Below are 110,810 nucleotides of genomic sequence, written 5' to 3' on the forward strand. Positions count from 1 at the left end.
ACCGCGTAAAAGTGGGCATACCCAAATCTACCCCGGCATCAACGTAAAACGCAAAACGTAAAACGTTTTTTCCACCACGCCCACAGAGGATTTTTCACCCGCCGGAATGTTGTTTTAGTCCACGACTTCGGCGATCTGCTCGGGGTTGAAGTGCGCGTTCCGCATCGATACGGAGCGGGCCACGAGGCCGGCAAATTCCTCGAAGGCGGTCTTCGTGATGGCATCGTCGCCCATCATGGCCGGCACACCGATATCGCCCCCCTCGCGGATGCCCTGCACCAGCGGGATCTGCCCGAGGAAGGGCAGGTCGTACTCGTCGGCGAGGCGCTTGCCGCCTTCCTTTCCGAAGATGAAGTATTTATGGTCCGGCAGTTCGGCCGGCGTGAAGTAACTCATATTTTCCACGAGCCCGATGATCGGCACATTCATCTGTGCCTGGCTGAACATCGCGATGCCTTTCCGGGCATCGGCCAGGGCCACGTCCTGCGGGGTCGTTACCACCACCACGCCGGTCACAGGCGCTGTTTGCATCATGGTGAGGTGGATGTCGCCGGTGCCGGGCGGCATGTCGATCACGAGGTAGTCGAGCTCGCCCCAATCCACGTCGGTAACGAACTGGCGGATGGCGCTCGAGGCCATGGGACCGCGCCAGACAACCGCGTTCTTTTCATCAACCAGCAACCCGATCGAGAGCAGCCGGATGCCGTAGCGCTCCAGCGGCACGATCATCGCCTTCTCGCCCACCTGCGTCATCATCGGTCGCTCGCCGCGCACACCGAACATGATGGGCACGCTCGGCCCGTAGATATCGGCATCCAGTAGTCCTACGGATGCGCCGCCTTTTGCCAGCGCCAGCGCCAGGTTCGCCGACACCGTGCTCTTGCCGACGCCGCCCTTTCCGCTCACCACCGCAATAATATTCTTGACACCCGGGAGCACGTTGCTCTTATCAGCGCGCACCGTTGTGGTGCTCGACGTAAAGTTGACCGTCACGTTCGCTTCCTTGTTCACGAGAAACTTGATCGCGTTGACCGAGGCCTTCATCATCATGTCTTTCATCGGGCAGGCAGGCGTCGTAAGCACAATGGTAAACGACACATCGTTGCCGCTGATCTCGAGATCACGGATCATGTTGAGGGTCACAAGGTCTTTGCCCAGGTCGGGCTCCTGCACGTTGCTCAGGGCTTTCAGCACTTCTTCGCGGGTCATCGTCGGCGATTTTGTTAAATGATGCGCAAAGTTAGGGCAAAGCGGGGGCCCGGGGCCGCCGGATGCCGCGGCCGTTTTATTTTTGAAGGGATGAAGAAATGGCTACCCCTGCTGCTTATCCTCTTTTTTGGCCAGAAAGCCTCCGCCCAGTTTGAGTCGGTAAAAGACTCCGTTGTGCAGCTGTACGGCGTCGTCATGACGGCCGACAGCCTTGTAGGCATCCCGGCGGTGAGCGTGATGGTGAAGGGGCAGAACCGGGGGACCATCACCAACAACCAGGGCGTTTTCTCCATCGTGGTTCTCAAAGGCGATGTCGTGGAGTTTACCCACGTAAGCTATAAGCCGAAGGTCGTTGCCATCCCGCGCGAGCTGAAAGGAAACCAATACAGCGTGGTGCAATTGCTGGTGGAGGATACGGTGTACCTCCCGGCGACGATCATCAGGCAGCGGCCTACCGCCGAGCAGTTTGGCCGCGACTTCGTCAACGTAAAGGTTCCCGACGACGATATCGAAGTGGCCCGCCGCAACAACGACGTCGCCAAGCGCCGCGTGCTGATGCAGACGCTTCCCGCCGACGGCCGCGAGGCCACGAGCCTGCAGTTCCGCAACATCGCCAACCGCGCGGTGTATTCCGGCCAGCTGCCCCCGCAGAACATCTTCAACCCCGCTGCCTGGGCCGAATTCATCAAGGCCTGGAAGCGCGGCGACTTCAAGCGAAAGACCAACTAGGGAATGCAACCGGTTTCCACGAAAAAGCTGCGCGCCGCCCGCTACCTGCTTGGCGGCAATATTTTCATCTTCTTCTTTTTCCTTCTTGCAGAAAATTGCCCGGAGCTGAACAGGGACGGGCTGACATCGGCCATTTGCTCGGTGCTTGTGCCGGTATCCGCGCTCATACTCCTTGCGACGCCTGTTGCCGCCATCCTGCTGCTGGTTCGCAGCACGGGCACGGTGAGACAGCTCGCTGCGCTGGCGCTGCTCGTAGCCGCCGCCAGCTTCTTTATGACCGTTTACCTGATACTCCGGTCGGGCGGCTGCTGACGTTTCGCATCAGAAGATCTCATCAAACCGATTCCAGTCGGGGCGTGCGTTGGGCGCGCGTGTTTCGAGGCGGCCCGCCCTGCTGCGGCCTTTGCCGGCCTCCGGTGCTTTTCGGCCCTCCTCCGCGCGGTCATGCTCCTTGGGGCGATGCGCTTCCTCATGGTTTCCGATGGGACGAAAATGTCCGCGTTCCTCTCGATTGCTGTTGCGGGTCATAGTATACGGGTTAAAGCTCCGGAAGCTACCCACAGCAGAAATCCTGCCATCCCGGCTTAATCCAGCAGGAACTTCACATCCTCGAGCGTCAGGCTCTTGACGAAGCCTTCCTCGGCCTGGATGAGCTCCGAGGACAGTTTCGCCTTCCGCTGCTGCAGCTGCCAGATCTTTTCCTCGATCGTGTCGGAACAGATCATCCGGTAAGCAAACACGGGGCGCGTTTGCCCGATGCGGTGCGTGCGGTCGATGGCCTGCTGCTCCACGGCGGCATTCCACCAGTTGTCGAACAGGAACACGTAGTCCGCGGCCATCAGGTTGAGACCGGCGTTACCCGCCTTCAGGCTGAGCAGGAACACCCGCTCCGGCGAATCGTCCGTATTGAAGCGGTTGCACAGCTCCTGCCGCTGTTCGGTGGGCGTGCTGCCATCCAGGCGCAGGTGCGCGATTCGGGCCTCGCGGAAGGCCGCCGCCAGCAGGTCGAGCACCGAGGTGTATTGCGAAAAGACGAGCACCTTGTGCGTGGCAAGCAAGCCTTCCAGCTCCTCGAGCAACACCCGTATTTTTACGGATTCGTCCGTAAAAATGTCTTCATCGTGCACGAGCGATGCGGAGCAGCAAAGCTGCTTCAGCTTCGTGATCCCTGCCAGCACCGAGAGCATCCCCTGCTCCATGCCTTTCGATTCGATATCGAGCAGAATATTTCCGCGAACTTTTTCGCGGATGCTTTCATAGGCCGCGCGCTGATCGGCACCCAGCGTGCACCAGAGCACCTGCTCGGTTTTCTCGGGCAGGTCGGTGGCCACCTGCTCCTTCGTGCGCCGCAGCAGGAAGGGCGCGGTGAGCCGGCGCAGCGCTGCGATCTTCTCGGCATCGCCATTCCGGTCGATGGGATCGGCGTACTGCTGCCGGAAGAATTCGCGGCTCCCGAACAGACCCGGCAACAGGAAGTTGAGCTGCGCATAGAGGTCGAAGGTATTATTGAGCACCGGCGTTCCGCTCAGCGCGATCCGGAAGCGGCCTTGCAGGCTTCCCACGGCACGCGTAACCTGCGCGGCCGGGTTCTTCACCTGGTGGCTTTCGTCGAGCACGATGGTATCAAACACGGTATCGGCCAACAACTCCACCTGCGCCCGCACCTGGTGGTACGTAGCCACAACAACAGAGGCTTCTTCCCATTTCTCTTTCTGGAAAAAAGCAACCGTGATCCCCGGTGCAAAGCGGCTCCACTCCTGCTTCCAGTTGTATACGAGCGAGGCCGGGCAAACCACGAGGTGCCGCCCGCCCGGGTCCGCCTCGAGGCGGTTGCAGAGAAAGGCGATCGTTTGCAGGGTCTTGCCAAGCCCCATATCGTCGGCGAGGCAGGCGCCCGCGGATGCTTCCTGCAGCAGCTGCAGCCACTCGTAGCCTTTCTGCTGGTACGGACGAAGCTGTGCCTGCAGGTTGCGCGGCAAGGGCACGAGCACGGCATCGGTCTTTTGCCATTGCTGCCAGCGCTGCCACCAGCCGGCGTTGATCACGGGCCGCAATACGTCGGCATCGCCTCCATCGGCTTCCCCGGTGAGCGCGAGCCAGCGCGGCACCAGCAGCACGTCCTTTTCGATCTTCGCATGCCGCAGGAGTGTGGCCCATTGCTCGAACCATTCAGCCGGCAACACACCCATGGCGCCATCGCGAAGCAGCACGATACGCTGCCCGGAGAAGATCGCCTTCTGCAAGGCGGGTAGCGGAACGGTCTCCCCGCCGAAGGCAAGCCGGAAGCGCAACCGGAGCTGCGGGTCATCGGCCGCCGAAAGGAGCTCCGTCGAGGTTTCGGGCTTGTGGGGCGAGCAGCGGAAATGCTGGAGCATGCCGAGGCCCAGCACGGACACGTTGGACTCGAGCAGTGTATAAAAGCTGTTGAGGAACCAGCGCTTTTGCTGGGCCTCTTCGAATGAAAGATAAAAATAGCCGTTCAGCTGGCTGTCGAAGCGCGGGTGCAGCGCGCGGAGCTGCGCTACAAAGGCTTCCTCGGTGGCGCGGTGGCGGCGGATCAGCCACTCCTTCCCCGCGCCCTTGCGGCGTTGCTCGGCCACCCAGTTGCCGTCCACCTCGAGGCCTTCATAGTTCCAGGCGGGTGTGAACACGAGGTAGCGGCCATTCATCTCGCTCAGGTACACGCGGCACTCCGGAACCGAATCGATCACTTCCTCGCCGAAGCTGTGGATCCGTGCTACCGGGTATTCTTTTTCGAGCACGTCGAGCACGTTCGTGGCAAATTCCTGCGGGTCGCCTGCCCAGCGCGCCAGGTCGAGTCCATCGAGCCAGCGAAGGGTGGCGCTGTCGCGCTGCGTGAGTACGGCGTATTCGTTGTTGCGCTCCAGCAGGAAGTGCGCGCGGCTCCATTCGGACAGCAGGCGACGGTCGTCGCCGACCTGTATTTCTACGGTCAGCTCCAGTCCTCGCGCGCCGCGATCGACGGAAAAGAATAACCGCGGGATGTCGGTAAGGAAGCGACAGGTCTGCAGCCGCAGCCGGCCGCCTTCGGCGCGCACGGCATGGAGTATCCGGACGGCAGGACCGGCGGAGCGGAGCGCCGCGAAGCATTCCTGGCTGTAGCGCAAGATGCCTTCACGGGTGAAGTCGGCAAGCGGCTGGCTGCTGCGGCCCGCGCGGTGCTTTTTGGCGAGCTCGTCGCGCCGCGCCTTTACGGCCTCCTCCGAAAAAGCGAGCACCGCCTTTTGCGCCAGCATCGGCAGGCTGCCGAACTGCTGCTGCACGAGGCGCGCCGTGATCTTTTCGGGAGCCAGGAAGGCCATTTTCTGCGCCGGGTCGGGCTTCATGCATTCAAGCACGGGCGCGGGCTGGCCGGGGCGTCGGACCTCGAGGCGAAGCACATAGGACGTGGAAGCTTTGGTGTTTTCCATGGGCCTGCGAATGTAAGTTTATTGGTTAATGGCCCGGCCACCCTGCCCGCCATTCGAGGCCGGAACTTACCCACATTGACTCCCGCCGTACAGCACCACCCATCACAACCGCGCAAAACCTTCCAGAACCTTCCAGAACCTTCCAGAACCCTCCCAAAACCTTCCCGGAGCGCCTATATTTGCGCACAGAAACGACCGCCATATGAAGAAAGTTGCTGTTATCGGAGCCGGGACCATGGGGAACGGCATTGCCCACGTATTTGCGCAGAACGGGTTCTCCGTCGCCCTCATCGATGTATCGCAGGCCCAGCTCGACAAAGCCATCGGCACCATCGGTAAGAATATGGACCGCCAGGTCGCCAAGGGCGCGCTCAGCGAGGAGCAGAAAGCAGCATCGCTCGGCAACATCAACACCTTCACCGCCATCGCCGAGGGCGTACAGGGCGTGGAGCTGGTGGTGGAAGCCGCTACCGAAAACGTAGACCTCAAACTCAATATTTTCCGCCAGCTCGATGAGGCCGCTCCCGAAGGCTGCATCCTGGCAAGCAATACGTCGTCCATCTCCATCACACGCATCGCCGCCGTCACCAAGCGCCCCGAGCTGGTGATCGGGATGCACTTCATGAACCCGGTGCCGGTGATGAAGCTGGTGGAGATCATCAACGGTTACGCCACGAAGCCCGAGGTATCGGCGCAGATCGTGGAGCTGAGCCGGCAGCTGGGCAAGGTGCCCTGCGTGGTGAACGATTACCCGGGCTTTATCGCCAACCGCATCCTGATGCCGATGATCAACGAGGCCATCTACAGCCTCTTCGAAGGCGTTGCCGGCGTGGAAGAGATCGACACCGTAATGAAGCTCGGAATGGCCCACCCGATGGGACCGCTGCAGCTTGCCGACTTCATCGGACTCGACGTATGCCTCAGCATCCTCCGCGTACTGCACGACGGCTTTGGCAATCCGAAGTACGCGCCCTGCCCGCTTCTCGTGAACATGGTCACCGCACAGAAGCTCGGTGTGAAGAGCGGCGAGGGATTCTATACCTACACGCCCGGATCAAAAGACCTTGTTGTCAGTGCTGGATTCCGTAAATAACCCGGAGGAACCGGTCTACCGGATCCCGCTCAGCGATGTGCTGGCCTTTGTGCGCTGGAAAACCGGGCGCCCGGATGCGACGGAGCAGGACGATATCTTCGGCACGCTGCAGTGTACGGGCAAGGCCTTTACCGCGCTCGTGGAGTCGTTCAGCATGCGCTTCGGAACCGACATCAGCAATTACAAGTGGTACTTCCATACCAACGAGGAAGACCACAGCATCGGGGCCATGTTTTACAAGCCGCCCTATGAGCGTGTGAGCCGGATCATCATCACCGCCGAAGACCTGTGGCATATGGCCAATGCCGGCACGTGGAACATCCAGTACCCGGAGCACGAGATCCCCTCTTCGCGCGTCGACTTCCTCATCAACATACTGCTGTTCATCGCCGGAGCGCTGCTGCTGGCCTGGATTGCGCGGCGATGGTGAGTTTTTTTTCGGAACGCTAAGAAAAGAAGAATTCATTTGGACGCGGAGGAAGCGAAGGGCGCGACGTTAGAGCGAGAGATGGGTGGCCGTACTACCGGCATCAACGCAACGGCCCGTCATAGGGCAAGCGTCCCGCATGGCGGGACATGCGCGGAGGCTCGCATTCATTTCAACGCGCGCAACTCCAGCGTATGCATGTCCCGGAGCTTCTGCACGCAAGCCTCCTCATCTTTCTTCGGAACACCGATGACCATGCGGCAAAAGAGCTGCGCCTCGCTTTGGAGCACCGTGCAGCCGAAGCGCTTGACCACCATCATCACATCGTTCATCAGTGTATAGTCGAACTGCAGCTCATAGTTCACCAGCACGGGGCGCTGGATCAGCGGTGTCAGCTGCAGGGCGTAGGAAGCCACGGTCTTGTACGCGCTGATGAGCCCGGGCACACCGAGCAGGGTGCCGCCGAAGTAGCGCACCACTACGATCGCGGTGTTGGTTACGCCTTTGGAGTCGAGCTGACCGAGAATAGGCTTGCCCGCGGAGCCCGAAGGCTCACCGTCGTCGGAGGAGCGGAAGGTATTGCCGTCGGTGCCGATGCGGTAGGCAAAGCAATGATGCACCGCCTTTGGGTGCTCCTCTTTCAGTTCCTTGAGGCGCTTTTTGAAATCTTCCACGCTGGCTATTGGGAAGGCATAGGCCAGGAAGATGCTGCCGCGGTCGCGGAGCTCGGCCAGCGCTTCTTTTTCGATCGTGTGGTAATGCGTCATCGGGGCTGCAAACCTACCGAATCTTCGGGTGATGCGCAGAACTCGTCCCACCAGTCGCCGTCGATGGCAGCGCGGCCCGTTGCGGTGCCGCCGCACAGGATGGGGGCCATGATCCCCGCCTGGAGACGCACGCCGGAAGCCGTGATTCGATGGACCCGGTCCCAGCGGTCGCGGTCGAGGAAGTGCTGGAGCAACTGCGTTCCGCCCTCCACTAGCAGCGACGTGATGCCGCGCACATACAGCAGCTCGCAGAGTTGTGCGGCAAGATCGCCCCTCCCGAAGTCAAGACGCAGGTATTCGAGGTTGTGGTGATGGCTTTTCTGCAGCCCGTTGAGCACGAGCGTTGGATGCTCGCCATTGAACAATTGAAGCGATGCAGGTAGCCGCAGCTGCCGGTCGACCACGATCCGCAGCGGGTGGCGGCCCGGCCAGTGGCGGGTGGTAAGCCCGGGATCGTCGAAGAGCGCGGTATTGGTTCCTACGAGGATGGCGCCGTGCTCTGCCCGGAGCCGGTGTACGGCGCGTGCCGATGCCGCATTGCTGATCTGGACGCGGCGTCCCCGGATGCCGGCAACGAATCCATCCGCGCTTTGGGCCCATTTGAGGGTCACAAAGGGACGCTTCCGCTCATGAAACGTAAAGAACACTTCGTTGATACGGCGGCATTCGGCTTCCCGTATTCCTACGGTAACCGCGACGCCGGCCGCGATCAGTTTCTCGATGCCCTTGCCGTTGACCGCCGGGAATGGATCGCGGCAGCCGATGACTACGCGCGGCACCCGCTCGGCAACGATGCGATCGGCGCAGGGCGGTGTTTTGCCCCAGTGGGCACAGGGTTCGAGCGATACATAGAGAGTCGAGTCGGGGATCAGCGCCCGGTCGGCCCCAGCGACGGAGTCGAAACAGTTCACCTCCGCATGCGCCTCACCGTAGCGGCGATGGAAGCCTTCGCCGATGATCCGGTTGGCGTGAACGAGCAGCGCTCCCACCATCGGGTTGGGCGCCACGTGGCCGGCGCCGAGGGCTGCCAGCTGCAGGCAGCGGTCCATCCAGGTTTCGTGTGGTATCGGGTTGCTCATCGGGCTCCAAAAATAAAGAAAGGATTATGTTTGACGCATGAAATACGGAGCGGCCCTGGCGGCCTTGCGGACGCGGCTCGAAAGCATCTACGGCACATCGGAAGCCGCTGCCATGGCGGGCCTTGCCCTCGAAGCGGTAACCGGCGTCGGGCGCAATGCGCAGGGCCTGCAGGCGCAGGAGGAGCTCAGCGCCGAGCAGGAAGCCCGGCTTGGGCAGATCGCTGAACGACTGGCCACCGAGGAGCCACTGCAATACGTACTCAACGAGGCGCACTTTTACGGGATGACGCTTTATGTAGATGCCTCGGTGCTGATCCCTAGACCCGAGACCGAAGAGCTCGTCGACTGGGTGATCCGCGATGTAGCGAAGGCACAACCCGAGATGGCGCGTAAAGGCAATAACGAGGCTGATGGCACCGACACGCTCAAGATCCTCGATGTCGGCACCGGCTCGGGCTGTATCGCCCTGGCGCTCAAGAAAGCACTCCCGCGCGCCGAGGTCTGGGGCTGCGATGTGAGCGATGCCGCCCTCACCGTAGCACGCCGCAACGGCTCGGCGCTGGACATCCGTGTCGACTTCCAGGGCATCGACTTCCTCGACGAGGCACAGCAGCCGCTGCTGCCCTCGGTGGACGTGCTCGTATCCAACCCGCCCTATATCCCGCTGAGCGATAAGGACAGCATGCACGGCAACGTGGTTCGCTACGAGCCGCACGGGGCGCTCTTTGTTCCCGATGCCGACCCGCTTCTCTTCTACCGCGCCCTCGCCCACTTTGCCGGGAAGCGCCTCCACGCCGGCGGCTCCATCTACCTCGAGATCCACGAAAACCTCGCCGCCCCGGTCGAACAACTATTCAGAGACAAAGGATTCTCCTCCGTAGAAATACGGAAAGACATGCAGGGGAAGGACCGGATGGTGAAAGTAGTCTGCTAATGGGAGTAATCTGCTAGTCTGCTAATAAAGAAAGCTTCCCGTCGGGAAGCTTTCTTTAGTTAAAGTAGCTACTGGTATTAGCAGATTAGCAGACCGGCAAATTAGCAGACTTGCAGCTTATTTCACCAGCGCAACCACCTTGGCATTGTTTCGCTTGGCGATGGTCATGACGCGGAACACTTCGCCGTAAAAGGCGGCGGTGTCGGCATTGACCACAACGGACGGTGTGTCGATGGATTTGCGCTCCAGCTCGATCTGCTGCTTCAGCACGGTGTCGATCTGGGCGCTCGCGACGGCCTGCGAGCCGATATAGAACTGGTTGTTCTTGTCGATGCTCACCACGATGTGCTGCTTCGCTTTGGTGTCTTTCCCGCCGCGCGGGTTGTTGACGCGCACGAGGTTGGGGTTGGCCAGCGTGGCCGCGATGAGAAAGAACAGCAGCAGGATGAACAGGATGTCGTTCAGCGGGCCGGTGTGGACCTCCGTGTGGGCTTTCAGTTTTCTTCGGATGTTCATGGCACGGTGGCTTATCGGGTGGGCTCCTGGAGGATGTCGAGGAATTCGGACGAGGCGGCTTCCATGCGGTTGGCCGTTTTATCAACCTGCGTCGACAAGTAGTTGTGGGCAATGTAGGCGAGCAGGCCGATGATAAGACCGCTGGCCGACGTGATCATTTTCGTATAGATACCGCCCGCCATCGTCTGGATGGTGAAATCACCGGTGGAGGCCAGGTTGTAAAACAGCTTGAACATACCGACGATCGTACCGAGGAAGCCGAACATCGGCGCAACACCGGCGACAAGCGACAGTACCGATAGGTTCTTTTCCATGTGATACAGCTCGAGCTTGCCCACGTTCTCCATGCTCCGCTCGATGTTCTCGATCGGCTTTCCAAGGCGCTGGATGCCCTTGTCGATGATGCGGGCCACCGGGTTGTTGGTGTTCTTGGCAAAGCTGCGGGCCGCCGATACGTTGCCGCTGACGATATGATCGCGGACGATGTTCATGAAATTGTCGTCGACTTTCGAAGCCTTGCGGATGGCCGAGAGACGCTCGAAAAACATATAGATCGTCAGCAGGAAAAGCACGGCGAGCGGGATCATGATCCAGCCGCCCAGGGTAAGGAGCTCAAAAAGGCTGATGCTCCCGTCGTGGTTGACGTCGGTGGCAGAAGCAGCGCGGGCAGCGGAATCGATTGTCTGGAGCAGGAACATAGGTTCTTCTTTGGGGCGTAAATGTAGTATATGGCGCTATAACGGAACGGCGCGCCGCTTATTTTTCAAAATAAGAGGAAAATGAAGCGCGGTTGTTTAAGGAGCAACGTGATTTAACATCCCATTGGCCACAGGCTGCGCCCTTCAATGTCTTTGTGCGCGAAAAGAATGGAAGTCTTCATGGAAAACAGCCCCACGGCCGCGCGCGCTTGCGCCCGCAATAACGCCAAAGGCGCCGCTCACGCAACGCCCCTGCCCTTCGTTATTCGTTATTCGATATCCGTTATTCGATATTCGATATTCCCCTCCAACTGCCCCGCGTGCTTCACCATCAGCGCCTGGATCTGCTTCATCGTCTTCTCCATGCCGTCCGACGATCCGTCCAGGAAGATGACGTTGCCCTTGCCATACTCTGCGAAGTTCTTGATCGCCTCCGTCCACATGCTGAACAGGATGACGTTGGTATCGAGGTTGGCCTGCTTCATCTGCTCGGCGGCCTCGGTCATACCGCGGGCCACTTCCTGCCGGAAGAGGGCTACACCCTGGCCACGAAGCCTTGCCGCCTCACGCTCGGCTTCAGCGGCGATCTTGATGGCATTACCTTCCGCCTCGGCACCTTTCGTTTTCGTGATCAGCAGCGCCTGGCCTTCGTTTTCGGCAGCCGCCTTCAGGTTGTTCGAAGCCACCACCTTGCTCATCGAGTCGAGGATGGCCTTGTCGAAGGTGATATCGTTGATCTGGAGGTCGAGCAGGTGATAGCCCCACTCTTCGAGTGTATGATCGATCTCCACCTTCACATACTCCACGATGTCCTTGCGGAGGCCAAGAACTTCGGCCTGCTTCTTCGTGGCTACAAAAGAGCGGATGTTGCCTTCAATGGTGCGTACAAGCGCCTGCATCAGCTCGCGCTCGCTCATGAATTTGAACGCCACCTTCTTGATCGTTTCCTCGTCGGCATTCTGAACCGCGTAGAGGAGCATGCTTTTGAAATAGACATTCGCCTGGTCCTGCGTTACGGCCTGGAATTCCATTTCCACCGAGCGGTTCTGTATGGAAACTTTCTTGTGCAGCTGCTCCAGCAAAGGGATCTTGAAATTGAGCCCCGGGCGCACGATGCGCTGGTAGCGCCCAAACATGGTGATGACACCGATGTAGCCCTGGTTGATGGTAAAGATGCCGCTGAAGATGATGACCAGCAGCAGCAGCAGCCACCAGTAGTGCACCAGGAAATACGCTATGCCGCCGGTTGAATCGGTTTGAAGTAAGAACATGTTGCTGGTTTTTATCCGGGCTAAAGATAACGGCTTCGGAACGATCGGCTCCTACCCTTTTCGAAGTACGCCCGGCGTGCCTCGCTTCCGGAAAAGATAGATCTCCACGCGCCGGTTGCTGCGCCGGCCGGCGGAAGTGCGGTTGTCGGCTACGGGCCGTAGTGCGCCCCAGCCGCGCGTATGTACCGGAACATTCTGCCCGTATTCGAGATACGTGCCAACCGAGCGGGCACGCGCTTCCGACAATTCCTGGTTCGCGGCTGCACTTCCGATATTGTCGGTATGTCCTTCCACCCACAGCGAGTCGAGGCCATCGGGCGGGAGACGCCGCATCAGGCTGTCGAGCAGCAGGAGTGCCTTGCGGTCGAGGGTGGCGCTGTTGCTGGCGAAGAGCACGTCGGGCACGATGATCGTATCGACCTGCACCTGCACCGTGTGGGGCAGCAGGAGCGGCTTTGGCGGCACGCGGCTGCAGCCGTACATAAAGCGGATCTGGTAGTTATGCCGGTAGTCTTCGCTGTAAATGGTATCGCGCTGGCGTCGCCAGTCGGGGCAGAGACGCTCATAGGGATCGAGCGGCTGCAGCGAGATGCTGTCGATGAAAACCTGGTAGCGCTCCGCGGTTCCCCCGAGGTTGGCGCCCCATTCGAGGCGGCGGTAATTGCCGATCGTGAGGTAACCTTCATCGCCACGCGCCGTGTACGTATAGCTGATGCGGCTCCAGCCGTTGCGCGCCGGTTGCCGCGGTACGTCGCGGAAATACAGGTCGGCAGCGAGCTCCGCGGGCCGCTTGCGGTTGCACAACATATCGTAGGGAGAAAACTGGATCCCCGAGCTGTCGATAAGCCCCGCATAGTCGGACCGTACATAAAACTGCAGCTTGTACTGCGCCCCCGCGCGCAGCCCGCAAAGCAACCGCGTGCGCACATAGTCGCGCTGCACGCGCATCCGGCTGTTGCCCGACACGATGGAGATGTAGCGGCTGCCACTGTAGGCATGCGCGGGATCCTCGAAAAAATACGGGTGCGAAGGAACCGTGCACAGCCAGGCTTCGGGGGCACAGTTCTGCTGGTATTCGGAGCAGATGTTCTCTTCCTCGAAATCGCCATTGAGCAGCAGGTTCTGCTGCGCGCGGAGGCCAGTTGCGGCCAGCAGGCAAATGACCAGGAGGAAACGCATACCTAATAACGCCCCGGGAAGGAATTTCGTATGATCAGCCAAGCCCGGCAACGCCGGTACGTCGGTAGTACCGATTAACTGTTGCCGGATTTGGATTCCGCCCAGATGCTACATAAATGTACGATGGTTTCCACGGCCTTGTTCATATCCTGCACGCTCACGAATTCCTTCATCGAATGGATGCCCTGCATGCCGGCAAACAGGTTGGGACAGGGAAGGCCCATGAACGACAGGCGGCTACCGTCGGTACCACCGCGGATGCTTTCCATCTTGAGCTCGAGCCCCGCGCGGCGGATCGCTTCCCTGGCGTTGGCGACGACCTCGGGATGCTGGTCGAGCACTTCCTTCATATTGCGGTACTGCTCGGTGATGCTGAACTCGTACGAAGCCCCGGGGAAGCGCTCCAGCACCGATTCTGTCAGCTGTTTGAGCAGATCTTCCTTCGGCTTCAGCAAGGCCGTGTCGAAGTCGCGGATGATGAACTCCAGCGTGCAGCGCTCGGCAATCCCCTCGAAGCGGACGGGGTGTACGAAGCCCTGCTTGCCATCGGTGGTCTCGGGCGACAGCTCCGACTTGGGCAGGCTGGCCAGCAGCTCGCCACCGATCTTGAGCGCATTCACCAGCTTGTCTTTGGCATAGCCCGGGTGCGTGATCACACCGTTGATAACGATCGTAACGCCATCGGCGCTGAAGGTCTCGTCTTCCAGCGACCCGGCATCGCCGCCGTCGAGCGTATAGCCAAAGCGGGCGCCGAGCTTTTGCATGTCCACTTTCACGGTGCCGCGACCCACCTCTTCGTCGGGGGTAAACAGGATACGGATCGTGCCGTGCTTTACTTCAGGATGGGTGAGCAGGTAGTTGGCAGCGTCCATTATCTCCGCAACGCCGGCTTTGTCATCGGCGCCAAGCAGCGTCGTTCCGGAGGCCGTAATGATGTCGTGCCCTTGCAGCTTCTGCAGGTAAGGAAAGTCGGCGGGGCTGATCACGATCGACGGATCATCGGGGAGTGTAATGTCGCCACCCGTATAATTACGGTGACGGATCGGCTTCACGCCGGTACCGCTGGCATCGGGCGCCGTATCGACATGCGAGCAGAAGCAGATCACCGGCACATCCCGATCGATGTTCGACGGAATGGTAGCATATACGTAGCCGTGCTCGTCGAGCTCCGCATCGGCGGCGCCCATGGCCTTCAGCTCCTCGAGGAGGATGCGCGACAGGTCTTTTTGCTTTTCGGTACTGGGCTGGCTCGCCGACTTCGGGTTGCTTTGCGTATCTACCTGCACATAGCGCATGAAGCGGTCGGCGGCGGTGAAGTTGTAGTCCTGGAACATGGCTCAAAAATAAGGATGTCTGATCTCTGATTACGGATGTCTGATTTTAGCAGGTCGTTCTGCCTCTCTGGAAAAGTAAAAGCCCCGACGCTTACGTCAGGGCTTCCTTCTTATTTCAATATTCCTTGTTCCTTGTTCTTCTGCTCGCTCAGGGCATGATGATGCGGCTCGCCGGAATGATCTCCACGAGCTCGAGGTCGAAGATGAGGTCCTGGCCGGCGAGCGGGTGGTTGGCGTCGAGCACCACGCTGTCTTCGCGCACTTCAACGATGGTCACGGGAAACTGCTGTCCCTGGCCGTTGTTCATCATCAGTTGCATGCCCACTTCGGGCTTCATATCGGGAGGAAACTGGTTGGTCGGGAATTCGATGATCATCTCCTGGCTTTTCTGTCCGTACGCGTCATCAACGGGGATCTCGATGGTGCGCTTCTCTCCGGCGCTCATGCCTTTAACGCCTTCGTCGAATCCACGGATGACTTGTCCGCTGCCCACGGTGAATTCGAGCGGCTCGCGGCCTTCGGAGCTGTCAAAAGTTTCGCCGCTGCGCAGCTTGCCGTGATAGTGTACGCGAACCTTGTCGCCGTTTTGTACTTGTTGCATAGTAGAGTTTTGAGTGGGCAAAGTCCGGCAAGGTAAGGCTTTACCGGTTTTGCCCGTGAAAAATGAGGTAATTTGAAGCGCACAAATCGAATACCATGTTTGCCCGTTCCGCCCTGCCCGTACTGCTCCTGCTGATGCTAACCCTTTCGGCCTCCGCGCAGAAAACAAAGATCAAAACAAAGCAGCGGCACCGGGGCGCAGCGACCGCCAAAGTACCGCGTCCGCAGCCGGCAATAAAGCAACCGCTGCCGGCGGCCGACCGCCCCGACCGGTACCTGCCGCAGCTGCAGGGAAAAAAAGTTGGGCTGCTCGTGAACCAGACGTCGACCGCGCAGGGGATGCACCTCGCCGACTTCCTCCGCCGCTCCGGCATCCGCCTCCAGGTGATCTTCGGCCCCGAGCACGGCTTCCGGGGCACTGCACCCGACGGAGCGAAAATCGAAAGCAACATCGATGCAGCCACGGGCGTACCGGTCGTATCGCTTTATGGAAAAAAGCTGAAGCCTTCCCCCGAAGACCTGAAGGGCGTGGACGTACTCGTTTACGACATCCAGGACGTCGGCGCGCGCTTCTACACGTTTATCTCCTCGCTTCAATATTACCTCGAGGCTGCGCTCGAAAACGGCATTCCGCTGATCATCCTCGACCGGCCCAATCCCAACGGCTCCTATGTCGATGGACCCGTGCTTGATCCTAAATTCAAATCCTTCGTCGGCCTGCAGCCGGTGCCGATCGTGTACGGGATGACGCCTGGAGAATATGCGCAGATGATTTTACAGGAAGGCTGGCTTTCGGAAGAGGCCAACCGGGCCTTCGAGGTGACGAAGCGCGCGCGCTATGCACCCGGCGTCCGCTACTTCCGGCTCGAGGTGATTCCCTGCGCCGGCTACACGCACAAGAGCCGCTACGTGCTGCCCGTGCGCCCCTCGCCTAACCTCCCCGACGATACCGCCATCGAATGGTATCCTTCCACCTGTCTCTTCGAAGGAACGGCGGTAAGCGAAGGCCGCGGCACGCCGCGTCCCTTTGCCACGATCGGGGCGCCCACGCTGCCGAAAACATTGTTCGCCTTCACACCCGGTCCGACAGAAGGCGCACCGAAGCCGCGCTACAACGGGCAGATCTGCTACGGCTGGGACCTGTCGAAGCAGGTGCCGGAGCTATGGCCGCGCCGGTCGGGCCGACTGCAGCTTCGCTACCTGCTCGAGGCCTACCGGCTTTACCCGCAGAAAGACTCCTTCTTCCGCAGCACCTTCACGCGGCTCGCCGGCACCGACGCGCTGGAGCAACAGATCCGCGCGGGCAAAACCGAAGCCGAGATCCGCGCCAGCTGGGAGCCCGCGCTGGGCAACTTCAAGGCGATCCGGAAGAAGTACTTGCTTTATGAGGATTTCGAGTAGCGGGAAAGAACGTTGGCGTAAACGTCATTGCGACCTCGCCCCAGGCGAGGGAAGCAATCAACTACGGGTGCAGCCACAGGCCAGAAAGACCCACATAGAGGAACCGATTGCTTCGCTTCACTGCGTTGCGCTCGCAATGACGTGAGCTGGCGGATCTGCGTTCTTTCTCTCCGCTTGCGCCGCCATCCCGATCTTCGCACCATGAACTACCGTGACCTCCGCATCGTCTTTATGGGCACGCCCGAATTTGCAGTAGCCTCACTGAACGCGCTGGTGGAAGCCGGCTGCACGATCGTGGGCGTCATCACCGCGCCCGACAAGCCCGCGGGGCGCGGGATGCAGCTGCAAGGCAGCGCGGTGAAGAAATATGCCGTCGAAAAAGGCCTGCACCTGCTGCAGCCCGAGAAGCTCAAAAATCCCGGCTTCGTAGCGGAGCTGCGCGCGCTCCGCGCCGACCTGCAGGTGGTTGTAGCCTTCCGGATGCTCCCGGAGATCGTCTGGAACATGCCGCCGATGGGAACCCTCAACGTGCACGGATCGCTGCTGCCGCAATACCGCGGCGCCGCGCCGATCAACTGGGCCCTCATCAACGGCGAAAAAGAAACGGGCGTAACGACCTTCCGCCTGAAGCACGAGATCGACACCGGCGACATCCTGCTGCAGGATCGTATGGCGATCGGTGAAAATGAAACGGCCGGCGAAGTACACGACCGCATGAAGGAGCTCGGCGCGCAACTGCTGGTACGCACCGTGAAGGGCCTAGCCGAAGGCAGCATCAGCGAAACCCCGCAATCCCACCTCGACCCGGCCGCCCTAAAGCATGCCCCGAAGATCTTCACTGATACCTGCCGCATCGACTGGACGCGCCCGGTTGCCGAGGTGCACAACCTGGTGCGCGGGCTCTCGCCTTTCCCCGGCGCCTTTACGACGCTGTCCGGTAAAACACTGAAGATCTACCGCAGCAACGTCGAGAGCGGGCAGCCGGCTACCGGCCCCGGCACGCACGACAGCGACGGAAAGCACTACCTGAAGTTTGCCTGCGCCGACGGCTGGCTGCAGGTAGTAGAACTACAACTCGAGGGAAAGAAGCGGATGGGCGTGGAAGAATTCCTGCGGGGCTACCGGTTTTCCTAAGCCCCGTGCCGTCGGGACTTCAACGACAAAGCCCCCGCAACGCGGGGGCTTTGTCGTTTTACCTTATGCGGTTTACAGCTTCAGTTTCGCCAGTAATTCTTTGGAAAGCGCGGCCTTCGGAACGACCAGCGTGATCGTGTTGATGCGGAAGTAGGCCTCCGAAACAAGGATGTAGCCGCTGTATGGCCCGACAGTGCCCCAGGAATTCTTCACCAGGAAAAACTCCTTGCCAGCTGCATTTCGTTCCAGCCCAACGATGTGCATCAGGTGATCGTCCTGCGTCACGAGTGTCTCGTAGAGCCGCTGGCGCTCTTCCGGGCTGGCGCCTTCTTCAGTCATGTTAGCCGCGAACGATCCTTTGGCAGTGCCCTCCGCTACGTTGAGTGCAAAGCCTTCCTTCTGCCGGAAGCCGTTGTTGCTGACGTCGGCATCCCACACGATCGAATACTTCTTGCGGAGTGCCTCTTTCACAGTGCTGGTCAGCTCGTCGAGCGGAAGGTTGTAATAGGCGCCGTTCGAAAAGTTATCCGGAACCTGAACTACGAAGGGCGCGTAATAAGGCTGGTGGGTAAACGAAGTGAGCGATACGTAATCGTTCGCATCGAACTTCATCACGGCGCTCGCAAATTCCTTGGGCGTATACGTCTTGCCGTTGTAGGGAAACGACGCCGGCGGGTGCCCAAGGTACTGGTCGAGGAGGGCCTCGTAGCCCATCATCCAGCCTAGCTCCACACGCGGCTGCTTCACGATCGAATCAACATATTTGCTGAGGGCGGCAAAGAGCTTCTGGTGATCGATGCCCTTCTGCTCGCGCGAAGCGGGATACGCTACCTCGGGCATAGCACCGTATACCTGGATGGCACGGAGCAGGTCGTGGCCGAGACCGCCTTCGCTGAACTGCGCCTTGCCCTGGCGGAGCACATAGTTCTTAGCCTTCTCGAGATAAATATTACGCACGGTAAATGCCTCGCTCAGGTCGAGCTCGGTGCCCGTTTTGGCCAGCACCTGCGACTCGATCATCGACGTGGCGGAGAAGCACCAGCAGGTGCCGCTCATACCCTGGTTCTTAACGGGCGTAGCCGGAACAAGCGCTGCGGGCACGAAGCCCGGCACCGTTAGCGGGCGCTCATTCTGGGCAAAAAGTGTAAATCCGATCAGGAGCGGCAGGACCGCGAAAAAACGTTTCATAGCATTAGGTTGAGAGGAGTACCGTATTAATACTGGATGCGTACCGTGAACTTCTCCGCGCTTCCGGTTTCGAGCACGGAGGCGGCGGCGTTGGAAATGCGGATATCGAAGCCCTGGTTCTGGCGGATGCCGCTCATGCCGCCAAGCACTTTTGCATAAATGACCTTGCCATTGGCGGGATTGGTCACCTTGACAAGCGTGCCCGGCTCGACGCCATCCAGCAGCAGGTAATATTTCATATCCTGCCAGCCGCTGGCCGTCTTGAAGATACCCGAAACTACGGACGCATCGCGGGTGCTGCCGGCCCGTGCCTGCTGTTCGTAGGCGGCACGGAAGGCGCCGCCGTGGCCATCGCTGCTGGCGTTGCGGGGCGGGTTGTTGCCGGGCGGGGGCGTTTGCACTACCTGTACCGGCTTAACGGCGGTCGTATCGGTGGCGGGCTTATCGGCAGCCGGTGTTACGGGTTGCGCCGGGGTCGGGGACTGCTGCGCTGCGGGGTGCGAAGGCGCCGGGTTCACCGGCACAGGAGCGCCGGTCGCGGGTGTAGCCGGAGCGGTTGCGGCGCCTCCCTGCGCCGCACTCAGGTAACCGACGATCAGCTTCTGGCCGGCCACGATGGCGTCGGATTTAAGGCTGTTCCACTTGCGCAGGTCGGCCATCAGCACCTTGCCGTTCTTCAGGCTGACGCGGTACAGGCCTTCCTTCTCGCCTACCACGTAATACACCGGGCGGCCATGCGCTGCAGGGGCTTGTGAGAAATTGGTTGCCGTCAGCGGGATCTGCACGCTCTGCCCGATGTTGAGCCCGTGGGTCATGTCAAGGCCGTTGAAGGCGGCAATGTCTTTCGGGGAGATGGCATAGAGACGACCGATCGAGTAGAAGTTCTCTTTCGGAGCCACGGTATGAACGAGAAAAAGTCCTTTGTCGCTGCTTTGCACCAGGAGCTCCTGGCAAAAAGCGGCAAGGCTGAGACAAATGCTCAGGAACAGAAGCGCGATTTTTTTCATGGTGGTGGACGGTTTTGTTTTCACAGGTGTTGTGGCTGCGGGGTGCAGCCGTTACAAATATGAACATTATTTTTCAAAAGAATCGCCGGGCCCCTGCGCGCGGATCCGCCACTCGCGCGGGTAATAATTGTTGACCCGGTTGGGTAGCACGTTGGCCCAGCCAAGCCCTTGCCCCGCATAGGTAAGCAGCTGCCAGCCCCTCGGTGCATCCGGCAGCGCGAGGTCCTGCCGCTGGAGAAAGCGGATCGCCGTTTCGTATTCGAGTTCCGTGCGCAGCACCTCGGCGGCCACGCGCGGGCTCAGCGCCAGGGCCGCATCGGGTACCAGCTTGTCGCGGATCGGCTCGCCAACCGAAGTGCCGGCCTGCTGCAGGTAGAGCGCCGACTGCAAAATCGCCAGGTCGGCGATCGCGGCTTCCGGGAATGCGAACACACGACCGCCATGCCGCACGAACCGCAATCCACCGGCATCGATCCAACGGCCCAGTGGCGTCGCTTCCTTCGCCGGCAGCAGCTCCAGCGCCTTCACCTTGTGACGCGGCGCGGTGGCGGCATCGCGCTTGCGCAGCACCGCCAGGAAAAAGCCTTCGCCGCGGATCTTATCGGGGTAAAACCGGTAGCCCCAGCCGCCGCGAGGCGACCGTATTTCTACAATACCCGGATCGGGCACCTGCAGGGGCAGGGATTCCACGGTAAAGCTGTCGAGGAGCCAGTCGAGGATGTCCTCGTCTTCGGCGGGCGAATAGGAGCAGGTGGAATAAATGAGTAGCCCGTCTTCCTTCAGTGCCGGCCAGGCATCGGCGAGGATCCGCTGCTGGCGCCCCTGGCATAGCTGCACGTTGGCGGGACTCCACTCGGCAATCGCTTCCGGGTCGCGGCGGAAGAGACCCGAGCCGCTGCAGGGCGCATCGATCAGCAGCACGTCGAAAAAAGCTTCCAGCCGGGCAAAGTGCGCCGGGTCGTTGTTGGTCACGACGCTGTTCAGCGCGCCCCATTTCGTGAGGTTCTCGGTAAGGATCGCCGCCCGTGCCTTGATCACCTCGTTGCTCACCAGCAGGCTCTCCGCCGACAGCAGCGACTGCAGGTGCGTGCTCTTGCCGCCGGGTGCCGCGCAGAGGTCAAGCACGCGCAGGGATTGCGTGGTATCGGCATGCTGGAGCAGGGCCTGCTCCACGAACATGCTCGAGGCCTCCTGCACATAGTACGTGCCGGCATGAAACAGCGGATCGAACGTAAACGAAGGGCGGCGCTCCAGGTAGTAGCCGTACTGCGACCACGGAACGGCGCCGGCAACCGGCAACCGGGAATCGGCAACAGCTACCGGCTTCGATGGATTGAGCCGCACGGATGTTATTTGCGCACCCGATTGATGTACCTGTAGGAACGGCTCCCGCTCAAAGCCGGGAACACCTTCCAATGATTGCAGTAATGATTCAGGAAGCTGCATGACTACAAAAGTAAGGGCCGCCACCGGCAGCCCTTCTTTATTCTGAATTCCTTGTTCCTTGTTCGATCTTCCTACAGGTTCTTGATCTCCCCGATCAGGTCCTGCAGCACCTTCTTCGCATCACCAAAGAGCATCGATGTCTTCGGCTCGAAGAACAGGTCGTTCTCGATACCGGCATAGCCCGGCTTCATCGAGCGCTTGTTGACGATGACCGACTTGGCGGCGTCGACGTCGAGGATGGGCATTCCGTAGATCGGTGAGGAAGGATCGCGCTTGGCGGCCGGGTTCACCACGTCGTTGGCGCCGAGCACCAGCACCACGTCGGTGGTCGGGAACTCGTCGTTGGCCTGCTCCATCTCGAGTAGGCGCTCGTAGGATACGTCGGCCTCGGCCAGCAGCACGTTCATGTGCCCGGGCATGCGACCGGCAACGGGGTGAATGGCGTACTTGACCTCCACGCCCCGCTCCTGCAGCATTTTCTCCAGCTCGTGGCAGGCGTGCTGCGCCTGTGCTACGGCAAGGCCATAGCCCGGCACGATCATCACCTTGTTGGCATAGGCCATTACCACGGCTGCGTCGCTCAGCGAGATCTCGCGCACGTGGCCCTGGTCCTTGGCCGTGCCATCGCTGACGGCCTTGGCGCCGCCCCCGAAGGAGCCGATGAGCACGTTCTTGAGCGAGCGGTTCATGGCGCGGCACATCAGGATGGTGAGCAGCGTACCGGCCGCACCTACCAGGATACCACCGGTGAGCATCACCTTATTATCGTACAGGAAGCCACCGCAGGCCGCCGCAACACCGGTAAAGGAGTTGAGCAGCGAGATCACCACGGGCATGTCGGCGCCGCCGATCGGCAGCACGAAGAGCACCCCGTAGGCGAGCGACAGGAAGAAAAGAAGGTAGAAGAGCACGTACACGCTCGTATTGATCCGGAGCATGTTGAGCGGGCCGCGGATGACGACGCGGTTGGCGGTATTGGTCAGGCCGCCTTCGCCCAGCGAGAAGGACGTGCTGATGTTGGAAAGCAGGATCACCGAGATGCCGATGATCGCCACCAAGAGGCCGATGTTGGCGATGTGTTGGCCGCGGAACGAATAGTCCTTGATACGGCCGTTCAGCTTGCCCCAGGCGATCATGGAGCCGGCAAACGAAACCGAGCCGATGATGAGGCCGAGGAAGATCGTCACGAGCATTCCATAGTTGACGGGAAGACCTTCGGAAAGCACCGACATATCGGTGGGATCCTCAACGCGGATCACGAAGTGCTCGGCGAGGAAGTGGTTGAACTCGAGAATGGAGATGAGGGCCGCGCAGGCGCCACCCATGCCGTTGAACAGGCTCACCATTTCGGGCATGGCCGTCATTTTCACACGGCGCGCCATGATGACGCCGACGATACCGCCGACCACGATGGCGAGGAAGATCCAGGGAAGGTTGTGCAGGCGCTCCTGTGTGAAGCGGTCTTCATATAAGAAGATGGTGCCGAAAACGGCGAGCGTCATGCCACCGGCGGCAATGAGGTTGCCGCGGCGGGCCGTCTCGGGGTGCGACAGCATCTTCAGCCCGAGGATGAAGGTGACGGACGCAATGAGGTAGATTATCGTAAGCAGGCTCGGTTCCATGAACGTTATTTCTTCTTTTTCGATTTGAACATTTCCAGCATCCGGTCGGTGACGACAAAGCCGCCTACCACGTTGAGCGTTCCCAGCACCACGGCCAGGAAGCCGAGCACGAGGGCGAAATAATTAGTGCTGTCGGCACGGCCCATCACGATGATGGCGCCGATGATCACCACGCCGTGAATGGCGTTGGCGCCGCTCATGAGCGGTGTATGGAGCACACTGGGCACGCGGCCGATGATTTCGATGCCGACGAAGATCATCAGGATGACGATGTAAAAAAGCTCCCGGTTATTGGAGATCCATTCCACTACGTTATTCATATCGTTTGCGGTTTAGAAGGATTCAGGGCCGCCTGCACGCGCTCGTGCAGCACTTCCCTGTTATGGGTCACGCAGCTTCCCTTGACGAGGTCATCGTCCCAGTTGAGCTGCAGCGCACCTTCCTTATTGGTGATCAGTTGGAGGAAATTGAGAATATTCTTGCCATAGAGCTTGCTCGCATCCGAAGGCATCGTGGCTTGCAGGTTGCTGTTGCCCACGATCCGGACGCCTCGGTAGTCGACCGTTTCGTTGTTCTTCGTGAACGGCGTGTTGCCACCCGTGATGGCCGCAATGTCGATAATGACCGAGCCCGGGCGCATCCGCTGGAGCATTTCCTCGGTGATCAGGATCGGCGCCTTGCGGCCCGGGATCTGCGCGGTGGTGATGACAATATCCGCCTTGGCAATGCTGTCGGAGATGCGCTGTTGCTGCTTTTGCTGGTACTCGGCACTTTGCTCCACGGCGTATCCGCCTGCCTTCGAGGCATCGGCCGCACCGTCAACTTCCACGAACTTGGCGCCGAGGCTCATCACCTCTTCTTTCACCGCGGGACGCGTGTCGAATACTTCCACCACCGCGCCGAGGCGGCGGGCTGTGGCAATGGCCTGCAGGCCCGCAACACCGGCACCGAGGATCAGGATCTTGGCCGGCGCAATGGAGCCTGCGGCGGTCATGAACATCGGGAAGTAACGGGGGTACAGGTTGGCAGCAAGGAGCACGGCCTTATAGCCGGCGATATTGGCCTGGGAGCTGAGTACGTCCATGCTTTGCGCCCGCGTTGTGCGGGGCAGCAGGTCGAGGCTGAACACGGTCGCATTGGCTTCCTGCCAGCTCCGGGCAGGGGCCGGGTCGTTGAGCAGTCCGTATACGCCGATGAGCACCTTGCCGGCCGGCAATTCCACCGCCGGACGGTGAATAGCCAGCAGCACGTCGGCTTCGCCGGCGATCGCCATGGCCGTAGAAATACGGGCACCCGCAGCTTCATAATCGGCGTCCGGCGCAAAGGCCGCAGCACCGGCACCGGCTTCCACCAGAACCGTGATGCCTTTCTTCAGCAGGGCGGCCACTCCTTCGGGTAGCAGCGACACCCTTGTTTCCGGCGCCGGCTCTTTCAACACACCTATCGTCATAAAAGATTTTTTTCGTTGCCGGCGAAAGGTAAACAAAAAAACTGCCCCGGTCCGTCGCGTGGCGCACTTAGGTGACAGATTCTTTACGGAATCGTTCCCGATCTAATAGCGGACCACGAAATGACGCGGCACTTTGAATTCGTCGCGGAAGAAAACAAGACCCAGGAAAAAAAGATCCACCGTGCAGCGCACCTGCGGGTGGGCCTGTATTTCGGCCCAGGCGCGCTCCATGCCGGCGCTCCAGTGGATGTCGTCGAAGATGAGGACGCTGTCGTTGCCGCAGAAGGGCAGCAGCTGCCGGAAATAGTCCAGCGTAGGCTCATAGCGGTGATTGCCGTCGACAAAAGCGAGGTCCACGGCGGGGAGCGTTTCGAGCAGGCGGGGTAGCACATCGTCGAAGTTGCCAAGGTGCGCCGTCACGTTGCGGAGACCCAGGGCTTCCTGGTTGCGGAGCGACGTCTCGTAAATGGCGCGGCTCCCTTCGATCGTGTGCACGGTCGCACCCGGCGCGGCCTTGGCGAAATAGGCCGTCGTGAGGCCAAGCGATGTTCCGAGCTCGAGAATGTAGCGCGGCTTGTAGTGCCGCACGAGGCGGTACATCATCTGGCCATACTTACAGGGCTTGAGTGCCGTCCGTGCGAGCTGGGCCACCGTGCGCTTCCGGCGAACGCCCCTGCGCGAGCCCGCGCCGAGATCTTCGACCCGCAGCACGGTGCTGTCGGAACGCAGCTGGCGCCGCAGGTGCTCCACTTCAGCCGGCGCATCGTAGCGCTGGTCGTTGTTCAGCACGTTGCGGATGAAGTCGTACACGAACGGAGAATGCATGCCGTGCCCATAGCGGTTCATGCCAGCGAGGTAGTAGCGGAGATACTTGTAGGCAAGGCGGGGAGCGGAATACATGGAAGGTAAAGTTCGGGAAGGTTTGGAAAGGTTCAGGGAGGTACCGGGAGGTTCAGGAAGGTATAAAAAGGTTTAGTGGGTTCAGGAAGCCGTCACTTCTTCTCCCAAACCTGGAAACTGTGGCGCGGTACGGGGCCGGCCCCCTCAACAACAGTCTCCCGAACGAGCTTCCAACCGTCGCCGAGCTCGGGGAAGAAGGCATCGCCGTCGTAGCGCTCGTAGATCCGGGTGAGGTACACGCGGTCGGCCTGCGGCAGCGCGCTGCGGAAGATCTCCGCTCCCCCGATGATAAAGAGCTCGTTGACCGATCGCTTCGCGGCCGCTTCGAGCGCGGCTTCCAGCGAGTGCACCGTCTCCACGCCGTCGTGCTTCCACTCCGGGTTGCGGGTGATGACGATGCTGTGGCGCCCGGGCAGCGGCTTTCCGATCGACTCGAAGGTTTTTCGGCCCATCAGGATGGGCATGCCCCAGGTGAGGTTCTTGAAATATTTCAGGTCGTCGGGAAGGCGCCAGGGAAGCTCGTTATTCTTCCCGATCACATTGCCCTCGTCGGCGGCAACCAGCAGGCTCAGCGTCATACGGCAACAGGGGCTTTGATGGCAGGATGGCTCTGGTAATTCTCGAGCGTGAAGTCTTCGAAGCGGAAGGCAAACAGGTCGTCGACCGCGGGATTGAGCCGCATCGTGGGCAGCGGGTACGGCTCGCGCGCAAGCTGCATATGCACCTGCTCCAGGTGATTCTGGTAAATGTGCACGTCGCCGAACGTATGGATGAACTCGCCCGGCTGCAGCCCGCACACCTGCGCCATCATCATCGTAAGCAACGCATAGGAGGCGATGTTGAAAGGCACGCCCAGGAATACGTCCGCGGAGCGCTGGTACAGCTGGCAACTGAGCTTGCCTTCACTAACGTAAAACTGGAACAGCGCATGGCAGGGCATCAGCGCCATCTTCGGCAGGTCGGCCACGTTCCAGGCCGATACGATCATGCGGCGGCTGTCGGGGTTCGTCCGGATCTGCTGCAGCACGTCGCGGATCTGGTCGTGCACGCTGCCATCGGCACCTTCCCAGCTGCGCCACTGCTTGCCGTATACAGGCCCGAGCTCGCCGTTGGGATCGGCCCACTCGTCCCAGATCGAAACGCCGTGCTCCTTCAGGTACGCGGTATTGGTGCTTCCCTGCAAAAACCAAAGCAACTCGTAGATGATGCTTTTGAGGTGCACCTTCTTGGTCGTTACGAGCGGGAAGCCCTCCTGCAGGTTAAAGCGCATCTGGTAACCAAACGTGCTGATCGTTCCTGTGCCCGTGCGGTCGCTCTTGACGACGCCGTTGGCGAGGATATGCCGCAAAAGATCGTGGTAGGACTGCATGGCCGCAAGTTACGGCAAGGGAGGCAACCCGGCGTACCCCGGGGCCGTATGTACGGGTAACCGGAATTTACATTCATGAGAAAAATCCTTTGCCTCCTTTTCGCGCTTGCAGCGATCAGCGCCTCGCTCCTCTCCTGCTACAATTCCAAAAAAGACGCGCTGAATCCCGCAGGCTGCAGCACTGCCGGCACTACCTACAGCGGCAGCATCCTGCCGGTGCTGCAGAATACCTGCTACAGCTGCCACAGCAACGCCAACGCCGACGCGCTCGGCGGCCGCCGCTTTCTCGAGGGATACAACAACCTCCTTACCTATGTGCAGAATGGCCTGCTGCTGCACGCGATCCGCCACGAAAGCCCTGCCTCCTTCATGCCCAAGAATGCCGCGAAGCTCGACGACTGCACCATTGCCCGCTTCCAGGCCTGGGTGGATGCCGGTGCGCCCAACAACTAAAACCAACGAACAACATGAACGTACGACTCCTTTGGATAACCACCCTGTTGCTTACCGCGCGGGCTGCCGGGGCGCAGGAAAGCCTCGACTCGCTGATGACTGCGCAAACCGCAGCCCGCGGCCCGCAACGCGATTACGTCGGCGGCGCCTTCAAGGCGACAAGGATCATCAACCTCCAGACGGTGGAAAAGGCCTCCCCCGGCACGCTGCAGTTCCTCATCCAGCACCGCTTCGGGGCGGTCAACGGCGGCGGCTACGAGTTCTTCGGCCTCGACCAGGCCACGCTCCGCCTCGGCCTCGAATACGGCTTCAGCCGGATCTTCGCCCTGGGTGTCGGGCGGAGCACGGTGCACAAGGATTACGACGGCTATACCAAGGTGACGCTGCTGCGCCAGGCACGGGGCGCACACGCCGTTCCGTTCAGCCTCGCCTACTTCGGCTCGGTTGTGGTACAGGGACAGCGCCCGCTGGATGGCGAAAAGAATGCCCGGGGCCACCGGCTCACCTACACCCACCAATTGCTGCTGGCCCGGAAAGTATCCGAGCGCTTCTCGATCGAGATCGCACCCACATTCATCCACAAGAACCAGGTCGATTTCAGCAGCGATGCCAACAACATCTTCGCGATCGGCGCCGGCGCCCGCTTCAAGCTCACCAAACGAACATCGTTCAATATCGAGTACATCGACCGCATCCCGCCGCCCGACGCCGCCTCGCCTTCCTTTAACAACTTCTACAACTCCTTCTCCATCGGCTTCGATATCGAAACCGGCGGCCACGTGTTCCAGTTACACCTCACCAACTCGCTGGCCATGGTGGAAAAGGGATTTATAACAGAAACTTCTGAAAGTTGGAGCAACGCTGGAATACATTTGGGCTTCAATATCTCACGCGACTTCGTGCTGAGACGCGGCAAAAAGAAAAACACATGATAAAACAGATCCCGGCGCGCCTGCGCTTCCTGCTGGCACTGCTGCTGCTGGCGGCCCTACCCGCCGGCGCGCAAACCCGCTACCAGTTCGGCACCTCCACGGTGTCGTTCTTCTCCTCCGCACCGCTCGAAGACATCGAGGCTGCCAACAAGTCGAGCCGCGGCGTCATCGACTGGGACAAGCGCAGCTTCCTGGTTGCGATACCCATAAAGGGCTTTGAATTCCGCTCCGGGCTCATGCAGGAACACTTCAACGAAAATTACCTGGAAAGCGATAAGTACCCCGAATGCACCTTCCGCGGTGTATTCACCGGCAACGTGAACCTCGCAAAGGATGGCGACTATCCCGTTACCGCCACCGGCGATCTGCTGCTCCACGGCGTAACGCAAAAGCGGTCCATCCCCGCAACGATACGTGTGCGCAACGGCCAGCCAAGCCTCTACAGCAAGTTCAACATCCGCGTGGCCGATCATAAGATCGCGATTCCAAAAATGGTTTTCAAGAAGATCGCCGAAGTGGTGGAAGTAACCCTGAACGCACAACTGGCGCGGATCTGACGAATGATGGATCCACGCATAAAAAAGCCTCCCTTTCCGGGGAGGCTTTTTTGTATCGTTCTCATGCCGCTCAGGGCTGCGCTTCGAGACGGTTCTTGAGGTTCGTAAGACCGGTCTTGAGATCTTTTTCAACGCTTCCCTTCATGAAGGGCGTCATCAGGTTCATCGGCCAGGGCATGCGGGTATGAAAGCCCCAGCGCACCTCGCTCGCGCCGTTCTTGTCGGACGTAACCATCCAGGCATCGGCGTTCGACTCGAAGGGCCGGACGAAGTGGATCTGGTATTCGACACGGCGCGCGGCTTCGTCGATCGCCTTGATCGTCTGCTCACCCTTGCCCACGTCTTTATTGCCTTCCCAGGCAGACACGAAGCCCGGTTGCGCATCGGTGCCATGAAACTCCTTGTGCATGGCGGGATCCATCTGCGCCCACTTGCTGTAGTCGTTCTGGTTCTTGAGATACTTGACGTAGCCGAACACCGAGTCGGCCGGTTTGTTGATGACCATCGACTGCTCCACGGTCATTTCTTTCGACATGAAGGCGGCGGCGATAAGCCCGATGGCTACAAGCAGCAGCAGGGCGACGACAATTCGTTTTACAATGCGCATAGGTTCTGGTTTGGTTTGACGGGCTAAGAAACAAAAAAATTGCGGCACCGCCGACAAAAGTCGTTGGAAAGCCCTGGGCGGCTAAGTTGAACCAGGAGAAAGCTTTGCTCCCATTTATTTGCCGAGTTGCTCCAGCGCTTTTTTTTACAGAGCCGGCCTGCAGCAGGAGGTCGCGGGCGCGGCCGTAGTCGTCGATACCGCCCCGCTCCATCAGCATCTGCACGCCACGGTCGATCAGCTTATCGTTGGCAAGCTGCATGTTCACCATCTGGTTGTCTTCCACGCGCCCCATCAGGATCATCAGCGTGGTGGAGATCATGTTGAGCACGAGCTTTTGCGCCGTGCCGCTTTTCATGCGTGTGCTTCCCGTTACGACCTCAGGGCCCACCACGACTTCGATCGGGTAATCGGCGGAAGCGCTGAGCGGAGCGCCGGGGTTGCAACAAAGACTGCCGGTGCTGATGCCCTGCGCGCGGCAGGCTTCGAGCGCGCCGATCACGTAGGGCGTGGTGCCGCTGGCCGCGATACCGAGTACCACATCGAGCGCTGAGGGCGTGTAGGCGGCCAGGTCCTTCCAGCCCTGCTGCGCGTCGTCTTCCGCGCCCTCCACGGCATTCTGCAGCGCCGCATCGCCACCGGCAATGACGGCCACTACCAGGCCCTTCGGCACGCCGAATGTGGGCGGGCATTCGCTGGCATCGAGCACGCCGAGCCGGCCGCTGGTGCCGGCGCCGATGTAAAAAAGGCGGCCACCTGCGCGCATCTTCGCGGCAGCAGCCTCAACGAAGGCACCGATGGCCGGCAGCGCACGCCCCACGGCAGCCGGCACGAGCCCATCTTCCTGGTTGATGAGCGTAAGGAGCTCGGCGGCGGATCGCTGTTCGAGGTGTCGGTAGGGCGAGGCTGCCTCGGTGATCTTTTCGAAGCGGGGCTGATCGGATTTCTTTTCCATAAACGGATACAAAGCGGCATCGCCGGGAGCGATACCTGAGCAAAAGTAACAGCAAGCCTTTTCGGAATTGCCGGGAGGCCGTCGTGGATGTTGGGGGGAAGTCGGGTAGCTTCGATGACAGCGCTGTAGCATATCCTCGACGGGACTGTCAACGAAATGAAGTCGGCGCTGAAAGAGCTGGCAGTGGATTAGGTGTCTGAAGAAGTTGTGTCGTCGGCAGGTCAGGCGTTGTCGCGAAGCTTGAGGATCTCGCGCACGACATCCTTGATACCTGAGAAGAGCCAGGGCTTCGTGAACATCATGGCGTGAAACTTCATGCAATACAGGAAATCCAGCGGGCTGTTGGAAGTGGTCAGCACCGCTACCGGAATATGCTGCAGCCGCTCGTCGCTCTTGATCTGCACCAAAGCGTCGCGCCCATTCACCAGTGGCATGTTCATATCCATGACGATCATCGAGGGAAGCTCGTTGCGTTGTGCGGCATGCCGCAGGTACTCGAGTAATTCGCGCCCGTTGTGAACCTCTTTAATGACCAGTTCGTGGTTGATCTCGTCGGCCGCCTCGTTGAACATCTTAAGATCATCATCGTCGTCGTCTGCCCAGACAACATGAAGATTCTTCATACGATTTGATTTAAGTTATCGCTTCTTAATAGCACCCCGTAGTTCGTTTGCAATCACGCTGTCGGATATAATCGACAACGAAGCGTAAGAACCAATAGGGGCAAAGGTTTGCTCGTTTCCTGGAACCAACTGCCCAGGGCTAAATTGATCCGGAATTCATAGAGTAAGGAGTCGATGGAGGGGGGAAATGAGAGTACCTTAAAGATAGAAAATATATACCGGAACCGGAAAAGTTTTTTTTATGAAAGGCAAGTAGATTATTTGAAATTTAATACCGTATTTATACGGTAATGCTTCACAAACGGGATCATTCAGCGGATTTCTCGCCCCGTTTTGACGACTCGAAAAAACACCCGGCGCACATCATTGGAAGCGTGCTCTTTTTTCATCCCCGTTTTTTTCCCGGTCCGATTCGTTTAAACACGCTGATCTTCCCCGCAAAGGCCCGCGCAACCCCTTCTATAATATAATTATGGTACATGAATTGGTAGTAAACTCTTAGCGAGTAAGGGTGTACCACTTGAACGCTCGCCCTTCCTCCCGCACACCAACTCCTCCCTATCTTAACTATTGCCCCTGGTCCACGGTTGCCCACGAAAGGAAGCAACCACAGCGAGAACGAAATGCCTGTTACCGGCCCGCCGCGGTGACCCGCGATAAAACATTTGCTAATCCGAATGAAAGACCAATGACCGACGTCCTACTACTCCCTGGCAATGTTGGCAGCCCCCGAAAGGCGGCTGCCGTGTTGCCGGAAACAAGCCGCCGGCCACATTCGCAAAACGCCATGACACCATTTCGAACACTAAACCAATTGCCCCATCGGCCGAGGCCGACAACCGCGGCTCCACACCCCGCCGCACTTCGCGATCACCGTATAACATATCCCGGCACCTGCCGTCAGCTTTGTTTCATTTAGCAATAGTAAGATGAGAGTCTAACCTTTGAACTACACCAGCCGAGAGCCCTATTCCTGGGGCTCTTTTCTTTTGCCCGGCCGCGAAAAAAGCCTTCGCGCCGAGAAATCATTTGATTCCTATCTTGTCTGCTCCAACCGTAGGTCGGATCTCCGTAAAACAACCTTATCGAACTGCATATGAAGAAGCTCCTCCCCTTCCTCTTGCTCCTGGCTGCCTGCAACGGTTCGCCGGGCGGCCCGGACCTAGCCGCTGTTGGCACTTCCCCCGCAGGGCCGGTGGAGGCTCCCCTGCCCGCTGAGCAGGCCCGGGTCCGGGCCATTGTCGACTCGTTTGCTGCCGCTCTTCCCGGCGCCGCCGATGACGCCGTCCGCCAGGACCTGAAGCGCCAGCTGGTAGACCGGCTCGACCAGTACTACACCGATCGCGGGGCATTGCCGCACCGGCTCCGGGTCGACAGCGTAGTAACCGACAGCGGGAGCTCGCGGGCCTACTTCAGCTCGGGCAACCTCCAGTATTACTCTATCGAGTACAGCGATGCGTCCCATGGGCCCGCGCGGCGCGATTCCGTATTACAATTCTTCCGTAGCTTGAAAGCTGGTGAAACGGTCGACGTGCAAATACTCGGACTCGGCAGCCGCGTGGTACTGGATCCGGCAAAGCGCTCGATCAGCCTTATCCAGGTAAAAGCAGACGCAGCGCCCCGCGGCTGGAAGCTGGAGCGCTGATAGTCCAGTGCTGCTGCGGATTTACTGAATGGAAGCTAAATCCTCATCAGGTCTCTTCGCTGCGGAAGCCTCAGCAGAGTATTGCTAAATACGGCCGGCAAAAAATTTCTAGTATATGAAATTCATCCTATTCCTTGTTTGCAGCCTTGGCCTTCTGAACTGCGCAAATCCAAGACGAGCGAGCGGCGGAGGGAACGACCCGGGAAAGGTTATTCTCCATGAGGGAGAATGGGTATACAACTTCAAGAATGACGTGTTCATGTCTTGTTTAAGAAGGCTGTATCCCCAGGCAGCGAAAAACATTGATTCGACAGATGGGTCAGGTCAGGCTAATTCAGAACGGTTAGGGTATAACAGGGGTGTTTTTCGAATAGTTGATAGCCTGTCGGCAGCCTTCGCAAAAAGACCAGAAAACAGTATCTGGTTTCAGGGGCCTCCACCATTGATGAATCTGTGTATTTCTTACCGGAACAGCGCAGAGCTGGACAGCCTTGCGATTCGCTATAAAAAAGAATTTAATCCTGATTCCGAATAACGTCCCGAAACAAGACGAGGGAAGCTGGCTAACCACAACCCGCAGAGCTCCGCGTAACATAAGGAAACCCGCCAGCATGGCGGGTTTTCAAATCATAGGTAGTGGAACATACTGGATTCGAACCAGTGACCCCTTCCATGTCAAGGAAGTACTCTAACCAACTGAGCTAATGTTCCGGGGGCGGTAAAAATAAGGACTTCCTGCACAACTACAAATTCCTGCAGCTGCAAAAAACAGCAACCTTCTTTTTGCTGTGCTACAGGCCGCGTCGCTTCAGCTCGCGCTTCAGCAGCAGCAGCTCACGGCCCGTCTGTCCGCCAACCGAGGTATTTTCCTGCGCACGGCGCATCAGGTAGGGCACCACATCGCCGATGGGCCCGAAGGGAAGGTATTTGCTCACGTTACAGCCGGCTTCGGCCAGGTTAAAGGTAATGTTGTCGCTCATGCCGTATAGCTGGCTGAAATGCACCTGCGGGTGATTGAGCGGCAGTCCCTTCTGCTGGAGCAGCTCCACGCCGAGTGCATTGCTCCGCTCGTTGTGCGAGGCAATGATCACCGAAATAGCGCCGAGGTGCCCGATACAAAAACGGAGGGCGTCATCGTAGTCGCGGTCGGAGGCTTCCTTCGACGGCTGGATGGGCGACGGGTAGCCTTGCGCCTGCGCACGCTTGCGCTCTTTTTCCATGTAGGCCCCGCGCACCAGCTTGGCGCCGAGGATAAAGCCGCGCCCGCTGGCTGTTGCAAAAGACTCTTTGAGAAAAGCGAGTCGGTCGTGGCGGTATAGCTGGATCGTGTTGTACAGCACGCTGCGATCGCGGTTGAACTGTTCCATCATCTGCATCGTCAGCGCATCAACCGGGTCCTGGATCCAGGTTTCCTCGGCATCCACCAGCACACCAATGGACACGCGGGCAGCCGCTTCAGAAATGCGGAGCATCCGGGAGGCGACTCGGCGCCACTCTTCCTGCTCTGCGGCCGGCAACCGGAGCAGCGCGGCATCATATTTCTCCGACAGCGTTCCCGCGGGTACTTGGTCCATGAGGCCATCGATCTTCTCGAGGAGCGCAAAGCGGGCAAAGCCGGTCACCTTGACGCTCATGTAGGGAATGTTGGGCTGCGTGGCCGCGTATTCGATCACGCGGATAAACTCCAGGCAGGCTTCCTCGAAAGCTTCCTCGCCCTCCTTTCCTTCAACACCATAATCGAGGATCACCTGGACCTTCGATTCAGCAAGACGCGCGGCCACGGCGGCGGTCTGCGCGAGGGTTTCACCACCTACAAACTGGCGGAAGATCGTCTTGCGGATAATGCCTTTTACGGGCAGGCCCGCGCGGATGCTCCAGGGCGCGAGCCGTGTGCCCACCTGTACGATCCAAGGACGGCCCATGAGGCCAAACAGCCAGTGGGCTTGTTTGAGTTCCTGGTCGGTCTTGGAGGCGAATGCAATCGTCGTGTTGTCGAAGGATAACGGGGAATTCATATGCAGGGCAAATGTAGCGCGGTTCAGCTGTTGCGGGACTGACTTTAGGCAGTTTTTACAGGGGCCAATGTTCTGAAGTTTCCCGGTGTTGGAATTGTCGCAACTACGGCCGGTGTCACACTTCCGGCTTCAATACTTTTTCCCCGTAGTACCTTTGCCCGAAATCGTTAGAATGCTGACCAAGAAACCGTCCGATAGTTATACGATGATGACCGAGCTGGTGCTGCCCAACGACACCAACGTATTCGGCAACCTGATGGGCGGCCGGCTTATGTACTGGATGGACATCGCCGCCGCCATCGCCGCCCAGCGGCACTGCAACGCCCCCGTAGTAACCGCCTCGGTGGATAATATCTCCTTTGAGAACCCTATCAAGCTGGGCAACACCGTGCATATCGAAGCCAAGGTGACGCGCGCTTTTCATACGTCGATGGAGGTGCACCTCCGCGTGTGGGGCGAGGACTTCACGCAGCAATTCAAATACAAAAGCAACGAGGCCTATTACACCTTCGTAGCGCTCGATCCGAACCGTAACCCGCGCCCCGTGCCGGCCCTGCAGCCCGAGACCGAGGAAGAACACAAACTGTTCGACGGAGCCCTGCGCCGCCGTCAGCTGCGCCTCATCCTCGGTGGCAAGATGAAACCCGACGATGCCGCCGAGCTGAAGGCGCTGTTCGTTAAGGATTAAGAAAGGTTCAGGAAGTTTAGAGGGCTTAAAAGGTTCAGGGAGGTTCAGGAGGCGCTGCTGTCGATGGCTGCGTGCTTTCTCCCAGCACTCTTTTGCCATAATCGATACAAGAAAAGGTCGCCGTAAAGCGACCTTTTCTTGTAGTATCCTGGAGCGTAATCGCGCACGCGCAACGTCAAACTCCAAACTGCAAACCACAAACTTTTCTACGACGCGAGCTTCTCCGTCTTCCAATGGTGCGCGCCCTTGAGCATGTATTTCTTGCTTTGCTCGATGGCATCCATCACCTGCTCAAGGATCGCCTCCGGGGTATCGTCGTAGTTGATGTTCATCGGCTCCTTGAAGGTCACCGAGAGCAGCGTGCCGCGCTTCTTGAACGAGAGCCCTTTCTTGTTGAAGGCGCGCCAGAAACCCTGGATCACCACGGGGATCACGACGGGCTTCATCAGCTTGATGATATACGCCGTGCCCTTGCGGCCGGGCGCATAGGGCTTCGTGGTGCCCTGCGGGAACGTGATCACCCAAGCGCGGTCGAGCGCGCGCTGGATCTTGCGCGTATCGGAGGGATCGAGCCCGCGGCGCGCCTCGTTGCCGTCTTTGCGCCAGGTGCGCTTCACGGTAAGGGCGCCGGCCAGCGTGAAGAGCCGGCTGATCCAGGAGCTTTTCATCGTTTCCTCCGCGGCCACGTAATACACGCGGGTAAAGGGATTGAGCAGGTAGTAGGGTATGCCGAGCCGGTTTTTCTTGCGCCACTTGACGGCGCAGAAAATGTGCAGGAACGTAATGACATCGGCAAAATAAGTCTGGTGGTTCGACACGAACAGGACGTTGCGCTTCGGCAGGTCTTGTATGTGCTCGGTGCCGCGTATCCGCAGCTTGTTTACCAGGTTCAGCCCCGGGTAGGATACGATGCCCACCAGCGCATAAACGAATTTCCTTACCAGCGTAAATTCTGCCAGCTTTTTCCAGATACTCATTGGCTAAGCAATTGCGGGCTAAAGGTACGTGTTTCGAAATTGTTAAGTATCGCTTATGGCCGTCGCGCTTGTATGCTTTTCGCTGTGTCGGTGCGTCCTATAGCTAAAGGAAGATGATTATGAAAAATATCCTGCTCGCCTCTGCCCTGCTCCTCGGCGTCCTCGGCGCTTCTGCCCAGCCCGCCGTCAATCCCTATCCCCGTACGATCACCGTTACCGGCTCGGCCGAGGAGGAGGTCGTGCCCGACGAAATCTATGTCAACGTCGACCTCAAGGAATACGAGAAGAAAGGCCAGGGCAAGATCGCCCTCGACGCCATCCGCCGCGACTTCCTCAACAACGTGCGCAGCATCGGCATCCCCGACTCGCTGGTGACCATCGCGGCCTACGACGGCAGCAACGGCAATCCCTGGTGGCAACGCAAGCGCAAGAAAGAAGAACTCTACGCGTCGGTCACCTACCAGCTCAAGATCAGGAACAGCAAGACGCTCGACGAGCTCGTGGCGAAGCTGGATGACAATGCCACGCAGAACTTTTACATCAGCCGTGTCGACCACAGCCGCATCCAGGAATACCGCAAGCAGCTCAAGATAAAGGCCGTGCAGGCCGCTAAAGAAAAAGCCCAGTACCTCGCGCAATCCATCGGCGAGCAGGTAGGCGTCGCCGTTACCATCAGCGAGCCCGTTGAATACGGCGGACCCATCCTTTACGAGCGCGCCGCAATGGCCAACGTGATGATGAAGGACGCCGCAGCGCCGCCCGATACCAATCAGCCCGACTTCCGCAAGATCAAGCTGAAGTTTGATGTGACAGTTGTGTTTGCGTTGAAGTAAAGAAAGAACGCGGATCCGCCCACAATAGAAAATCCGCGTCCATCGTAACAATCCTAAGAATCTGCGTTCCTTCTCTTCACAAAAAAAGCCCCCGATTACTCGGGGGCTTTGCTATTTGAAAAAGAAGTGATTAAGCTTCCGGAGTGTTGCCACCCTGGTTCTTCTCTTCTTTCTGGAGACGCTCCTTGATCTGGGCGAGGGCGCCGAGGTCGCCGAGGGTCGGCTTCTCGACCTTCTGCTGCAGGTTCTTCACGGCCTTGCTGGTTTGCTCAGCGTTGGCGCGGGCTTCCTTGCGAACAGCGTCCTTCTCTTCTGCCTTGGCAGCTTCCCAGGTACGGGTGTGCGATACCACGATGCGCTTCTCGTTGCGATCGAATTCGATCACCATGAACGGCGCTACTTCGTCGGCACCTACGCTCTTACCATCTTCCTTGGCCAGGTGACGGTTGGGCGCGAAGCCTTCGAGGCCGTAAGGCATCTGCACGATAGCGCCTTTGTCATCCTTGCGGATAACGGTGCCTTCATGCACAGAGCCGATGGCGAAGGTATCCTGGAGCGTGTTCCAGGGATCTTCCTCGAGTTGCTTGTGTCCGAGCTGGAGCTTGCGGTTGTCCTTGTCGATGCCAAGGATCACCACGTCGATCTTCTCGCCCACTTTCGTGAACTCGCTCGGGTGGTTGTAGCGCTTCAGCCAGCTGAGGTCGGAGATGTGGATCATACCACCAATGCCCTGGCTCAGTTCTACGAACACGCCATAAGGAGTGATGTTTTTCACCGTGCCCGTGTGGCGGCTGCCTTCGGGGAAGTTCACCTCGATATCGTTCCAGGGATCCTGGCTCAGCTGCTTGATCGAGAGGCTCATCTTGCGGCTGTCCTTGTCGAGGGTAACGATCTTGGCTTCATGCTCGTCGTTGAGCTTGAAGAACTCCTTGGCGTTGATCGGCGTATTGGCCCAGGTGATCTCCGATACGTGCACGAGGCCTTCTACGCCCGGCATGATCTCGAGGAATGCACCATAGTCTTCGATGTTCACTACGCGGCCCTTGAGGGTAGCGCCTTCGTGAATGTTCTCAGGCAGCACATCCCAGGGGTGCGGGGTGAGTTGCTTGAGGCCGAGGGAGATACGCTTCTTCTCGTCGTCGAAATCGAGAACAACTACGTTCAGCTTCTGGTCGAGCTTCAGCACCTCGCTCGGGTGGTTGATACGACCCCAGCTGATATCGGTGATGTAAAGCAGACCGTCGAGGCCGCCGAGGTCCATGAACGCACCGAAGTCGGTGATGTTCTTCACGGTACCTTCCAGGACCTGGCCTTTCTCGAGCTGGCCGATGATCTGGGCGCGCTGTGCTTCGATATCGCTTTCGATGAGTGCTTTGTGCGATACTACGGCATTCTTGATGGCTTCGTTGATCTTCACCACCTTGAACTCCATCGTCTTGCCTACGAACTGGTCGTAGTCGGTAACGGGCTTCACGTCGATCTGCGAGCCCGGCAGGAAGGTTTCCATGCCGAATACGTCGACGATCAGGCCGCCCTTCGTTTTGGAGGTAACGGTACCGGTAACGATTTCGCCGGTCTTGTGTACTTCCACGATACGCTCCCAGGCACGCGTGATGCGGGCTTGCTTGCGGGAGAGGTTCAGGTTGCCATCCCGGTCTTCTTTCTCTACAACCATTACTTCTACTTCATCGCCGACCTTCAGGCCCTGGATGTCGCGGAATTCGTTGAGGGAAACAAGGCCGTCAGACTTGAAGCCGATGTTCAGGACTACGTCGGTCTTGGTGATACCAACTACGAGACCTTTGATCAGTTCGCCGTCGTTGAGCTGTACGAAGGTGCCTTCGTAGACCTTGTCGTACTTAACCTGCTCATCTTTGCTGTAGGTAGCGACGTTACGCTTGTCGATGCTCCAGTCGAAGTCATCGTGAGCGGTTTCGATGCGCGGGGCGGGAGCAGGCTTCGCCGGTGCTTCCGTTTCCGTTGCGGCCGGTGCATTTGTTGTCGCGGTAGCAGTTTCAGCAACCGGTGTTGCCGCAGCCTGCTCCTGGCCTTCCGCGTTTTGGTTAACAATATTTTCTTCCATAAAATTTCCCGAGGGGTTTATTCGGGGCTGCAAAGATAACCAATCCGGCCCGAAAGCGGCCTCTTCCGGAGCCCTTTTTCGCCTTTTTTTACGCATTCCGGCCGGCCCGCTCACCGGGACAAATGCCGCATTCACCGCCATCCGTTCCGAAGCCTTTTCCTTTTGCCTAAGTTTGGCGCCCGATGAGCTTCCGATTCCGACTACTGCTGCTTCTCACCGTTCTGTGCTGCCCCGCCGGCGCGCAGATCCTGCAGGAAGACCGCTTCGGCCTCAGCACGCAGCTCGGCTCCTTTATCACGAAGATGAGCAAGGCCGAGCTCGCCAAGGATTCGTACAGCTTTCTCGTCCAGGCCGACTGGAGCCACCGCTCGGCCTATGCGCCCGGAACTTTCCTCGGCGCCACGCTGCTCCATGGAGCTTCCGGCGGCGCCCGTTACCTCGGCACCGTGTCGGCGGCAATGGGCTTCGCCGATCACGCAATTGCGGGCAGCGGCTGGTACAGCCTTCGCGGCCGCTTTGCGCTGGGCCTTGGCTGGATCCAGAAACCCTACGACCCCCTAACCAACCACAAGAACACGCTCCTGGGCAGCCACCTCAATGCCGCCGTCCAGGCATCGCTGTACCAGCAGGTGCGCATCGGCCGCCACTGGAGCTGGAACAGCGGTATCTCCTTCCTCCACCTGTCCAACGGCCTCTCCAAGCTGCCCAACCTCGGTCTAAATATTCCCTGCCTCTACACGGGCCTCCAGTACCGGGTTGCCGGCGGCCCGCTGCGCAGGAGGCCGGAGCCCTTCGCAGCCCACCGGCAACAGCTTGCGCTGTGGGCGGCGCTCGGGGTCAAGCAATGGCCGCTGGTCAACAGCCCGCGGACGCTGACGAACGTGTTCAGCGCGGAGTGGAGCAAGCGCCTTTCGACAAACGGGCGCTGGGGTGCGGTGCTCCATGTCTTTCACGATCCAACGGAGCTTTCACCCAACGATACGACGTTTACAAAGCCGGCGGCGGGCGGCTGGCAGGCTGGTGTCGGCGGTCACTACACCGTGGTGATCGGGCGCTGGGAAATGCCGCTGCAGATGGGCGTATACGCCTGGAACCCCCGCGACGCCAACCATGTGTACCAGATCCTCGGGCTCAGGTTGCGGGTGCACGAGCACTGGCTCGCAGGCATCCACCTCAAAACACATATGGGAAAGGCCGATTACTTCAATGCCGGAATCGGCTATCAATGGTAAGCATGATAAAGAAACTTTTGCTACCCGTAGTTCTACTGTCGCTTGGCTTTTCGGCCTGCAACAAGCCGGGCTGCGCCCAGAAGGCGGGCGTCAGCAGCCGCCAGCAGCGCAACACGGGCTCCTTCGCCCAGCTCGTGATTCTCGACAACATCAACGTGGTGCTCAGCGAAGGCCCCTGCGCGGTGGCTATTGAAACCGACGACAACCTCCAGCCCGTTGTCAGCGCCGAAGTGCGCGACAACCAGCTGTTCCTCCGCAACAACGCTTCCTGCTCCTTTATCCGCCGGCCGGGCGAATCCATCACGGCTTATGTAACGCTTCCGCACCTCACCCGGATCGACTACCAGGGATCGGGCACCGTCACCTGCGCCGATACATTGCATACCGACTACATCTCCATCGAAGCCGATCACGGCGCCGGCACCCTCGACCTGAAGCTGTCGGCGATTTTCACGCTGGCGCAGATCGATAACGAGGTTACCGACCTGGTGCTTGCCGGGCGCAGCGACTCCTGCTGGGCCTGGTGCGCCTCCCGCGGCACGATCGATTTCCGCAACTTCCAGGTAAAGCGCATGGGCCTCTCCTACGCGGGCGTGCGCGATGGCTACGTGTGGGCAACCGAGTCGCTCCACGGGATTATCTATCAAACAGGGAATGTGTATTACCGGGGAACGCCGCTCCTGGCGCCCGATTACCGCAGCAGCGGGCGATTGCTCCGGTTCTGAACTGTGGTGAAAATCCCTTCACAACCTCCAAAACCTTCAGAACCTTCAAAACCTTCAGAACCTTCTTCAGGCTCCAAGCTTCGCCGCAATCCACCCGCTCGTCCACGCATGCTGGAAATTAAAGCCCCCGGTGATGCCGTCCACATCCAGCACCTCGCCGGCGAAGTAGAGTCCCGGCACCTTGCGGCTCATGAGCGTGTTGGCATCGACCTCCGATAATTGCACGCCCCCGGCGGTCACGAATTCCTCCTTGAAGGTCGTTTTGCCTTTTACCTCGAATACGGAATCCGTGATCGCGCGGATAAGGGCATTTTCGGCTTTCGCCGGCAGGTCGGCGAAGCGGAGCTCCGTAGAAATACCGGCGCACTGCAGCAGGAATTCCCAGAGCCGGGACGGGATACCGGTGGGATTGCCATTGACGACTTTTTTTTGCGGATGCCCCCGGCGGGCACCGGCAAAGGCCTCTTTAAGATCGATTTCCGAAAGTTCGGGCGCCCAGTGAACGTGCGCTTTGAAATGATAGTTCAGGGCCGCCAGCTCGCGGGCGCCCCAGGCGCTGAGACGCAGTACCGCCGGGCCGCTCAGCCCCCAGTGCGTAATCAGTACAGGCCCTTCTTCGGAAAGCTTGCTCCCTTCGATCTTCACGCGGGCGCGCTCCACGCTGAGGCCCATGAGGGCGGTGATCGGGTTGCCGGGAAGATTAAACGTGAAGAGCGAGGGCAAGGGCTCCGTGATGCTGTGACCGAGCGCGCGGATCCAGTCGAACTGTGCGCTCTTTGGCGCGCCACCACTGGCGATGCACACGCTGTCCGCCTCAAGGATGCGGCCATCGGCTAATTCCACGTGGAATACATCGTTCTTCCGGATATTGCGGACGTCGGCGTTCATACGTATTTCTACGGAATAGCGGGCCGCCTCGCGGAGCAGGCAGGCAATGATCGTTTCGGATGAATCGGTTGTGGGAAACATACGGCCGTCGGCTTCGGCCTTGAGCGTCACGCCGCGCTCGTCGAACCAGCGTATCGTTGCCGCGGCGTCAAACCGGTGCAGCGTCTTCTTCAGAAAGTTCTGGCCCCGCGGGTAGCGCCGGCTGAACTCCGGCAGCTCGAAAAGCTGGTGCGTCACGTTGCAGCGCCCGCCTCCCGACACCCGCACCTTCGACAGCAGCTTGCTGCTTTTTTCGAGCAGCGTTACCTTGAGCCCCGGGTGCAGCCGCGCCGCATTCACGGCACAGAAGAAGCCGGCTGCGCCGCCGCCGATGACAATCAGTCGATTAGGGTTTGATTCCATATAACGTCATTGCGAGACGCCGGAGTGAAACGGAGGCAACGAAGCAATCGTGTGCTCTATGTGGGCAGAGCCGGCATTTCCCGTTACGGGGAAGCCGATTACTTCGCTGCGCCCGCAATGACGCCGCGTTTATGGGTTAATAGTCGCTAAAAAGTTCGGCGTTCGCCTTCTCCGCCGCCTCGATCGGCGCATAGTTGGAAAGGATATCCGCCTTGCCCTTGCGCACGCATACATCGTGCTCGAAGTGGACCGACACCTTGCCGTCTTTGGTGCGTACCGTCCAGCCGTCGTCGTCGGTGTACACTTCCTTGCGTCCGAGGTTGATCATCGGCTCGATAGCGATGACAAGGCCTTCCTTGAGCACCGGGCCGGAGCCACGCTTGCCGTAGTTGGGCACCTGCGGGTCTTCGTGGAGGCTTTTGCCAAGCCCATGACCCACCAGCTCGCGTACCACGCCGTAGCCGTTCTTCTTCTCGGTGTGCTCCTGGATCGCAAAAGCAATATCGCCGATGCGGTTGCCGGCCACAGCCTTTTCAATTCCTTTGAAAAGCGATTCCTTCGTGGTGCGCACAAGCTTCACGGCATCCGCGCCGGGGTCGCCGATCATAAACGTGTAGGCATGGTCGCCATGCCAGCCGCCCTTGATAACGCCGATATCGATCGTTACCACATCGCCCTGGCGAAGGGGATGGCTGTTGGGAAAGCCGTGTACGACCACATCGTTGACCGAGATGCAGGAATTAAAGGGATAGCCGTTGTAGCCGAGAAACGAGGGTACGGCGTCGTTGTCGCGGATGACGGTTCCGATGGTCTTGTCGATGGAAAGGGTTGTGATGCCGGGTTTGAGCAGGGCGGCGATCTCGGCGAGCGTGCTGCTCACCAGGAGGGCGGCCGCGCGCATCTGCTCGACCTGTTCGTCTGTTTTGTAATAGATCATGGGAAGTGCAAAGATATTGGGGCGCAAAAGAAAACCCGGTCTTTAGAGACCGGGTTTCCAAAATAGATGTAGCGGTTAGATCTGAGCCTGTGTTACCGTCTGGCGTCCCTGGATACGACCGCCTTTCATGAGGCCGTCGTACTGGCGCATCAGCAGCTGTGTTTCCACCTGCTGGAGCGTGTCGAGGATAACACCCACCATGATCAGCAGCGAGGTGCCGCCGAAGAAGGTGGAGAAGCCCGCCGTAACGCCGAGGCGCTGGGCGATGCCGGGCAGGATACCTACAAAGGCCAGGAGGATGGCACCCGGGAGGGTGATCTTGTCCATGATGGCGCCGATGTAGTCGGCCGTGGGCTGTCCGGGCTTCACGCCGGGCACGAAGCCGTTGTTCTGCTTCAGGTTGTCTGCGATCTGCTTGGGGTTAAAGATCAGGGCGGTGTACAGGAAAGTGAAACCGATCACAACGGCGGAATAGATCGCCATATAACCGAAGTTCTGGTGATCGGAGAACACCGAGGCGACACCGCTGGTGGTTGCCTTACCGAGGAAGAACAGCGTGGGCAGGAACATGATCGCCTGGGCGAAGATGATCGGCATAACACCGGCGCTGTTAACCTTGATCGGGAGGTACTGGCGGGCGCCGCCACCAAACTGGCGGTTACCGACGATCTGCTTGGCGTAGTTCACCGCGATGCGGCGCGTGCCTTGCACCAGCAGGATACAACCCATGATGATGGCGATGAGGATGGCGATTTCGATAATGAAGATGAGGATCTCACCCGCGCGCTGCGACTTGTCGGTCAGTTCTTCCGAGAAGTTACGCGGCAGACGGCCAAGGATACCCACCATGATGATGAGCGAAGTACCGTTGCCGAGGCCTTTGTCGGTGATCCGCTCGCCGAGCCACATCACGAAGAGGGTGCCGGCGGTCAGCAGAACGACCGTGGAGAGCCAGAAGTACGACGAGTAGGAAGCGATCATCATCGCGGCATTACCCTGCGACATGTTGTGGAGGTAGCCTACGTAAGCCGAAGCCTGTACGAGGGTTACGATCACGGTCAGGTAACGCGTCCACTGGTTGATCTTCTTGCGGCCGCTCTCGCCTTCCTTCTGGAGCTTCGCGAACGTAGGCACCAGGACGGTCATGAGCTGCATGAAGATCGAAGCCGAGATATACGGCATGATACCCAGTGCGAGGATGGAGGCCTGGTTGAAGGCACCACCGGAGAAGGCATCGATAAGGCCCAGCATACCCTTGTTCTCGCCGGCTTTCTTGGCGAGCTCACCGGGGTTGATGCCGGGGAGGGCGATGTGGCTGCCGATGCGGTAGATAAAGATCAGAAGCAGGGTAACCAGGATCTTGCTGCGCAGCTCCTCTATACTCCAGATATTCTTCAGCGTTTGAATTAACTTTTTCACGGGAAATGTTTACGGTCCGAATTGAAAAAAGGGCGCATGAATAACCATGCGCCTGTGCAATTTAGGAAATTTACTTCACGATCTCTACAGAACCGCCGGCGCCTTCGATGGCTGCCTTTGCTTTCTCGCTGATTGCATTGATCTTGAAGGTAACCTTCGCTTTCAGCTCGCCGTTGGCCAGTACTTTCACGCGGTCGGTCTGGCTGATGAGACCGTTCATGTACAGGTTCTCGAGGCTGAATTCGGTAATACCGTATTTCTCTACGAGGCCATCGATCTGGCCAAGGTTGAACACTTTGTATTCGATGCGGTTGATGTTCTTGAAGCCACGCTTGGGAACACGGCGCTGGATCGGCATCTGGCCACCTTCGTGGGCCATCTTGCGCTTGTAGCCGGAATCCGACTGCTGTCCTTTGTTACCCTTGGTCGAAGTACCACCCTTACCGGATGCTTCACCACGGCCTAAACGCTTTTGCTTGTGTACGGCGCCTTTTGCAGGCTTCAGTTCGTGCAGTTTCATACTGTTTGATTTTTACTTTCGGGGAATCGCCCCTCGCATTAATGAATAATAAAGTCGAAAAGTCGGAAGTCGGAAGTAAAGGCCGGAGCTTCCGACTTCCCTACTTCCGACTTCCTTACTTGATTAGGCTACTTCTTCCACGGAGAGCATGTGCTCCACCTTGCGGATCATACCCAGGATCTGCGGGGTACCTTCCACTTCGCGGGAAGCGTTCATCTTGTTCAGACCCAGGGCCTGAAGCGTCAGCTTCTGGCGCTCGGGACGATCGATGGGGCTCTTCACCAGTGTGATCTTGATCTTTTTCATTGCAAAAAGTTTGTTCTTCGCTTCGCTCAGGATGACAAGGTTGTCTTGTCACCCGGAGCGTAGCCGAAGGGTTATCCGTTAAAGACTTTCTTCAGGTTCACGTTGCGCTGCTTGGCCACGTTGATGGGCTCACGCAGCATGGCGAGGGCCTCGAAAGTGGCCTTTACCACGTTGTGCGGGTTGGCGGAACCCAGCGACTTGGCGAGAACGTCGGTTACACCGGCGCTTTCCAGTACTGCACGCATCGAGCCTCCGGCGATCACACCCGTACCGTGAGCGGCGGGCTTGATCAGTACCTTGGCGGCGCCTACGCGGGCCAGCTGGTCGTGGGGAATGGTACCGTGCATCACCGGAACCTTGATGAGGTTCTTCTTGGCATCTTCGATGCCCTTGGTGATGGCTTCCTGTACTTCTTTTGCCTTACCGAGGCCATGACCAACGACGCCTTGTTCGTTGCCCACTACCACCAGAGCCGAGAAGCTGAAGGTACGACCACCCTTGGTGGTCTTCACGACGCGGTTGATGGCGACAACCTTCTCTTTCAGTTCCAGGTCGCCGGCTTTTACTCGGTTTAAGATTGCTTTTGCCATTTGTTTATTTAGTTGTAGCTATCGCTCGTTTGTGATTGGGTTAGAATTGGAGGCCACCTTCGCGGGCGCCTTCGGCTACGGCTTTCACCCGGCCATGATACAGGTTGCCGCCACGGTCGAAGACGATGGTCTCCAGGCCCAGGTCTTTCGCCTTGCGGGCGATAGCCTGTCCGACCAGCTTGCTCTTGTCCGACTTGGTGCCACCTTGGGCAGCGATGTCCTTGTCGCGCGAAGAAGCAGCGGCCAGCGTTACGCCGTGATCGTCGTCGATCAGCTGCACGTAGATATCCGCGTTGGAACGGAACACCGACAGGCGGGGCTTCTGGGCCGTACCAGCAATCTTGCGACGGATGCGGTAGCGGATATTTTGTCTTCTTGTAGTCTTTTGACTTGTTCTCATTGTATTTCTGTTTGAGGCCTTGATACTGCCAAAGCCCTATGATTAGTTGATGATTACTTACCGGCAGCTTTACCAGCTTTCTTGCGTACGATCTCACCGACGTAGCGAACACCTTTGCCTTTGTACGGCTCGGGCTTGCGCAGGCTGCGGATCTTGGCGGCTACCTGGCCGATCAGCTGGCGGTCGATGCCTTCCAGCGTGATGATCGGGTTCTGGCCTTTTTCCTGCTGCGTAGCTACTTTCAGCTCGTTGGGAACTTCCAGTACGATGTTGTGCGAGTAACCGAGGGCGAGGTCGAGGAGGTTGCCGCTGTTGGCAGCCTTGAAACCTACACCTACCAGCTCAAGCTTCTTGGTGTAGCCTTCGGTAACGCCTTTCACCAGGTTGGCCACCAGGGCGCGGCTGAGGCCGTGCAGGGCGCGGTGACGGATCTGGTCGGTGGGACGTGTGATGTTGATCGTGCCGTCGGCAACGCTCACCTTGATATCACGGTCGATGGGTTGCTTCAGTTCGCCCTTGGGACCTTTTACGGTAACCACGTTGTCGGAGCCTACCGTTACGGTAACGCCGGCAGGTACGGAGATCGGGGCTTTTCCTATACGAGACATAGTCTTGTTGTTTAAAGTATGATGGTTGTAGTGCCAGCCGGTCAGCTTAGTATAGTCTCAGCTTAATGTACCGGCACCCTTGAGGTCAATTAGTAGATGTAGCAAAGTACTTCACCGCCTACATTCTGGGTCTTGGCTTCCTTGTCGGTCATCACGCCCTTGGAGGTCGAGATGATGGCAATGCCGAGGCCGTTCTTCACGCGGCGGAAGTCGCCGGGCTTGGCGTAGTGACGCAGACCGGGGCGGCTCACGCGCTCCATGCTCTGGATCGCGGGGACCTTGCTGGCGGCATCGTACTTCAGGGCGATCTTGATCAGTCCCTGCTTGTTGTCGTCTTCGAATTTGTACTTCAGGATATAACCCTGGTTGTACAGGATCTCCGTCATGCGCTTCTTGAGGTTCGAAGCGGGGATTTCCACGATGCGGTGACCGGCCATCTGTGCGTTACGGATGCGGGTCAGGAAGTCTGCGATAGGATCTGTTACCATATTAAGGCCCTCCTACATCCCGCCTGGGCGGGATAATTGGATAAGTTAACTTGTTAATTATTTGATTAGGTCACACCCCTCCTTGCGAAAGGGAGCGCAAAGGTAGGAAAAAGATCTCGGATCTCTGATCCAGTGATCTCGGATCCGGGCGTTTTAAGCTTTCCCATAGATCCGAGATCCTTAGATCCGAGATAAAAAGATCTTCCGTCTTACCAGCTGGCCTTCTTCAGACCGGGGATCGAGCCGTTCAGCGCCATATCGCGCAGGGCGATACGGGAGATGCCGAAGTAGCGGCTGTAGGCGCGGGGACGGCCGGTGAGCTGGCAGCGGTTGCGCAGGCGCACGGGCGACGCGTTGCGGGGCAGCTTGTCCAGGCCTGCATAGTCGCCGGCAGCCTTGAGGGCAGCACGCTTCTCAGCAAACTTCTGTACCAGCACTTCGCGCTTACGCTGTCTTGCCTTTACGGATTCTTTAGCCATTGTAAAAGTTTGTAGTTTGTTGTTTGTAGTTTCCTTCGGTAAGCTCAGGATGACAAGGATTCAATTGAGTTGCCTGCCAGGCTGAGCGAAGTCGAAGCCTTATTTCTTGATATTTTTAAAGGGCATACCCAGCTCTTTCAGGAGCTCGTACGACTCTTCGTCGGTATGGGCAGTGGTAACGAACGTGATGTCCATACCGGTGATCTTGTTCACCTTGTCGATGTCGATCTCCGGGAAGATGATCTGCTCGGTAACACCCATGGTGTAGTTGCCGCGGCCGTCGAAGCTCTTCTCGTTCACGCCTTTGAAGTCGCGTACACGGGGCAGCGAAACGGCAATGAGGCGGTCGAGGAATTCGTACATCTTGTCGCCGCGCAGCGTTACGCGGGCGCCGATGGGCATGTGCTTACGAAGCTTGAAGTTGGAGATGTCCTTCTTCGAGTAGGTAGCTACTGCCTTCTGGCCGGAGATCGTGGTCAGCTCGTCGACAGCGATGTCAACCAGCTTCTTATCGTTTACGGCGCCGTTCACACCGCGGTTGATCGAGATCTTCTCGAGGCGGGGAGCCTGCATGATCGACTTGTAGCCGAAGCGGGCCATGAGGGCCTTAACTACTTCTTCTTTGTATTTCGTCTTCAGACGGGGTGTTGCTGTTGTCGTTGCCATTACTTGATTCCCTCCCCAGATTTTTTAGAGATACGCAGAGTTTTACCGTTTTCTTTTTGGCGCTTCACGCGGGTGCCTTGCTTGCCGTCCCACAACATAACGTTGGAGATGGAGATCGCAGCTTCCTGCTTTACGATGCCGCCCTTGGTGTTCTGGGCAGTAGGCTTCGTGTGCTTCGTGACGATGGCCACGCCTTCCACGATCACCTTACCGGCCTCAACCAGTACTTCTTTCACCGTGCGGGGCTTCTTCAGGTCCTTGTCATCGCCAGCGATCACAACCACCTGGTCGCCTTTCCGGATGTTGTACTTGGGTTTAAATCTTGTTTTCATTGTTATTCCTCTTTGGGATGTTTATGCATTCCTGATACTGCCAGGAATTCGGTTTTACAATTCGTTCTGCGCCGGGCGCCGGGTGCTTACAGTACCTCGGGAGCCAGGGAGATGATCTTCATGTAGCCCTTGTCGCGGAGTTCGCGGGCAACGGGTCCGAAGATGCGGGTGCCGCGCGGCTCGTCGGAGGCGTTCAGGATCACCACGGCGTTGTCGTCGAAACGGATATAGGAACCGTCCTTACGACGAAGCTTGTTCTTGGTGCGCACGATTACGGCCTTGGCCACCGTGCCTTTCTTGATACCACCGGCGGGGATCGCGTCCTTCACGGTTACGACGATCTTGTCGCCAACCTTTGCGTAGCGCTGACCGCTGTTACCCAGTACACGGATGCAAAGAACTTCTTTGGCACCGCTGTTGTCCGCTACGTTGAGGCGGGATTCTTGCTGAATCATTTTCTTAAGCTTTGAGGACCCCGCTAACTCCTTCCCTCTTCGGGAAATGCGGGATGGGGTCCCGTTTTAAAAACATTATTATTAATGTAGTACCGGCTGCCGCTACGCTCCCATCGGGCGAGTAACGACCCACGATGCTTATTTCACTTTCTCCACGATCTCTACGAGTCTCCAGCGCTTGGTCTTGCTCATCGGACGGGTTTCCATGATGCGCACCACGTCGCCGATCGAAGCTTCGTTCTTCTCGTCGTGTGCATGGAACTTGGTCGTCTTCTTCACGAACTTACCGTAGATGGGGTGCTTCACCTTACGCTCCACGGCCACCGTGATGGTCTTGGTCATCTTGTTGGAGGTCACCACACCGATACGGGTTTTCCGCAGGTTGCGGGTCTCTGTAGAGGTGGTAGTATTTACTGTTTCAGCCATTGTTATAAGCTTTGAGCATTGAGCTTCGGGCTCCGGACTTAGTTAGCCCTCAGCCCCGCACAGTGCTGATTATGCACTAAGTTGTTTCTTACGTAATTCGGATTTGAGACGGGCTACGTCGCGGCGCAGGTTCCGGATGCTCATCGGGTTCTCCAGGGGCGAGAGCGCGTGGGCGAATTCCAGCTTGCGGAGGCGCATCTCGTCTTCCTTGATGCGGGCAGCCAGGTCTTCTGTGCTCAGGCCCTGAATGCTCTTGATGAAATCAGCTGTCTTTGACATGATAGTTTTTTTATCGATTAATGCTTCACGGCTTCGGAATCCCTTCGCCGTGCTGGCTCTTCCTTAGGCAGAGATCAGGTCGCGGCGCTTGACGAACTTGCAGGCGATCGGCAGCTTGCCGGCGGCCAGGTCAAGGGCACCTTTGGCAACTTCTTCGGTCACACCGTCGATCTCGAAGATGATGCGGCCCGGTTGTACCACGGCAGCCCAGTATTCGAGGTTACCCTTACCCTTACCCATACGCACCTCTGCAGGCTTGTTGGTGATCGGCTTGTCGGGGAAGATGCGGATCCATACGTTACCCTCACGCTTCATGTGACGGGTAAGCGCCTGGCGGGCCGCTTCGATCTGGCGGTCGGTGATCCAATGATCTTCCATCGCCTTCAGTGCGTAAGAACCAAAGGAAATCGTGGCGCCACGCTTGGTGTTACCCTTCATGCGGCCTTTTTGCACTTTCCGGTGTTTTGTTCTTTTCGGCTGTAACATATTATTTCTGTTTTTGATCGGATCGCTCCGATCCCGTTATGTTATTGTTTTCAATTTCAATCTCAGATCTCGGATCTCAGATCTGAGATCTGACATCTGAAATCGTGGCTTAGCGACGGCCACCACCACCGCTGCGTCCGCCACGGTCGCCACCACGGCCACCACGGTCACCGCCACGGCCACCACGATCGCGGTCACGGTCGAAACCACCGGTGCTGCGCGGTCCCTGGTTCTGCTCGGTACCGATGATGTTGGGGTTCAGGTCGCGCTTGGCGAGGATCTCGCCTTTGCAGATCCATACCTTGATACCGATCTTGCCGTATACCGTTTGTGCGAATACGTTGGCGTAGTCGATATCCATACGGAACGTGTGCAGGGGCACGCGGCCTTGCATGAAGGTTTCGTTACGGGCGATCTCGGCGCCGGCCAGGCGGCCGCTCAGCTTGATCTTGATACCCTCGGCACCCATGCGGAGCGTCGAAGCGATTGCCATCTTGGTGGCGCGCTTGAAGTTGATGCGGTTCTCGATCTGGCGGGCGATGGTGTCGCCTACGATCATCGCGTCCAGCTCGGGGCGACGGATCTCGAGAATGTTGATCTGCACATCTTCCTTGCCGGTCAGCTTCTTCAGCTCTTCCTTGATACGGTCTACCTCACCACCGCCTTTGCCGATGATGATACCCGGCTTCGACGTGTGGATCGTTACGATCAGCTTACCGAGCGTGCGCTCGATAACGATCTTGGAGATACCACCCTTGTTGATACGGGCGTTCAGGTAGGTGCGGATCTTGTTGTCTTCGATCAGCTTGTTGGCAAAGTCTTTCTTGTTGCCATACCAGTTAGATTCCCATCCACGGATGATACCTAAGCGGTTACCAATCGGATTTGCTTTTTGACCCATGTTTATTGGTTGATACGATTATTGATTAGTTGATTTTGCGTCTACGATAACAGTAACGTGGTTGGAACGCTTGCGGATCTTGTAACCACGACCCTGGGGAGCCGGACGCATACGCTTCAGGGTGCGGGCGCCATCGACGAAGATGGTCTTCACAACCAGAGCGCCTTCATCACCACCTTCGTTCTTCTGCTTCCAGTTGGAGATGGCGCTGAGCACGAGCTTGCGCAGGGGTACGGCGTTGTGCTTCGGATGGTGCTCCAGCACGGCGATCGCCTTCTCTACCTGCATGCCGCGGATCAGGTCCGCCAGCAGGCGCATCTTGCGGGGCGAAGTGGGATAATTTCTCAGTTTTGCTACTGCTTCCATTGTATTATTTTTTTACAGCAAGGTGCGCTTAGCCCTTCTTGCTTGCGTGTCCTTTAAAGTTGCGGGTCGGGGCAAATTCACCGAGCTTGTGACCAACCATGAATTCGGTTACGTACACGGGGATGAACTTGTTGCCATTGTGCACGGCGAAGGTGTGACCGACAAAGTCCGGGGTGATGGTCGAACGGCGGCTCCAGGTTTTGATGACACCTTTTTTCGCCTTGCCATCGTTCATGCCAAACACCTTTTCTTCGAGGTGCTGCGCCACGTAAGGACCTTTTTTAATTGAACGAGCCATATTCAGTTTCTGATTTCTGTTTTTTGAATGGGATTACTCGGTACGCTTATTTGGCGAGCTTCTTACCGTTTTTACGCTGGATGATCAGCTTATCGCTGCTCTTGCCCTTCGTACGGGTCTTGAGGCCCTTGGCGATCTTGCCGGTACGGCTGCGGGGGTGACCACCCGAAGCGCGACCCTCACCACCACCCATCGGGTGATCGACAGGGTTCATCGCTACACCACGGTTGCGGGGCTTCACACCCTTCCAGCGGTTGCGGCCGGCCTTACCGAGCGACTCGAGGCTGTGGTCGCTGTTGGAGGCTACACCTACCGTGGCGATGCAGTTGATCAGCACCTTGCGGAGCTCACCGGTCGGCATCTTCAGCACGGCGTACTTTTCTTCCTTGTTCGACAGCTGGGCAGAAGCACCGGCGGAGCGGGCGATCTTGCCACCCTGGCCGGGCTGCAGCTCGATGTTGTGCACCACGGTACCGAGGGGCATGTTCTTCAGCTGGAGCGCGTTACCGAGCTCGGGAGCCACAGACAGACCGCTGATGACCGAAGCACCTACTACCAGGCCCTGGGGGGCGATGATGTAGCGCTTCTCACCGTCGGCATAATTCAGCAGGGCGATGAAAGACGTACGGTTCGGGTCATACTCGATCGTAGCAACGGTTGCGGGGATGTCGAACTTATCGCGCTTGAAGTCAATAAGACGGTACATCTGCTTGTGTCCGCCACCAATGTAGCGCATCGAGCGACGGCCGGAGGAGTTACGGCCACCCGTGCCTTTCTTGGATTCCACCAGCGACTTCTCGGGAACGTTGGTGGTTACTTCTGCATACGCGTTACCAATACGCCAGCGCGTACCTGCGGTAATCGGTTTATACTTTTTAACTGCCATGACTTATTTTCTTTTTCAACATTTGCGGCTGTTGCAGCCTTACTTGATTTAATTAGATCGACGCCGTGTAGAGGTCGATGGTTTCGCCTTCAGCCACCGTTACCAGGGCCTTCTTGAAAGCGGGCTTCACACCGGAGATAAAACCCTTCTTGGTGAAACGGGTCTTGTTCTTGCCGGGCGATACCGACGTATTCACGTCGATCACGTTCACGCCGTAGAATTCCTCAACGGCCTTCTTGATCTCCAGCTTGTTGGCCTTGCGGGCAACCTTGAAGGCAAAGCGGCGCAGCGATTCCTGCTGGGCGTTTGCTTTTTCGGTCAGGATCGGCTTTATCAGTACTTCAGAGAGTTTCATCTGAATTAGTTTGTTACGTTATCAATGTTTTGTGCTCCTCTTGCTGCGCTGAGCGCAGCCTAAGGATTAAGCAGCGGCTTCTTCTTCGGCAGCCACGAACATCTTGGCAGCGCTCTCGGTGAGAACGATCGCTTCGGAGTTCATGATGTCGTAGGTGTTCATGTCGCTCAGCAGCACACCCAGTACGGAGGGTACGTTGCGTACGCTCTTGTACAGGTTGTCGTTGTACTCGGGGGTGATGAGCATCAGCTTCTTGTCGCCGACTTTCATGCTGTTGAAAGCACCGAGAACGGTCTTCGTCTTGGGAGCATCCAGGTTGATGTCCTCGATTACGAAGATGGCGTTGGCTTGCGCCTTGTACGTGAGGGCCGACATTTTCGCCAGGTCTTTCACCTTGCGGTTCAGCTTGATATCATATTTGTGGGGCTTGGGGCCGAAGATCGTACCACCACCTTTGAAGATAGGGTTACGGATGTTGCCTTTACGCGAGCCACCAGTGCCTTTTTGCTTGTGCAGCTTCTTGCTGGAGCCTTTTACCTCGGCGCGGGTCTTTACCTTGTGGGTACCCTGGCGCTGGGCGGCGAGGTACTGCTTGACAGCCAGGTAGACTGCGTGGTTGTTGGGCTCGATACCAAAGATTTCTTCGGGGAGCTCCACCGTGCGACCGGTCTCCTGACCTTGTATGTTTAATACTTTCAGTTCCATGATTACTTCTGGATTAATACGATTGAACCAATATGGCCCGGGACGGAGCCGCTTACGAGGATGTAGTTTTGCTCAGGGAAAACCTTCACTACTTTGAGGCCTTTCACCTTCACGCGGTCGGTACCCATACGGCCGGCCATGCGCATACCCTTCATTACGCGGGCAGCAAACGACGAGTTACCGATGGAACCGGGAGCGCGCTGACGGTCGTGCTGACCGTGCGAAGCCTCGCCCACACCGGAAAAGCCGTGGCGCTTAACGACGCCCTGGAAGCCTTTACCTTTCGTGGTGCCGACTACTTCTACTTTCTCGCCTTCTTCAAAAATGTCTACTGTGATGGTTTCGCCGAGTGCCTTTGTGAGGGAGGTGTTGCGGAGCTCCTTAACTACTTTCTTAGGAGAAGTAGAGGCTTTTGCGAAGTGATTTGTCTCGGCTTTGATGGAATGCTTCTCTTTCTTGTCGCCGAAAGCGATCTGGAGTGCATTGTAACCGTCGGAGTCGACGGTCTTAACCTGCGTTACAACGCAGGGACCAGCCTCGATGATCGTGCAGGCGGTTTGCTTTCCGCTTGCATCGAAGATGCTGGTCATCCCGATTTTTTTACCAATGATACCTTTCATGTTTGAGGGTTTACCCCCCCAAGGTTCTGCAAGACAGACCCATATGGTATCACGGGTCTTCAATCCTGGTTCATCGCCAACCTTTTCCTTTATCCGTTCCTTGCGAACGGTCCCGGTAACCGGGATTCAGAAGTACTGGCGACAAACAAACCTCGAAGGGCTTGTTTATATGTAAGCGCAGATTTGAGTTGGGAAAGTCCGCCCTCCTATCTGCAGTATAGTGATCAGAGCTCTTTTCTCGTCGTCGGGCCGGAGCGGGACGATCGGTTGAGAGATGATTCTTATTTCAAGTTGTCGGTCTTCTTCAGACCAGCACCGCTTCCTGTGAAGGGTACTTCGTTCGCTGCGCGGTTCCGGCATTTACCCGGCCGGACATTGCTGTCCGCCCCGGCTGGCCGGAGCATCGTCAGGCTTTGATTTCTACCTCTACACCGGAGGGCAGGTCCAGCTTCGACAGCGCGTCAACGGTGCGCGAAGAGGAAGTGTAGATGTCCAGCAGGCGCTTGTGGGTAGCCAGTTGGAACTGCTCGCGGCTCTTCTTGTTCACGTGGGGCGAGCGCAATACGGTAAAGATCTTCTTGCGGGTAGGCAGGGGAATGGGTCCTGTTACTACGGCGCCGGTGCTGCGTACAGTCTTCACAATTTTCTCGGCAGATTTATCTACCAGGTTGTGGTCGTAAGACTGCAATTTGATTCTGATACGCTGGGACATATTTCAAATAGCCATTTTAGAATGGGAGTGCAAAGGTAACGGCCCTGATGCATCTTTCCAACTTATCCGCGCCTTTTTTTCTGAAATAAATGCCTAAAATGGCCCTATTGGGGGGCGATCGGGCGCTTTTGCCGGTCCAACGGCCCCCACCGCCGGGCATAAAAAAGGCCGGCCCAAAAAGGCCGGCCTGTCGTGATGCTACCCGACAAAAAACATCGTTTATTGAAGACGTACGGTATCCACCACCGTTACATTCCCGGTGGTTACGGCCACCCCTGTGCGGGTTGCTGCCGAATAAGTGGAATCCGACGGAACAAAGCTGAGGTTATACGAGCCGGCATTCAGACCCTGGAACGACCAGGCGCCATTGCTCGTGTAGGTCCCGGCCACGGTATCGGCGCCCTGCAGCGCATAGATGGCGGTCCGCACCGTCGACGGGAGCACATAGCCGCGAAGCGAGCCGCCGGCAGCCTCCAGGCTTGTGCGGATCACGGGCTTCAGCATGTAGCGGCCGTTGCCGGTTTGATGAATCGAGCGGCCGGCGTCGAAATCAAGCACAAGGCGGTAGGTCACGCCTTCGGTCACATCCTGGTGGATGTTCAGTTTGAGACCCGATTGCTGCGCGCTCGGTGTTTCGAGGTCGTAGCGACGGCCTCCCACGACCACATAGTTGTTCGGGCCGAGAAGGAGACGCAGCTGCTCGATGCGGCCCGAGGCCAGGTCGGCGGATCCGAGCATCGTGTCGCGGTCGTTCACGAGCTGCAGCAGGTTGATGGGCCCGCGGGTAACGTTGGCGAGGCTTTGCCATCCGTTGGCCGAGTCGGAGCCGTAGTTGACGCGCACATCCTGCACATCGATTACTACCGAGTCGTAGTTGCCGGGGGCGTCGGTCAGGAAGACCTCGAGACGGCCGGAGCCGGCGGCGGCTGAGTTTTCAGTTTTCGAACAAGCGAATAGGAGTGTTCCAAGGCTGGCAACGGCCAGTGTAGTCAGGGCGGTTTTATTCATGGGTTCGTTCTTTGCCGCGCCAAAGACAAGAACGGTGCCAGAATGTTAACGAAACCCAAACGGAACCGCATTCTAGGGGTTAACATGCAGGTTCCCTTACATCGATATTCGATATTCGATATTCGATATTCTCCAAAACAAAGAGCCCCCATCCTTTCGGACGGGGGCTCACTCACTATAAGCAAAAGCGATTATTCGTCGATCTTCACCTTGCCCTTGTTCTTCGCGATCACCTCTTCGGCGATGTTGGTCGGGGCGGGTGCGTAGTGCGAGAATTCCATGGTCGAAGAAGCGCGACCCGACGACAGCGAGCGGAGCTGCGTCACGTAGCCGAACATTTCGCTCAGGGGAACCTTCGCCTTGATCACCTCGGCGCCGGCACGGCTGTCCATGCCTTCCATCATACCGCGGCGGCGGTTGAGGTCACCGGTAACGTCACCCATGTACTGGGCGGGGGTGATCACTTCCACTTTCATGATCGGCTCGAGCAGTACGGGCTTGCACTTGCGGCCGGCCTCACGGAAGCCTTGCTTGGCGCAGAGTTCGAACGACATGGCGTCGGAGTCAACTGCGTGGAAGGAACCGTCGTACACACGAACTTTCATGTTGTCGAGCGGGTAGCCGGCGAGAACACCGGTGCCCATGGCGCTTTCGAAACCCTTCTGGATCGAAGGAACGAATTCGCGGGGGATCGAGCCACCGAACAGGTCGTTCACGAACTGGTACTTCTTGTCGGGGTTCTCTTTTGCGAACTCCTCGTCGATCGGTCCGAGCTCGAAGATGATGTCGGCGAACTTACCACGACCACCGGTCTGCTTCTTCAGCGTCTCACGGTGCTCAACGTTCTTGGTGAAGGCCTCTTTGTAAGCAACCTGGGGCGCACCCTGGTTTACTTCCACCTTGAACTCACGACGCATACGGTCAACGATGATCTCGAGGTGCAGCTCACCCATTCCGCGAAGGATGGTCTGGCCGGTATCTTCATCCGTATTTACACGGAGTGTGGGATCTTCTTCAATGAGCTTCGAGATGGCCATACCCATCTTGTCCACGTCGGCCTGGGTTTTCGGCTCGATGGCGATGGCGATTACCGGCTCGGGGATGAACATGTTCTCGAGGGTGATCGGGTGATCTTCGTGGCAGAGGGTATCACCGGTCTTGATTTCCTTGAAACCAACGGCGGCACCGATATCACCGGCTTCGATGAAGTCGATCGGGTTCTGCTTGTTGGCGAACATCTTCATGATACGCGAGATACGCTCTTTCTTGCCGCTGCGTACGTTGAGCACATAAGAACCTGCGTCCAGATGGCCCGAGTAAACCCGGAAGAAGGCGAGACGGCCCACGAAGGGATCGGTCATGATTTTGAAGGCAAGGGCCGCGAAAGGCTCGGTAGCGAGCGGCTTGCGAACCTCTTCTTCACCCGTATCGGGGTTGGTACCTTTTACGGCTTCGATGTCAACCGGCGAAGGCAGGTAGCGGCAAACGGCGTCGAGGGCCGTCTGTACACCCTTGTTCTTGAACGAGGAACCGCACATCATCGGAACGATGCTCAGGTCGATCGTCGCCTTGCGGATGGCTTCGTGCATCTCGTCTTCCGTGATGGAATTCGGGTCGTCGAAGAATTTCTCCATCAGCTTATCGTCGTATTCGGCAACAGCCTCCACGAGGGCAGCGCGCCACTCGTTGGCTTCGTCGATCATATCAGCCGGCACTTCGATCTCGTCGAAGGTCATGCCTTCGGTCTCCATGTGCCAGATGATGCCTTTCATTTTGATCAGGTCCACAACGCCTTTGAAGTCGTCTTCGGCACCGATGGGGAGCTGCAGGGGAACGGCTTTCGAACCCAGCATTTCGCGCACCTGCTTCACGACCATGAGGAAGTCGGCACCCGAGCGGTCCATCTTGTTGACGAAGCCGATACGGGGAACGTTGTAACGGTTGGCCTGGCGCCATACGGTTTCCGACTGGGGCTCAACGCCGTCCACTGCGGAAAACAGGGCGATCAGACCGTCGAGTACACGCATGGAGCGCTCCACCTCTACGGTGAAGTCCACGTGACCCGGGGTATCGATGATGTTGAAGTAGTACTTTTTGGTGTTGGCGTCGGCCTTACCTTTTACGGTCGGGAAGTTCCACTGGCAGCTTACGGCGGCCGAAGTAATGGTGATACCGCGCTCTTTTTCCTGCTCCATCCAGTCGGTGGTAGCGGCGCCATCGTGTACTTCACCAATCTTGTGGATCATACCGGTGTAGCGCAGGATACGCTCGGTTGTGGTGGTCTTACCGGCATCGATGTGCGCGGCAATACCAAAGTTGCGTTGAAATCTTAAGTCTGCCATTTTTATTGAATTGAAAGAATTTTTTTCTGAAACCTCTTTTCGGGTTCGCAAAGTTAGTGAAAAAGAGCGCACGGGCCACATGTGGATAAACAATGTTTGGTTAAACCGGCCGGGGCTCAGCGCCCTGTTTTGGCCTCCTGATCCACAGCGCATGGCTGTGCATAATTTTTGCAAATCATTTACACTGTTGTAATTTTCGATCAGGAAATTGTTCACCCCACTTCAAAACCCATTAAACATGGCAAAAGCAAGCAAGAAAGCTGCTCCCAAAAAAGCCGCGGCCAAGAAGGGCGCGGCCAAGAAAGCCGCTCCGAAAAAAGCAGCCGCTTCCCGAGGCGGACGCTCAACCGCCAAGAAGGCCGCCCCGAAGAAGGCAGCGAAAAAAGCCGCTCCGAAAAAGGCAGCCAAGAAGGCCGCTCCGAAAAAAGCAGCTTCCAAAAAATCAGCCATCAAAAAATCCGTAGCCAAGAAAGCAGCCCCCAAGAAGGCAGCGAAAAAAGCAGCCCCCAAAAAGGCCGCCCCGGCTAAAAAAGGCGCCGCCAAGAAAGCAGCTCCCGTAAAAAAAGCCGCAGCAAAAAAAGCAGCACCCAAAAAGGCCGCGAAAAAAGCAGCCCCCAAAAAGGCCGCCCCGGCTAAAAAAGGCGCCGCCAAGAAAGCAGCTCCCGCAAAAAAGGCCGCCCCGGCTAAGAAGGCAGCCGCCAAAAAAAGCGGACAGTCCGCAGCTGCGAAAAGCGCGCCCCGCAAGGCAGCCACATCCGGCCGCAGCAGCACCGGTGGCAGCAGCCGCAGCAATGCCGGCTCGCGCAGCAACCAGCGCTACAGCAGCGGCAGCAACGGCCGGAGCAGCAACTCAAGCGCGTTCAACGACTCCGAACAAACACGCAGTGTAAATAGCGACGGCCTGGAGAGCAGCACATCGTCCTCCTCGATGACAACCGACCAGTCGACCGATATCCTGGGCGGAGACGCCACGGGCACCCGCTCGAGCGACGTTGGCGGCGGTGGTGGCTCCACGGATACCGCCGAGGAAATGTAAGAACGCTTCCCTGCATACGAAAGGCCCGCAACGCGGGCCTTTTTTATTGGCTTCTGCAGCCAGGCCGGAAATAGAAAGGCCCCGCGATGCGGAGCCTTTCCTGTTCGTATATCGAATGCCTTACGTTATACTTTGAAGTGAGCGAAAGCCTTGTTGGCTTCGGCCATACGGTGGGTGTCTTCTTTCTTCTTGAAAGCGGCACCTTCACCCTTGGCAGCGGCTACGATCTCGTTGGCCAGCTTGTCGGCCATCGAACGGCCGTTGCGCTCGCGGCTGTAGCGGATCAGCCACTTCATGGAGAGGGAGATCTTACGGTCGGGACGTACTTCCGAAGGAATCTGGAAGGTAGCGCCACCGATACGGCGGCTGCGCACCTCTACGGCCGGGGTAACGTTCTGGAGGGCTTTCTTCCAGATCTCGTAACCGTCTTCACCGGTGGATTTGCCCACCTTTTCCATGGCGTCGTAGAAAATTTCGAAAGCGACGCTCTTCTTGCCTTCCCACATGATGTTGTTGACAAAACGGGTGACCAGCTTGTCGTTGTAACGCGGGTCCGGAGCGAGCGGGAGTTTTTTGGCTTGTGCTTTACGCATAGTATGTTGATTGGTCGACCAGCAGGTTCTCAGGCGCGGTGCTGAGCTTCTTGATCGGATTTAAATCGTGACAGGTTATTTCTTACCAGCGGGCTTTGCGCCGGCTTTTTCTTTCTTCGTACCGTACTTGGAACGGCTCTTCTTACGGTCTTTAACACCGGCAGTATCGAGCGAACCGCGAACGATATGGTAACGTACACCCGGCAGGTCTTTTACACGACCGCCGCGGATCAGTACGATGGAGTGCTCCTGGAGGTTGTGGCCTTCACCCGGGATGTAGGCGATAACTTCCACCTTGTTGGTCAGGCGCACTTTGGCAACCTTACGGAGGGCCGAGTTCGGCTTCTTGGGGGTTGTCGTATAAACACGCGTGCAAACGCCGCGGCGCTGGGGACAGCTGTCCAGAGCACGGGATTTGCTCTTGGCGCGGATGATCTCTCTTCCTTTACGAACTAATTGCTGAATAGTAGGCATTACGAACTTCTGTTTATTCCCAATTTTTGGGAGGGCAAAGGTAGGGAAAAAAGTTTTGAAGTCGGAAGTCGGAAGCGGGAAATTTTTCGATTGACCCAGAGAAAGGCGGGAAAAAACTGAAAATTTTGATTTTTCCTGCCAATTAACACCCGGATTCCAGGCAGCAACCGGGGCGCCGGGAAGCAAAAAGGTCGCTTCCGCGACCTTTTTTTATTTCCTGTTTCCGTGTCCCGGAGACCCGGGATCCGGTTGCTTATTTCACATGCATCATCCAGCCGTACTTGTCTTCGCGGCGGCCTTCGCGGATGTCGGTGAGCCACTTCTTGATGGTCGGAGCGGTCTTCCACTGGTCTACGTTGAAGGTCATTACGAAGTCTTTGTAGCGCAGCTCCTTGATGTAGGAGATGGTGGCCGCGGTGCCCGTTCCGAATACCTCGAACAGGTGGCCGGCCTTGTAGGCTTCGATGAGCTCGTCGATGGAGATGGCGCGCTCCTCGATCTCGAAGCCGGCTTCGCGGAGCAACGTGAGAGCCGAGTCGCGGGTAACACCGGCGAGGATGGTGCCGGCGCCCAGGTCGGGCGTAACGGCCTTATTGCCGATGATGAAGATCACGTTCATGGTGCCGATCTCCTGCACGTACTTATGCTCGAAGGCGTCGGTCCACAGCACCTGGTCGTAGCCCTTTTTCTTGGCTTCGGCCGTAGCGAACATCGACGCACCGTAGTTTCCGGCCGCCTTGGCGTAGCCGATACCGCCGGGCACGGCGCGCACATATTGCTCCTCCACGTAGATCCGCATCGGCGCGTTGTAGTACGGGCCGGTGGGGCTCAGCAGGATCATGAACTTATAAGTTTCCGAGGGACGCACGCCGATCAGCTCGTCCGAGGAAAACATGAAGGGGCGGATATAGAGGGAGTGGTCTTCCTTGTTGGGAATCCAGCTGCTGTCGAGGGCTACGAGCTGCTTCATGCCTTCCATGAAGATGTCCTCGGGAACGTGCGGCATCTGCATTCGCTCGGCCGATACGTTGAAGCGGCGGAAGTTGTCCTGCGGACGGAAGATGAAGGCCTCGCCGTTGGCATCCTTGTAGGCTTTTACGCCTTCGAAGATGGCCTGGCCGTAGTGCAGGGCCGCGATGGACGGGCTCAGCAGCAGGGGCTGGTAGGGCTTGATCTCGACGTTTTTCCACTCGCCGTTCTCGTAGTCCGCTTCCAGCATATGGTCGGAGAAATATTTACCAAAGGGAATGTTCTCGAGGTTGAGGTCGTTGAGCTTGGTGTGCTCGGCCTTGTGAATCGTAATGTCCATAGTAGTTGAAGCAAGCATATCGTTTGTGTTTAGAATCGAGGGGCACTTGCCGGGACTAAGAAACCTTTGGGCGAAGACGCGCAGCGACCCGGAAGGATGACTTAATTTAGCGCTGCAAAGAAACGAAAAAAACCGCCGGAATCGGCGCTTCCTAAATATTTCCGATGGACCTCAACCATATCCAGCTCAGCGGCGCCCAGCTGGCCGAATTATACCCGAATAGCCTTGTCGAGCTGGCCTCCCCGGGCACAGCCGCAGGGCACGGCCCGCCAGCCCCCGCGGCCCCGAAATCGGCGCCCGCAGCCGCCCCCGCAGCGGCCGCACCGGCTGCCGCAGCAACAGCCCTTCCCTCCTACCTCGGCCAGAACGGCAAGGGTATCCTGGTGGTTACTGCCGACCGGGACGCACCCTACCTGGGCGATGCAGACCTCGCGTTTTTAACGAATGTTTTGGGCGCCTGCAGCCTCGGCATGGGCGACGTGGCCATCGTGAACTGGCGGCGCCTCGAAGCCCCGGACGGCCCCGCTTTGAGCGCGGCGCTGCAGGCAAGGCAAGTGCTTCTCTTCGACCTGACACCCGCTGATTTCGGGCTTCCCGCCAACTTCCCGCCCTTCCAGGTGCAGGCCCTCGCCGGCCGCACCTACCTGCACGCCCCGGCGCTCGGCCCCATTGCCGCCGACAAGGAGCTCAAGAAAGCGCTCTGGCTCGCGCTGAAAAAGATGTTTGGCGTATAACATCAAAACATCTGACGTTTTCGGTTTTACGTTTTAGGTTGCCGCCGTCAATGCCCTTACCAGCGCCCAGACCGTTGATTTTCAACGCATCAGCTACCACCCAAACGTAAAACCCAGACCCAAAACCTAAAACGTAAAACGTGAAAAACGTGGACCTGATTTTCGCTACCAACAACGCCCATAAAGTGGCCGAACTGCGCGCTGCGTTGCCCGCCGGTTTCCGGATTCTCTCGCTGCAGGAAGCCGGCATCGACAGGGATATTCCCGAGCCGTACGATACGCTCGAGGCCAACGCCCGGGAGAAAGCCATGGTGATCCACGAGCTCAGCGGCGGGGATTGCTTCAGCGAGGACACCGGGCTGGAAGTGACCGCGCTTGGCGGCGCCCCGGGCGTCCACAGCGCCCGCTATGCCGGCGACGACCGCTCCCCGTCGGCCAATACCGATAAACTGCTCCGCGAGCTGGCCGGGAGCCCCGACCGCTCGGCCCGCTTCCGAACCATTATTTGCTTATGTTTGAAGGGCGCCTACCACAGCTTTGAAGGCATTTGCCCGGGCCGGATCGCCGGGCGCCCGAGCGGAAGCGGCGGCTTTGGCTACGACCCGGTCTTTGTTCCGGAAGGCGGCGATGGACGCTGCTTCGCCGAAATGACCCTGGCGGAAAAGAACCTTTTCAGCCATCGACGCAAGGCCCTTGATAAACTGGTAGCATTTTTGACAACAACCCAATAAAATACCGCACGGCTGAGCCGTCCGACGCAACCAAATGATCACCGAAAGCGACTTAGTAGAGGGATGCCGCAACGGCGACCGGAAGCTCCAGAAGGAGTTGTACGAGCGCTATGCGCCGAAGATGTACGGTGTTTGCCTGCGCTATGCCGGCACATCCGAGGAGGCCGAGGACATCCTGCAGGAAGGCTTTGTGAAGGTATTCAGCAAGATCACCTCCTTCCGGGGTGACGGCTCTTTCGAGGGCTGGATCCGCCGGATCATCGTGAACACCGCCATCGAGCACTTCCGCCGCAAAACCTACCTCCAACCGGTTGGCGAGCGCGAGGAAGAGACCGTAGAGTCGGACTACCTCACGGTGCTTGACAGTCTGGCGGAAAAAGACATCATCGGCCTCGTACAGCAGTTGTCGCCCGGCTACCGCTCGGTATTCAACATGTACGTCGTCGAGGGCTACACCCACAAGCAGATCGGCGAGCTGCTCGGCATTTCCGAAGGCACGAGCAAATCGCAGCTGTCGCGGGCCAAGGCCATTTTACAGGATCTCGTGCGCACGCACCTGGATCACAAACAAAAACAGGCTCCCTGAGTATGAAAGAAAGCTGGCAAGAACGGTTAAAGCGATTCGAGGCAACGCCTCCCCCGCAGGTATGGAACCGCGTGGAAGAATCCCTGGAGCAGGATCCTGCTTCGGTGGCCGAGCGCCTGCAAGCCTATACGGCGCCCCCGCCCGCCGGCCTCTGGGACCGCATCGAGCAACAGCTCGACGCCGCCGTCCCCGCAGAGGAAAGCGCGCCGGTCGTAGTTATGCCGCGCCGCCGCAGCACCTTTTACACCTATATGGCCGCCGCAGCGGTACTGATCGCGGTGCTTGTCGGTACCGCGCTCCTGCTCAACCGCAAGCCCAATGAAGTGCCGGTTGCGGTACGCACGGAAACCCCGGCGGCGCCCGTTACCGAGCCAACCCCGGCTCCCCTGCACAGCGCCGAGGCGTCCGCCCCAGGCAACGATATGGCATCGGTACCGGTAACAGCACCTGATGAGGCCGCCGCCGCCCGGCGTGGCCAGGTGACCGCCACCCGAAGCGCCAACCCGACCGGCCGATCGGGCTTCGCGGCACCTGTGGGAGTCAATCGCAACGTCTATGCCTCGGCCCATCCCGGCGCCGGGCAAGCAGCCGCTGCCACCGCATCCCTTGACGAAGACCGCTACCTGGTACGCTCCTACAACAACGGCAGTACGGTGCGCTTTTCCAAAAAAGTATCGGCCGTGGTCGATTGTGCCGAGCATGCCACGGGCTTCACGCAAAGCCTTTGCAAGGTGAGCATCGGCGCCGTCCAGGAAAAGCTGGCCTCCTCCGTCACCACCGATTTCGGCGGCCTCATCGAGCGCCTGCAGGATCTTGAAAAAACCAAGTAAGGCATGGCCCGTCTCCGTCTCGAGCTCCCCGACCAGTTTACGTTTTCCACCACTATCCCCGTCCGCGTCACCGACCTCAATTACGGCAATCACCTCGGCAACGACGCGCTGCTCGGGCTGCTTCACGAGGCCCGGATGCAGTACCTGGCGGCCGCCGGCGCCACCGAGCTCGCGTTCTTCGGCGCCTCCCTCATCATGAGCGACTCGGCGATCGAATACAAGGGCGAAGCGTTCTTTGGCGATGCGCTGCGCATAGAGGTCACTGCCTCCGAATGGACCCGCGTTGGCTTCGAGTTGTATTACCGCGTCAGCAAAGACGAGGGAAAGACCCTGATCGCGCGGGCAAAAACCGGGATGGTCTGCTTCGACTACAGTACGCGCAAGGTGGTGGCGGTGCCGGAAGCGGCGTTAAAAAGTTTGTAGCTTGGAGTTCGTGGCGTGAAGTTGGCTGGCGCGCGCATACCTTACCCGGTAACCTTTTATTACCCCTTACCCCATCCTTCGACAAGCTCAGGATGACAATGCGCCATTACCTGTTCCAGATCTCCCAGGAAGCCTCAGCCTGGTTGACGAGCATCTCATAACCATTCTTCGTACGGGCGCCCCGCTCCTGCCCTTTCCGTAGAAATTCGGTAAGCGCGGGATTGTACACAAGGTCGTACAGCAGGTGCACCGTGGTCAGCGCCTCGTAGGGAAGCGGCGGGTAGGTGGCTATGTCGGGAAAGGTCCCGAGCGGTGTGGTATTGATAATCAGCCGATGCTCCGACAGGATGGATTCATCGAGGTCGGCATAAGAAAGTTTCTCGGCTGTGCGTTCCCGTGACACCGATTTGTAGGCGATGCCCATCTGCTGCAGGGCGTATTGAACCGCCGCCGCCGCGCCGCCGGTGCCCAGAACGAGCGCCCGGGGCAGGCTGTTGCCAAGAAGCGGCGCCAGCGAGTCGCGAAACCCGACCCAGTCGGTATTGTAGCCCTCGAGGCGGCCGCTCTGGAGGCGGATCGTATTGGCCGCGCCGATGGCCCGGACGTCGGGATGAAGCCAGTCGAGGAAAGGCAGGATCTCCTTCTTGTACGGGATCGTTACGTTGAGCCCGGCGAGATCGGGATGCTTCCGGATAAGAAACGGAAACGCAGCGATCGTGTCGAGCTCGTAAAGCTCATAGACATGATCGCTGCGTCCTTCCTGTAGAAATTTATCGGTAAAGTATCCCTTCGAAAAGGAATGCTTCAGCGTCCGGCCGATGAGACCGAAGCGCCGCATCAGGCGTTTTCTTTGTTGAGATAGAGGTGAAAGGTATCGCCACGGAGACCGATGCGCATCGCTTCAAGCGGAAGCACCTCGTTGGGGGCGATGTTACCGAGGTTAACGTTGCAGCCGATCAGCTCGATGAAATACAGCTGCTGCGCTTTTTGCGGAGCCTCCCAAAGGATCTTCTCGGCAGGGATCTGCGTTAGGATCTCCTGGACGAGACCTTCGCGTACCTCGCCCGAGCCGCGGTAGATGCCCACGTTGCCGGCCTCGCGGGCTTCGGCGATCACGTAGGTGGCACCTGCCTCGAGCTCGGCGCGCATCAGCTCGATCCACTTGTAGGGCGGAATGATATGGGCCGCGTCCTTCGAACCGACCTCACTGAGTACGGTGCCGTGCGCGGTGAGCTTCTCGATGTAGCCGCATTTCTCGGCATGCGGGATCTCGATGGAACCGTCGCTGACCTCCATGTAGGAGATGCTGTAGTTCTTGCAAACGGCGATATAGTCTTCAAACTGGTTGCGGATCAGGAACGCTTCGAACAGCGTGCCGCCGAAATAAATCGGCATGCCGTAATCGGCATATACTTTCAGCTTCGCTTCGAGGTTGGGGGTCACGAAGGAGGTGCCGAAGCCCAGCTTCACGATATCGACATGAGGTCCCGATACACTCAGGAAATTCTTTACTTCTTCAATGCTCAGGCCCTTGTCCATGACCATGGTCAGGCCGGAGGCGCGGGGTTTGGTGATACGCTCGGGGATCTGCGAAAGGTTGAAATTCATGTGACCCTGTTTTGGTGGATTGCGCGCAAAAGTAAGAAAGTGCGCGCAAGCATGCCCGAAAAGCTGGCGGTGAAACTGGGATGGCCAAGCCCCTGTCGCCGGAAAGTTCACCTTACTAGGCGCAGTTACTTTCTGCCTGAGACAGGCCTTACTGCGATAATTTTCAATTTTCAATAGTCAATGCTCAATAGTCAAGTGCAATAGCGTACCGCTTCACTTCCTGCCTTCCTGATTATTGAAAATTGACTATTGAACGGTGACTATTTTACAATAGAAAGCCCCGCCGATCGCGGGGCTTTAAAATCAAACAACGTTCGGATTATTTCAGAACTAAGGAATCTTCTACCAAAGTGCCCCCTTCGGGGGACCGGGGGCTACTTCTTCTTGCTTCGCTTGTTGCGGGCGATGACATCCACTACGAGCTGGTTTTGCAGCAGCTCGGGGCAAAGCGCCACGAAGCGGTTGAGCAGCTTGGGCCCGGCCTGCAGGGCCATCTCGAGGGTGATCAGCGCTTCCTTGCTTTGACCCAAAGCCATCTGCACGGCGGCGAGGTAGTAGATGAAAAGCGGCTTGCGTTCCGTTTGCTCGAGGGCGGCGTAGGTCTGCACCAGTGCCTCGTCGTAAAACTCCGCCTGGTAAAGGCAGCGGATCAGCGCTTCCCAGCCGCTCTTGTTGCGCGGCTTGTTGCCCACCACGATGGAGAAGTAATGGATCGCTTCCTTGTAGGCGCCCAGCTGCAGCTGGCACTCGCCCATGAGGAGGTTGTATTCGTTTTGCTGGCGGTTGAGGCGCAGCGCGGCTTCGAGCTGCTTGGCGGCGGAGGCCCACTGCTGCTCGTTGTAGTACGTACAGGCGATCTTGTAATGCACGCGGCTGTCCTCGGGATTAAGGTGCACGGCCTTCCGGTAGTTGAAGCGCGCCTGGGCCCAGTTGCGGAGCTTGTCGTAGCAGTGGCCGATCGCCTCGTAAATAACATCTTCGGGCTTCGACAGCTCGAGCACTTTCTCAAGGGCTTCGATGGCCTCGCGGTACTTACGCAGGCGGATATAGGCATCGCCCATGTTGCGGTAGGCGAAGTCGAATTTTTCGTCGATCACGAGCGCATACTGGTACGCGTCGATGGCTTTTTCGTACAGCTTGAGGCCCTGGTAGGCGGCCGCGAGGTTGAACCAGGCCAGCTCGCTGTAGGGATGCTCGTCGATGATGCCGGTGTGGAGGCGGATGCTTTCCTCGTAGCGGCCGGTAAAGTCGGCCCAGAAGCAGATCTTGTAGAGGGCCTCCTCGTTGAGCGGGTCTTCCTGGAGCAGGAGCTTGAGGCAGTCGAAGACCTTCTCGAATTCCTCGTAGTCGTCGTACACATCGGCCAGTTCGAAGAGGAGCTCGATCTTGTCCTCCCCTTCAAAGTGCTCGATGGCTTCCTCGAGGAGCTCGGCGGCGCGGCCTGGCTGGTCGAGGGCCAGGTAAGCATCGGTCTTTAGGATAAAGAGGTTGATATCGTTGGCGTCGAGGAGCTCTACTTTTTCCAGGACGTCGAGGGCCTGGTGGTACTTGCGCGTGGAAAGCAGCACATCGGCCTTCCGGAGCAACAGGGATGCGGAAAAGGGGAAATAGTCGATCGAGATCTCCGCGGCTTCCAGGGCCTTCGGGAAGTCTTCGAGGTCGTCGAAGTAGTCGATGATCTTTTCGAACGATTCTTCCTCGAGGAAAGTGGAGCTGCGGCCGGAGCGCAGGTTGTCGTAGTGCTTCAGCAGCTCCTTGAGCGTTTCCTTATCGTTTTCCAGGGGATCTGTATTCATACTGGGTATCAGGTACAATATAGAGTATTGCAGAAAAGGGACCAAGTTTTTATCTCTGCCATAACGACCGCCGCGGATGGGCTGGGGAAAGTATTTCCCGGATTATTTTCGATCTGGCACCATAAATGTTAATATTTTTCGTTATCTTTGTTAAGCAAATGGCAAAAACTCCTTCCATATTCGCTCATAAACGCAAAAAAGCGCTGACGCTGCTCTTCGTAGCCCTGTCTGCTGCTGCTTTTGCTACGTTGGGCGATGGTAAGGCGCACCCCCTGCAAATGGGTGGCACGGCCACGCACCGCCTCCTGTCGGTAACGCCGCAGGCCGGTAGCGGCCGTTTCTCGCTCCGCAGCGGCATCACCTATTCTTCCGACCGCCTGCTCGAGCAAACGGCGCAGCCTTTCCAGCTGATGACCACGACGGTCACCTACCAGAAAGGCAACACCACCTACATCATTCCCCTCAAGAAGAAGCCGGTGCTTCTCGAGAAGGTGAAGTTCAACCCCTACTAAGAAGGTCGCTGATCTCGGATGTAGGATGTCTGATTTGTTTCCCCGTCGAGGGGATTTTTTTATGCCCGTCCTCTCCTAGCCTATACATCCGACTCGACATCCGAGATCCGAGATCCGAGATCCGAGATCCGACATCCGAGATCCGACATCCGAGATCCGAGATCAGAGATCAGAGATCAGACATCCGACTTTCCGACTTCCGACTTCCGACTTCCGACTTCAAAACTTACGAAAAAGGCCCCTTGCGGGGCCCTATCGGTGGGTATAGGCTTATCGTTACTGGCCCTTGCTTTCCTCGTAGGAAACCACGCGGAAGCCGGATTTGGGCAGCTCGAACTTGGCGGCCGGAACGGGACCTGTGCTGATCTTCGACACGGTATAGGTCACTTTCAGCGAGCCGACGTTCGATTCATACTCCATGGCAAGACCCGGCAGGCCGCGGTTGACGTACTGGAAGGTCCTGTTTTCGGGTACGAGGTCGGGCGTATACCAGACCACGAAAGAGGACCCGTCGGAAAGGCGACCGATCGCCTTCAGGCACTTGTAGCCCAGGATGGTCTTCGTTTCGTTCGTAAAGCTGAACTGTACATCCTCGTAGCGGCGGTTAGCCTCTTTCCAGTTGGCCTCCGTCATCCTGATGATGTATTTCTGGGCGCCGTACTCCTTGATGTTGTAATACATCCGGGCGCCGTCGTCGAGGATGCTCGATTCGGTGCCGAGGGAGGATACCATTTCGGTACGGCTGCGGTTGCCTTTGAGGTACACCGTGTTGGTGGCCCCGTCGAGGAAGTCGGCCGCGCGCGGGCGCTCGGTGCCGGTGTTGATCACGATATCATAGGAGATCGTGGCCTCCGAAAGTTTCTTCTGAGCCTGCACCGCGGTGCCGAAAAGCAATAAGGTAAGGAATGCGTAAACAGTTTTCATAATCGTAGTTCTCCACAGTTAGACGAGAGGATGGTACAAGTTAGTTGCTTTTGCGGATGAGCGTTATCGGCCGCGGAAAATGTTAATAAAAACCAATAGAAGGTTCAGGGAACGTTTAGATAAGGTTCAGGAGGTTCAGAGAGGTTCAGGACGTTTAGAAACGTTCAGAAAAGTCCAGGAAGGTTGGTAAACAGGAAGAGGCCCCTTCCGGAGCCCCTTCACTTCTCGTTATTCGATATTCGTTATTCGATATTCGTTATTCGATATTCTCTTATCCTTTCTTATTCCGATCGCGCTGATCCTGCATCCGCTTCTGCTGTTCCTGCATTTGCGCCATCTTTTCGGCCCAGCCGCCGGTTTTCTTGGGCTTGCGGCGGTTGGCCTCGATCTGTGCGAGGATCTTTTCGTGGTTGATGATGAAATTCTGAATGAGGTACTGCAGCAGCAGCGTCACGATGTTGGACACGGTATAGTACCAGGTGAGGGCCGCGGGCAGCTTGTTGAAGAAGAAGAGCATCACCACCGGGAAGATGTAGGGCATGTACTTCATCATCGGGTTGTCTTGGGTCGGTGTCATGCTCATGCTGTACAGCGAGATGGCCAGCGACGTCAGTACCGCGGTGATGGTGAAGAGACTCAGGTGGTCGCCCAGCAGCGGAATGTGGAAGCCGAAGTTGACGATGCTGTCGTAGCGCGAGAGGTCTTCCGCCCACAGGAAGCTTTTGCCGCGTACCGCGATGTTCGAGTTGAAGAAGTTATACAGCGCGATGAAGATCGGCATCTGCACCAGCGCCGGGAGACAGCCCCCGAGCGGGCTTACGCCGGCCTCGCGGAACAGCTGCATCTGCGCCATGCTCTGGGCCTGCTGGTCGCCGGGGTTCTTTTCCTTCAGCTTGTCGATCTCGGGCTTCAGGGCCTTCATCTTGGCGCTGCTCACGTAGCTTTTGTAGGTCAGCGGCGAGATGACGAGGCGGATGAAGAGCGTCAGCAAGAGGATCGCGATGCCGATGTTGGACGTGAGCTTCTGGAACAGGTCGAACACCGGGAGGATCACCCAGCGGTTCAGGTATTTAACGAAGGCAAACATGCCGCCGCCAAGGTTCACCATGCTCGACATGCCATTGTCGTAGCGCTTGAGGAGCTTGTAATCGTTTGGACCGTAGTAGAGCGCGAGGGCGGCCTTGCCGTCCTGTACGGGCAGCTGCAGGGCAGCCGTGGCCTTCACGATGCTGTGGTTGCCGGGCGTGACTTCGGAGGGAGGAGGCGTCCAGCTGACAGAGCCGGAAGCGAAATTGTTGCGGGCGATGAGCGCGCTGTTGAAGAACTGCTGCTTCACGGCGATCCAGCCAACAGGCTTGCTGAAGGCATGCGGGCCTTCCTTGAATACATTATAGTCGTCATAATCGCCGCCCTCGCGGTAGGCGATCGTAGACTGCTGGCGCTCGTAGGTCAGGTCTTTCTGCACCTGCACGGCTTCCTCGGTCCACTCCACCGGTAGCATACCGTCCTTGGTCAGGTCCTGCGGCACCTGCAGGTTGAAGTCGATCAGGTAATCATCCTTGGGGATCACAAACTGGTGCACGACGGGGCCGCGGGGCGTATTGAGCCGGAAGCTTACCTGCTGGCTGCCGTCGGCGGCCGTGGTAACGGGGCTTGCCGTGTAATTGAGCTCCGTATTGGGTGCGGGCTGTCCGCCGCTCGTGATCTTGTATTGGAAGTGGTCGCCGGGCTGGCCACCAAGGCGTACCAGCGATGAGTCGAACGACTTGAACTTCTTGAGCTCCACGAGCTTGGGTTGTCCGCCGTGGGTGGAGAAGGTAACGCGGATCACGCTGTTCTCGACCACGAAGGTTTGCTCGGGTCCACGCACCTGGCTGTCGAGGCCCACAGTCTGGGCGATTCGGTTCATCGAGTCGGCGCGGAGTGAATCGAGGCGGGCCTGCGCCGGGTCGATCTTCGGACGCTTGGAGAAGGCGATGGAGTCCTGGATGCGCTTCTGCTCCTGGTAGGCCTTCTGCTCGCGGTTGGTGTATAGGAACATACCGAGAAACAGCAGTCCCAGGCATACAAAGCCAATTATCGTATTGCGGTCAAAATTCATTCGAACCTTCGTTTATGGGCGGCAAAGGTAAGCAACCGGGTCCATGCGACACCGGGTAATCCGGGAAACCGGTGGGTTTTCGGTGAACGGCGGAGAAAATGTGGTACTGGCGCTCCGGGTGCGCCAAGCGTAACCAAAGCCCTCCCTTCCCGGGCTGGGCGAACGATGGAGTAATGGCCCTGGCCTGGTTCGCCCCACGCAAAGCCTGAGCGCAATGAAAAATGCCGAAGCACACCCGCCCCGGCATTCCCTGTTTTATGTTCCTTGTTCAATATCCCTTGTTCCTTGTTCGCTATTCCCTAAATCATCTCGCTTTGCAGCAGCGGGTTCTTCAAGCTTTGGCGGTTTTCGTTGTATTGGCGCGCTGCGGCCACGAAGTGCACGAAGATCGGCTGCGGAGACTCGACGGTGCTTTTGAGCTCCGGGTGGTATTGCACGCCGATAAAGAACGGGTGGTCGGGCAGCTCCACGATCTCCACGAGGCCCGTTTGCGGGTTGCGGCCGCTCATGACCATCCCGCCCTGCTCGTATTGCTCGAGGAATTCGTTGTTGAATTCATAGCGGTGGCGGTGGCGCTCCGAAATGTCGGTGCTTCCGTAGATCCGGTGGGCCAGCGTGCCGGGCTGGATCTGGCAGGGATAGGCGCCGAGACGCATCGTCCCGCCCTTCATCGTCACGGCCTTCTGCTCCTCCATCATATTGATGACGGCGTCGGTAGCGTCGGGGTCCATCTCGGTGGAGTGGGCGCCGGAAATTCCCAGCTTGTTGCGTCCGTACTCGATCACGGCCATCTGCATGCCGAGGCAGATACCGAAGAACGGCAGGCCGCTCTCACGGGCATACTTAACTGCCGTGATCTTTCCTTCGATGCCGCGGTTGCCGAAGCCCGGTGCCACGAGGAGGCCGTCGAGGTTGGCGAGCTTCTCGGCCACGTTGTCATCCTGTATAAATTCGGAATGGATCGGCAGCACCGTCACCTTGCATTCGTTCATGGCGCCGGCGTGCACAAACGATTCGAGGATCGATTTGTAGGCATCCTGGAGCTCCACGTATTTGCCGATAAGGCCGATGTTGAGCCGGGCCTTCGGGTATTTCAATTTGTTCAGGAAGCCTTTCCACTTTTCGAGGTCGGGCTCGCCATAGCCTGAGATATTCAGCTTCTTCAGCACGATCTCATCGAGCTTCTCATTCTGCATCAGCAGCGGCACTTCGTAGATGGTGCTCGCGTCGGGGGCTTCGATAACGGCCTCGGGCTTCACGTTGCAGAACTGCGCGATCTTTCGTTTGATGTCGTTGTTGAGCGGCTCCTCGGTGCGGCACACGAGGATGTCGGGAAAGACGCCGTTTTCGGACATCATTTTCACCGAGTGCTGCGTGGGCTTTGTCTTGAGCTCCTTCGCTGCTTTCAGGTATGGGATCAGTGTCAGGTGCACCACGAGCAGATCTTCCTCGGGAAGATCCCACTGCAGCTGGCGTACGGCCTCGATATAAGGAAGTGATTCGATGTCGCCGACGGTTCCACCGAGCTCGGTGATCACGATGTCGTAATCGCTGGTCTGGCCCAGCGCGAGCATGCGGCGCTTGATCTCGTCGGTAATATGCGGAACCACCTGGACGGTCTTGCCGAGGTAGGCGCCCTCGCGCTCCTTGTTGATCACGGTCTGGTAGATGCGTCCCGTGGTTACGTTATTGGCCTGCGTCGTAAAAATGTTGAGGAAGCGCTCGTAGTGACCGAGGTCGAGGTCGGTTTCGGCGCCGTCTTCGGTGACATAGCACTCGCCGTGCTCATAGGGATTGAGCGTACCCGGATCCACGTTGATGTAAGGATCGAATTTCTGGATGGTTACACGGAGGCCGCGGGCCTGAAGCAGCTTGGCCAGCGAGGCCGCAATGATGCCCTTGCCCAGAGAAGAGGTAACGCCGCCTGTAACAAAAATATACTTCGCCATCGTTCAGATAGTTGTCGCTGTTTTCAAGAATGTGTCAGAAGAAAGGAGCCGGGTGACCAGCAGGGAAAAGAATCTTTCCGGGAGGTCATGCAAACCTACGGCAAAAACAGGGCTGAAAACGGGGTTTTAACAGAGCTGTGGACAGGAAGTTTATAAGTCGGAAGCGGGAAGTCGGATTTATGGCCTGCTTCCCACTTCCGACTTCCCACTTACTTACTTTCTTACAGCAGTCCCAGCGCTCCGTCGCTTTCCACATGGCCGGCCAGCAGCGATTCGATGGCGCCGTCGTAGCGGTCGCGCCAGGAGCTGATAGTGCCCCAGTCTTCGCCATCGATCAGCAGCTCACCACCAGTAACGGTGCCGAGGCGCTCGAAGGGCACAGCGCCCAGGGCCGCCTCGAAGACCGCGGCCTGCGCCGGCAGCACGCTCATAAGCACGCGGCTTTGCGCCTCGCCGAAGAGGAAGGCGTCGGGGCGTACAAAAGGATGCGACGTGATATCGAAGCCAAGATTGTTGCGGAAGCCACTCTCGCAAAGGGCCACGAAAAGCCCGCCCTCGCTGAGGTCGTGGATCGATACGGCGAGCCGCTGCTGCGTGATGGAAGCCACAGCCTGCTGCAGCGCAAACTCCTCTTCGAGGTCGAAGTGCGGTGCCGGGCTGAAGGCGACACCGGCAACCTGGTGCAGGTATTCCGAGCAGCCGATATCGCTGCGCGAGGTACCTACGAGGTACAGCAGGTCGCCGGCGGCGGAAAAGGACAGTGTTGTTTTCTTTGAAAGATCCTCCACGAGGCCCACCATGCCGATCGTCGGCGTCGGGAATACAGGCCCATCCGGATTCTGGTTATAGAACGATACGTTGCCCCCCGTCACCGGTGTATCGAAGCGGCGGCAGGCATCGCCCATGCCTTTGATGGCGTTTACAAACTGGTAGTACACCTCGGGATCGAAGGGATTGCCGAAGTTGAGGCAGTTGGTGACACCCAGGGGCTGACCACCGCTGCACACGATATTGCGCGCGGCCTCTGCCACCGCGATCTGCGCGCCCTTATAGGGATCGGCATACACGTAGCGGCTGTTGCAGTCGACGGTAACGGCAAGGCCTTTGCCCGTTTCTTTCACGAGCACCACCGCAGCGTCGGAAGGCGCGTTGGTGGAGGCATTGTTGGTACCAACCATCGAATCGTACTGGTTGTAGATCCAGCGCTTGCTGGCGATGGTCGGGAGCGTGATGAGTTGTTCCGCGACCGATTTCAGGTCTTCCGGAACGGCCACAGTCGCGGCATCGAAGGCGCGGATCTTTTCAAAGTAGGCCGGCTCGCGGTATTCGCGGTCGTATTGCGGGGCACCGCCGCCCAGCACCAGCTCCTGCGCGGGAATCTCGGCTTCGAGCTGCCCGTGCATGTAGAATTTCAGGAGGCCATCGTCCGTGACCTCGCCGATGACGGCGCTCTCGAGGTCCCACTTGCGGAACACCGCGTTCACTTCGGCCTCGCGGCCCTGCTCCACCACCAGCAGCATCCGCTCCTGGCTTTCGGAGAGCAGCAGCTCCCAGGCCTTCATGTTCGACTGGCGCATCGGCACTTTGTCCAGGTCGATCCGCATGCCCACTTCGCCCTTCGCGCTCATTTCGGCGGTGGAGCAAATAATGCCCGCGGCACCCATATCCTGCATGCCGACTACTGCGCCGGTGGCCAGTACCTCGAGACAGGCCTCGAGTAATTTCTTTTCCTGGAAGGGATCGCCCACCTGCACGGCGGGGAGTTCCTGCACACTGTCGGATGTAATGTCGGCAGAGGCAAATGAAGCGCCGCCGATGCCGTCCTTGCCCGTTGCCGAGCCGACGTACATCACGGGGTTACCGGTTCCAAGCGCTGTTGCCGAAACGGTCTTGCCGGCGGGGACGATGCCTACGCTCATCGCGTTGACCAGCGGGTTGGTATGATAGCACTGCTCGAAATAAATTTCGCCGCCCACGGTAGGCACGCCGAAGCAGTTGCCGTAGTGGCCGATGCCGTGTACAACGCCGGCAAGGAGGTGCTGGGTCTTCTCTTCTTCGAGACGGCCGAAGCGCAGCGAGTTGAGGGCCGCAATGGGCCGCGCGCCCATGGTAAAGATGTCGCGGTGAATTCCGCCGACGCCGGTGGCTGCGCCCTGGAAGGGCTCGATGGCCGAGGGGTGGTTGTGGCTTTCGATCTTGAACACCACGCCGTAGCCGTCGCCGATGTCCATGAGGCCCGCGTTTTCCTCGCCTGCTTTTACGAGCATCCGTCCGCCCTCGCGGGGCAGTGTCTTGAGCCACTTGATGGAGTTCTTGTAGCTGCAGTGCTCGCTCCACATTCCTGAAAATGCGCAGAGCTCGCTGAAGTTGGGCGTGCGCCCGAGCTTTTGGCAAATGAGGTTGAATTCGTCTTCGGTGAGGCGGAGCTGCGCGGCGGTTTGTGCGGTGATCTGCATGGTGCTGGGGAGTGAGGTCACAAAACTAAGGAACGGCAATCGGCTATCGGCATTCAGAGCGAGAGAAAGAACGCAGATCTTCTATGATTGATAGGATCGACGCGGCCGGAACAGCTTGAAAAATCATAACCAATCTTAAAAATCTGCGTGTCCCGTTTACGGGATCTGCGTTCTTTGGCTCAATCCCGACTACTTTCGCGGAAATTGCCGGGCTTGACCTACCTGCTGTTCGTGTTATACCTGCTTGCGTTCATGTGGCTGCTGCGGAAGATTCGCTTCTTCCGCAATTCGGGCTTGTCGCAAACGCAGGTACAGATCGTGTTCCTGTTGAAGGTGTTTGCGGGCATCCTCTACGGCTGGGTAGGTATTTATTACAGCAGCCACGGACAGATCGTCGATACCTGGTGGCTGCACTACCAGGGCCTGAAGGAGCAGCAGCTCCTGCACCACGACCCAAAAACTTTTGTCACCGACATTTTCCGCAACAACTACCGCCATGGCTTCGGGCGCTTTTTGTCGAGCCGCGACTCCTGGTGGAACGACCTGCACACGAACCTGTTCCTGAAATGCCTGGCGCTGCTCGATGAGATCACGGCGGGCCGCTATTTCGTGAACGTACTGTTCTTCGCCTTCGCCACGATGGCCGGCTCCGTAGGACTGTTTCGCATTTTCAACGCGCTCTACCCCGGGCGAAGGACGCTGCTCTTTGCCGGCACCTTCCTCGTTCCCTCCTACCTGTTCTGGACAAGCGGCATCTTCCGCGACGCGCCCGTTGCGCTGGCGCTCGGGATGATCCTGTACTGCTTTTACCAGGGACTGCGCAACGGCTGGAAACCCCGCTATGTCGGTACGATCGTGGCCGGCCTGCTGGTGCTACTCCTGTTCCGGAATTACCTCGTGGTGGTGCTCCTGCCCGCCCTGCTGGCCTGGTGGCTGGCGGCACGAAGCCGGTATCAGCCCGTACTTGTGTTCGGGATCATCTATTCTGTTTACGGTCTCCTCTTTTTCGGCACGCGCTACATCGTGCCCGGGCTCGACTTTCCGCAGATGGCGGTGGAGAAGCAGGAGGACTTTTTTACGCTGGTCGGCAACTCGATGATCGTGGCGCCAAAACTCCAGCCGACCGCGGCCTCCTTTGCCGCCAACACGCCGCATGCCCTGTCGCTGCTCCTGCTGCGCCCCTGGCCCGGCGATGTGTACAACAGCTTTATCCTACTGGCCTGTATCGAAACCTACGCGCTGCTGGCGCTGTTTGTCTACTGGCTCCTGCGGCACCGTCGCGGTGGCCCGATTGATCCCTTCGTGGCCTTTTGCCTCTTCTTCGCCCTGACGCTATTCCTGATGATCGGGTTTACGGTCAATTTCCTCGGGGCAATGGTGCGGTACCGGAGCCTGGTGCTGCCCCTGCTCGTGACGCCGATGCTGGGCACGATCATCCTGCCCCGCTGGCGCAAAAACACATAATAATTTTTTCTATATTTATTTTTTCGAAGGACTCATCCCTGTTTTTTAGCTCTTCCGTCAATTTTTATGCACTTTTTTAGTGGATTTGTCGTTTTTTTGCGCCAAATCTATCCCTTACTATGTCCTCACTTCGACTTGAAGCGCTGAAAAATGTTCGCGCAACTGCTCCGGAGATCTCCGCGACGCCCAAAGTGACCGCCATTTTTGCCGAGAACGTCTTCACGCACCAGACGGCCCGACAATTCCTGGCCGACGAGGCTTATAAAAGCCTGATGGCTTCCGTGAAGAACGGCCACAAGATCGACCGCTCGATGGCCAACCAGATCGCCAACGGCATCCGCGCCTGGGCCGAAAGCAAGGGCGTAACCCACTACACACACTGGTTCCAGCCCCTCACCGGCACCACCGCCGAGAAGCATGACTCCTTCTTTACGCTGAAGAGCGACGGCACGGCCATCGAAACCTTCGACGGCGACGCCCTCATCCAGCAGGAGCCGGATGCCTCCTCGTTCCCCAACGGCGGCCTCCGCGCCACCTTCGAGGCCCGCGGCTACACCGCCTGGGATCCCTCCTCTCCTGCCTTTATCATGGACATCGGAACGGGCCGCACCCTCTGCATCCCCACGATCTTCATCTCCTATACCGGCGAATCGCTCGACTACAAGGCGCCCCTGGTGAAAGCCCTCGAGGCCCTCAACCGCGCCGCCGTCGACGTATGCAACTACTTCGACAAGAACGTTACCCGCGTAACGCCGACCCTCGGCTGGGAGCAGGAATACTTCGTGGTGGATGAAGGCCTCTTCAACGCCCGCCCCGACCTGCTGCTCTGCGGCCGCACGGTGTTCGGCCACTCGCCCGCCAAGGGCCAGCAGCTCGAAGACCACTACTTCGGCTCCATCCCCGAGCGCGTGTACGCGTTTATGCGCGACTACGAGCAGGAGTCGTACAAGCTCGGTATCCCGCTGCGCACCCGCCACAACGAGGTGGCCCCCGCGCAGTTCGAATGCGCGCCCATCTTCGAAGAGGTGAACATCGCCGTGGACCACAACACGCTCCTCATGGACGTGATGACCCGCGTGGCTACCCGTCACGGCCTCCGTGTACTGCTACATGAAAAGCCCTTCGCCGGCATCAACGGCTCGGGCAAGCACAATAACTGGAGCATGGCCACCGACACCGGTGTGAACCTGCTGGCTCCCGGCAAGACGCCGAAGACCAACCTCATGTTCCTGACCTTCTTCGTCAACACGATCAAGGCGGTGCATGATTATGCCGACCTGCTGCGTGCTTCGATTGCATCGGCTTCGAACGACTTCCGCCTCGGCGCCAACGAAGCGCCCCCGGCCATCATCTCGGTGTTCGTGGGACAGTACCTCGCCAAGGTGCTCAACGACGTCAAGGAGCGCGTAGGCGACAAATTCGACGAGCAGGATGAAAGCATGCTGAAGATGGACATCCACCGCTCCATCCCCGAGCTGCTGCTCGACAACACCGACCGCAACCGCACCTCGCCCTTTGCCTTCACCGGCAACAAGTTCGAGTTCCGCGCCGTGGGCTCCACCGCCAACTGCGCCAACCCGATGACCGTGCTCAATACGATCATGGCCGAAACGCTGAAGAACTTCAAGCGCGACGTCGACGGCCTCATCGAAAAAGGCGAGAAGAAAGAGATCGCCATCCTGCACACGATCCGCGAGTACATCGTATCCTCGGAGCGCGTGCTGTTTGAAGGCGACGGCTACAGCGAAGAGTGGGCGCAGGAAGCAGAGCGCCGCGGGCTGCCGAACGTGAAGACCACGCCCCTGGCCCTCGACGCCATGGTGACTGAAAAGGCCCTGAAGCTTTTTGAAGACAACAACATCTACACGCACGCCGAGCTGGAAGCCCGCCACGAGATCGAGCTCGAGAAGTACATCAAGAAAGTACAGATCGAAAGCCGCCTCATGGTGGAACTGGCAACGACCCATATCATCCCTGCCGCCGTTCGCTACCAGGGCACGCTGATCAACAACCTGCGCGGGCTGAAGGAAGTGGGCCTCGAGGCCTCCGGCGCCTGCACCCGCACGATGCTCGAGAAGCTCTCGGGCCATATCGAGGAAGCCACCAAGGCCGTGGAAGGCATGGTGGAAGCCCGCAAGAAGTGCAACAACATCGCTGACACCCGCGGCAAAGCCATCGCTTACTGCACCGACGTGAAGGAAGCCTGGTTCGACAAGCTGCGCTACCATGCCGACAAGCTGGAGCAGCTCGTGGACGACAGCACCTGGACGCTCCCGAAATACCGTGAGCTCCTCTTTGTACGCTAAGACATCAAGCAATCGATACAAGACGAAGGCCCCTTTCCAGGGGCCTTTTTTTTTGATTACTTGAGTAACCGAGTACATGATTAATAGAATACCTGGGGGAGTGGGCGATGGAGCGACCACCTGACAACTCATGTAATCATGTATTCATGTATTCATGTATTCTTCTTTCTCAGCCCGGCCTTCTTTCCCTTGCCCAATGCGCCCAAAAATATCTGCTCATAACTGATCATCAGCTGCCCGCGGGAGAGCCGGTAGATGTCGCTCGCGAGCTCGAAGCGGTAGCCCACATTGAGCTTGCCCGTACTGTTGAAAATGAGTTGCAGCGCGGGTGCGAGGTCAACGTAGTACTTCTCGCGCGGGTAGTCGAGGTTGCGGTGACCCAGTAGTTCTACGTACAGGTTCAGGTTCGTCTGGTTGTAATCGGTGTAGATGCGCGGGAGTACGAGCACGCCTACCGACAGCGAATATTCGAGCGCCGAATACGCATAAGCATTCCCGGCTTCTTTCTGCCAGCGCTCCCTGCGCAGCAGCTGCACCGTGCTGGCGCTCGCCGAAAAGGCCCACCGGTCGAGGAGTTGTGTGGCGATGAGGCCGCCCTGCAGGCCGCTGTAGTCGCCCATAAGTCCCATGTCGTTGTGGTCGGGATGGTTGCGGCTCCAGGCGGCGGCGCCGAAGGCGGCCATACGGAAGTGCCGGTGCACATCGTCGTTGCTGAGGAAGCGGTATTTCGCGTAGGCCCGCGCTCCTTCCCAGACGAAGCGCTCGTTGTGCATATCTGAAAAGAGCAGGGCGCCGTGCACCATCCACTTCTTGTTAAGCCCCAGCATCACCTCGGGGATGTAGCGCTGCTTCACCCGGTTGTCGTGAACCGAGCGCATATACATCCCGGTGAGCTTGGCGCTGACTGAGTGCGAGGGCATGTTGGAGGCCGGCTCGGTAAAGGGGTACAGCTCCTGCGCCGAAGCGGAAAAAAAGGCGCCGGCAAAAGCCAGCGCCAGCGCGTATTTCTTCATGAGTTAAATGATCGCGTGATAAATGCGGGTGGCGCTGCCCTTGCTGCAGCAGGCCGCCATCCGGCCCGTTTTAACGCAGGGCATCGACGATTTCGCCGTCCACTTTTTGAACTCCTTTGCCGAAACAAAAGATTTGTCTACCAACTGGAAGGTCACCTCCCCGGAAAGCGGCTGGCCATCGGCGTTGAGGAAGTGAAAGGTTTGCGGCCCAATCTGCAGGTGCTCGTCTTTCTGCAGTGTGGCCGCTGCGGGGAGTTGCGCGGTCACCTTGAGCGAGGCGATAGCGAAGCCTGCATCTTCCACGGCAGCGGAGAGCGCGTCGAAATCAACGTTCTGGCCTTCCTTAAACGTGAGGTTGTATTGCTGGTTCTTGATATCAACCTGCACCTTGTCAACAAAGGGAACTTTCTCGAGCGCATTCTTCACGGCACGCGAGCACATGGAGCAGGTAAGTCCACTCGCCTGGAGACTCACGCGGCGCACCTGTGCGGAGGCGGCGCTGCCGAGCAGCAGGGCGAGCAGGAAAACATAGATCGTTTTCATGTTCGTTTGTTTGCGGTAAATGGATCAGTAGTTACGACCTGGCGCAGCAGGCGGCCTTGGGTGCGCAGCAGGCGGCGGCAGGCGCGCAGCAACCTTTTTGCGGAGCAGCGGCGGCATGACGCTCGTCTTTCTTGCAGCAATCCTTTTCGGCACAACCGCCCTCTTTGCAGCAGCTCATGTCGGGGGCACACTTGCCGTCTTTCATACAGGCCGTTTGCTTGCACTTGCCGCTGTCACAGCAGGAAGCAGGTGCGGCGGCGCCGGCGCGCTCATACTGGCAGCAGGCGTGGAGCTTGTTGTAAGCTTCGTCGGATGCGCGGTAGCCGGGGCTGTCGTAGCCGGCGGCGGCAACCGATTGCTGGATCTTCGCGGTGTTCGAGGATTTCGCATCGTAACGAACCGTCAACACTTTCGTGTCGACGTTCCAGGACGCGAAGGAAGCGCCTCCTTTTTTAGCGGCGGCTTCGATGGTTTTCTTGCACATGCCGCATTCACCGGACACGTTGATGGTTTCTTTCTTCACCTGCGCGAAAGCGGCACTGGCAAAGCATACGAGGATAAGAATGGCGAGGAAGGAAAATACCTTTTTCATGATTTGTGTTTTTTAGATAAAGACAAGGAGATACAGCGGCTCATGGCCGATTGAAATAGCGATCCTCGTCTAAATCCGAAAAACAGCATTGCGCAGGTAGGTATCCTGCTTGCTGAGCAACGGCGGCCCGTGGATGGGCGTCGCCGGGCGCGGCAGCGTGACCGCAAGCGGGGCGGGCATCCAGTGCTGCAGGGTTGGTACGTTGGCAGGTGCAGCAAAGGCGGCGAGGAAGTAATACGCGCCGGGCGCATCCTGCTGCAGCTTCAGCACTTTCACCTGGTCGTGGCAGCACTTGTTCTTTTTTACCGACATCCCGCAGGTAGCGCACTTGTCGCTGTCCGTGCTGCCGAGCTGCCAGGAGTGAAAACGGTCCATGCAGTAGTGCATGTTCACCACGAAACCGGTGCTTACCGTAAAGTAAGACACAAGGATCAATATGGAAAGGAACCGTTTCACAAGCACAAAGATAAGGCCCCCTGTCCCCCGAAGGGGGCATTGAGATCGACATTTCCTATGACTTTTGTTAGGAAGGTCCTAAAGAAAGCTTGCAAGCATAAGCATACATCCACGTAAGTGCCCCCTTGGGGGGACAGGGGCGCTACCCGACAAAGCTCCAATAAATGCCAAACCGGATGATCAATCCCGGGTAGGGATAGCGCGGCGCGGCCAGGTTGTGCTGCTTGAACCCGGCAGGGCTGCTGAAGCGTAGGGTGTTGAGATTTTCGGCGCGGATGAAGGCCTTGAAGCCGCGGATGCGGAAATGCAGGAAGGCGTTGATATCGGGACGATTCCGGATCTGAGTCGTGTCCTGGTAGGTAAACTGCCCGATCAGCGGCGAATAGCTGTCGGCCTTGTACGGCGATGCATAGCGGGCTTCAATGCCGGCTACGAGATTGAGGTTGCGGAAACCGAGGTTGCCCTGGTAGGCGAGCCGGCCAATGCCGAAGAGCAGGGGCACATGCACGGCCGCAGTACCGGCCTGTTGCTGCAGGTACACTTCGGCGTCGAGGCCGATCTTGCGGTATACGCGGAACGATTTCTTCGCCTGGAGGCGCAGCAGGTTGAACACCGCGTTCTCCTGCTGCAGCGTGTACCAGTTCGTTACGTAGAGGTAGTTGGTCACGAAGAAATAGTCGGCGCCAAGCTGCACGCGGAAGCGCGGGTTGTATACGCTGGCCGAAAAGCGGCTGCTGTTTTCCTTGAAGAAGGTTTTGGGCGCGTCGAGGTAGAACTGGCTGCGGGCATCGTAAATGAACGAAGGCGTGCGGTTGTTGTTTTCGAAGCCCACCTGCAGGCTTCCCAACCGGGAGCCAAGGAGCCGCTGCAGGCGTACCTGCACGCGGAAGTCGCCGCGGTTGTAGCCCGTGAGGTACAGCTCGCCCGCGGCCAGCATATCCCATTTCTGGTTGCGCGTGCGGTTGCGGTATTCGCCGTGCGTCCAGATATTGCTGTAGTGTAGGTTCTCGCGACCAGTGATGCTGAGCAGCTGGTATGCCGCCCCGAGCTTGATAAACTGGTTGAGGTTGTCGGCAACCGGGAAGGTGTAGAACGAGAAATCGTTGGTCAGCTCACGCCAGCTGTCGCGGAACAGGAAGCTCGTATCCTTCGCAACAAAATGCAGCCCGAAGACGCTGTCGTAGATCGCCGAGTCGGGGCGCGCATCGGCAAACGCGTATTTGTATTCGCCATAGCTGATCGTGTGCTCCAGGCGAAGGCGCGGGAAAAACAGCGGGATCACCGTGGAGTCGGTCACCAGCGAGTCTTTGCGGCCGAGGTCGTACTGCTGGCGCATAACGGCGCGGAACTCGCTGTACTTGTTGCCCGTGTTGATCCGCGTGCTGCCAAGCAGGCCACCGCGCCCGTCGGAGGCACTGGTGGCCAGCAGTGTCGGGATCGCGAGGCGGTCGGCGAAGACGGGGTCGTTGAGGTAATCGCGGTCGCCGCGGATACCGCCGTTCTCGGAGGCCTGCAGGCGGTTGCCGACGAACACGATGTAGTTATTGTACCGGCGGCCCGGCGACTGGTACCAGCTGGTAACTAGGTAGTTGTTGTGATTCGTGTTCTGATTGTTGAAGACACCCGTAGCGTTGATGAGGCGGTAGTTGACCGCCACGTTCCAGGAAGGCTTCAGGTTTTGCGTGTGCAGCAGCTCAATCACCTGCTGGCCGCTCGTGCCGATGGCGTAGGCCAGCTCGGTGTAGGGCCGCGTCGTGGTGTAGAAGCGCGCCCGGTCGACCGTCCACTTGTAGGCATCGAAGGCATGCAGGCCGGGATCAAACCCCGTGGCCGGCTTCGGCGTAAAGAGCAGCGGCTGCGCCGGCGCACCCAGGTTGCCGGTATACTGCTGCGTGAAGGGCAGCGGGAAGCGGCGGTAAAAGTCGACAAGCGAGGAGTCGATCCGAAAGCGGCCGGCCGTGTCGAGGTAGCGGTAGGTGATGGTGAGGCTGTCCTCGTTCTTGTCGCGGTGGTGAATGCTGTCGCTCACCGGCCCGCCGCTTTGGGGTAGGCCGTTCTGCACCGTCCCGAGGAGACCGCGCTGCGCGCGCAGGTCGCTGCCGGCAAGGAGCGCGGCACCCAGCAACAGGAGGCAGAGGATCGTGGGCCGCAGGCGCATCAGAGTTCGCGGATGATTTCGCGGAAGATGAGAGTCAGCTTCGGCTCGGCGGCGTGTGCGGCCTCCAGCACTTCCTCGTGGGTGATGGTATTTTCTTCCTCGCGGATACCGATATCGGTGATAACGCTCATGGCGAACACGTCCATCCCCATGTGGCGGGCGGCGATCACTTCCTGCACGGTGCTCATGCCAACGGCGTTGCCACCAAGGGTATGAATCAGCTGGTACTCGGCGCGTGTTTCGAAGGTGGGACCGGTTACCCCGAAGTAGACACCCTCGCGGAGCTCGATGCCGTTGGCGGCCGCGATGGTCTTGGCTTTGGCGATAAGCGACTTTTTGTAGGGCTCGCTCATATCAGGGAAGCGGGGGCCAAAGCGCTCGTCGTTGCGCCCGAGCAGCGGGTTGATGGCAAAGAAGGAAATATGGTCGGTGATGAGCATGAGATCGCCCACCTTCCACTTCGGGTTGGTGCCGCCGGCGGCATTGGAGATGCACATCGTTTGCACACCGAGGGCCTTCATCACGCGGATGGGGAACACGACTTCCTCGGGACCGTAGCCTTCGTAAAAGTGGAAGCGTCCGGCCATGGCGATCACGGGCTTGCCGGCAATCGTGCCGAAGATCAGCTTGCCCGAATGGCCTTCCACCGTAGATACCGGGAAGTGCGGGATGTCGGCATAGGGAACGGCCGTGGTTACTTCGATCTCGTTGGTAAAATTGCCGAGACCCGAGCCGAGAACGATGCCGATGGTTGCCCCGGCGCTATTGTGTTGCTGCAGGAAGCGGGCGGCTTCCTGGATCTTATCATATTGATTCATCGCGGCAAAGATGGGAATGAATAATGAATATCGAATAACGAATATCGAATAGCGAATATCGGATCACGAATGTCGAATAGCATGGGTTTGACCAGGGCGATCGCCCAATACAGCTCGCCGGACAGTAGGTTAATTGGTGCACGAGTGCCACGATGCGCGTCACCCTGATAAATGTATCCGTCAGCAACACGCGACGCTGCGGTCTCTTACGACGGCAGCGCTTTCCACTCCGCCTGCAGCAGCCTGTAGTTCTCTTCGTCGAAGCAAACGAACAGCACCTCCATCGGCTCCTCCATAGCCTTCAGCTCGCCGACAACCGTATGCAGGGCGATCCGCGCGGCCTCGGGCTTCGGGAATCCGTATACCCCGGTGCTGATGTTGGGAAAAGCAATGGACCGGCAACCATGTTCGGCAGCCAGCTCGAGGCTGTTGCGGTAGCAGCGCGCGAGCAGTTCCGCCTCGCCGTTCCGCCCACCCTTCCATACGGGCCCAACGGTATGGATCACGTATTTCGCCGGCAGGTTACCGCCCGAGGTGATCACCGCTTCGCCTGTGGGGCAGCTGCCCTGCCGGGCAACGATGGCGCGGCATTCTTCGAGTATCCGCGGGCCGCCGGCTCGGTGAATGGCCCCATCGACACCGCCGCCGCCCATCAGCGAGCTGTTGGCCGCATTCACGATCGCATCGACACTGACCTTTGTGATGTCTCCCTGGATGATCTGCACATTCATGGTAAACGCTTTTCGGTTCTCCATCCAATTTACGACCCTTTCACCCGTTACTTCTAAAGTTGCCCCGCTTCATTTTCCGGGAAACCTTCCACCCTGCCTGAACCTCCGCCCGCTCCCCCAAACCTTAAAAACCCGAAGAACCTTCAAAACCTTAAAAACCTTCAGAACCCTAAAGACTTCCCCGGAACTTTCTCATCTTCCCGAACCCTTCCAAACCTTCCTAAACCGTGCTGAACCCTTTTCCTTTATTTTTGCGACACTAAAATTTCTCCTCCATGAATTTGCACGAGTACCAGGCCAAAGAGCTGCTCAAGAAATACAACGTGCCGGTGCAGGAAGGCTTTGCCTGCAGCACCGTCCACGAGGCCGAAGAGGCCTACCGCCAGATCAAGACCACGTACGGATCGCCCTTCGCCGTGCTGAAGGCACAGATCCACGCCGGCGGCCGCGGGAAAGGCAAGATCAAGGAAACCGGCATCAACGGCGTGAAGGTGGCCAAGTCGCTCGAAGACATCACCGACTTCGCTTCCAAGATCCTCAACGGTACGCTCGTCACCATCCAGACCGGCGAGGCCGGCAAGCTCGTGAGCAAGGTGTATGTTGCGCAGGACATGTACTACGACGGTCCTTCGGAGCGCAAGGAGTTCTATCTCTCGATCCTCCTCGACCGCGGCACGGGCATGAACGTCATCATGTACTCCACAGAAGGCGGTATGGACATCGAGGAAGTGGCCCACAACACCCCCGAAAAGATCTTCAAGGAGTGGGTACACCCCGGTGGCGCGCTGCAAGGCTTCCAGGCCCGCAAGATCGCCTTCAACCTGGGTCTCAAGGGCGATGCCTTCAAGAACATGATCAAGTTCGTGACGAACCTCTATAACGCATACGTTGGCCTCGACGCCGCGATGATGGAGATCAACCCGCTGTTCAAGGCCGCCGACGACAAGATCGTGGCTGTTGACTGCAAGCTCTCCCTCGACGACAACGCACTCATGCGCCACCCCGACCTGGCCTCCCTCCGCGACACGAGCGAGGAAGACCCCACGGAAGTGGAAGCCGGCAAGTACAACCTCAACTTCGTGAAGCTCGATGGCAACGTGGGCTGCATGGTGAACGGCGCCGGCCTGGCCATGGCTACCATGGACATGATCAAGCTCTCCGGCGGCGAGCCCGCCAACTTCCTCGACGTCGGCGGCACTGCCAACGCACAGACCGTGGAAGCGGGCTTCCGTATCATCATGAAAGACCCGAAGGTGAAGGCCATCCTGATCAACATCTTCGGCGGTATCGTTCGCTGCGACCGTGTGGCGCAGGGCGTCATCGATGCCTACAAGAACATGGGCAACATCAACATCCCGATCATCGTACGCCTCCAGGGCACCAACGCCGAGGAAGCCAAGAAGCTGATCGACGAAAGCGGCCTGCAGGTGCAATCCGCCATCCTCCTCAGCGAAGCCGCGGACCTCGTGGCCAAGGCGGTTGCATAGCCCCCTGTCCCCCTAAGGGGGCACGTAGGTGGCACATACTTAACTCGCTTGATGTTTTTCTGAAACCCAAGCAATTAATAAAGGCCCCGGCGAATCGTCGGGGCCTTTTACTTTTTTCATTCTTTTCGAATGAGGATTTTCCCATTGTGTCCTGGCCTTTTTCACCTTGCGCTCCGGAAGGGAGTTGGGAGTTTCAGGGTATGGAAAACACTACTCCCAACACCGGCAACCATTATGGTTACCAACTGGCCGATCCGTATTATTACGGATACTTGAAGAAACTGGCTGAAGAAATGCGTGCTGTGCCGACGCACGCGGAAATGCTGTTGTGGAATTGCGTCAGGGGCAAGAAGCTGGATGGACACAAATTCCGGCGGCAGCACATCATCGGCAGGTATATTGCTGATATTGTTTGCCTGCGAAAACGGCTCCTAATTGAAATAGATGGATTGGTTCACCAACTCCCTGATAATATCCAAAGCGATAAAGAGCGACAGGAAGCACTTGAAGCGATGGGGTTTACTGTCATTCGATTCAGCAATAAAGAAGTCGAAACCCGCCTGGAGCAAGTGTTGATCCGCCTCAGGGAAACTCTTCGCTCAATTCCAGGGATTGCGGATAAAGACTGACCCTAAAAAAAAAGAAAGCCCGACCTACGTGCCCCCTTTGGGGGACAGGGGGCCGGGCTTCTTTTAGGCTTTTGTTGTCGGAAACAGTCGCCAAGTTTTCAAGAGGATAAGGATAAAAACAGGCGGATAGGTTTCAAATCTGGGAACGGATACGATCAAATATATTTGTTCCCCCAAATGGGGGATGACACACAAGGAGCGAATTGGCCGCAATACTAGTAATTTTTAAAGCTCCCTAGTAGTTATCACTTATATTTTTTGTTTATGACTGCTATTTCGCCGGTTTCCCTTCGTCCCATTGCCCCAGCCGATAACGCCGCGATCGCCCGGATCATCCGCGCGGCACTGGAAGAATTCGGCGCGGCACGCCCCGGCACCGTGTATTTCGACGAGAGCACCGACCACCTGTACGAGCTGTTCCGCAAAGCCGGCTCCGCCTACTTCGTTGCCGTACAGGGCGACCAGGTCCTTGGCGGCGGCGGGATCTACCCCACCGAAGGGTTGCCCGAAGGCACCTGCGAGCTGGTAAAGATGTACCTGCGCCCCGAAGCCCGCGGCCTGGGCCTCGGCGGGCGTCTCATTCAGCAAGCCCTCGACTTCGCCCGCGATGCCGGCTACACGCAGGTGTACCTCGAATCGATGCCGGAGCTGCAGGCTGCGCTGAGCGTATACGAGCGCTTCGGCTTCCGCTACCTCCGCGCGCCGCTGGGCAACAGCGGCCATCATGGCTGCCCGTTGTGGATGTTGCGGGAATTGTAGGTTGTCTGCGATCGCGAGCCCTATCCTTCCTTCCGTTTCACCTCGTACACCGGGCTGAACAAATAGACCCGCCCCGTTCCTACTTCCGTACCGCGGTGCCGCTTGCGCACTTTTTCGCCTTTCTGGAACACGCGCCCGTCGGCTGTTTCAAAGAGCGCTCCTGCGGGCAGGCTTTCGATCAGCACTACATCGGAGGGACGCTCGTCGTAGCGCCGCAGGGTGCGGAGCAGCACTTCGTCGGCGCAGGACGAAGCGGCGGGGTTATGCAGCGTTCGCTCGAGTGCCGAGCGGATGTCTTCGGGAAAAACGTTGTGCTGGATGAATTGCGCCAGCAGCTCACCGAAGGACCGCTTCCACTCAGCGCCATGAGGCGCGACGCGGTTGCCGAATGCTTCGAACGTAAGCAGGTGGGCGAGCTCGTGGAGCAGCGTGATCAGGAAAGCGTAGCGATTGAGGTCGCCGTTGACCGAAATGCGGTGCGCTTCGCCGCGGTGCCGGTGCCGGTAATCGCCGAGTACGCTTTTGCGCGTACGCGCCACCGTGAGGTGCACCTTGTGCTGGTTGAGATAATGGGCAACCGGTTCAAAGGTACCGGGCGGCAAAAAGTTGGCGAGGGCGGCGAGCGGCGCTTCTTTCTTGCTCATAGGGCTACGACAAGGGCGAACGCTGGCGCAGCTGACGCGTCAGGGCCCCTACTTCGATGAACGTATAGACCAGGTACAGGCCCATGAGCGTGAAGAACGCGGGCTTGTTGAGGGCCTTCTTCTGGGTGGCAATGTATATAAAGGCTACGATGAGGCACAGGAACAGCTTCATCATGATGGAGCCGTACACGGCCCGCACAAAGGCATGGGTATTGGGACTGCGGAGACCGCGCTGCGCAATGAGAAAGGAGCCGATGGTGAGCAGGAACAGGAACACATTTCCCAGCAGGAGCACATCCTGACTGAAGCCATAGCGCTGAAGCAGGCCGCGGCCGGCGATGAAAAAGGCATTGAGACTAACGAAAACGAGGATCAGCGGGAAGAAAGGCTTGCGGGGGCGGTTCATTTCGGCTTGGAGGTTTCTTTGACCAGTTTGTAGATCAGCAGGGCCACCGCCACAAGGGGCAGCAGCCACACGAGCAAAGGTAGGGGTATATGGAGCCACTTGTCGGCCTTGAGGCCGGCAAATACCGCGATGCCGATGGTCACGAAGATCTGCGCGCCGAGTCCGGCGTACCGCATCAGGTCTGAACTGTCGCTCTTAGGCTTCGGCCGTTGTTCGCTCATGGGATTTCAGTTGGAGCACCGTCACGGAGGCGCCCATCTGGCACTGCCCGTTGAAGGTAGCCGTGGGCTCCACCTGCAATTTGCCGGCCGCGATATTGCCTTCCACGACGCAATCGCCACGCAGCTGCACGAGTTCCTGCACCCGGATGTCGCCGGTAACGCGGCCCGTGATGTCGGCCTGCTGGCTTTCGATGTCGCCGTTGACGGTTCCTTGCGGGCCCACCACGATACGCGCGGAGCTCGTTACGTTGCCGTCGACGCGGCCGTCGATGCGGAGGTCATGGTCGGAATGGAGATCGCCGCGCAGCTCGGTGCCGGCGGAGATCAGCGTTGCCTTGTTGCTGGGGCTGTCGGTGGAGGATTTGTCTCGGTTGAACATAGGAGGATCGGTTAAGAAGTCAGGCGGTCTATGGATTTCGGAACGGATGATACCGGTGCATTACGGAAGGCCGGAATGACACCCGACGCGAAAGTTAGCAAACTCTTCGGTAAAACGCTCGCCTGCGGGCGAAAAGCGGGAATGACCTTAGCCGGGATTACCCGGAAACCAATAGCGGGGAGGGAGTAAGGGTCTTCAGCTAGTCGTTGGAGACTTCCGGGTTCGGCACATTCATCGACGTGGTATCGAGCTGCAGCGGCTCGCCGGCCACCACGCGGCGCAGGCTTTCAATATACTGGCCCTGGTAGCGAACCTGCTTCTCCAGCGAATCCGTTTTGTATTTGAGCTGCCGGTAAGCGCCCCCCGCAGCCGAGTTGCCGTAGCCGGGAATGTAGTATTTGAGCGGTGTAAACACGATGAGGGCCACCGTAAGACCGATCAGCAGCACGAACACGGAACTGAGCAGCACGTACACGCTCCGCCGCGACAGGCGGAAGGTAACGACCTCCTCGTAGGTGTCTTCGTTCATCACCACCAGCCGGTACCGGTTCTGGAGGCGCTTCAGGGTGGGGCCGGGAGCGAGTTTCGACATAAATAAATCTCTGATCTCGGATGTAGGATGTCGGATCTGGTAATCAACCACCCCGATCAGACATCAGCGATCCTACTTCAGCCATCGCAAAGTAGCTTTATTTGGCGTTTTCCCCGGCTTTTATCGGCTCTTTTATACTATTTTGGCCCGAAATCAGTTAAAGGTTACTACTAGTGTCGTTCATGAACCGCCGAATCCACCTGCTCCTTTGTTTCCTGCTCGGGGTGGCGGGAAGCCTTTTTGTGCTGCCGGCCCATGCCCAGCTTGGTTATGACCTCGAAATCAAGAAACCCGAGCCCTACGACAACCGCAGCGTCAAGGCGGAAAAAACGCCCGACAAACCGATCAAAGGGCCGAAGCGGATCTCGCAAAACCTGGTGACCCACTTCAACTACTACTTCAACGCCAACAACACGCTCAACGAGGTGCTGGAAGCCGCCAAGCAGCAGCACCGTGACAACTACACCCGCCTCCTCCCCTTCTACAACTTCAGCCTCGACGCCACCGCGGCCCAGACCCAGGCGCTCGATTCGATCATCATCAAGTCGAAGACCGGCATCGTGCTCCACGACCTGCGCAACGACTGGATCGACAACATGTATTTCCTCTGGGGCTCGGCCTACTACTTCCGCAAGCAGTTCGATTCGGCCTATACGATGTTCCAGTTCATCAACTGGTCGTTTGCACCGAAGGAAAAAGACGGCTACTACCGCTATATCGGCTCGCGGATGGATGGCAACAACGCCCTCCAGGTTGCGACGAAGGAAAAGAGGCAAAGCTTTCCGCGCCGCGTGTTCACCGAGCCGCCCTCGCGCAACGACGCGCTGCTGTGGCAGGTGCGCACCCTCCTGGAGCAGGACGCTTACGTGGAAGCCGGCTCCCTCCTCACTACCCTCCGCAACGACCCTACGTTCCCCGCCCGCCTTCGCGACGATCTCGAGGAAGTGCAGGCGTACTGGTTTTACCGTCAGGGACAATGGGACTCATCGGCGCGGCACCTGGTGCTGGCCCTCGGCACCGCCGGCACACGGCAGGAAAAGGCACGCTGGGAATACCTTGCGGGCCAGCTGTTCGAGCGCACCGGGCATTACGACGATGCCCGCACCTGGTACAGCAAATCCATCGACCACACCGACGACCCGGTGATGGACGTATACGCCCGCCTCAACCTCATTCGCATCAACAAGGAAGGCGGTGACAACTACATCGACCGCAATATCGCCACGCTGCTGAAGATGGCACGCCGCGACAGGTACGAGGAATACCGCGACGTTATTTACTCGATGCTGGCGCAGATGGAACTCGAGCGCGGCAACCTGGCCATGGCGCAGGAATACCTCCGTCGCTCGGGCAAGTACCGCAGCGACAACCTGACCGTCAGCAACGATGCATACCTCGCGCTCGCCGACCGCTCCTTCGACCAGAAACAATACGGACCTGCTGCCCGCTTCTACGACAGCGTGAAGCTGGTGGGCCTGCAGGCCGACGACTCGCTCCGCGTGCTCGGGCGCAAGCCGCTGCTCACGAAGCTCATATTCTTCACCGGTACCGTGGAGCGCCAGGACAGCCTCCAGCGTATCGCCGCCATGAGCAACGACGAGCGGAAAGAATTTATCCGGAAACTCGCCCGCCAGATGCGCCGCGCGCAGGGGCTCAAGGAAGAAGTCGACAATGCCGCAGGCCGCGACCTGCCGGCAACAGACCCCTTTGGCGCCGCCGCCGGAAACAACCGCGGCGAATGGTATTTCTACAATGAAACGGCCCGCCGCTCCGGCACCGCTTCTTTCCGCCAGGCCTGGGGCGACCGTCCGAACGTCGACAACTGGCGCCGCCTCACCGATGTGGCGACACAGCTGCGCAACAAGGTGCCCGAGCCCACGCGCAACGTGGCAAAGGGAGGCAATAACCCGGCGCGCAACGATGATCCCCTCTCCTTCGAATCGCTGGTGGCCAACGTTCCGCTGTCACCCGACGCGCTCCGTATTTCGCACGACAGTATCCAATACGCGCTTCGCGGGCTTGCCAAGCTTTACGCAGCCGACATGGAAGATTACAATTCCTCCATCCAGACCCTCGAGGAGCTGCGCCGCCGCTACCCGCGCCCCGACTCGCTGGAGCAGGTGCTGTTCGGATTGTATTTCGCATACCGCCATGCGGGTAATGCCGCGAAGGCTGACGAAATGAAGCGTCTCCTGCAAAGCAACTTCCCGAACGGGCGCTATACAACCATTGCGAGCACTGGCACCGATCCCAACTCAACTGCCACGGCAACGCTCGCCGCAACAAAAGATTACGAAGCCGTTTACGATCTCTACCTCTCGGGCAACTTTGCCGAAGCGGAAGCCGCCAAACTGCGGGCCGACAGCCTCTACCGCAGCAATAGCTGGAACCCGCAGCTGCTTTATATCCAGGCCGTGGCCCAGGTGAAGCAGCAACAGGACAGCAACGCGGTGCGTACGCTGCAAACGCTGATCGCGCAGTCGCCCGGCTCGGTGCTTGCCGCCCGCGCGCGAACGCTGATAGACGTCCTGGGCCGTCGCCAGCAGATCGAGGAAGAACTCCGTAACCTGCAGGTGGAGCGTCCTGCCGAAGACAGTGCAACACGGGTGTCGCCGGTAGTACCCCAGCAGCCAGCTCCCGTTGTGCAGCAACCGAAGCCCCAGTTGCCCGTTGTAACCGCACCTACATCGCGCGACACGGTGATCACAACAAAGCCTGCCGCACCGAAGCCGCAGCCCGCGCGGCCGCGCACCGACACTGTTGTTGTAAAGCCGGTCGCCGCGCCGCCGGTAACAGCCGGCCCCTACCGCTTCTCTGCCGACTCCGGCCACTACGCGGTGGTGATCCTCAACAAGGTGGATATCGTATTTGTAAACGAAGCGCGTAATGCCTTCAGCCGCTACAATGCCACTGCAGGCACGACCACCGACAGCCGGATTGAAACACTCAACAACGACGTGAAGCTCCTGCTGATCGGTCCGTTTGTAACCGCGAAAGCTGCGATCGATTATGTACAAAGCGTAAAGCCGATAGCACCCTCGCAGATCGTGCCCTGGCTCAAGGCCAGCAGCTACAGCTACACCATTCTTTCGCAGGCCAATTTCAATGCCGTGATGAATGCGAAGTCGCTCGATGCGTACCTGAAGTTCATCGAGCCGAAGCTGCCGGTGAAACTGTGAGAACAGAAGAACAAGGAACAAGGAACAGCAGAACAAGGAATAACAAGTCGGAATTCCGGGTTCCTTGTTCCTTGTTCAATATTCATCTAGCTTTACAGCGATGACAAAGGCATAGTCTTTGCTCATCCATAAGCTCCACTATGAAAAAGGAAATCAACCCTCACGCCGGGTATCCGCAGACAGGGAAACCAAAGCGGCCGGCGTCGCGCCGCGGCGTACGCATTTTCTGGCGGGTATTTTTCGGCGGTATCGGATTTTTCTTACTCGTTATCGTTCTGGCGCTAATGGGTGTATTCGGTAAGATGCCGTCGCTGAAGCAACTCGAAAACCCGACGCTCCTGCAGTCTTCGGAGATCTATGCGGCCGACGGAACGCTGATGGGCAAATACTACCGCGAGCGCGGCAACCGCAGCAACGTCAACTACAGCGATATCTCACCCCACGTGATCCATGCGCTGGTAGCTACCGAAGATGTGCGCTTTTACAGCCACTCGGGTATCGACTGGTACCGCACCGGCAAGGCCATCGCTACCCTCGGCGGCAACGGTGGCGGCTCCACGGTTTCGCAGCAGCTCGCGAAGGCACTCCTTGGCCAGGGCAACAAGAATTTCTTGCTGCGTATCATCGAGAAGCTGAAGGAATACATCATCGCCATCCGCCTCGAGCGCAACTTCACCAAGGAAGAAATCCTCGCCCTTTATCTCAACGCCGTTCCTTACGGCGACAACGTGTACGGCATCCGCAACGCGGCCCGCACCTTTTTCTCCAAAGAGCCCGATCGCCTCGACATCAACGAGTCGGCGGTGCTGGTGGGCATGCTCCGCGGCAACTCCATCTACAACCCGCGTACCCACATGCTTGCCGCCTTCAACCGCAAGAACGTGGTGCTCGGGCAAATGGAGAAAGCCGGCTACCTCACAGCTGTCGAAGCGTCTACGCTGAAGGCAACACCTATCACGCTCCATTACCAGAAGCTCGATGAGAATACCGGCTATGCGCCGTACTTCCGCGAGGTGCTGAAGGACGAGCTCAAGGATGCCCTGAAAGGACTCACGAATTCCGATGGCGACCCTTATGATATTTACGACGATGGCCTGAAGGTGTATACCACCATCAACACCAAGATGCAGCAATATGCCGAAGAGGCCGTGGCTGCGCAGATGCCGATGCTGCAGCGCTCGCTCAACGCACAGTCGAACGTACGCAACGGCTCCGTATGGAAGGGACACGAGAATGTGCTCGATGCGGCGATGAAAGCCTCCGACCGCTGGCGCAACCTTAAGGAAGAAGGACTCAACGACACCCAGATCCGCGCATCGTTCCGCGAGCGCGTTCCGATGAAAGTATTTGCCTGGAACACGAAGCGCGAGAAGGATACGACGATGACGCCGCTCGACTCCATCAAGTACCACAGGCAGATGATGCAAACGGCCTTCATGGTCATGGACCCCATCACCGGCGAGGTGCGTGCCTGGGTCGGCGGTATTTCTTTCAAAACCTGGAAGTACGACCACGCCAACCTCGATACGAAGCGGCAGGTCGGATCGTCGATCAAGCCGTTCCTGTACGCGCAGGCGATGGAAGAGCGCGGCTTCACACCGGAAACGCCGGTGGAAGACGTGCAGCAAACCTTCGGTAAAGACCAGAAGGTTCCCGCCACCACGAAAAGCTGCAGCGGCCGCACGATGACGATGGCCTCGGCGCTTGCCTGGTCGAAGAACTGCGCCACCGCCTACATCATGAAGCAGGTAGGTCCGGAGCAGTTTGCCTCCTTCCTCTCCGACAAGATCCACATCCCGACGAAGGTGGAACCCTTCCCTTCGATCGCGCTCGGCACCTGCGACCTTTCCCTGTACGAGATGATGTGGGGCTATACCGTATTCCCGGGACATGGCTACAGCACCAAGCCCAAGCTCATTGCCCGCATCGAGGACCGCAACGGCAACGTGATCAAACGAATCGATATGACGGCCGACCGCCAGGAAGCCATCAGCGAAGTAACCGCCTACAACATGACACGCCTCATGGAAGGCCCTGTCACGAAGGGCACGGCAGCAGGACTGATGCAGGCGCTCGGCGCCTCCGAGATGGGCGGCAAGACGGGTACCACCAACGACAACGCCGATGCCTGGTTCATGGGTTATGTGCCCCAGCTCGTAGCCGGTGTATGGGTGGGCTGCGACGACCGCTTTATCCACATCGAAAGCGCGCAGGGCTACGGTGGCACCGCCGCGCGGCCGATATGGCAAAGCTTCTTCCAGAAAGTTTATAACGATGCCTCGCTTGGCATCGACAAAGGCCGCACTTTCGACAAGCCGGCCGATATGGATCACTCGGCTTTCCAGGGCGACGTGGAGAGCATCATCCCCGACTCTCTTGAAAATGCCGAAGGCGTTGACGTGGGCGCCGGCACCGCCGACGACTACAGCAACATGAGCGGCGATACGATCCCCGCCGAGTCGCAGCGCCCCATCGACGAAGGCGACAAGGGCTCGCAGCAGGCGCCGCAAAACCAGCGTCCGAAGCGCGATACGGGCAAGACGGCCGCACCCAGGATCGGAGAGGCCGCACCGCCGCCGAAGGAAGAAAAGAAAGGCCTTTTCCGCAAGCTTTTTGGGGGAAAGAAAGACAAGGATAAAGACAAGCCCGAAAATGAATACTGATAAAAGAGCCTCCGTTAGGGAGGCTTTTTTTGCGACGTTAACGAAGCATTAAAGCAGTTTGCGGATGCAGCGAAGAGGTTGGTTTTGGAGTCCTTATAAAAACACCGCGCTATGAAACGCACTACCTTCCTCCTCCCCCTGCCCGACGCAAGCTGGCGCGATAAGTTGCGGCAACTGCTGCTGCGGCTGCTCCCGGCTTCCCCAAGCGAAGTGTTGCTCCGCGGCCGCGCGCTTGACGAAGCCGGCGACCCCGTTGCCTTTGCCCGCGTTGAGCTCGGCGGAACGCCCTACGCTACCGAAGCCAATGCAGCCGGGCATTTCGTACTTCATGTTCCGGAAGCGCAATTCAGGCACCCGCTTTCGCTCTTTGTGCAGGCGCCCGGTTTTGCCCGCTTCGAACAGCGCCTTGAGGGCGCTCCTGCCACCGCCATTGCCTGCAGCCTGTACCATGCAGGCGGCGCCAAAGTAGTCCGGCTCCCGGGTCATCGCGGCCAGTAAAGACCGAAAAGCAACGCGGCTCAGCAGCGTTGAGCTGCCCGCTTCACGGCATGTTTTGTGTGGGTGATCGGGGTACGATTGTTCACGCAAAACCACCCGAAATGGCAGAACTACACGTGCAGCCGAAAAAGAGCAACCGGCTACCCTGGCTGTTGCTGGGTCTCGGCGTCATCGCCCTCATCTTCTTCCTCGCACGTGGTTGCCACCACAATAAGATGGACACGACACCCGTGACCGACAGCATACCAACCAACGGCATAACCACTACCACAACAACAACGACGACAACCACTACGCAGGCAACGGCTGACACCGGCTGGAGCCGCGTGGATTTCAATGCGCCCCCCGCCCGGTACGACGAGATCAGCGACAGGAATATCGACGTGCGCGGCAATAACGACTATTCAATTTATGGAGTCGGTGAAGAGCTGCTCTTCGACAAAGGCTCCGCTTCCCTCCGCCCCGATGCAGAGCAGCACCTGCAACAAATTGCCGCTTCCATTCAAAAGCGCCACAGCTCTGGCGCAGTGCGTATTTACGGCGTTACAGACGCCACGGGCAATGCGGGCGCCAACCACGCGCTGTCCGAACGGCGTGCCGAAGCTGTCCGCGACTGGCTGATCAATACGGGCAACATCAGCGGCGAACGCGTGTCGCTGCAGCCGCAGGGAGAATCCGGTGCCATTGCCGGTAGTGCTCGCGAAAGCGGGCGCCAGCAGAACCGGCGCGTAATGATCGTCGCCCGCGGCTGATAATCCGCATCACCTACACGTAAACAAGGGAACTCCCGAAAACAGCATACCATGGAAGACAAGAACCGCAAATACCGCCTGCATGAACTGGGAGGAAGCAAATTCGAAATCCAGGAGGGCGAGCCCGATATCCGCGGCTGGGACGTCAAAGATGTCAATGGCCGCCATATCGGTGAAGTGAAGGAGCTCCTCTTCGATCCGGAGTCGCGCCGCGTGCGTTACCTCATTGTCGATCTCGGCGACAACGACCTGGGTCTTGACGAACGGACCGTACTGGTGCCCATCGGACTGGCGCAGCTGCACGAGGTAGACGATGACGTGGTACTGCCGCGCGCCACGGCCGGGCAGCTGCAGGCGCTTCCCGAATACGACAAGCACCACTTCGGAAGCGAGCATGAGCATCACGTGCGCCACGCGTTCCTGGGGCGGCCTTCGGAAGAGCGCGCATCGACAGAAAGCGACGAGGATTTCTACAACCACGAGCATTTCAACGAGGAGCACCTGTACAGCGCCCGCGCACAGCGCTTGTCCGAAACGCCCGGCTCACAGGCGCAGCGCGAACGGACAACACCCCTTCTTCGCGAGCGCAAGGACGACACGGTGGATCCAAGCACGGACATCAATCCGCGGTCGAACAATACCGATCTACGGGTCTGAGCGCAGATCGCCTGGCCGCAACGATCGCGCACGAAGAGAAACGTACATCAGCGGTTGATGCGCCGATTCAGGCAGTTCATACAGCGAACGAGACACGCATGCAACGCCGGTGGAACGCTTGCTGTCAGTGGGCGAAAAGAAGGACTATGAAAAAGCTCCTGCTCCCGCTCCTCCTGCTCCTCGCAGCCTGCCGCAAGAATCCGGCACCCGCGCCCCCTCCCGCCGGCAACGTTACACTTCCGGCCATGCGCGTCATTGACCTCCACAATGCCCCGGTACGTTATCGCCAGGTACATACGGTTGACCTGGACGGCGATGGCGCACACGATCTTGTCTTCAAGTGCCAGCTTGTTGGTTCCCCCTCGCAGCAGGCCGACCGCTACCAGTTTTGCGTTCAATCCAGCATCCGGCGCAACCTGCTGGTCAACGACCGGGATGAAACACCGCCGTTTACGGAAGGCGCCTCCATTGGCATCGGGCATCCGGGCTTCAACTGGTGGGAAGTAAGCCACTCGGTGCTGGCCGAAAAAATTGTATCGGATAACGAAACCCGCTGGGACGGCCTATGGAAGACGGCGCAGCACCGCTTCCTGGCCGTGCAGGTGCAGCGAGGCGCAGACCGCTACAATGGTTTCGTCGAGATTTCCATGGACCAGGCAGGCAACACGCTGCTGCTGCATCGCGCGGCCCTCAACCTTTCGCCCGATGTGCCGATAATCGCCGGTCGCTAGGCTCAGGCAGGCTGGCGGCTCTTGAGTATCTGGGCGGCCACCTGTAGATCTACGGGACGCGTGATCTTGATATTGTCCTCCTCGCCTTCCACGAGCTGGATCTTCAGCCCGAAGGCTTCCACCACCGAAGCTTCGTCGGTAAAGCGCTCCTTGTAGTCGATGGCGAAGGCAGGCTGCAGGATGCGGCTGTGAAAGGTCTGCGGCGTCTGCACGAGCACCACGCGGCTGCGCTCCACGGCTTCGTTGTCTTCACCGCTCAGGAGGCGCACGCTGTCGCGGCAGGGCACCACCGGGATGGCACTGCCGTTCTCCAGCGCCTTGTCGTGGCAGCGGTGAATAAGCTCTTTCGAAAGAAGGCAACGGACGCCGTCGTGTACGAAGACGATGCCATCCTCGCCTACCAGCTGCAATCCGTTCTGCACCGAATGAAAACGTGTTTCACCGCCCGCGGTAACGCGGATGCGGCCATAGTCGAAGTAGGCATCGATGATCTCGCGGCCCATGTCTGTATAGTCTTCCGGCAGCACCAGGATGATATCGAGGTCTTCGTAGGCTTCCAGGAAGGTGCGGATGGTATAATACAGCACGGGCTTATCGCCCAGCAGCAAAAACTGCTTGGGGGTTGCGCTCCCCATACGGGTGCCGGTGCCCCCGGCCACAATGATCGCGTACTTCTTCATAAAACGGGAATAAGGAGGCGAAGGTAATTCAATCCGAAACGTCATTGGGGGTATAGCGAAGCAATCTGGCGCACGTGCAGCCGGTTGCTTCGTTGCGCTGCGGCGCCGCGCAATGACGGTTAATGCGGCTACTTATAAATGCCGACCTCATTTACGCCGCGGCTGTTGCGGACGGCGCGGTACATGCCTTCGCTATTGAAGAGCAACGCATGATTCCCCTGCGCGTCGACGCCGATCATGCCGCCTTCGCCGCCGATGCGGGGAAGCTTGCGGTGCACCACCTCGTCCATGGCCTCCTGCAGGCTAAGCCCCCTGTATTCCATCAGGCAACTGACGTCATAGGCCGCTACGGCTTTGATGAAGGGCTCGCCATGCCCCGTGCAGGAAATGGCGCAGGTGGCATTGCGGGCATAGGTGCCGGCGCCGATGACGGGACTGTCGCCGATGCGCCCCCACTGCTTGTTGGTCATGCCGCCCGTTGAGGTAGCCGCGGCGATATTTCCCTGGCCATCGCAGGCGACGGCGCCAACGGTGCCGAACTTCTTATCGGGCAGCACGTCCTTGTATTCGTTGCTGTGATCGATCAGCACCCGGTCGGTATTACGAACGCTTTGCCACTGGTCGTAGCGCGTCTGCGAGAAAAAGTATTCATCCGGCTCGAACGACAGTCCCTGCTCACGGGCAAACTCCAGGGCGCCCTCGCCGCTGAGAAACACGTGCTGGGTTTCGAGCATCACCCGCTGCGCGAGCACGATGGGGTTGCGCAGGTTGCGGATCCCGGTAACAGCGCCGGCACCCAGCGTGCGTCCGTCCATCAGCGCCGCATCCATCTCGTGGCGGCCATCGCGCGAAAACACGGAGCCGCGGCCCGCGTTGAAGAGCACGTGGTCTTCGAGCACGACGGTGGCGGCGACAACGGCGTCGATGGCACTACCCCCCGTTTCGAGGAGCGCGTAGCCCGCGCGGAGTGCGGCATCCAGCGCAGCGATATATTCCTGCTCCAGCTCCGGGGTCATATCCGAGCGCAGGATGGTTCCTGCCCCGCCGTGAATGGCAATGGTAATAAGCGACATAGGGTTATCCTTTCAACAAGTGTTCCGTTTCGAGCAATAGCTGCTTGACGTTGATGGCGGCAGTGCCCACCACTTCGCACACAAGACCTCCCGCGATATTGGCGATCTCGGCCATGAGGCGCACGTCGCGCGTTGCGGCATATACAAGCGCCGCCACCGCCACAACGGTATCGCCTGCGCCCGACACATCGGCAATGTTTCGGAAATGCGAGGGAATGACATTGGCCGCTTCGCCCTGCTGGTAAAAAACACCTTTCTCCGACAGGGTGATAAAGGAGATCTGGTGCTGCAGGTGGCGGTACAGTTCGTAGTGAATGTTTTGCAATTGCTGCTTCGTCGCGTCGACGCTGAGCAGGTTGAGCGCCTCGCGCACTTCGCCCAGGTTAGGCTTGAAGATGTCGACGCCGCGGTACGTAAAAAAGTTCTTTCGCTTCGGGTCCACCGCGGTGAGCACACCCGCCGCGCGGCAGCCATCGATCACGTGGCGGATCACGCGCTCGGTCAGTACCCCCTTGTTGTAATCCTCGAGTATCACCACGTCGGGGCGCACCTCGCTCAGGAAGCGATCAAAGGCAGCCGTGATGCTTTCTTCGTCGGCAACGGTGAGGTCGCGCGTGATCTCGGTATCGAGCCGCATCATCTGCTGGTTGCGGCTGATGATACGTGTCTTGTTCGTGGTGATGCGGTCGCGGCTGCGGATGCTGTAGGCCGAGTTGACGCCGAGGCCGCTGAACAGCTGCACGAGGCGGAGCGCGTCCTCATCGTCGCCGGTAACTGTCAGCACAAACGGCTGCGCACCGAGCGCCTGCAGGTTGTAGGCGACGTTGCCGGCACCACCGATCCGGAACTCCTTTTTGTCGAGCGACACGACCGGCACGGGCGCCTCCGGGGAGATACGCTCCACATGCCCCCACATATAGGTATCCAGCATCACATCGCCCACCACGCCTACTTTGAGGCTTGGAAAGCGGCTAAACAATTCAGCGAAATTGGGCATATCAGGCTGTGCGTTTTTTGCGCGACAAAGCAACGAAATAAATGGGAATACCGAGCAGCACAATCAGCAGGCCGGGCCAGGTATACTGGGGCTTGTAGCGGATCAGCAGCAGGCAGAACGCGGTTCCCATCAGGATATAAATGATCGGCAGCACGGGGTATCCGAAGGCCTTGTAGGGCCGCTCGGCATCGGGGCGCGTGCGGCGGAGGATGAAAATACCGATGATGGTGAGCACGTAAAAAAGTACCACCACGAAAGAAACCATGTCGAGCAGGTCGCCATACTTTCCGCTCAGGCACAGCAGGCAGGCCATTGCACATTGGATCCAAAGCGCGTATTCCGGAACGGCGTGGCGGTTCAGCGAACCGGTCTGGCGGAAGAAGAGGCCATCCTTGGCCATCGTGTAATAAACGCGGGCGCCGGCCAGGATAAGGCCATTGTTGCAACCGAAGGTCGACACCATGATAAGCAATGCCAGGATAACGGTGCCGATGTTACCGAAAACGACGTTCGATACCGACAGGGCCACCCGGTTGTCTTTCGCGAAGGCAAGCTGCTCTACCGGGAGCACCGACACGTACATGAGGTTGGCCGATACATAGATGAGTGTTACGATGAGCGTACCGAGGAAGAGGCTGAGCCCGATGTTGCGCTGGGGATTTTTCATTTCGCCGGCTATGAACGTCACGTTGTTCCAGGCATCGGAAGAAAAGATCGACCCCACCATCGCAGCCGCGATAGCCCCGAGTGCGGCCATGCCGGTGATTGGCACCCAGCTGTCGCCGCTGGCGCCTGCGATGCGGCTGGAGTGCTGGCGCATCGACCAGGCATGGGCCCAGTTCTCGTGCCAGATATTGCTTTTGGCCGCAAGGAATCCGAAGATGATCAGGCCGAAAAGCGCCAGCAGCTTGGCCGAGGTAAACGTTGTCTGGATCAGCTTTCCGCCCTTGACGCCCTTCGTGTTGATAAAGGTGAGTAAAATTACAAGCGCCATTCCCACTACCTGTGCAGCAGTGATCTTGAATCCATGGGCATCGCCAAACAGGATGTTGCCATCGCCCAGGCTGGGCACCAGGTAACCGAGAAATTTACCAAAGGCCACGCCCACGGCGGCGATGGTGCCCGTCTGGATAACGGCAAAAAAGCTCCAGCCGTACAGGAAGCCGATGAAGGGGTTATAGGCCTCCCGTAGATATACGTATTGACCACCCGCCTTCGGGAACATGGCGCTCAGCTCGCCATAGCTCAGGGCCGCGGTCAGCGTCATAAATCCGGTGATGAGCCAGGCGGCGATGAGCCAGCCCGCAGAGCCAAGGTCTTTGAGCATGTCGGCGCTTACGATAAAGATCCCCGACCCGATCATCGAGCCGGCAACGATCATCGTGCCGTCGAGCAGTCCCAGCGAGCGTTTGAACCCTTTGTCGGTTCCGGTTGCAGACGGTTTTTCAACAAGCAATTCGGCCATAAGAAAGATTTGCCGTCAAGATACAATGTTAATCTGCTAATCTGCTAGTCTGCTAATTGCCAGCAGAGTGCCGATTCAAAATAAAAGAGCGATGCCCCAGGCATCGCTCTTTTATCTATTGTGGTTATTATACTTATCAGCAGATTAGCAGACTAACGCATTAGCAGACTACTTCTTCGCAGCCGCCTTGTAATCGGCATTCAGACCTTTGATGAGGTCGCCGGTGATGTTGTAAGCGGAGTCTTTGTAAAAGAAAAGACCGGGCTCATACGACATGATGTACGTGTAGGTGCCGTTGGCGTTATAGGTCTTCAGGTAGTCTTCGATTTTCTTGCGCACTTCCTGCTGCTTGTTGGCCTGCAGCACCTGGTATTCCTGGCGCAGCTGGGCTTCACGGGCCTGCAGCGATTGCTGGCGTTGTTGCATGTCACGCTGGGCCATTTCCGATTGCGTCTGGTTCATGTTGACGGCCTGGGCCTGGTATTCGGCGGCTTTGCTGCGGAAGTCGCGCTCCATGCGGGCGAGCTCGCTGGTGATTTCCTCCTCGCGGCGGTTCAGCACAGCCTTGACATCCTTTACCATCGAGTACGCGCCTTCGATGGAATCCATCTCGAAATACGCGATCCGGCACTGGCCGGGTTCAACCGTACCGTTGGCCTTCACTACGGGAGCCGCGGCCACCTGCTTGGGACGGCCTGAGAAATACAGGAAAAACAAGACGCCGACAGCAACGAGCAGCACAACATTCAGGGCAAGCAGGCCATTCTTCATCAGGGGAATTTTGTGCAAATTAACGGGCAAAAGCCGGTTCCGGGGATGAGGTTGGCAACTTTTTCAAACGATTAACAGCGGGTATGGCCTTTGCTGCCCTGCTGCCAAAAGCAACTACTATGGGTATCTTATCCTGGATTCTCCTGGGCCTCGTGGCAGGTGCCATCGCGAAGGCGCTCACACCCGGCCGCGATCCCGGCGGCTGCATCGTTACAATGGTCATCGGCGTTATCGGCGCGGTCATCGGCGGCTACATCGCCAAGATGCTGGGCTGGAACGGTGTCAGTGGCTTCAACCTCTACAGCATTCTTATCGCTACAGGTGGTGCCGTGCTTGCACTCGTTATCTGGGCCGCGCTTTCGGGACGCAACCGGCGGTATTAGACAGCCACCTGGGCAGGTCTGTAATCAATCCGCGTAAGGAGCATCTTGCGCAGCGAAGTCAAACAAAAAAGGCCGCCTCTTTCGAGTGCGGCCTTACTTCCTTATTCTGTGGTTCGACAGGCTCACCATGACAACACTGTCATCCTGAGCACGGCCGAAGGATTACTCTTCCTCGTCGAAGCTCATGGCCTCGCGGGTAGTCTGGAGGAGTTCGTACTCTTCCTTGCTGCCCACGATCATGTTCTCGAACTCGCGCAGACCGGTACCGGCCGGGATCAGGTGACCCGTGATCACGTTCTCCTTCAGGCCCAGCATGTCGTCGGTCTTGCCCTGGATGGCGGCCGAAGACAGTACCTTGGTAGTCTCCTGGAACGATGCGGCGGAGATCCAGCTCGTTACTCCGAGCGAGGCTTTCGTGATACCGAGCAGCGTCGGGGCCGAGGTGGCCGGCTTCGCGTCGCGGTAATCAACCAGCTTCTTGTCGTTGCGGCGGAGCGTCGAGTTTTCCTCGCGCAGCTCACGCAGGCTCACGATCTGGCCGGCACGCATCTTCGTCGATTCGCCGGAGTCGGTAACTACCTTCTTGTCGAAGATGTAGTCGTTCTCTTCCAGGAACTCGAACTTGTCCACCAGGTCCTCCTCGAGGAACTTCGTATCGCCCGGGTCAACGATCGACACCTTGCGCATCATCTGGCGAACGATCACCTCGATGTGCTTGTCGTTGATCTTTACACCTTGGAGGCGGTACACTTCCTGGATCTCGTTCACCACGTACTGCTGTACGGCGAAGGGACCCTGGATGTTGAGGATGTCCTGCGGGGCGATCTGTCCGTCGGAAAGCGGCGAGCCGGCTTTCACGAAGTCACCGTCCTGCGCCAGGATCTGGCGGGTCAGCGGCACGAGATACTTGCGGGTCACACCGTCTTTTGCTTCGATGATGATCTCGCGGTTACCGCGCTTCACGGCACCCATCGTTACCACACCATCGATCTCGGATACGATCGCGGGGTTGCTCGGGTTACGGGCTTCAAAGAGTTCCGTAACACGGGGCAGACCACCGGTGATGTCGCGGAGCTTGCCGAGCACGCGGGGGATCTTCACGATCACCTGGCCGGCCTTCACTTCCTCGGCATCGTCGATCACGATATGCGAGCCCGTGGGGAGGTTGTACGATTTGTTTTCCTTGCCCGTCACCAGGATCGAAGGGATCTTCGTCTTGTCGCGGGTTTCGATGACAACCTTCTCGCGGTGGCCGGTCTGTTCGTCCGACTCTTCGCGGTAGGTAACGCCTTCGATGATATTTTCAAACTTGATGGCACCGTTGATCTCGGCGATGATAACGTTGTTGAAGGGGTCCCAGGTGCAGATCACGTCGCCCTTCTTCACTTTCTGACCATCCTTGATGTTCAGCGTAGCGCCGTAAGGAACGTTGTTGGTGATCAGCAGGCGGTCGTTCTTCTCGTCAACGATACGCACTTCACCCGTACGGCCGATCACGACCTGTACTTTCTCGCCTTCGTTGTTCGTGGTCGTAACCGAGCGAACACCGTCGAACTGGATGGTACCGTCAAACTTGGCCTGGAGGGTCGATTCTACCGAGGCAGAGCCGGCCACACCACCCACGTGGAAGGTACGGAGGGTAAGCTGGGTACCGGGTTCACCGATCGACTGGGCGGCGATGATACCGACCGCGTCGCCGCGCTGGGCCACCGCGCCGGTGGCGAGGTTGCGGCCGTAGCACTTCACGCAGGTACCGCGCTTCGCTTCGCAGGTGAGCACCGAGCGGATTTCGACCGTCTCGATACCGCGCTCCTCGATCTTCTCGGCGATGTCGGCCGTGATCTCGGAGCCGGCTTCCACCAGCGTTTCGTCGGTTACAGGATCGTATACATTGTGCAGCGAGGTACGACCTTCGATACGGTCGGCCAGCGGCTCGATCACGTCTTCGTTGTCCTTCAGCGCCGATGTGGCGATACCACGGAGCGTTCCGCAATCTTCTTCAGTTACAACCACGTCCTGGGCCACGTCTACGAGACGGCGGGTGAGGTAACCGGCGTCGGCCGTCTTGAGGGCCGTATCCGCCAGACCCTTACGGGCACCGTGGGTAGAGATGAAGTAATCCAGTACGTTCAGGCCGCCTTTGAAGTTGGAGAGGATCGGGTTTTCGATGATCTCCGAACCGGTGGAGCCCGACTTACGCGGCTTGGCCATCAGTCCGCGAATACCGGCGAGCTGCTTGATCTGCTGCTTCGAGCCACGGGCGCCCGAGTCAAGCATCATGTATACCGAGTTGAAACCCTGCTTGTCGGTGGCGAGCTCGCGGATCAGCGTTTCCGTGATGCGGGTATCGACGCGCGACCAGATGTCAACTGTTTGGTTATAGCGTTCGTTGTTGGTGATGAGACCCATGTTGTAGTTCTCCCACACTTCGTCCACTTCCACCTTGGCGTTGGCTACGAGTTCTTCCTTGATGTCCGGGATGATCAGGTCATTGATGGAGAACGAGAGGCCACCCTGGAAGGCGGTGCGGAAACCGAGCTGCTTGATGTCGTCGAGGAACTTGGCGGTCTTCGGCACATTCGTGATGCGAATGATGTCGCCGATGATCTCGCGGAGGTTCTTCTTCGTCAGCAGGGCGTTCACGAAGCCTACTTCCTTCGGCACGTGCTGGTTGAAGATCACGCGGCCCACGGTGGTGTCGAGGAGCTTCTTCACGAGCTGGCCGTCTTCACGAACCATCGTGCGCACCTTGATGTGGGCATGCATGTCGACTACGCCTTCGTTGTAGGCGATGATCACCTCTTCGGCGCTGTAGAAGGCCTTGCCTTCGCCGCGCACGACTTCGGTCTCGGTCGACTTCTTGCCCTTGGAGATATAGTACAGACCCAGAACCATGTCCTGCGAAGGCAGGGTGATCGGGGTACCGTTCTGCGGGTTGAGGATGTTGTGGGCGGCCAGCATCAGGAGCTGCGCTTCCAGTACGGCAGCGTTGCTCAGGGGCACGTGAACGGCCATCTGGTCACCGTCGAAGTCGGCGTTGAAGGCGGTCGTTACGAGCGGGTGCAGCTGGATGGCCTTGCCTTCCACGAGCTTCGGCTGGAACGCCTGGATCGAGAGGCGGTGCAGCGTCGGGGCGCGGTTGAGCATCACCGGGTGACCTTTCAGGATGTTCTCCAGGATATCCCAGATCACGGCTTCCTTCTTGTCAACAAGCTTGCGGGCGCTCTTCACCGTCTTCACGATACCGCGCTCAATGAGCTTGCGGATGATGAACGGCTTGAACAGCTCGGCGGCCATATCTTTCGGCAGACCGCACTCGTGGATCTTCAGCTCGGGGCCTACCACGATAACCGAACGACCGGAGTAGTCGACACGCTTACCGAGGAGGTTCTGGCGGAAGCGGCCCTGCTTGCCTTTCAGCACGTCGGAGAGCGACTTCAGCGCGCGACCGCCCTCGGCCTTGACGGCGTTGGACTTACGGCTGTTGTCGAACAGGCTGTCCACGGCTTCCTGCAGCATACGCTTTTCGTTACGCAGGATCACCTCGGGGGCCTTGATCTCCAGCAGGCGCTTGAGACGGTTGTTGCGGATGATCACGCGGCGGTAGAGGTCGTTCAGGTCAGACGACGCGAAACGGCCACCATCCAGCGGAACGAGCGGGCGCAGTTCCGGCGGGATCACGGGAATGTATTGCATCACCATCCACTCGGGACGGTTCGAAATGCGGGTCTGGGCATCGCGGAAGCTTTCCACCACCGACAGGCGTTTGAGGGCGTCGGCCTTACGCTGCTGCGACGTTTCGGTAGCAGCGGCGTTGCGGAGGTCGAAGGAAAGCTGGTCGAGATCGATGCGGCCGAGCAGGTCGTGCACGGCTTCAGCACCCATCTTCGCGATGAACTTGTTGGGGTCCTCGTCGGGGAGGTATTGGTTGTCCTTCGGCAGGGCATCCAGGATGTCGAGGTATTCTTCTTCCGTGAGCAGGTCGCCGTAGTTCTGACCCTTGTCGGCGCGGAGGCCGGCCTGGATCACCACGAAGCGCTCGTAGTAGATGATGCTTTCGAGCTTCTTGGAGCTCATGCCGAGCAGGTAGCCGATCTTGTTGGGGAGCGACTTGAAGTACCAGATGTGCACAACGGGTACCACCAGCTTGATGTGGCCCATGCGCTCGCGGCGGACCTTCTTCTCGGTCACTTCCACGCCGCAACGGTCGCACACGATGCCTTTGTAACGGATGCGCTTGTACTTGCCGCAGGCGCATTCGTAATCCTTTACGGGACCGAAGATCCGCTCGCAGAACAGGCCGTCACGCTCGGGCTTGTACGTACGGTAGTTGATGGTCTCCGGCTTGAGCACCTCACCGAAGCTTTTCTCGAGGATGCTGTCGGGCGAGGCCAGTCCGATCGTAATCTTGGAGAATTGCGGTCTCGGACGATTGTCTTTTTTATTAAAAGCCATAATGGACAAATTCAAATGGTGATGTCTGATGTCTGATGTCTGATCTCGGATGTCTGATTTCAGATCCCAGATTTCAGATCAGCCTCCGGCACGTTACCGCACCGGAGGCTACCTGAAGATTATTTCAAAAGAACTGTTTCAAAAATGCGTGCGTCAGCCATTCACGATTGACGATTCACGATTCACGTCCTTAGTCGTGGAAGTTCAGGTCCAGACCGAGGCCGCGCAGTTCGTGCACGAGTACGTTGAACGACTCCGGCAGACCG

At 58.4% G+C, this 110,810-nt stretch carries 116 protein-coding genes, 1 tRNA gene and 1 pseudogene (2 of these 118 cut by a window edge); 35 read left to right on the forward strand and 83 right to left on the reverse strand.

Features of this window, described 5'->3' with window-relative positions; translation table 11 throughout:
- On the reverse strand, positions 1-19 hold the 5' end (the start) of the coding sequence (locus ACYU7Z_RS06460; protein ID WP_460568564.1) for a four helix bundle protein. Its footprint begins 392 nt before the window's first position; the window shows 19 of its 411 coding nt (coding positions 1-19); its start codon is at positions 17-19; its stop codon lies beyond the left edge, outside the window.
- A gap of 95 nt (positions 20-114) precedes the next feature.
- Positions 115-1,209 carry an Mrp/NBP35 family ATP-binding protein gene (locus ACYU7Z_RS06465; RefSeq protein ID WP_460568566.1) on the reverse strand — a complete coding sequence of 365 codons (1,095 nt, stop codon included), beginning with the start codon at positions 1,207-1,209 and terminating at the stop codon, positions 115-117.
- 90 nt (positions 1,210-1,299) lie between these two features.
- On the opposite strand from ACYU7Z_RS06465, the gene ACYU7Z_RS06470 reads away from it, so the two are divergent.
- Together ACYU7Z_RS06470 and ACYU7Z_RS06475 are read left to right on the forward strand one after the other, a co-directional pair.
- Positions 1,300-1,938, forward strand: a complete 639-nt coding sequence (locus ACYU7Z_RS06470) for a carboxypeptidase-like regulatory domain-containing protein (protein WP_460568568.1) — start codon at positions 1,300-1,302, stop codon at positions 1,936-1,938.
- A 3-nt stretch (positions 1,939-1,941) separates the two neighbouring features.
- Positions 1,942-2,250 (forward strand): hypothetical protein, encoded by a 309-nt coding sequence (locus ACYU7Z_RS06475; protein WP_460568570.1) that lies wholly within the window; start codon positions 1,942-1,944, stop codon positions 2,248-2,250.
- Positions 2,251-2,259: 9 nt separating this feature from the next.
- Here the strand turns inward: ACYU7Z_RS06475 and ACYU7Z_RS06480 are convergent, their stop codons facing one another.
- A complete protein-coding gene (locus ACYU7Z_RS06480; protein ID WP_460568572.1) occupies positions 2,260-2,466 on the reverse strand; it encodes a hypothetical protein in 207 nt (68 codons plus the stop codon).
- A 56-nt stretch (positions 2,467-2,522) separates the two neighbouring features.
- Positions 2,523-5,369: a DEAD/DEAH box helicase gene (locus tag ACYU7Z_RS06485; RefSeq protein ID WP_460568574.1), complete on the reverse strand. Its 2,847-nt coding sequence runs from the start codon at positions 5,367-5,369 to the stop codon at positions 2,523-2,525.
- 202 nt (positions 5,370-5,571) lie between these two features.
- Between ACYU7Z_RS06485 and ACYU7Z_RS06490 the strand changes: the two genes are divergently transcribed.
- Both ACYU7Z_RS06490 and ACYU7Z_RS06495 read left to right on the forward strand, forming a co-directional pair.
- Entirely contained in the window at positions 5,572-6,462 is an 891-nt protein-coding gene (locus tag ACYU7Z_RS06490; RefSeq protein ID WP_460568576.1) for a 3-hydroxyacyl-CoA dehydrogenase family protein, read from the forward strand.
- Positions 6,443-6,892 (forward strand): hypothetical protein, encoded by a 450-nt coding sequence (locus ACYU7Z_RS06495; RefSeq protein ID WP_460568578.1) that lies wholly within the window; start codon positions 6,443-6,445, stop codon positions 6,890-6,892. Before ACYU7Z_RS06490 ends, ACYU7Z_RS06495 begins: the two co-directional genes overlap by 20 nt.
- A gap of 164 nt (positions 6,893-7,056) precedes the next feature.
- On the opposite strand, the gene ACYU7Z_RS06500 is transcribed toward ACYU7Z_RS06495, so the two are convergent.
- Positions 7,057-7,656, reverse strand: coding sequence for an IMPACT family protein (locus tag ACYU7Z_RS06500; RefSeq protein WP_460568580.1), 600 nt, complete (start codon positions 7,654-7,656; stop codon positions 7,057-7,059).
- Entirely contained in the window at positions 7,653-8,735 is a 1,083-nt protein-coding gene (gene ribD, locus ACYU7Z_RS06505; protein WP_460568582.1) for a bifunctional diaminohydroxyphosphoribosylaminopyrimidine deaminase/5-amino-6-(5-phosphoribosylamino)uracil reductase RibD, read from the reverse strand. Before ribD ends, ACYU7Z_RS06500 begins: the two co-directional genes overlap by 4 nt.
- Before the next feature lie 37 nt (positions 8,736-8,772).
- On the opposite strand from ribD, the gene prmC reads away from it, so the two are divergent.
- The gene (prmC, locus tag ACYU7Z_RS06510) at positions 8,773-9,669 is read left to right on the forward strand and encodes a N5-glutamine methyltransferase family protein (protein WP_460568584.1); all 897 of its coding nucleotides are present in this window, start codon (positions 8,773-8,775) and stop codon (positions 9,667-9,669) included.
- A gap of 117 nt (positions 9,670-9,786) precedes the next feature.
- On the opposite strand, the gene ACYU7Z_RS06515 is transcribed toward prmC, so the two are convergent.
- From ACYU7Z_RS06515 to ACYU7Z_RS06540, 6 genes are all read right to left on the reverse strand, one after another.
- Complete coding sequence (locus ACYU7Z_RS06515) at positions 9,787-10,185, reverse strand: ExbD/TolR family protein (protein ID WP_460568586.1); 399 nt, start codon at positions 10,183-10,185, stop codon at positions 9,787-9,789.
- An 11-nt stretch (positions 10,186-10,196) separates the two neighbouring features.
- Entirely contained in the window at positions 10,197-10,883 is a 687-nt protein-coding gene (locus tag ACYU7Z_RS06520) for a MotA/TolQ/ExbB proton channel family protein (protein ID WP_460568588.1), read from the reverse strand.
- Between the two features lie 269 nt (positions 10,884-11,152).
- The gene (locus tag ACYU7Z_RS06525; protein ID WP_460568590.1) at positions 11,153-12,154 is read right to left on the reverse strand and encodes an SPFH domain-containing protein; all 1,002 of its coding nucleotides are present in this window, start codon (positions 12,152-12,154) and stop codon (positions 11,153-11,155) included.
- Between the two features lie 51 nt (positions 12,155-12,205).
- The gene (locus ACYU7Z_RS06530; RefSeq protein WP_460568592.1) at positions 12,206-13,333 is read right to left on the reverse strand and encodes an OmpA family protein; all 1,128 of its coding nucleotides are present in this window, start codon (positions 13,331-13,333) and stop codon (positions 12,206-12,208) included.
- A 74-nt stretch (positions 13,334-13,407) separates the two neighbouring features.
- Positions 13,408-14,667 (reverse strand): peptidase T, encoded by a 1,260-nt coding sequence (pepT, locus tag ACYU7Z_RS06535; RefSeq protein WP_460568594.1) that lies wholly within the window; start codon positions 14,665-14,667, stop codon positions 13,408-13,410.
- A gap of 148 nt (positions 14,668-14,815) precedes the next feature.
- Positions 14,816-15,268 carry an FKBP-type peptidyl-prolyl cis-trans isomerase gene (locus ACYU7Z_RS06540; RefSeq protein ID WP_460568596.1) on the reverse strand — a complete coding sequence of 151 codons (453 nt, stop codon included), beginning with the start codon at positions 15,266-15,268 and terminating at the stop codon, positions 14,816-14,818.
- Positions 15,269-15,363: 95 nt separating this feature from the next.
- On the opposite strand from ACYU7Z_RS06540, the gene ACYU7Z_RS06545 reads away from it, so the two are divergent.
- Both ACYU7Z_RS06545 and fmt read left to right on the forward strand, forming a co-directional pair.
- On the forward strand, positions 15,364-16,668 hold the full coding sequence (locus ACYU7Z_RS06545) for an exo-beta-N-acetylmuramidase NamZ family protein (RefSeq protein ID WP_460568598.1): 1,305 nt from the start codon (positions 15,364-15,366) through the stop codon (positions 16,666-16,668).
- Positions 16,669-16,869: 201 nt separating this feature from the next.
- Entirely contained in the window at positions 16,870-17,802 is a 933-nt protein-coding gene (gene fmt, locus ACYU7Z_RS06550; protein WP_460568600.1) for a methionyl-tRNA formyltransferase, read from the forward strand.
- Between the two features lie 72 nt (positions 17,803-17,874).
- Here fmt and ACYU7Z_RS06555 read toward each other — a convergent pair whose 3' ends face one another.
- The 9 genes from ACYU7Z_RS06555 to ACYU7Z_RS06595 form a co-directional block, all read right to left on the reverse strand.
- The gene (locus ACYU7Z_RS06555) at positions 17,875-18,990 is read right to left on the reverse strand and encodes a C1 family peptidase (protein ID WP_460568602.1); all 1,116 of its coding nucleotides are present in this window, start codon (positions 18,988-18,990) and stop codon (positions 17,875-17,877) included.
- A 26-nt stretch (positions 18,991-19,016) separates the two neighbouring features.
- A complete protein-coding gene (locus tag ACYU7Z_RS06560) occupies positions 19,017-19,997 on the reverse strand; it encodes a LysM peptidoglycan-binding domain-containing protein (RefSeq protein ID WP_460568604.1) in 981 nt (326 codons plus the stop codon).
- A 66-nt stretch (positions 19,998-20,063) separates the two neighbouring features.
- Positions 20,064-21,443, reverse strand: a complete 1,380-nt coding sequence (locus ACYU7Z_RS06565) for a methyltransferase RsmF C-terminal domain-like protein (RefSeq protein ID WP_460568606.1) — start codon at positions 21,441-21,443, stop codon at positions 20,064-20,066.
- A gap of 71 nt (positions 21,444-21,514) precedes the next feature.
- Positions 21,515-23,065, reverse strand: coding sequence for an NAD(P)(+) transhydrogenase (Re/Si-specific) subunit beta (locus ACYU7Z_RS06570; RefSeq protein ID WP_460568608.1), 1,551 nt, complete (start codon positions 23,063-23,065; stop codon positions 21,515-21,517).
- 5 nt (positions 23,066-23,070) lie between these two features.
- A complete protein-coding gene (locus tag ACYU7Z_RS06575) occupies positions 23,071-23,385 on the reverse strand; it encodes an NAD(P) transhydrogenase subunit alpha part 2 (protein WP_460568610.1) in 315 nt (104 codons plus the stop codon).
- Positions 23,382-24,515 carry an NAD(P) transhydrogenase subunit alpha gene (locus ACYU7Z_RS06580; RefSeq protein ID WP_460568612.1) on the reverse strand — a complete coding sequence of 378 codons (1,134 nt, stop codon included), beginning with the start codon at positions 24,513-24,515 and terminating at the stop codon, positions 23,382-23,384. The genes ACYU7Z_RS06575 and ACYU7Z_RS06580 overlap by 4 nt, the downstream gene beginning before the upstream one ends.
- Before the next feature lie 102 nt (positions 24,516-24,617).
- Positions 24,618-25,415, reverse strand: coding sequence for an O-methyltransferase (locus ACYU7Z_RS06585; RefSeq protein WP_460568614.1), 798 nt, complete (start codon positions 25,413-25,415; stop codon positions 24,618-24,620).
- Between the two features lie 92 nt (positions 25,416-25,507).
- Positions 25,508-25,993 (reverse strand): dihydrofolate reductase, encoded by a 486-nt coding sequence (locus ACYU7Z_RS06590; RefSeq protein WP_460568616.1) that lies wholly within the window; start codon positions 25,991-25,993, stop codon positions 25,508-25,510.
- Entirely contained in the window at positions 25,990-26,784 is a 795-nt protein-coding gene (locus ACYU7Z_RS06595; protein ID WP_460568618.1) for a thymidylate synthase, read from the reverse strand. Before ACYU7Z_RS06595 ends, ACYU7Z_RS06590 begins: the two co-directional genes overlap by 4 nt.
- Before the next feature lie 75 nt (positions 26,785-26,859).
- Between ACYU7Z_RS06595 and ACYU7Z_RS06600 the strand changes: the two genes are divergently transcribed.
- From ACYU7Z_RS06600 to ACYU7Z_RS06610, 3 genes are read left to right on the forward strand one after another with little or no spacing between them, the layout of a single operon-like run.
- Complete coding sequence (locus ACYU7Z_RS06600) at positions 26,860-27,237, forward strand: hypothetical protein (RefSeq protein ID WP_460568620.1); 378 nt, start codon at positions 26,860-26,862, stop codon at positions 27,235-27,237.
- Between the two features lie 14 nt (positions 27,238-27,251).
- Positions 27,252-28,169 (forward strand): DUF5777 family beta-barrel protein, encoded by a 918-nt coding sequence (locus ACYU7Z_RS06605; protein WP_460568622.1) that lies wholly within the window; start codon positions 27,252-27,254, stop codon positions 28,167-28,169.
- Complete coding sequence (locus ACYU7Z_RS06610; protein ID WP_460568624.1) at positions 28,166-28,726, forward strand: YceI family protein; 561 nt, start codon at positions 28,166-28,168, stop codon at positions 28,724-28,726. Before ACYU7Z_RS06605 ends, ACYU7Z_RS06610 begins: the two co-directional genes overlap by 4 nt.
- A gap of 70 nt (positions 28,727-28,796) precedes the next feature.
- Here the strand turns inward: ACYU7Z_RS06610 and ACYU7Z_RS06615 are convergent, their stop codons facing one another.
- The 3 genes and pseudogenes from ACYU7Z_RS06615 to ACYU7Z_RS06625 form a co-directional block, all read right to left on the reverse strand.
- Positions 28,797-29,333, reverse strand: coding sequence for an SRPBCC family protein (locus ACYU7Z_RS06615; RefSeq protein WP_460568626.1), 537 nt, complete (start codon positions 29,331-29,333; stop codon positions 28,797-28,799).
- A gap of 145 nt (positions 29,334-29,478) precedes the next feature.
- Positions 29,479-30,417 (reverse strand): annotated as a pseudogene (murQ, locus tag ACYU7Z_RS06620) (N-acetylmuramic acid 6-phosphate etherase); the annotation flags it as partial.
- Between the two features lie 89 nt (positions 30,418-30,506).
- Positions 30,507-30,908 carry a response regulator gene (locus ACYU7Z_RS06625; protein ID WP_460568628.1) on the reverse strand — a complete coding sequence of 134 codons (402 nt, stop codon included), beginning with the start codon at positions 30,906-30,908 and terminating at the stop codon, positions 30,507-30,509.
- 1,096 nt (positions 30,909-32,004) lie between these two features.
- On the opposite strand from ACYU7Z_RS06625, the gene ACYU7Z_RS06630 reads away from it, so the two are divergent.
- Positions 32,005-32,553, forward strand: a complete 549-nt coding sequence (locus ACYU7Z_RS06630) for a hypothetical protein (protein ID WP_460568630.1) — start codon at positions 32,005-32,007, stop codon at positions 32,551-32,553.
- 115 nt (positions 32,554-32,668) lie between these two features.
- On the forward strand, positions 32,669-33,088 hold the full coding sequence (locus ACYU7Z_RS06635; protein ID WP_460568632.1) for a hypothetical protein: 420 nt from the start codon (positions 32,669-32,671) through the stop codon (positions 33,086-33,088).
- Between the two features lie 102 nt (positions 33,089-33,190).
- On the opposite strand, the gene ACYU7Z_RS06640 is transcribed toward ACYU7Z_RS06635, so the two are convergent.
- Positions 33,191-33,264, reverse strand: a tRNA-Val gene (locus ACYU7Z_RS06640).
- Between the two features lie 80 nt (positions 33,265-33,344).
- Positions 33,345-34,568 (reverse strand): proline dehydrogenase family protein, encoded by a 1,224-nt coding sequence (locus ACYU7Z_RS06645; RefSeq protein ID WP_460568634.1) that lies wholly within the window; start codon positions 34,566-34,568, stop codon positions 33,345-33,347.
- Positions 34,569-34,740: 172 nt separating this feature from the next.
- Between ACYU7Z_RS06645 and ACYU7Z_RS06650 the strand changes: the two genes are divergently transcribed.
- Entirely contained in the window at positions 34,741-35,256 is a 516-nt protein-coding gene (locus tag ACYU7Z_RS06650) for an acyl-CoA thioesterase (RefSeq protein ID WP_460568636.1), read from the forward strand.
- Positions 35,257-35,462: 206 nt separating this feature from the next.
- Here the strand turns inward: ACYU7Z_RS06650 and ACYU7Z_RS06655 are convergent, their stop codons facing one another.
- Complete coding sequence (locus ACYU7Z_RS06655) at positions 35,463-36,233, reverse strand: lysophospholipid acyltransferase family protein (protein ID WP_460568638.1); 771 nt, start codon at positions 36,231-36,233, stop codon at positions 35,463-35,465.
- 119 nt (positions 36,234-36,352) lie between these two features.
- Between ACYU7Z_RS06655 and ACYU7Z_RS06660 the strand changes: the two genes are divergently transcribed.
- Positions 36,353-37,066 carry an SIMPL domain-containing protein gene (locus ACYU7Z_RS06660; RefSeq protein WP_460568640.1) on the forward strand — a complete coding sequence of 238 codons (714 nt, stop codon included), beginning with the start codon at positions 36,353-36,355 and terminating at the stop codon, positions 37,064-37,066.
- Between the two features lie 130 nt (positions 37,067-37,196).
- On the opposite strand, the gene rpsA is transcribed toward ACYU7Z_RS06660, so the two are convergent.
- A complete protein-coding gene (gene rpsA, locus ACYU7Z_RS06665) occupies positions 37,197-39,149 on the reverse strand; it encodes a 30S ribosomal protein S1 (RefSeq protein ID WP_460568642.1) in 1,953 nt (650 codons plus the stop codon).
- Between the two features lie 182 nt (positions 39,150-39,331).
- On the opposite strand from rpsA, the gene ACYU7Z_RS06670 reads away from it, so the two are divergent.
- A complete protein-coding gene (locus ACYU7Z_RS06670) occupies positions 39,332-40,381 on the forward strand; it encodes an acyloxyacyl hydrolase (protein ID WP_460568644.1) in 1,050 nt (349 codons plus the stop codon).
- A 2-nt stretch (positions 40,382-40,383) separates the two neighbouring features.
- Positions 40,384-41,106, forward strand: coding sequence for a GIN domain-containing protein (locus tag ACYU7Z_RS06675; protein ID WP_460568646.1), 723 nt, complete (start codon positions 40,384-40,386; stop codon positions 41,104-41,106).
- A gap of 66 nt (positions 41,107-41,172) precedes the next feature.
- Here the strand turns inward: ACYU7Z_RS06675 and ACYU7Z_RS06680 are convergent, their stop codons facing one another.
- From ACYU7Z_RS06680 to fusA, 26 genes are all read right to left on the reverse strand, one after another.
- Positions 41,173-42,396, reverse strand: a complete 1,224-nt coding sequence (locus ACYU7Z_RS06680) for a BaiN/RdsA family NAD(P)/FAD-dependent oxidoreductase (RefSeq protein WP_460568648.1) — start codon at positions 42,394-42,396, stop codon at positions 41,173-41,175.
- A 136-nt stretch (positions 42,397-42,532) separates the two neighbouring features.
- A complete protein-coding gene (gene map, locus ACYU7Z_RS06685) occupies positions 42,533-43,333 on the reverse strand; it encodes a type I methionyl aminopeptidase (protein ID WP_460568650.1) in 801 nt (266 codons plus the stop codon).
- A 75-nt stretch (positions 43,334-43,408) separates the two neighbouring features.
- Positions 43,409-44,752 (reverse strand): preprotein translocase subunit SecY, encoded by a 1,344-nt coding sequence (gene secY / locus ACYU7Z_RS06690; protein ID WP_460568652.1) that lies wholly within the window; start codon positions 44,750-44,752, stop codon positions 43,409-43,411.
- A 70-nt stretch (positions 44,753-44,822) separates the two neighbouring features.
- Positions 44,823-45,272: a large ribosomal subunit protein uL15 gene (gene rplO / locus ACYU7Z_RS06695; RefSeq protein WP_460568654.1), complete on the reverse strand. Its 450-nt coding sequence runs from the start codon at positions 45,270-45,272 to the stop codon at positions 44,823-44,825.
- Positions 45,273-45,395: 123 nt separating this feature from the next.
- A complete protein-coding gene (rpmD, locus tag ACYU7Z_RS06700; protein ID WP_131850539.1) occupies positions 45,396-45,578 on the reverse strand; it encodes a 50S ribosomal protein L30 in 183 nt (60 codons plus the stop codon).
- A gap of 71 nt (positions 45,579-45,649) precedes the next feature.
- A complete protein-coding gene (gene rpsE / locus ACYU7Z_RS06705) occupies positions 45,650-46,168 on the reverse strand; it encodes a 30S ribosomal protein S5 (protein ID WP_460568657.1) in 519 nt (172 codons plus the stop codon).
- A gap of 40 nt (positions 46,169-46,208) precedes the next feature.
- Positions 46,209-46,568, reverse strand: a complete 360-nt coding sequence (rplR, locus tag ACYU7Z_RS06710) for a 50S ribosomal protein L18 (RefSeq protein ID WP_460568659.1) — start codon at positions 46,566-46,568, stop codon at positions 46,209-46,211.
- 53 nt (positions 46,569-46,621) lie between these two features.
- Positions 46,622-47,176 (reverse strand): 50S ribosomal protein L6, encoded by a 555-nt coding sequence (gene rplF / locus ACYU7Z_RS06715; RefSeq protein WP_460568661.1) that lies wholly within the window; start codon positions 47,174-47,176, stop codon positions 46,622-46,624.
- Between the two features lie 89 nt (positions 47,177-47,265).
- Positions 47,266-47,664 carry a 30S ribosomal protein S8 gene (gene rpsH, locus ACYU7Z_RS06720; RefSeq protein WP_460568663.1) on the reverse strand — a complete coding sequence of 133 codons (399 nt, stop codon included), beginning with the start codon at positions 47,662-47,664 and terminating at the stop codon, positions 47,266-47,268.
- A gap of 209 nt (positions 47,665-47,873) precedes the next feature.
- Positions 47,874-48,143 (reverse strand): uS14 family ribosomal protein, encoded by a 270-nt coding sequence (gene rpsN / locus ACYU7Z_RS06725; protein WP_460568665.1) that lies wholly within the window; start codon positions 48,141-48,143, stop codon positions 47,874-47,876.
- Positions 48,144-48,242: 99 nt separating this feature from the next.
- Positions 48,243-48,809 (reverse strand): large ribosomal subunit protein uL5, encoded by a 567-nt coding sequence (rplE, locus tag ACYU7Z_RS06730; RefSeq protein WP_460568667.1) that lies wholly within the window; start codon positions 48,807-48,809, stop codon positions 48,243-48,245.
- Entirely contained in the window at positions 48,809-49,141 is a 333-nt protein-coding gene (gene rplX / locus ACYU7Z_RS06735; RefSeq protein ID WP_460568669.1) for a 50S ribosomal protein L24, read from the reverse strand. Before rplX ends, rplE begins: the two co-directional genes overlap by 1 nt.
- Positions 49,142-49,227: 86 nt before the next feature.
- The gene (gene rplN / locus ACYU7Z_RS06740; protein WP_460568671.1) at positions 49,228-49,596 is read right to left on the reverse strand and encodes a large ribosomal subunit protein uL14; all 369 of its coding nucleotides are present in this window, start codon (positions 49,594-49,596) and stop codon (positions 49,228-49,230) included.
- Positions 49,597-49,734: 138 nt separating this feature from the next.
- Complete coding sequence (rpsQ, locus tag ACYU7Z_RS06745) at positions 49,735-50,022, reverse strand: small ribosomal subunit protein uS17 (RefSeq protein ID WP_460568673.1); 288 nt, start codon at positions 50,020-50,022, stop codon at positions 49,735-49,737.
- Between the two features lie 69 nt (positions 50,023-50,091).
- The gene (gene rpmC, locus ACYU7Z_RS06750) at positions 50,092-50,301 is read right to left on the reverse strand and encodes a large ribosomal subunit protein uL29 (RefSeq protein WP_460568675.1); all 210 of its coding nucleotides are present in this window, start codon (positions 50,299-50,301) and stop codon (positions 50,092-50,094) included.
- A 63-nt stretch (positions 50,302-50,364) separates the two neighbouring features.
- The gene (gene rplP / locus ACYU7Z_RS06755; RefSeq protein ID WP_460568677.1) at positions 50,365-50,787 is read right to left on the reverse strand and encodes a 50S ribosomal protein L16; all 423 of its coding nucleotides are present in this window, start codon (positions 50,785-50,787) and stop codon (positions 50,365-50,367) included.
- A 109-nt stretch (positions 50,788-50,896) separates the two neighbouring features.
- The gene (gene rpsC / locus ACYU7Z_RS06760) at positions 50,897-51,688 is read right to left on the reverse strand and encodes a small ribosomal subunit protein uS3 (RefSeq protein ID WP_460568679.1); all 792 of its coding nucleotides are present in this window, start codon (positions 51,686-51,688) and stop codon (positions 50,897-50,899) included.
- 18 nt (positions 51,689-51,706) lie between these two features.
- Positions 51,707-52,054 (reverse strand): large ribosomal subunit protein uL22, encoded by a 348-nt coding sequence (rplV, locus tag ACYU7Z_RS06765; protein WP_460568681.1) that lies wholly within the window; start codon positions 52,052-52,054, stop codon positions 51,707-51,709.
- A 28-nt stretch (positions 52,055-52,082) separates the two neighbouring features.
- Positions 52,083-52,352 (reverse strand): 30S ribosomal protein S19, encoded by a 270-nt coding sequence (gene rpsS, locus ACYU7Z_RS06770; RefSeq protein WP_460568683.1) that lies wholly within the window; start codon positions 52,350-52,352, stop codon positions 52,083-52,085.
- Positions 52,353-52,398: 46 nt separating this feature from the next.
- Positions 52,399-53,238, reverse strand: a complete 840-nt coding sequence (gene rplB, locus ACYU7Z_RS06775; protein ID WP_460568685.1) for a large ribosomal subunit protein uL2 — start codon at positions 53,236-53,238, stop codon at positions 52,399-52,401.
- Positions 53,239-53,290: 52 nt separating this feature from the next.
- Positions 53,291-53,593 (reverse strand): 50S ribosomal protein L23, encoded by a 303-nt coding sequence (rplW, locus tag ACYU7Z_RS06780; RefSeq protein WP_460568687.1) that lies wholly within the window; start codon positions 53,591-53,593, stop codon positions 53,291-53,293.
- 66 nt (positions 53,594-53,659) lie between these two features.
- Positions 53,660-54,298, reverse strand: coding sequence for a 50S ribosomal protein L4 (gene rplD, locus ACYU7Z_RS06785; protein ID WP_460568689.1), 639 nt, complete (start codon positions 54,296-54,298; stop codon positions 53,660-53,662).
- A gap of 2 nt (positions 54,299-54,300) precedes the next feature.
- The gene (gene rplC / locus ACYU7Z_RS06790; protein ID WP_460568691.1) at positions 54,301-54,918 is read right to left on the reverse strand and encodes a 50S ribosomal protein L3; all 618 of its coding nucleotides are present in this window, start codon (positions 54,916-54,918) and stop codon (positions 54,301-54,303) included.
- A 406-nt stretch (positions 54,919-55,324) separates the two neighbouring features.
- Entirely contained in the window at positions 55,325-55,630 is a 306-nt protein-coding gene (gene rpsJ, locus ACYU7Z_RS06795; RefSeq protein ID WP_028787065.1) for a 30S ribosomal protein S10, read from the reverse strand.
- Positions 55,631-55,849: 219 nt separating this feature from the next.
- Positions 55,850-56,638, reverse strand: a complete 789-nt coding sequence (locus ACYU7Z_RS06800; protein WP_460568694.1) for a DUF4382 domain-containing protein — start codon at positions 56,636-56,638, stop codon at positions 55,850-55,852.
- 191 nt (positions 56,639-56,829) lie between these two features.
- A complete protein-coding gene (gene fusA / locus ACYU7Z_RS06805; protein WP_460568696.1) occupies positions 56,830-58,980 on the reverse strand; it encodes an elongation factor G in 2,151 nt (716 codons plus the stop codon).
- A gap of 238 nt (positions 58,981-59,218) precedes the next feature.
- Between fusA and ACYU7Z_RS06810 the strand changes: the two genes are divergently transcribed.
- Positions 59,219-60,016: a hypothetical protein gene (locus tag ACYU7Z_RS06810; RefSeq protein ID WP_460568698.1), complete on the forward strand. Its 798-nt coding sequence runs from the start codon at positions 59,219-59,221 to the stop codon at positions 60,014-60,016.
- Between the two features lie 125 nt (positions 60,017-60,141).
- Here the strand turns inward: ACYU7Z_RS06810 and rpsG are convergent, their stop codons facing one another.
- From rpsG to ACYU7Z_RS06825, 3 genes are all read right to left on the reverse strand, one after another.
- Positions 60,142-60,609: a small ribosomal subunit protein uS7 gene (rpsG, locus tag ACYU7Z_RS06815; RefSeq protein ID WP_460568700.1), complete on the reverse strand. Its 468-nt coding sequence runs from the start codon at positions 60,607-60,609 to the stop codon at positions 60,142-60,144.
- Positions 60,610-60,684: 75 nt separating this feature from the next.
- The gene (rpsL, locus tag ACYU7Z_RS06820; protein WP_460568702.1) at positions 60,685-61,269 is read right to left on the reverse strand and encodes a 30S ribosomal protein S12; all 585 of its coding nucleotides are present in this window, start codon (positions 61,267-61,269) and stop codon (positions 60,685-60,687) included.
- A gap of 67 nt (positions 61,270-61,336) precedes the next feature.
- Complete coding sequence (locus ACYU7Z_RS06825; RefSeq protein WP_460568704.1) at positions 61,337-62,392, reverse strand: branched-chain amino acid transaminase; 1,056 nt, start codon at positions 62,390-62,392, stop codon at positions 61,337-61,339.
- A 164-nt stretch (positions 62,393-62,556) separates the two neighbouring features.
- Between ACYU7Z_RS06825 and ACYU7Z_RS06830 the strand changes: the two genes are divergently transcribed.
- The 5 genes from ACYU7Z_RS06830 (at position 62,557) to ACYU7Z_RS06850 (ending at position 65,696) form a co-directional block, all read left to right on the forward strand.
- On the forward strand, positions 62,557-63,126 hold the full coding sequence (locus tag ACYU7Z_RS06830) for a hypothetical protein (RefSeq protein ID WP_460568706.1): 570 nt from the start codon (positions 62,557-62,559) through the stop codon (positions 63,124-63,126).
- A 149-nt stretch (positions 63,127-63,275) separates the two neighbouring features.
- Positions 63,276-63,857 (forward strand): RdgB/HAM1 family non-canonical purine NTP pyrophosphatase, encoded by a 582-nt coding sequence (gene rdgB / locus ACYU7Z_RS06835; protein ID WP_460568709.1) that lies wholly within the window; start codon positions 63,276-63,278, stop codon positions 63,855-63,857.
- Between the two features lie 34 nt (positions 63,858-63,891).
- Positions 63,892-64,443: an RNA polymerase sigma factor gene (locus ACYU7Z_RS06840; protein WP_460568711.1), complete on the forward strand. Its 552-nt coding sequence runs from the start codon at positions 63,892-63,894 to the stop codon at positions 64,441-64,443.
- 2 nt (positions 64,444-64,445) lie between these two features.
- On the forward strand, positions 64,446-65,273 hold the full coding sequence (locus ACYU7Z_RS06845; protein WP_460568713.1) for a hypothetical protein: 828 nt from the start codon (positions 64,446-64,448) through the stop codon (positions 65,271-65,273).
- A 3-nt stretch (positions 65,274-65,276) separates the two neighbouring features.
- Entirely contained in the window at positions 65,277-65,696 is a 420-nt protein-coding gene (locus ACYU7Z_RS06850; protein ID WP_460568715.1) for an acyl-CoA thioesterase, read from the forward strand.
- A 106-nt stretch (positions 65,697-65,802) separates the two neighbouring features.
- On the opposite strand, the gene ACYU7Z_RS06855 is transcribed toward ACYU7Z_RS06850, so the two are convergent.
- The 3 genes from ACYU7Z_RS06855 to ACYU7Z_RS06865 all read right to left on the reverse strand — a co-directional run bounded on the left by ACYU7Z_RS06855 (position 65,803) and on the right by ACYU7Z_RS06865 (position 69,100).
- Positions 65,803-66,534 (reverse strand): shikimate dehydrogenase family protein, encoded by a 732-nt coding sequence (locus ACYU7Z_RS06855; RefSeq protein ID WP_460568717.1) that lies wholly within the window; start codon positions 66,532-66,534, stop codon positions 65,803-65,805.
- Positions 66,534-67,304, reverse strand: a complete 771-nt coding sequence (locus ACYU7Z_RS06860) for a phosphosulfolactate synthase (protein ID WP_460568719.1) — start codon at positions 67,302-67,304, stop codon at positions 66,534-66,536. The genes ACYU7Z_RS06855 and ACYU7Z_RS06860 overlap by 1 nt, the downstream gene beginning before the upstream one ends.
- A gap of 374 nt (positions 67,305-67,678) precedes the next feature.
- Positions 67,679-69,100, reverse strand: a complete 1,422-nt coding sequence (locus tag ACYU7Z_RS06865) for a tetratricopeptide repeat protein (RefSeq protein ID WP_460568721.1) — start codon at positions 69,098-69,100, stop codon at positions 67,679-67,681.
- Between the two features lie 158 nt (positions 69,101-69,258).
- Here ACYU7Z_RS06865 and ACYU7Z_RS06870 point away from each other — a divergent pair, with 158 nt between their 5' ends.
- Entirely contained in the window at positions 69,259-69,612 is a 354-nt protein-coding gene (locus ACYU7Z_RS06870) for a hypothetical protein (RefSeq protein WP_460568723.1), read from the forward strand.
- 276 nt (positions 69,613-69,888) lie between these two features.
- Here the strand turns inward: ACYU7Z_RS06870 and ACYU7Z_RS06875 are convergent, their stop codons facing one another.
- From ACYU7Z_RS06875 to purL, 4 genes are all read right to left on the reverse strand, one after another.
- Positions 69,889-70,536, reverse strand: coding sequence for a hypothetical protein (locus ACYU7Z_RS06875; protein WP_460568725.1), 648 nt, complete (start codon positions 70,534-70,536; stop codon positions 69,889-69,891).
- A 271-nt stretch (positions 70,537-70,807) separates the two neighbouring features.
- A complete protein-coding gene (gene yidC, locus ACYU7Z_RS06880) occupies positions 70,808-72,637 on the reverse strand; it encodes a membrane protein insertase YidC (protein ID WP_460568727.1) in 1,830 nt (609 codons plus the stop codon).
- A 299-nt stretch (positions 72,638-72,936) separates the two neighbouring features.
- Entirely contained in the window at positions 72,937-74,586 is a 1,650-nt protein-coding gene (locus ACYU7Z_RS06885; RefSeq protein WP_460568729.1) for a CTP synthase, read from the reverse strand.
- A gap of 221 nt (positions 74,587-74,807) precedes the next feature.
- Positions 74,808-77,063: a phosphoribosylformylglycinamidine synthase subunit PurL gene (gene purL / locus ACYU7Z_RS06890; RefSeq protein ID WP_460568731.1), complete on the reverse strand. Its 2,256-nt coding sequence runs from the start codon at positions 77,061-77,063 to the stop codon at positions 74,808-74,810.
- 192 nt (positions 77,064-77,255) lie between these two features.
- Here purL and ACYU7Z_RS06895 point away from each other — a divergent pair, with 192 nt between their 5' ends.
- Together ACYU7Z_RS06895 and ACYU7Z_RS06900 are read left to right on the forward strand one after the other, a co-directional pair.
- The gene (locus ACYU7Z_RS06895; protein WP_460568733.1) at positions 77,256-78,506 is read left to right on the forward strand and encodes a hypothetical protein; all 1,251 of its coding nucleotides are present in this window, start codon (positions 77,256-77,258) and stop codon (positions 78,504-78,506) included.
- A 119-nt stretch (positions 78,507-78,625) separates the two neighbouring features.
- Positions 78,626-80,812 carry a glutamine synthetase III family protein gene (locus tag ACYU7Z_RS06900; protein ID WP_460568735.1) on the forward strand — a complete coding sequence of 729 codons (2,187 nt, stop codon included), beginning with the start codon at positions 78,626-78,628 and terminating at the stop codon, positions 80,810-80,812.
- A 152-nt stretch (positions 80,813-80,964) separates the two neighbouring features.
- Here ACYU7Z_RS06900 and ACYU7Z_RS06905 read toward each other — a convergent pair whose 3' ends face one another.
- From ACYU7Z_RS06905 to ACYU7Z_RS06935, 7 genes are all read right to left on the reverse strand, one after another.
- Positions 80,965-81,825 (reverse strand): hypothetical protein, encoded by an 861-nt coding sequence (locus ACYU7Z_RS06905; protein ID WP_460568737.1) that lies wholly within the window; start codon positions 81,823-81,825, stop codon positions 80,965-80,967.
- Between the two features lie 3 nt (positions 81,826-81,828).
- Positions 81,829-82,368, reverse strand: coding sequence for a heavy-metal-associated domain-containing protein (locus tag ACYU7Z_RS06910; RefSeq protein ID WP_460568739.1), 540 nt, complete (start codon positions 82,366-82,368; stop codon positions 81,829-81,831).
- A 31-nt stretch (positions 82,369-82,399) separates the two neighbouring features.
- A complete protein-coding gene (locus ACYU7Z_RS06915; RefSeq protein ID WP_460568741.1) occupies positions 82,400-82,960 on the reverse strand; it encodes a heavy-metal-associated domain-containing protein in 561 nt (186 codons plus the stop codon).
- 69 nt (positions 82,961-83,029) lie between these two features.
- The gene (locus ACYU7Z_RS06920) at positions 83,030-83,416 is read right to left on the reverse strand and encodes an HYC_CC_PP family protein (RefSeq protein WP_460568743.1); all 387 of its coding nucleotides are present in this window, start codon (positions 83,414-83,416) and stop codon (positions 83,030-83,032) included.
- Between the two features lie 142 nt (positions 83,417-83,558).
- Positions 83,559-85,574, reverse strand: coding sequence for a putative porin (locus ACYU7Z_RS06925; RefSeq protein ID WP_460568745.1), 2,016 nt, complete (start codon positions 85,572-85,574; stop codon positions 83,559-83,561).
- On the reverse strand, positions 85,574-86,392 hold the full coding sequence (locus ACYU7Z_RS06930) for a purine-nucleoside phosphorylase (RefSeq protein WP_460568747.1): 819 nt from the start codon (positions 86,390-86,392) through the stop codon (positions 85,574-85,576). The genes ACYU7Z_RS06925 and ACYU7Z_RS06930 overlap by 1 nt, the downstream gene beginning before the upstream one ends.
- A gap of 206 nt (positions 86,393-86,598) precedes the next feature.
- Entirely contained in the window at positions 86,599-87,123 is a 525-nt protein-coding gene (locus ACYU7Z_RS06935) for an O-acetyl-ADP-ribose deacetylase (protein ID WP_460568749.1), read from the reverse strand.
- A gap of 275 nt (positions 87,124-87,398) precedes the next feature.
- Between ACYU7Z_RS06935 and sucC the strand changes: the two genes are divergently transcribed.
- From sucC to ACYU7Z_RS06950, 3 genes are all read left to right on the forward strand, one after another.
- On the forward strand, positions 87,399-88,610 hold the full coding sequence (gene sucC, locus ACYU7Z_RS06940) for a succinate--CoA ligase subunit beta (RefSeq protein WP_460568751.1): 1,212 nt from the start codon (positions 87,399-87,401) through the stop codon (positions 88,608-88,610).
- A gap of 200 nt (positions 88,611-88,810) precedes the next feature.
- Positions 88,811-89,239 (forward strand): endonuclease domain-containing protein, encoded by a 429-nt coding sequence (locus ACYU7Z_RS06945; protein WP_460568753.1) that lies wholly within the window; start codon positions 88,811-88,813, stop codon positions 89,237-89,239.
- Positions 89,240-89,503: 264 nt separating this feature from the next.
- A complete protein-coding gene (locus ACYU7Z_RS06950) occupies positions 89,504-89,998 on the forward strand; it encodes a GNAT family N-acetyltransferase (RefSeq protein ID WP_460568755.1) in 495 nt (164 codons plus the stop codon).
- 20 nt (positions 89,999-90,018) lie between these two features.
- Here ACYU7Z_RS06950 and ACYU7Z_RS06955 read toward each other — a convergent pair whose 3' ends face one another.
- The 5 genes from ACYU7Z_RS06955 to ACYU7Z_RS06975 form a co-directional block, all read right to left on the reverse strand.
- Positions 90,019-90,642, reverse strand: a complete 624-nt coding sequence (locus ACYU7Z_RS06955) for a SprT-like domain-containing protein (protein WP_460568757.1) — start codon at positions 90,640-90,642, stop codon at positions 90,019-90,021.
- 4 nt (positions 90,643-90,646) lie between these two features.
- Positions 90,647-91,048 carry a hypothetical protein gene (locus ACYU7Z_RS06960; protein ID WP_460568759.1) on the reverse strand — a complete coding sequence of 134 codons (402 nt, stop codon included), beginning with the start codon at positions 91,046-91,048 and terminating at the stop codon, positions 90,647-90,649.
- Positions 91,045-91,224 (reverse strand): AtpZ/AtpI family protein, encoded by a 180-nt coding sequence (locus ACYU7Z_RS06965; protein WP_460568761.1) that lies wholly within the window; start codon positions 91,222-91,224, stop codon positions 91,045-91,047. The genes ACYU7Z_RS06960 and ACYU7Z_RS06965 overlap by 4 nt, the downstream gene beginning before the upstream one ends.
- A 19-nt stretch (positions 91,225-91,243) precedes the next feature.
- A complete protein-coding gene (locus ACYU7Z_RS06970; protein WP_460568763.1) occupies positions 91,244-91,648 on the reverse strand; it encodes a bactofilin family protein in 405 nt (134 codons plus the stop codon).
- Between the two features lie 199 nt (positions 91,649-91,847).
- Entirely contained in the window at positions 91,848-92,240 is a 393-nt protein-coding gene (locus tag ACYU7Z_RS06975) for a hypothetical protein (protein WP_460568765.1), read from the reverse strand.
- A gap of 182 nt (positions 92,241-92,422) precedes the next feature.
- On the opposite strand from ACYU7Z_RS06975, the gene porW reads away from it, so the two are divergent.
- The 6 genes from porW (at position 92,423) to ACYU7Z_RS07005 (ending at position 100,720) form a co-directional block, all read left to right on the forward strand.
- Positions 92,423-95,419 carry a tetratricopeptide repeat protein gene (porW, locus tag ACYU7Z_RS06980; protein ID WP_460568767.1) on the forward strand — a complete coding sequence of 999 codons (2,997 nt, stop codon included), beginning with the start codon at positions 92,423-92,425 and terminating at the stop codon, positions 95,417-95,419.
- Between the two features lie 284 nt (positions 95,420-95,703).
- Positions 95,704-98,082, forward strand: coding sequence for a PBP1A family penicillin-binding protein (locus tag ACYU7Z_RS06985; protein ID WP_460568769.1), 2,379 nt, complete (start codon positions 95,704-95,706; stop codon positions 98,080-98,082).
- Positions 98,083-98,193: 111 nt separating this feature from the next.
- Positions 98,194-98,580 (forward strand): carboxypeptidase-like regulatory domain-containing protein, encoded by a 387-nt coding sequence (locus ACYU7Z_RS06990; protein ID WP_460568771.1) that lies wholly within the window; start codon positions 98,194-98,196, stop codon positions 98,578-98,580.
- A 101-nt stretch (positions 98,581-98,681) separates the two neighbouring features.
- Entirely contained in the window at positions 98,682-99,332 is a 651-nt protein-coding gene (locus tag ACYU7Z_RS06995; RefSeq protein WP_460568773.1) for an OmpA family protein, read from the forward strand.
- Positions 99,333-99,383: 51 nt separating this feature from the next.
- Positions 99,384-99,989, forward strand: a complete 606-nt coding sequence (locus ACYU7Z_RS07000; protein ID WP_460568775.1) for a PRC-barrel domain-containing protein — start codon at positions 99,384-99,386, stop codon at positions 99,987-99,989.
- Positions 99,990-100,135: 146 nt separating this feature from the next.
- Positions 100,136-100,720, forward strand: coding sequence for a hypothetical protein (locus ACYU7Z_RS07005; RefSeq protein WP_460568777.1), 585 nt, complete (start codon positions 100,136-100,138; stop codon positions 100,718-100,720).
- Positions 100,721-100,722: 2 nt separating this feature from the next.
- Here ACYU7Z_RS07005 and ACYU7Z_RS07010 read toward each other — a convergent pair whose 3' ends face one another.
- The 5 genes from ACYU7Z_RS07010 to ACYU7Z_RS07030 all read right to left on the reverse strand — a co-directional run bounded on the left by ACYU7Z_RS07010 (position 100,723) and on the right by ACYU7Z_RS07030 (position 105,706).
- Positions 100,723-101,400, reverse strand: coding sequence for an IspD/TarI family cytidylyltransferase (locus tag ACYU7Z_RS07010; protein WP_460568779.1), 678 nt, complete (start codon positions 101,398-101,400; stop codon positions 100,723-100,725).
- 128 nt (positions 101,401-101,528) lie between these two features.
- Positions 101,529-102,473 carry an isoaspartyl peptidase/L-asparaginase family protein gene (locus ACYU7Z_RS07015; RefSeq protein ID WP_460568781.1) on the reverse strand — a complete coding sequence of 315 codons (945 nt, stop codon included), beginning with the start codon at positions 102,471-102,473 and terminating at the stop codon, positions 101,529-101,531.
- Between the two features lie 4 nt (positions 102,474-102,477).
- On the reverse strand, positions 102,478-103,470 hold the full coding sequence (locus ACYU7Z_RS07020; RefSeq protein WP_460568783.1) for a bifunctional heptose 7-phosphate kinase/heptose 1-phosphate adenyltransferase: 993 nt from the start codon (positions 103,468-103,470) through the stop codon (positions 102,478-102,480).
- 1 nt (position 103,471) lies between these two features.
- The gene (locus tag ACYU7Z_RS07025; protein WP_460568785.1) at positions 103,472-104,935 is read right to left on the reverse strand and encodes an APC family permease; all 1,464 of its coding nucleotides are present in this window, start codon (positions 104,933-104,935) and stop codon (positions 103,472-103,474) included.
- A 168-nt stretch (positions 104,936-105,103) separates the two neighbouring features.
- Positions 105,104-105,706 (reverse strand): OmpH/Skp family outer membrane protein, encoded by a 603-nt coding sequence (locus ACYU7Z_RS07030; protein ID WP_460568787.1) that lies wholly within the window; start codon positions 105,704-105,706, stop codon positions 105,104-105,106.
- A gap of 119 nt (positions 105,707-105,825) precedes the next feature.
- Here ACYU7Z_RS07030 and ACYU7Z_RS07035 point away from each other — a divergent pair, with 119 nt between their 5' ends.
- Entirely contained in the window at positions 105,826-106,089 is a 264-nt protein-coding gene (locus ACYU7Z_RS07035; protein WP_460568789.1) for a GlsB/YeaQ/YmgE family stress response membrane protein, read from the forward strand.
- A 162-nt stretch (positions 106,090-106,251) separates the two neighbouring features.
- Here the strand turns inward: ACYU7Z_RS07035 and rpoC are convergent, their stop codons facing one another.
- Both rpoC and rpoB read right to left on the reverse strand, forming a co-directional pair.
- The gene (gene rpoC / locus ACYU7Z_RS07040) at positions 106,252-110,544 is read right to left on the reverse strand and encodes a DNA-directed RNA polymerase subunit beta' (RefSeq protein WP_460568791.1); all 4,293 of its coding nucleotides are present in this window, start codon (positions 110,542-110,544) and stop codon (positions 106,252-106,254) included.
- Between the two features lie 190 nt (positions 110,545-110,734).
- Positions 110,735-110,810 carry the final stretch of a DNA-directed RNA polymerase subunit beta gene (gene rpoB / locus ACYU7Z_RS07045; RefSeq protein WP_460568793.1) on the reverse strand. Its footprint extends 3,731 nt past the window's final position, so only the last 76 of its 3,807 coding nucleotides appear in the window; its start codon lies off the right edge, out of view; it ends in the stop codon at positions 110,735-110,737.

This window comes from Flaviaestuariibacter terrae (assembly GCF_054777635.1).

Bases quoted from the DNA above. Each gene is read 5' to 3' on its own strand.
- ACYU7Z_RS06465 (WP_460568566.1), bottom strand. From the start codon at position 1,209: ATGACCCGCGAAGAAGTGCTGAAAGCCCTGAGCAACGTGCAGGAGCCC.
- ACYU7Z_RS06470 (WP_460568568.1), top strand. From the start codon at position 1,300: ATGAAGAAATGGCTACCCCTGCTGCTTATCCTCTTTTTTGGCCAGAAA.
- ACYU7Z_RS06475 (WP_460568570.1), top strand. From the start codon at position 1,942: ATGCAACCGGTTTCCACGAAAAAGCTGCGCGCCGCCCGCTACCTGCTT.
- ACYU7Z_RS06480 (WP_460568572.1), bottom strand. From the start codon at position 2,466: ATGACCCGCAACAGCAATCGAGAGGAACGCGGACATTTTCGTCCCATC.
- ACYU7Z_RS06485 (WP_460568574.1), bottom strand. From the start codon at position 5,369: ATGGAAAACACCAAAGCTTCCACGTCCTATGTGCTTCGCCTCGAGGTC.
- ACYU7Z_RS06490 (WP_460568576.1), top strand. From the start codon at position 5,572: ATGAAGAAAGTTGCTGTTATCGGAGCCGGGACCATGGGGAACGGCATT.
- ACYU7Z_RS06500 (WP_460568580.1), bottom strand. From the start codon at position 7,656: ATGACGCATTACCACACGATCGAAAAAGAAGCGCTGGCCGAGCTCCGC.
- ribD (WP_460568582.1), bottom strand. From the start codon at position 8,735: ATGAGCAACCCGATACCACACGAAACCTGGATGGACCGCTGCCTGCAG.
- prmC (WP_460568584.1), top strand. From the start codon at position 8,773: ATGAAATACGGAGCGGCCCTGGCGGCCTTGCGGACGCGGCTCGAAAGC.
- ACYU7Z_RS06515 (WP_460568586.1), bottom strand. From the start codon at position 10,185: ATGAACATCCGAAGAAAACTGAAAGCCCACACGGAGGTCCACACCGGC.
- ACYU7Z_RS06520 (WP_460568588.1), bottom strand. From the start codon at position 10,883: ATGTTCCTGCTCCAGACAATCGATTCCGCTGCCCGCGCTGCTTCTGCC.
- ACYU7Z_RS06525 (WP_460568590.1), bottom strand. From the start codon at position 12,154: ATGTTCTTACTTCAAACCGATTCAACCGGCGGCATAGCGTATTTCCTG.
- ACYU7Z_RS06530 (WP_460568592.1), bottom strand. From the start codon at position 13,333: ATGCGTTTCCTCCTGGTCATTTGCCTGCTGGCCGCAACTGGCCTCCGC.
- pepT (WP_460568594.1), bottom strand. From the start codon at position 14,667: ATGTTCCAGGACTACAACTTCACCGCCGCCGACCGCTTCATGCGCTAT.
- ACYU7Z_RS06540 (WP_460568596.1), bottom strand. From the start codon at position 15,268: ATGCAACAAGTACAAAACGGCGACAAGGTTCGCGTACACTATCACGGC.
- ACYU7Z_RS06545 (WP_460568598.1), top strand. From the start codon at position 15,364: ATGTTTGCCCGTTCCGCCCTGCCCGTACTGCTCCTGCTGATGCTAACC.
- fmt (WP_460568600.1), top strand. From the start codon at position 16,870: ATGAACTACCGTGACCTCCGCATCGTCTTTATGGGCACGCCCGAATTT.
- ACYU7Z_RS06555 (WP_460568602.1), bottom strand. From the start codon at position 18,990: ATGAAACGTTTTTTCGCGGTCCTGCCGCTCCTGATCGGATTTACACTT.
- ACYU7Z_RS06560 (WP_460568604.1), bottom strand. From the start codon at position 19,997: ATGAAAAAAATCGCGCTTCTGTTCCTGAGCATTTGTCTCAGCCTTGCC.
- ACYU7Z_RS06565 (WP_460568606.1), bottom strand. From the start codon at position 21,443: ATGCAGCTTCCTGAATCATTACTGCAATCATTGGAAGGTGTTCCCGGC.
- ACYU7Z_RS06570 (WP_460568608.1), bottom strand. From the start codon at position 23,065: ATGGAACCGAGCCTGCTTACGATAATCTACCTCATTGCGTCCGTCACC.
- ACYU7Z_RS06575 (WP_460568610.1), bottom strand. From the start codon at position 23,385: ATGAATAACGTAGTGGAATGGATCTCCAATAACCGGGAGCTTTTTTAC.
- ACYU7Z_RS06580 (WP_460568612.1), bottom strand. From the start codon at position 24,515: ATGACGATAGGTGTGTTGAAAGAGCCGGCGCCGGAAACAAGGGTGTCG.
- ACYU7Z_RS06585 (WP_460568614.1), bottom strand. From the start codon at position 25,415: ATGTATTCCGCTCCCCGCCTTGCCTACAAGTATCTCCGCTACTACCTC.
- ACYU7Z_RS06590 (WP_460568616.1), bottom strand. From the start codon at position 25,993: ATGACGCTGAGCCTGCTGGTTGCCGCCGACGAGGGCAATGTGATCGGG.
- ACYU7Z_RS06595 (WP_460568618.1), bottom strand. From the start codon at position 26,784: ATGCAGTCCTACCACGATCTTTTGCGGCATATCCTCGCCAACGGCGTC.
- ACYU7Z_RS06600 (WP_460568620.1), top strand. From the start codon at position 26,860: ATGAGAAAAATCCTTTGCCTCCTTTTCGCGCTTGCAGCGATCAGCGCC.
- ACYU7Z_RS06605 (WP_460568622.1), top strand. From the start codon at position 27,252: ATGAACGTACGACTCCTTTGGATAACCACCCTGTTGCTTACCGCGCGG.
- ACYU7Z_RS06610 (WP_460568624.1), top strand. From the start codon at position 28,166: ATGATAAAACAGATCCCGGCGCGCCTGCGCTTCCTGCTGGCACTGCTG.
- ACYU7Z_RS06615 (WP_460568626.1), bottom strand. From the start codon at position 29,333: ATGCGCATTGTAAAACGAATTGTCGTCGCCCTGCTGCTGCTTGTAGCC.
- ACYU7Z_RS06625 (WP_460568628.1), bottom strand. From the start codon at position 30,908: ATGAAGAATCTTCATGTTGTCTGGGCAGACGACGACGATGATGATCTT.
- ACYU7Z_RS06630 (WP_460568630.1), top strand. From the start codon at position 32,005: ATGAAGAAGCTCCTCCCCTTCCTCTTGCTCCTGGCTGCCTGCAACGGT.
- ACYU7Z_RS06635 (WP_460568632.1), top strand. From the start codon at position 32,669: ATGAAATTCATCCTATTCCTTGTTTGCAGCCTTGGCCTTCTGAACTGC.
- ACYU7Z_RS06645 (WP_460568634.1), bottom strand. From the start codon at position 34,568: ATGAATTCCCCGTTATCCTTCGACAACACGACGATTGCATTCGCCTCC.
- ACYU7Z_RS06650 (WP_460568636.1), top strand. From the start codon at position 34,741: ATGCTGACCAAGAAACCGTCCGATAGTTATACGATGATGACCGAGCTG.
- ACYU7Z_RS06655 (WP_460568638.1), bottom strand. From the start codon at position 36,233: ATGAGTATCTGGAAAAAGCTGGCAGAATTTACGCTGGTAAGGAAATTC.
- ACYU7Z_RS06660 (WP_460568640.1), top strand. From the start codon at position 36,353: ATGAAAAATATCCTGCTCGCCTCTGCCCTGCTCCTCGGCGTCCTCGGC.
- rpsA (WP_460568642.1), bottom strand. From the start codon at position 39,149: ATGGAAGAAAATATTGTTAACCAAAACGCGGAAGGCCAGGAGCAGGCT.
- ACYU7Z_RS06670 (WP_460568644.1), top strand. From the start codon at position 39,332: ATGAGCTTCCGATTCCGACTACTGCTGCTTCTCACCGTTCTGTGCTGC.
- ACYU7Z_RS06675 (WP_460568646.1), top strand. From the start codon at position 40,384: ATGATAAAGAAACTTTTGCTACCCGTAGTTCTACTGTCGCTTGGCTTT.
- ACYU7Z_RS06680 (WP_460568648.1), bottom strand. From the start codon at position 42,396: ATGGAATCAAACCCTAATCGACTGATTGTCATCGGCGGCGGCGCAGCC.
- map (WP_460568650.1), bottom strand. From the start codon at position 43,333: ATGATCTATTACAAAACAGACGAACAGGTCGAGCAGATGCGCGCGGCC.
- rplO (WP_460568654.1), bottom strand. From the start codon at position 45,272: ATGAAACTGCACGAACTGAAGCCTGCAAAAGGCGCCGTACACAAGCAA.
- rpmD (WP_131850539.1), bottom strand. From the start codon at position 45,578: ATGAAAAAGATCAAGATCACACTGGTGAAGAGCCCCATCGATCGTCCC.
- rpsE (WP_460568657.1), bottom strand. From the start codon at position 46,168: ATGGCAAAAGCAATCTTAAACCGAGTAAAAGCCGGCGACCTGGAACTG.
- rplR (WP_460568659.1), bottom strand. From the start codon at position 46,568: ATGAGAACAAGTCAAAAGACTACAAGAAGACAAAATATCCGCTACCGC.
- rplF (WP_460568661.1), bottom strand. From the start codon at position 47,176: ATGTCTCGTATAGGAAAAGCCCCGATCTCCGTACCTGCCGGCGTTACC.
- rpsH (WP_460568663.1), bottom strand. From the start codon at position 47,664: ATGGTAACAGATCCTATCGCAGACTTCCTGACCCGCATCCGTAACGCA.
- rpsN (WP_460568665.1), bottom strand. From the start codon at position 48,143: ATGGCTAAAGAATCCGTAAAGGCAAGACAGCGTAAGCGCGAAGTGCTG.
- rplE (WP_460568667.1), bottom strand. From the start codon at position 48,809: ATGGCAACGACAACAGCAACACCCCGTCTGAAGACGAAATACAAAGAA.
- rplX (WP_460568669.1), bottom strand. From the start codon at position 49,141: ATGAAAACAAGATTTAAACCCAAGTACAACATCCGGAAAGGCGACCAG.
- rplN (WP_460568671.1), bottom strand. From the start codon at position 49,596: ATGATTCAGCAAGAATCCCGCCTCAACGTAGCGGACAACAGCGGTGCC.
- rpsQ (WP_460568673.1), bottom strand. From the start codon at position 50,022: ATGGCTGAAACAGTAAATACTACCACCTCTACAGAGACCCGCAACCTG.
- rpmC (WP_460568675.1), bottom strand. From the start codon at position 50,301: ATGTCAAAGACAGCTGATTTCATCAAGAGCATTCAGGGCCTGAGCACA.
- rplP (WP_460568677.1), bottom strand. From the start codon at position 50,787: ATGTTACAGCCGAAAAGAACAAAACACCGGAAAGTGCAAAAAGGCCGC.
- rpsC (WP_460568679.1), bottom strand. From the start codon at position 51,688: ATGGGTCAAAAAGCAAATCCGATTGGTAACCGCTTAGGTATCATCCGT.
- rplV (WP_460568681.1), bottom strand. From the start codon at position 52,054: ATGGAAGCAGTAGCAAAACTGAGAAATTATCCCACTTCGCCCCGCAAG.
- rpsS (WP_460568683.1), bottom strand. From the start codon at position 52,352: ATGGCTCGTTCAATTAAAAAAGGTCCTTACGTGGCGCAGCACCTCGAA.
- rplB (WP_460568685.1), bottom strand. From the start codon at position 53,238: ATGGCAGTTAAAAAGTATAAACCGATTACCGCAGGTACGCGCTGGCGT.
- rplW (WP_460568687.1), bottom strand. From the start codon at position 53,593: ATGAAACTCTCTGAAGTACTGATAAAGCCGATCCTGACCGAAAAAGCA.
- rplD (WP_460568689.1), bottom strand. From the start codon at position 54,298: ATGGAACTGAAAGTATTAAACATACAAGGTCAGGAGACCGGTCGCACG.
- rplC (WP_460568691.1), bottom strand. From the start codon at position 54,918: ATGAAAGGTATCATTGGTAAAAAAATCGGGATGACCAGCATCTTCGAT.
- rpsJ (WP_028787065.1), bottom strand. From the start codon at position 55,630: ATGTCCCAGCGTATCAGAATCAAATTGCAGTCTTACGACCACAACCTG.
- ACYU7Z_RS06800 (WP_460568694.1), bottom strand. From the start codon at position 56,638: ATGAATAAAACCGCCCTGACTACACTGGCCGTTGCCAGCCTTGGAACA.
- fusA (WP_460568696.1), bottom strand. From the start codon at position 58,980: ATGGCAGACTTAAGATTTCAACGCAACTTTGGTATTGCCGCGCACATC.
- ACYU7Z_RS06810 (WP_460568698.1), top strand. From the start codon at position 59,219: ATGGCAAAAGCAAGCAAGAAAGCTGCTCCCAAAAAAGCCGCGGCCAAG.
- rpsG (WP_460568700.1), bottom strand. From the start codon at position 60,609: ATGCGTAAAGCACAAGCCAAAAAACTCCCGCTCGCTCCGGACCCGCGT.
- ACYU7Z_RS06825 (WP_460568704.1), bottom strand. From the start codon at position 62,392: ATGGACATTACGATTCACAAGGCCGAGCACACCAAGCTCAACGACCTC.
- ACYU7Z_RS06830 (WP_460568706.1), top strand. From the start codon at position 62,557: ATGGACCTCAACCATATCCAGCTCAGCGGCGCCCAGCTGGCCGAATTA.
- ACYU7Z_RS06840 (WP_460568711.1), top strand. From the start codon at position 63,892: ATGATCACCGAAAGCGACTTAGTAGAGGGATGCCGCAACGGCGACCGG.
- ACYU7Z_RS06845 (WP_460568713.1), top strand. From the start codon at position 64,446: ATGAAAGAAAGCTGGCAAGAACGGTTAAAGCGATTCGAGGCAACGCCT.
- ACYU7Z_RS06850 (WP_460568715.1), top strand. From the start codon at position 65,277: ATGGCCCGTCTCCGTCTCGAGCTCCCCGACCAGTTTACGTTTTCCACC.
- ACYU7Z_RS06855 (WP_460568717.1), bottom strand. From the start codon at position 66,534: ATGCGGCGCTTCGGTCTCATCGGCCGGACGCTGAAGCATTCCTTTTCG.
- ACYU7Z_RS06860 (WP_460568719.1), bottom strand. From the start codon at position 67,304: ATGAATTTCAACCTTTCGCAGATCCCCGAGCGTATCACCAAACCCCGC.
- ACYU7Z_RS06865 (WP_460568721.1), bottom strand. From the start codon at position 69,100: ATGAATACAGATCCCCTGGAAAACGATAAGGAAACGCTCAAGGAGCTG.
- ACYU7Z_RS06870 (WP_460568723.1), top strand. From the start codon at position 69,259: ATGGCAAAAACTCCTTCCATATTCGCTCATAAACGCAAAAAAGCGCTG.
- ACYU7Z_RS06875 (WP_460568725.1), bottom strand. From the start codon at position 70,536: ATGAAAACTGTTTACGCATTCCTTACCTTATTGCTTTTCGGCACCGCG.
- yidC (WP_460568727.1), bottom strand. From the start codon at position 72,637: ATGAATTTTGACCGCAATACGATAATTGGCTTTGTATGCCTGGGACTG.
- ACYU7Z_RS06885 (WP_460568729.1), bottom strand. From the start codon at position 74,586: ATGGCGAAGTATATTTTTGTTACAGGCGGCGTTACCTCTTCTCTGGGC.
- ACYU7Z_RS06900 (WP_460568735.1), top strand. From the start codon at position 78,626: ATGTCCTCACTTCGACTTGAAGCGCTGAAAAATGTTCGCGCAACTGCT.
- ACYU7Z_RS06905 (WP_460568737.1), bottom strand. From the start codon at position 81,825: ATGAAGAAATACGCGCTGGCGCTGGCTTTTGCCGGCGCCTTTTTTTCC.
- ACYU7Z_RS06910 (WP_460568739.1), bottom strand. From the start codon at position 82,368: ATGAAAACGATCTATGTTTTCCTGCTCGCCCTGCTGCTCGGCAGCGCC.
- ACYU7Z_RS06915 (WP_460568741.1), bottom strand. From the start codon at position 82,960: ATGAAAAAGGTATTTTCCTTCCTCGCCATTCTTATCCTCGTATGCTTT.
- ACYU7Z_RS06925 (WP_460568745.1), bottom strand. From the start codon at position 85,574: ATGCGCCTGCGGCCCACGATCCTCTGCCTCCTGTTGCTGGGTGCCGCG.
- ACYU7Z_RS06930 (WP_460568747.1), bottom strand. From the start codon at position 86,392: ATGAATCAATATGATAAGATCCAGGAAGCCGCCCGCTTCCTGCAGCAA.
- ACYU7Z_RS06935 (WP_460568749.1), bottom strand. From the start codon at position 87,123: ATGAATGTGCAGATCATCCAGGGAGACATCACAAAGGTCAGTGTCGAT.
- sucC (WP_460568751.1), top strand. From the start codon at position 87,399: ATGAATTTGCACGAGTACCAGGCCAAAGAGCTGCTCAAGAAATACAAC.
- ACYU7Z_RS06945 (WP_460568753.1), top strand. From the start codon at position 88,811: ATGGAAAACACTACTCCCAACACCGGCAACCATTATGGTTACCAACTG.
- ACYU7Z_RS06950 (WP_460568755.1), top strand. From the start codon at position 89,504: ATGACTGCTATTTCGCCGGTTTCCCTTCGTCCCATTGCCCCAGCCGAT.
- ACYU7Z_RS06955 (WP_460568757.1), bottom strand. From the start codon at position 90,642: ATGAGCAAGAAAGAAGCGCCGCTCGCCGCCCTCGCCAACTTTTTGCCG.
- ACYU7Z_RS06960 (WP_460568759.1), bottom strand. From the start codon at position 91,048: ATGAACCGCCCCCGCAAGCCTTTCTTCCCGCTGATCCTCGTTTTCGTT.
- ACYU7Z_RS06965 (WP_460568761.1), bottom strand. From the start codon at position 91,224: ATGCGGTACGCCGGACTCGGCGCGCAGATCTTCGTGACCATCGGCATC.
- ACYU7Z_RS06970 (WP_460568763.1), bottom strand. From the start codon at position 91,648: ATGTTCAACCGAGACAAATCCTCCACCGACAGCCCCAGCAACAAGGCA.
- ACYU7Z_RS06975 (WP_460568765.1), bottom strand. From the start codon at position 92,240: ATGTCGAAACTCGCTCCCGGCCCCACCCTGAAGCGCCTCCAGAACCGG.
- porW (WP_460568767.1), top strand. From the start codon at position 92,423: ATGAACCGCCGAATCCACCTGCTCCTTTGTTTCCTGCTCGGGGTGGCG.
- ACYU7Z_RS06985 (WP_460568769.1), top strand. From the start codon at position 95,704: ATGGGTGTATTCGGTAAGATGCCGTCGCTGAAGCAACTCGAAAACCCG.
- ACYU7Z_RS06990 (WP_460568771.1), top strand. From the start codon at position 98,194: ATGAAACGCACTACCTTCCTCCTCCCCCTGCCCGACGCAAGCTGGCGC.
- ACYU7Z_RS06995 (WP_460568773.1), top strand. From the start codon at position 98,682: ATGGCAGAACTACACGTGCAGCCGAAAAAGAGCAACCGGCTACCCTGG.
- ACYU7Z_RS07000 (WP_460568775.1), top strand. From the start codon at position 99,384: ATGGAAGACAAGAACCGCAAATACCGCCTGCATGAACTGGGAGGAAGC.
- ACYU7Z_RS07005 (WP_460568777.1), top strand. From the start codon at position 100,136: ATGAAAAAGCTCCTGCTCCCGCTCCTCCTGCTCCTCGCAGCCTGCCGC.
- ACYU7Z_RS07010 (WP_460568779.1), bottom strand. From the start codon at position 101,400: ATGAAGAAGTACGCGATCATTGTGGCCGGGGGCACCGGCACCCGTATG.
- ACYU7Z_RS07015 (WP_460568781.1), bottom strand. From the start codon at position 102,473: ATGTCGCTTATTACCATTGCCATTCACGGCGGGGCAGGAACCATCCTG.
- ACYU7Z_RS07020 (WP_460568783.1), bottom strand. From the start codon at position 103,470: ATGCCCAATTTCGCTGAATTGTTTAGCCGCTTTCCAAGCCTCAAAGTA.
- ACYU7Z_RS07025 (WP_460568785.1), bottom strand. From the start codon at position 104,935: ATGGCCGAATTGCTTGTTGAAAAACCGTCTGCAACCGGAACCGACAAA.
- ACYU7Z_RS07030 (WP_460568787.1), bottom strand. From the start codon at position 105,706: ATGAAGAATGGCCTGCTTGCCCTGAATGTTGTGCTGCTCGTTGCTGTC.
- ACYU7Z_RS07035 (WP_460568789.1), top strand. From the start codon at position 105,826: ATGGGTATCTTATCCTGGATTCTCCTGGGCCTCGTGGCAGGTGCCATC.
- rpoC (WP_460568791.1), bottom strand. From the start codon at position 110,544: ATGGCTTTTAATAAAAAAGACAATCGTCCGAGACCGCAATTCTCCAAG.